Source organism: Streptomyces sp. NTD107 (assembly GCF_059510435.1).
The window spans coordinates 226,355-337,420 of the sequence record NZ_JCAJZV010000002.1 but is presented as its reverse complement, the minus strand read 5'-3'; the positions used below and the strand labels follow the sequence as shown (position 1 = coordinate 337,420).

Here is a 111,066-nt window from a genome sequence, read left to right as displayed (position 1 = left end):
ATGACGCTTCAGGAGGCGCCGCGGTTCTTCGGCTGGCGCCGGCGGGCCGTGCGGCTGGGGCGGGCCACCGGACTCCTGTACGTCACCGGCGGCGCCCCCTCCTGCGGGACGATGATCATGACCACCCTGCGGCCCACGATCGAGCGGGTGGCGGAGGTGACCCTCCCGTACACCCCAGGGCTGCACCGGCGCGGGCTGGCCTGCGCCGTGCTGCGGTTCGGCGCCGACGCGCGGCTGGCCGTGGTCAGCTGCCACCTGGGGCTGCGGGCCGCCGAACGGCGGGCGCACGCGCCGCTCGTACGGGAGCGGCTCGCCGCGCTCGGCGCCCCGGCCGCCGTGCTCGCCGGCGACCTCAACGAGCCACCGGGCGGGCCGGCGTTCGGGCTGCTCACCCGCGATCTCACCGACGCCTGGGCCGCCGCTCCCCGGGGCGGCGAGCACACCTACCCCGCCACCGACCCCGCCGCCCGCATCGACGCCGTGCTCACCACAGCGCCGGTGGAGGTGCTGAGCTGCGGGGTGCCGGCCGGTCTGCCCGGCCTCGACGAGCACGACCTGCGCGCCGCCAGCGACCACCTGCCCGTCCTGGCCACCCTCCGGCTGCCGTGACGGACCGGCCGCGGCCCCTACACCACCGCGCCGCTGCCCGGGTCCGTCCATTCGTCGTCGTGGCCGTCGCGCATCCGGGAGATCAAGGTGGCGAAGCCACCCAGGAAGCCCCCGAGGCCCAGCGTGATGATCCACCAGGTCATCTCCTGCTGGAGCAGCACCGAGCCGAGCAGCAGCAGCGGCCCGCCCAGCACCGCCAGCCAGGCGAACTTGGTGGTCAGATCGGTCTCGGGCAGCGGCGGCGGCTCCGGCGGGACGAAGTGGTCGCCGTCCGGGTCCTCACCGGGGGCGTAGTCACGCGGGCCGCTGCCGGACCACGGGCCGGTGCCCGTACCCGAGACGGTGCCGCCCTCCTCCGTGGCGGTGCCCGCGGTACCGGCCGACTCCGCGCCCGAGCCGTCCGCGCCCGCGCTGCTCTCCGTGGCCGGCGGCACCCGGTCCACCGTGTCGGTCAGATCGAGATCGTCCCCCTTGGGCCACACCCCGGGCGGATCGGCCGGCTCGTCGCCGTAGCCGGCGACGATCTGCGCCCAGGCGGCTTCCTCGTCGATCGGGTCGCGGCCCTCGCCGCGCTCCTGGTCACGTTCCGTCACTGGCGGTCTTCCTCGTCGCGGGGCGGATGACGCGGGTGATGAAGGCGTCCGTCTCCTGAAAGATACGCTCCGCGTCGTGGTCCAGGGTGGCCACGTGATAGCTGTCCGCCAGCACCAGCTCGGTGACATCGGTGGAGGACACCGAGCCCAGCACGACGGCCGAGTCGCCCGGCGGCACCACATGGTCCACCGCACTGTGCATCAGCAGCAGCGGCTGCGTGACCTGCGGCAGTTCGCCGCGTACCAGGTGCACCAGCTGCCGCAGCGCGGACGCGGCGGGCAGCGGCACCCGGTCGTAGCCGACCTCGGGCGGGGCGTCCGGTCTGCGGATGTCGCCCACCACCCCGCGCACGCTGGGCACCACATGCCGCAGCAGCGGCAGCGCGTACCCCTTCAGGCGCGGGAAGGTGATCGCCGGGTTGACGACCGCGACGCCGGCGATCCGGTCGCCGTGCCGGGCGGCCAGCCGCAGCGCCAGGGTGCCGCCCATGGAAAGCCCGCACACGAACACCTGCTCGCAGCGGTCGGTCAGCTCCCGCAGTTCACGGTCGACGGCCGCGTACCAGTCCTGCCAGCCGGTCACCCGCAGATCGCGCGGGTGGGTGCCGTGTCCCGGCAGCAGCGGCAGCGCGACGGTGTGGCCGCGTTCGGCCAGCCGCCGCGCCCACGGCCGCAGGGACTGGGGGCTGCCGGTGAAGCCGTGGCACAGCAGCACTCCGGTGGTCGAGCCCGCGTGGGAGAAGGGTTCGGCTCCGCTCAGCAGCGGCATCGGGGCCTCCGTTCGGCACGGGTCCGGGGTCGGGGTATGGCCAGCCTACGTGCCCCCTGGGGCGCCAAGAACAGTAAATCCCCAGTAGGGTCGGGCACGAAAGAACACAGGAGGTTGGCGGAGTGCTGTACGGCGCGATGAAGATTTCCGTCGGAGCAGGGCTGAAGCTGGCCTTCCGACCCTGGGTGGAGGGCCTGGAGCATGTGCCGGCCGAGGGTCCGGCGATCCTGGCGAGCAATCACCTGTCCTTCTCGGACTCCTTCTTCCTCCCGGTGATGCTGGACCGCAAGGTCACCTTCATCGCCAAATCCGAGTACTTCAACTCCCCCGGGGTCAAGGGGAAGCTGACGGCCGCGTTCTTCAAGGGCGTCGGCCAGCTGCCGGTGGACCGCTCCGGCACGCGCGGGGCGGGGGAGGCGGCGGTGCGCAGCGGCATCGCGGTGCTGGAGCGCGGCGAGCTGTTCGGGATCTACCCGGAGGGCACCCGCTCGCCGGACGGCCGGCTCTACCGTGGCCGGCCCGGCGGGCTGGCCCGGGTCGCGCTGGCGACCGGCGCGCCGGTGCTGCCGGTGGCGATGATCGACACGGAGAAGATCCAGCCGCCCGGCAAGGTGATGCCCAAACTTATGCGGCCGGGCATCCGGATCGGGGCGCCGCTGGATTTCACCCGGTATCAGGGCATGGAGGGGGACCGCTTCATCCTGCGTTCGGTCACCGATGAGGTGATGTACGCGATCATGAAGCTTTCCGGGCAGGAGTACGTGGACACCTACGCCTCGGTGGTCAAGAAGGCCATGGAGGAGGAGGCGAAGCGGAAGAAGGCGGAGGCCAAGGAAGCCACGCCCGACTGACGAGAAGGGGTCCGGGAGGATGCGGCTGGTCGGCAAGGCGGAGACGGCGCGGCGGCCGGCGGCGGAACCGGCCTCCGGCATATCGGTGGAGCAACCGCTGTGGCGGGCGCTCACCGGATACCGGGTGGTCACCCTGGGGTACGCGCTGGCGCTGTTCGGGCTCGGGTACGGGGACTACGGCCGGCCGCTGCTCGGCGCCGGCTATCTGGCGCTGCTGACGGCCTGGACGCTGGCGACGCTCCCCAACGTCACCTCGGCGGAGCGCTGCACGGGCCGCTTCCTGGCGCTGGACCTGACGATGGCGGTGAGCGGCATCCTGCTCAGCTCGCTGGCGGACCCGGCCGGCCGGGTGGGGCCGACGCTGCCCTCGATCTGGGTGGCGGGCGCGGTGATCGCGGTGGCCATCAAGAGCGGCTGGCGGTGGGCGGCGTTCGGGTCGGCGCTGGTGGGGGCCGCCAATCTGGTCGAGGACGGCCACTTCTCGCGCAGCGCGCTGCACAACGTGCTGCTGGTGTGCGTGGCGAGCATCGCGATCGGCTATGTGGTGGAGGTGGCGCGGGCCAGCGAGCGGACCCTGGCCAGGGCGCTGCGGATCGAGGCGGCCAACCGGGAACGGGAGCGGCTGGCCCGCGACATCCACGACAGTGTCCTCCAGACGCTGGCGATGGTGCAGCGGCGCGGCACGGCGATCGGCGGGGAGGCGGCCGAGCTGGGGCGGCTGGCGGGGGAGCAGGAGGTGGCGCTGCGCGTGCTGGTCACCGGGCAGCGGCTGGAGGACGGGGACGGCGCGCCGCCCGCGCCGGGGCCGGTGCCGTTCCGTGCCGAGGACCCGGCCCCGGACCCGGACGCCGAGGTGGATCTGCGGACGCTGCTCACGGCGGCGGCCGGCGGTCCCGGCGGACCGGTCACGTACGCCGGGCCCGGCTGCCCCGTACCCCTGCCGGCCGCCGCCGCCCGTACCGTGGCCGCCGCCGTCGGCGCCGCCCTGGACAATGTGCGCAGGCACGCCGCCGGCCCGGCCGGGGAGCCGGCGGCGGCCTGGATTCTGCTGGAGGACGAGCCGGAGGAGATCACCGTGACCGTACGCGACGACGGCCCCGGCATCCCCGAGGGGCGGCTGGCGGCGGCCGAGGCCGAGGGGCGGCTCGGGGCGGCGCTGTCCATCCGGGGGCGGCTGCGGGAGCTGGGCGGCAGCGCGCGCTGGATCTCGGTGCCGGGGCAGGGCACCGAGGTGGAGCTGCGAGTGCCCAAGCAGCGAAGGGGCGTCCGGCGATGAGCGCGGTCACGGTGATGGTGGTGGACGACCACCCCATGTGGCGGGACGCGGTGGCCCGGGATCTGGGCGCGGCCGGGTTCGAGGTGGTGGCCACGGCCGGGGACGGCCCCCAGGCGGTGCGCCGGGCCCGGGCGGTACGGCCCGATGTGCTGGTCCTCGACCTGAATCTGCCGGGGCTGCCGGGGGCCGAGGTGTGCCGGCGGCTGCTGGCCGGCGACCGGGGCGCCGGGGCGGACCCCGGGCCACGGGTGCTGGTGCTGTCGGCCAGCGGTGAGCAGGAGGACGTGCTGGAGGCGGTGAAGGCGGGGGCCACCGGCTATCTGGTGAAGTCGGCCAGCGCGGAGGAACTGGCCGAGGCCGTACGCCGTACCGCCGAGGGCGACCCGGTCTTCACCCCGGGGCTCGCCGGCCTGGTGCTGGGCGAGTACCGGCGGCTGGCCTCGGGACCGCCGCCCGCGGGCGAGGACGGTCCCGAGGTGCCGCAGCTGACCGAGCGGGAGACGGAGGTGCTGCGGCTGGTCGCGAAGGGGCTCACCTACCGGCAGATCGCCGACCGGCTGGTGATCTCGCACCGCACCGTGCAGAACCATGTGCAGAACACCCTCGGCAAGCTGCAACTGCACAGCCGGGTGGAGCTGGTCCGCTACGCGATAGAGCGCGGGCTCGACACCGAGTGACGCAGCAACTCGGCGACGATCGCCGGGCCGTTCAGCGTCAGTACCGACTCGGGATGGAACTGCACCGAGGCGAAGCCCTCGCCGCGCAGCGCGGACACCTCCCCGGTCGCCGGGTCGCGGCTCACCTCGATGGCGTGCGCGAGCAGTTCGTGCGCGGTGTCGGTGTCACAGCGGGCCGTGAAGGAGTTGTAGCAGCCGACCGTCTCCTGGCGGCCGAAGAAGTCGATCCGCTCCTGCGCGCCCTGGAACGGATGCTCCTTGCGGACGAGTTCCAGGCCCAGCTCGGCGGCGATCAGCTCATGGCCCAGGCAGACACCGAGCAGACCGCCGGCGTGCGGCCCGCCCAGCAAGGCGGCGGTCAGCTCACGCAGCAGCCGCATCTTGGGGTCGCCGGTGTCATTGGGGTCGCCGGGGCCGGGGCCGAGCATCACCGGCCCGGGGTGGGCGGCGGCGCGGGCGGGCAGCCCGGGGGCGTCGAAGCGTTCCACGGTGACGTCGGCGCCGGTGGTGCGCAGCAGATGGGCGAGCATCGAGGTGAACGTGTCCTCGCCGTCGACCACCAGCACCCGCCCGGCCGCTCCGGTGGGGCCGGTGGGGCGGCGCGGGGTGAGGTCCTGCATCCGCAGCCAGAACGGCGCGAGGTCGGCGCGCCGGGCGTCCAGGGCGGCGCGTACCCGGGGGTCGGCGGCCAGTACGGGGGCGGGGGTGCCGCGTACCGGCTCACGGGGCGCGGCGGTCACCGGCTGGCCGAGGGCGGCCAGCACCCCGGCGGTCTTGGCGTGGGTCTCGGCCACCTCGCCGGCCGGGTCGGAGCCGCGTACCAAGGTGGCGCCCACGCCCAGCTTGAGCGCGCCGTCGGCGGCGATGTCCACGGTGCGGATGAGGATCGGCGAGTCCAGGGTCTGGGCGCCGGCCGCGTCGTGTCCCAGCAGTGCCAGGGCACCCGAGTAGTAGCCGCGGCCGGTCGGCTCGTGGCGGCGGATGACGCGGCAGGCGTTCTCCACCGGGCTGCCGGTGACGGTGGCGGCGAACATCGTCTCGCGCAGCACCTCCCGGACATCCAGGGTGCTGCGGCCACGCAGCTCGTACTCGGTGTGCGCCAGATGCGCCATCTCCCGCAGCCGCGGCCCGATCACCACCCCGCCCCGGTCGCCGACCGCGCACATCATCTTGAGTTCCTCGTCGACGACCATGGACAGTTCCTCGATCTCCTTGCGGTCGGCGAGGAAGTCCAGCAGCGCGTCGGGGTCGGGGCCGGTCGCCGGATAGCGGTAGGTGCCGGCGATGGGGTTCATCACGACGGTGCCGCCGCGCATCCGGACATGCACCTCGGGGCTGGCGCCGACCAGGGTGCGTTCGCCGGTGTGCACCACGAAGGTCCAGTACGCGCCGCGTTCGCCGGCCAGCAGCCGCCGGAAGAGCGCCAGCGCCTGGGACCGGCCGAAGCCGTCGATCCGGCCGGTGAACGTACGCCGGATCACGAAGTTGGAGCCCTGGCCGCCGCCGATCTCCTCGCGCAGCACGGTGCGCACCATCTCCTCGTACGCCGCGTCGTCCATGTCGAAGCGGCCGTCGGCGACGGTGACGGGGTGCGCGGGCAGCGCGTCGAGGAGCTGCGGCAGCGGCAGCTCGTCCACCCGGTCGGGGACGAGCACGGACAGCGGGGTGCCGTCGTCGGTCGCCTCGAAGCCGCGCTCGGTGATCTGCCGGAACGGGACCAGGGCCAGCGCCCCGATGCCGGGCCGCTCGGGCAGCGGAATGGCGCCGATCCGGTCAACCGTGCGGACCGGGCCGGTCAGCACCTCGACGGTCCCGGCGCCTGACCGGATCCGCCCCGGGGTGCGGCGGTACAGCAGGGCGAACGGTTCGGTGCCGGCCAGCAGCCGCTCGACGACGGCGCCGGCGGCGGCGGGCGATGGCTCGTGGTGTCCCATGAATGTCCCCAGTGAGTGAGAGCCCCAGGGACGGTGGCCGGATACACCGAAGGCCGCCCCTCGGGCGGCCTTCGCGTCGTGTGGTGCAGGGTGCGCGCAGTCAGTGGGCCGCCGGATGAGCGGGCCACCACCAGTTACGGAGCTGCTGCGTGCGCATGCGGTGGACTATAGCGCCTGCCGTGGCCCCTGTCTCACTTCCCGAACGCGGGGAAACCGAGCCGACCCGACCCCGTAACCTTGGCCGGGTGACCGTGAACGCTGACAGCAGCTTCTCCATCGCTTCCTCCTGGCGAGACCTGCCCGCGGCGCAGCAGCCCGATTATCCGGACCTTGAGGCTCTGCGCGCTGTGACCACGGACCTGGAGGGCTATCCGCCGCTGGTGTTCGCGGGCGAGGCGGACCAGCTGCGGACCCGGCTGGCGAGCGTGGCACGGGGCGAGGCGTTTCTGCTCCAGGGCGGCGACTGCGCCGAGGCGTTCGACCAGGTCAGCGCCGACCAGATCCGGGCGAAGCTGAAGACGCTGCTCCAGATGAGCGCGGTGCTCACCTACGCGGCGGCGGTCCCGGTGGTGAAGGTGGGGCGGATCGCCGGCCAGTACTCCAAGCCGCGCTCGAAGCCGACCGAGACCCGGGACGGGGTGTCGCTGCCCACCTACCGGGGCGACTCCGTCAACAGCCCGGAGTTCACCCCCGAGGCCCGGATCCCGGACCCGGAGCGGCTGCGCCGGATGTACCACGCCTCCGCCGCCACGCTGAACCTGGTGCGCGGCTTCACCACCGGCGGGTACGCGGATCTGCGCCAGGTGCACGCCTGGAACCAGGACTTCGTACGCACCTCCGCCTCCGGACAGCGCTACGAGGCGCTGGCCCGGGAGATCGACAACGCGCTGAACTTCATGAAGGCGTGCGGGGCCGATCCGGCGGAGTTCCACTCGGTGGAGTTCTACGCCTCGCACGAGGCGCTGCTGCTGGACTACGAGGCGGCGCTGACCCGGGTGGACTCGCGCAGCGGGCGGCTGTACGACGTCTCGGGCCACATGGTGTGGATCGGGGAGCGGACCCGGCAGCTGGACGGGGCGCACATCGCGTTCGCGGCGTCCATCTCCAACCCGATCGGGGTGAAGATCGGCCCGACCACGACTCCGGAGGAGGCGCTGGCGCTGATCGACCGGCTCGACCCGGAGCGGGAGGCGGGGCGGCTGACGTTCATCACCCGGATGGGAGCGGACAAGATCCGTGACGCGCTGCCGCCGCTGGTGGAGCGGGTGACCGCGTCCGGCGCGCAGGTGGCGTGGGTGTGCGACCCGATGCACGGCAACACCTTCGAGGCGGCCTCGGGGCACAAGACCCGGCGCTTCGACGATGTGCTGGACGAGGTGAAGGGCTTCTTCGAGGTCCACAAGGGCCTGGGCACCCACCCCGGCGGCATCCATGTGGAGCTGACCGGCGACGACGTCACCGAGTGCGTCGGCGGCGGCAACGAGATCCTGGTCGACGACCTGCACCAGCGCTACGAGACGGCGTGCGACCCGCGGCTGAACCGCAGCCAGTCGCTGGACCTGGCCTTCCTGGTGGCGGAGATGTACCGGGGCTGACCCCCGGGAGCGTGGAGCGGGGCCCCGGAGTGCGCCAGCACACACCGGGGCCCTGTTCTCTGTCCGCGAAAGGGAAGGTAAGGTGAGGTTTGCCTTACTAGAGGCCGGAATGATCACTGCGGGAGGTGAAGAGGTTGTACGTCTGCTCGTGCTTCGGCATCACCGAGGACCAGGTCCGCGAACACGCGGCGGCAGGCGCCTGCACCCCCCGCCAGATCGCCGCCACCAGCGGCGCCGGCACGGACTGCGGCTCCTGCGTCCGCCGCATCCAGGGCCTCCTGGGCCGCCCCTGCCCCCGCCGTGCCACGACCCCCGAAGCAGAACGGGAACGCCCCCAGGTTCCGGCCACGGTCTGATCCCCGCTTGGTACGGTGAGTGCCGGATCCGGTAACTCACCACGGGGGGAAGCATGTCACCGGGGGACGACGAGATACGTACCCGGCTCAACTCCGACTGGGACGGCGGCACGGGGTACGACACCCCACCGCCCGAGCGGCCGGCCGACAGCCCTCCACAACGCGACCACCAGGACTGGGACGGCGGCGCGAGCGACACCCCACCCCCGGAGGGGCGAAGCCCAAGCACAGACCTTTCCCTGGACCCGGAAGCCCTGGCTGATATCGCCCGGGACGCCCGCGAACTGCGCTTCGGTCTGTCCTCCGTGACGGGTCTGGCGACCACGGCCAGCGTTCACGCGGCCGGCGATCTGCGAGCCGCCGATCTCGCGAGCGCGGGGTCGCTGAGCAACGTCGTCAACCGCTTCTTCCGCAAGTCCATGGACCTGGTGGCCGACTGCCAGACCATCGAGGACGGGCTCAGCTCCTCCGCCACCTCCTTCAACGAGCTGGAGGCGGACATCACCGCCCAGCTCCACCGGGTCAACGCGGCCACGGGAGCCGGCAATCCGGCCATCGTCGCGCTGGAACCGGACCCTCCGACCTCCGAGATCGCCGGCATGTGGGGCACGGGCGCGAGCGGGGGCCGCGATGCCCACATATGAACAGCTCTACCAGCTGAACCTGAGCAATCTGGCAACTGCGGCGGAGGACTGGAACACCCTGGCAAGCCGCCTCGGCGAACTCGCGCAGGAGGCCGAGCACGGCCTTCTGACGAAGGTGCAGCCGCTGGACTGGCAGGGGCAGACCGCGGATGTCGCCAAACCCTTCCTCACCCTCACCGGCCGGCGCTTCCAGTACGCGCACGAGACCGCCTTCGCCATCCACACGGTTCTCGCCGGCCTGGTGGAGAGGCAGCGGAAGGCGCGGGAGGACCTCATCGCGTTGGGCGCAGAGGCGGCCGGGCTCAATCTGGGTATCCACACCGACGGCAGTATCCACTCCACCATCCCTCTCCATGCCCGGGCGAACGGCCCATATTCGGATGAGGAATTCGAACGGATGGAGCGCTGGAACAGCACCACGCGCCACCTGGTGGGGGAGCAGCAGCAGGGCGACGCCGACTACATCAGCAGATGTATCCAGGAGATCCTGGGCGACTCCGCAGAGGCCGACCGGACCGCGTCCCGTGCCCTCGACGAGCTGGCCGGCGAGGATGGCGAGCCCTTCGAGGTGCCGTCGGTGGTGGATATGGTGGACGCCGAACGCGCGCAGGGCCTCGCGGACGCCGCAGAGGTGGCTGAGCTGTACCGCTCGGGTGACTATCTGACCCCTGAGGGGCTGGCCCGCGTCACGGAGATCACCGAAGCCCAGCAGGACAACGAGTACTTCGCCGTCTACCTCGCCACCACGCTGGGGGCGGACGGGGTTCTGGACTTCTGGTCAAACCTGGTGCTGCTGGACCCCGACCAGGAACCGAGCGAGGAGTACATCCGCACGGTTGAAGAACTCCGCGAGGCCCTTGGCAGCACCCTTGGCACCGCCACCCGGGCCGGCGGTCCGGGGATGGCCCAGTGGCAGGCCGATGTTCTGGACCAGATGGACCAGTTGCAGGGCCCGCAGTACGGCAGCTCGCTGTACGGCGCGCAAGTCATGAGCGATCTGATGCGGTACGGGGAGTGGGGTGAGGGGTACCTCACAGCGTACGGGGAGCGCCTGGTCGTCATCGAGCAGCGTGCGGGGGATGCCACCTACTGGGTCCCGCCGACCACGACCACCCTGCCCGGCCTGGAGTTCCGCTACGACCCGGCCACCGGCTTCATGCGGGCGCTGGACAACAACCCGGACGCGTCCTACGCGTTCTTCTCCAAGAAGGAGCCCACGGACAACACGGCGTACTTCCTGGACGAACGGTCCTACGCGCCGAATCTGAGCGAGGAGACGGAGTCCGGCCGCAGCGCGGCGAAGGACGCCGTCATGGATGCCCTCCTGGCGGCCACCTCGGGTCGCAGTTCCGACGAGCCTTCCCCGGTGTCCCCCGAGCACACGGCTGAGCAATTGCGGCTGTTCAACCACGTCCTGGAGGTGGGTGCGGGGACGGGCAATGACTTCGATGCCGACTTCCGCGAGGGTATGGCGGGGCTGCTGGGAGAGTACCGATCCGAAGTGTATGAAACGGCGCGCAACCACTCGGGGAGCAGTATCCCTCTGGACTCGGCCCAGCTGGCCAGAATGACGAATCAGATATCCAGGTCGCCGGAAGCATACGAGGTCCTGCAAACCTCAATGCTGATCGAGTATGCCCAGCAGATCACGGCGGACACCACGGGCGATCCCTCATACACACTGAACAGCATCGGGCGATCCATTGGATTTCTGGAGGAGGGCCGATATGCCGCCCTTGAGATCGACCACGAAGATTCGTCCTGGGTGGGGAAGAACGTCTACAACATCATCGGTGCCACGCTGGGAGATACGCCATACGTCGGAACGCCGCTTCAGCACATGGTTGACCAGTTGACCAGTAGATGGGTGGATTGGTCCAACTCGACCGCTGAAGCTGGGCTGGAGCAATCCCGAGCCGATTACTATGGCAAGGAGAATTCCTACCTCAACGATATTGCGAGGCAGTGGCGTATGTTGAATCCACAAGCGCCAGAAGGTCTTGATCATGACGAATGGATGTATACGACGGAGCAGATCATCAGAGATGGAGCGGATAGTGGAAGCACCGGCGCTCAGAGGGTGATTGGCCGTTCATGAAGAAGACTGCGCCGGTCCTTGGCTTGCTGCTCGGGATTTCTCTTGCCTTCGGCGGATATATGGTTTTTGTGCGGGCGGAGAATTTTGCGGTTCCTGAAGAGTTCTGTGGTATGGCGGTGGATCCGGCCATCTCCGAGAAGATTCTCCCCGCCGGGGAGATAACCGATAAGGAACCTGTACCATCGACGTCGATCCTTTTGTGCCGGGTATATGCCGATGGAGTGGGGGTTCTGTCGATGGATCTGACGATATTCCAGGACCCTTTTTATGGGTTGATGGAAAAATATCGGCAGACGCCCTCTGTCTATGGCATCGTATCTCCTTATGAGGACACCATAGGCGGTGAGTACGCACTTCTCGATTCGGGCGGTTCATTGGTGCAGACGCCATGCCCGGGGGTGGGTGAGACAGCGGAGCTGGAAATCAACGTGCGGAACTATGCGGCTGAGGCGGAATCAGAAGAGGGCCGCCGGCTGATGAAGGAATTCACCGCCGCATTCATGACCTCCGCCAAGGAGGCGTACGGCTGCTGACCTCGCAGTGGGCGGGCGGGCGGGGCAGGCGCTCGGGGTGGTTCGCTGCCCCGCCCGGGCGGGGTCAGGCTTCGCTGGGCTGCTCGATCTGCTGGGCGATGTACAGGGGTTCGCCGAGCTTTTCGATGAGTTCCAGCTGGGTGTCGAGGTAGTCGATGTGGTGCTCCTCGTCCTTGAGGATGGACTCGAAGAGCTTGGCCGAGGTGATGTCCGACTTGGCGCGCATGAGTTCGATGCCACGGCGCAGGCGGTCGATCGCCTCGACCTCGATCTGGCGGTCCGCCTGGAACATCTCGGTGACCGTCTGGCCCACCCGGACATGGAAGAGCCGCTGGTAGTTCGGCAGCCCCTCCAGGAACAGGATCCGGTCGGTGAGCACCTCCGCGTGCCGCATCTCGTCGAAGGACTCGGCGCGGGTGTACTTGGCGAGCTTCACCCAGCCGAAGTTCTCCTGCATCTTCGCGTGCAGGAAGTACTGGTTGATTGCGGTCAGTTCGGCGGTGAGCTGTTCATTCAGGAACTCGATGACCTCGGGATCGCCCTGCATGGCAGCGCGCTCCTTCCGCGAGAAGGGGCTGGTGTTCGAGGCATCGTGGCACCCATGGGGGGATTACGTCCAGTAAGCGAAGGCTTACCGAATTACCCGTTTTCCTCCGACTTCCGGGGCTGTGAGGGGTGGCGGTGCCCGCTGTGCATGTCAGGTCTGTCACCATGGAGGGATGGGGCACCCGGAAAGCCGTTCGGAGGAGGAAGCGGACACGCGACAGGTGGCCGGCGGGCTTCCTCCGGGGCAGCGGGCGCAGCGCGGCTGGCCGGTCACCCACTACGGTCCGGTACCGCGGTTCCGGGCCGAGCGCTGGGAGTTCCGCGTCTTCGGGGCGACCGCCTCCGGCGACAAGCGCTGCTGGAACCACGAGGAGTTCAGCGCCCTGCCGTACGAGACGGTGGTCGCCGATCTGCACTGTGTCACCAAGTTCAGCATGCTGGGCGCCGAATGGGGCGGGGTACGGGCCGCCACCCTGCTGTCCCTCGTGCCGCCCGCGCCCGGCGTCACCCATGTGATGGTGTGGGCCGAGTACGGTTACAGCGCCAATCTGCGGCTGGCCGACTTCGCCGATCCGCGTGCGGTGTTCGCCACCCACCACGAGGGTGAACTGCTCACCGCCGAGCACGGCTTTCCGCTGCGCCTCGTGGTGCCCCACCTGTACGCCTGGAAGGGCCCCAAGTGGGTGCGCGGCGTCGAGTACATGACCGCCGACCGCCGTGGTTTCTGGGAGGAGCGCGGCTATCACAACGTCGGTGACCCCTGGCGCGAGCAGCGCTACAGCTATCAGGAGGAGCCGGGGGACGGGCCCGAGCTCTGAGCCGGTGCCCTTCTGAGGCTTTTCAGCAGCGCCACGTCCGCCGCGTGGCCCTCCGGGCCGCCCGGCGTCTCGACGATGAAGGGGACCCCGGCCGTCGCGGGGTGGCGCAGCAGGGCGGCGAACGCCTCCCGGCCGATGTGGCCGGCGCCGATGTTCTGGTGGCGGTCCAGGTGGGAGCCGGCCGGCGCCTTGGAGTCGTTGGCGTGGATCAGCCGCAGCCGGCCGGGGCCGGCCACCCGTACCAGCTCGTCCAGCGTCTCCCGTACACCGTCCGGCGCCGCCAGATCGTGGCCGGCCGCGAAGACATGGGCGGTGTCCAGGCAGATCCCCACCCTGGGGTGATCGCGCAGCGCCGCCAGATACGGCTCCAGGTCGGCGATCCGGGAGCACAGTGACGCGCCCTGCCCCGCCGTCGGCTCCAGCAGGAGCAGCGGATCGTCGTCGTGGGTCAGCTCGTCGAGCAGCGGCAGCAGCAGTTCCCCGGTCTGGGCCAGCGCGCTCTCCCTGCTCCGCCCGCCCGTCGCCGAGCCGGTGTGGACCACCACCCCCAGCGCCCCGATCGCCCGCCCCCGGCGCAGTGAATGCCGCAGCGAGCGCACCGAGCGCTCGGCGGTGGCCGGGTCGGCTGAGCCCGGGTTGATCAGATACGGGGCGTGGACGTACGCGGGCAGCCGCCCCGCCGCGCAGGCCGTACGGAACGCCTCGTCCTGGCGCGGATCGCCGGGCGGGGTGGCCCAGCCGCGCGGGTTGGCGACGAAGACCTGGAGGGTTTCGGCGCCCATGGCGGTGGCGTACGGAATGCCACGGGCGGCCAGGCCCCCGGCTACGGGGACGTGGCCGCCCATGGGATTGCGGTCGCGAGAAACGGATGTCACCCGGTCAGCTTGCCAGGTGTACGCGCCACTCAGTACGGGCCGTTGACGTTGTCGATCGAACCGTAGCGGTGCCAGGCGTAGTTGGCGGCGGCCACAATGTTGGCGACCGGGTCGTAAAGGCTGTTGGCGGTGCCTTCCACGTGATACGTGTCGAAGGTCGGCTGAATTACCTGGAGCAGTCCGATGGACGGCGTGCCATTGATCCAGTTGATGTCCCAGTCGTTGATCGCGTTGGGATTGCCGCTGGATTCCCGCATGATGTTGCGGTACAGGCCGTCATAGGAGCCCGGAATTCCGTGCTGGGCCATGATGTCCAGCGCCTCACGGATCCAGCCGTCCAGGTCATTGGTGTAGGTGGGGGCGGCCGGTGCCGCGGGGGCGGCGGGCTCGGCGGCCGGGGCCGGGGCCTCGGGGGCGGCGGTGATCTCGGCGGCGGCGGTCTCGGCGTCCTGGAGCGCCTGCCGCTCGGCGGCCCGGCTGGCGGCCTGCTCGGCGGCCACCCGCTCGGCCTCGGCCTGCTGCCGCGCCAGCTCCTGGGCGGCGTGCTCGGCGGCTATCCGCTCGCTCTGCCGGGTGTGGGTCTCGGGGGCCAGCGCCCGCAGGGTCTTCTGGAGGGACTGGGCCACGTCCTGGGAACCGGCCGCGTCGGCCTCGGCGGCGCCGTGGTCGCCGCCGTGCTGCCGCTGACCGGGGATGTCGTTGGCCTTCAGCACCCAGGCGACGGACGGGGCGGAGCTGTCCGTGCCGGTGGGCTCAGCGGCGCTGGCGGTGGGCACCAGGGTAAAGGCGATGGCCGCCACGCCGCAGCCGGCGACAGCGGTCGTGGCGGACTTCTGAAGCCGGGACAGCCGACTTCGGCGGGGAGCGGGGAGCTGAGCGGTCATGCGGGGGACCTCACGTTCTCGCGATTACTGCGACGGCCTTTCGTAGCAGCAGCGGAAAACCCCGCGCAAAGGTCACGAATACTAATGCGGGTAGTGCTGGAGGCAGGGCGGCCATGAGGGATCACGGAGGCTTTCCCCAGGGTTGTCCCCGAGATTTCCCGAGCTTTTTACGGCCCTCGGCGCTCATTCGGAAAACACTAAGCAGCGTCGTATGTGACCGACGCCCTATGGCGCGCATCACACCGGCGGGGGCGCACCGTGGTCAGGAATGTGACCCCCGCCTCAGCCCGGACCGCCGCTCAGCGGACCCAGATGGTGATGGTCGATCCGCGCGGGGAGCTGTCCCCGCCGTAGACGGACTGATTGAAGACGTTGCCGGTGAAGAAGAGGCGGTTCACGGACACCTCGAAGCCCGCCTCCTCCAGGATCCGCCGGGCCTCGCTCTCCGACTCGCCGCGCACATCGGGCACCACGATCATCTCCTGGCCCTTGGAGATGGTGAGGGTGATGACATCGCCCTCACCGGCGCTCTCGCCGGCCCCGGGGGACTGTTCGGCGACGGTGCCCGACTCCTCCTCGGAGAACACCCGCTCCGGCGCGATCTCCACCTCGAACCCGGCCTCGGTCAGCCGCTGCATCGCGGTGCCCTCCGCCACGCCCGTCACATCCGGGACATCCAGCTCCGGGCCCCGGCTGACCACCAGGGCCACCGCCGCGTCCGGGCGCTTTTGCGTACCGGGCGCCGGGTCGGTGGAGATCACCGAGCCCAGCGGCACCTCGGTGGAGAACTCCCGGGTCTCGGCGCCCGGCGTCAGGCCCGCGTCCGCGAGCTGCGCCTTGGCCTCCGCCAGCGGGATGCCGCGCAGATTGGGCACCGTGGCCACGGCCGGGCCCTGCGAGACGGTGATGGTGACGGTGGCGTTCTTGCGGACCCGCTCGCCGCGCGCCGGATCGGTGGAGATGACGTGGCCCGCGTCCACGGTCTCGTGGTACGCCTCGGCGACCGTCACCTTGAGCCCGGCGTCGCGCAGCGTCTGCTCGGCCTCGGCCTGCGGCACCCCGTACACGCCGGGGGTGGGCAGGAACTGCCCGGAGTTGATGTACCAGATCCCGGCGCCGATCCCCAGCACCGCCAGTACGGCGCCGACCAGCGCCAGTACGGCGCGGCGCGGCAGCCGGCGCCGTTCCGCCGGGGCGAAGTCCTCGTCCTCTTCCCCGGCCGGCTCCTGCCGCAGCAGCTCGATCCGGGTGGTGTGGCCCACCACGCCCCGGTCCGGGCCGTCGGGGGCGGTGGCGCGGACGCCCGCCGGGCGGGGCACCACGCTCGTACGGTCGTCCGGGCCGACGCCAGAGCCGGCCGGCGGCTTCCGTACGGTCTCGGTGGCCGCCTCCGGCTCCGCCGTCCCGGTGGGCTCCGTGGCGCCCGGCGGCTGGTTGTCCAGCTCCTCGTCGGTCAGCTCGGCGCGTATCTCCCGGACCAGCGCCAGCATCGCCGCGGCGTCGGCCGGCCGGTCCTGCGGGGTACGGGCGGCGGCGCGCGTCACCAGGGTGTCCAGGCCCGGGGCCAGCCCCGGAACGCTCTCCGAGGGCGGCGGCACATCGCGGTGCACATGCGCGAACAGCACCTGGGCCGCCGAATCGCCGCTGTGCGGCTTGGCGCCGGTCAGCAGCTCGGACAGCAGCACCCCGCAGGCGTAGACGTCGGCGCGCTGGTCGGCGGTGCCGTGCTCGATGCGCTCGGGGGCCAGATAGGAGACGGTGCCCAGCAGCGTGCCGGTGTCCGCCGAGGTCTGGTTGTCGACGCCGCGTGCCAGACCGAAGTCGGCGACCTTCACCCGGCCGTTCTCGCCGATCAGTACGTTCTCGGGCTTGATGTCGCGGTGGACGAGCCCGGCCCGGTGGGCGGCGGCCAGGCCGGCCAGCAGCGGCTCCATGATGTCCAGCACGGCGCGCGGCGCCAGCGCGCCGCGTTCGCGCAGCAGATCGCGCAGGGTGCAGCCGGCCACGTACTCCATGGCCAGATAGACGTAGTCGCCATCGCGGCCCTGGTCGAGCACGCCGACGATGTTCTGGTGGTCGAGGCGGGCCACCGACTTGGCCTCGCGGATGAAGCGCTCGGTGAACTCGGCGTCGTCCGCCAGCGAGGGGTGCATGACCTTGACGGCGAGTTCGCGTTCGAGGCGGGTGTCCACCGCCCGGTAGACCGTGGCCATGCCGCCGACGGCGATCCGCTCGGCCACGCGGTAACGGCCGTCGAGTACATGCCCGATCAGCGGGTCCTGGAGGGTGGTGTCCACGGCGCCCGAGTCTACGGTCTGCCGTGGACACCCACCCGGCCGCTGCACCCCTGTGAGCAGGACCGCAGCAAAACGGTGACGGAAGTGTCAGCTGCCCGTTGCCAGTCCGAGCAGGTCGCGGATCTCGATCTCGATGTCCACGCCCAAGGTGTCGTACCCCTGGGTGTAGTTGTTCCACACCGTCGCCTCGTCGGTGGCACCGGCCATGTCCTGCCAGTGCGGCAGGCTCGTCTCGCGGGCGGCGATCAGGTCGGCGACCAGTGCCTCCAGCTCGGTGTCGGACCAGGTGGCGGCGGAGAGCCCGGCGATCTCGTCCTCGATGGTGGAGGCCATGTCGGCGGCCCACTCCTGGTTCGCGGGGACGTCCTCGTCGGTCGCCGGCTCCTCCCACACCGTGGTCTCCAGCGGACCGGTGATCTCCAGGTAGTTCAGCGCGTCGGCGCTCAGCGTGCTCTCGTCGGGGCGGAGCGAGGCGGACATCGACCGGCTGTCGCCGCGCCCGAAGAAGCACAGGATCTCGCGGTCGCCCGCGCCCCAGCTGGCGAGTTCGGGGTGGTAGTAGAAGATCTGGGTGTCCTCGTCGAGCGCCCAGGTGTCCAGGATGTACGGCTGGACGAGCCTGTTGCACTCGGTGTCGGCGATGTCCACCAGCTCATCGGTGCCGGGGAAGGAGTCGTACCCGCTGACCTGGTAGGTGCCGAACGCCTCGGCCTCGTGCGGTACGTCGCAGGGGTAGAGGGTGACGTTGAACTCCTCGCCGCCCTCCTCGTCCTGGTACTGCTCCAGGCCGCTGGTGTCGAAGCAGTCGCCGACGGCGATGTCGAAGACGGCGATCTGCTCACCGTCCGCCGGGACGTCGCGCTCGGGGGCCTCGGTCTCGGTGTCCCCCTCGGTCGGCGGCGCGCTGGGGGAGGGGGTGGCGGACGCCTCGCTGTCGTCGTCCGCGAAGACGAACACCGGTACGAGGATGGCCAGCAGCACGATCTGGGCGGAGGCCAGCGCGATGCCGGCGATGGCCAGCGGCTTGCCGCGTTCCCCGGTCTTCTTGACCTGGTTGATGCCCAGGATGCCGAGGATCAGCGCGACCGGGGCGAGCCCCAGCAGGCCGGTGATCAGCGCGCCGACGGCCAGACCGTTGGTCTTGTCCGACGACGGCTGGGGCTGCGGCGGGTAGGGCTGTCCGTACGGGGGTATGGGGCCGCCGGGCATGCCCGGGCCACCGGGGCCACCGGGCGGGGGGTAGCCGTAACCCGGCTGGGGACCTGGCACCGGCGGCTGCCCCGGGTAGCCGTAACCGCCGCCGGGCGGTGCGGGCTGGGGCGGCACGCCGGGCGGCGGTGTGGCGGAGGCGTACGGATTCTGGCCGTGCTCCGGTCCCGGCGGCGGTGGTTGCGGCGGTGTGCTCACGGTCGATCTCTCCTTCAGCTGCCGCCCAGGAGAGGGCCGTACATGGCCCGGCAATCCCCCGTAGCGGACAGAACGATCCCCCCCAGGTTTGTGGATCGTATATCAGTACGATCCGATCAATATGCTGGTCGCTCCGGGTCCAGCTCCGCCAGCCCCTCCAGCGGCGAGGACGCCAGCGCGAAATGCCGGCGCGGAATCCGCCCCGCACCGAAAGCCAGCCGCCCCGCCGCCACCGCGTACCGCATCGCGCGCGCCATCTCCACCGGACGCCGCGCCCGGGTCACCGCCGACGCCAGCATCACGCCCGCGCACCCCAGCTCCATGGCCAGCGACGCGTCCGAGGCGGTGCCCGCGCCCGCGTCCAGGATCACCGGCACCCCGGCGCGCTCGGTGATCAGCGAGAAGTTGTGCGGATTGCGGATGCCGAGCCCCGAGCCGATCGGCGAACCCAGCGGCATCACCGCCGCGCAGCCCGCCTCCTCCAGCCGACGCGCCAGCACCGGGTCGTCATTGGTGTACGGGAGCACCGTGAAGCCGTCGTCCACCAGGGTCTCGGCGGCGTCCAGCGTGGCCACCGGATCGGGGAGCAGGGTGCGCTCGTCCGCGATCACCTCCAGCTTCACCCACTCGGTGCCCAGCGCCTCGCGGGCAAGCCGCGCGGTCAGCACCGCCTCCCCGGCGGTGAAGCAGCCCGCGGTGTTCGGCAGCGGCTCGATGCCCAGATTCCGCAGGATGCCGAGCACCGAGCCCCGTACCCCGGGGTCCACCCGGCGCATCGCCACGGTCGTCAGCTGGGTTCCGGAGGCGGCCAGCGCCCGCTCCAGGACCTCGGGGCTGGGCGCGCCGCCGGTGCCCATGATCAGCCGGGAGGTCAGCCGCAGCGGGCCGAGCACCAGCTCATCGTTCTCCTCGGATGTGGTCATCGGTGGTCAGCCTCCCTGGACGGCGGTCAGGATCTCGACCCGGTCGCCCGCCGCCAGCGGCGTGCCGGCCCAGCGGGTACGGGGGATCACGCACTCGTTGACGGCCGCCGCGACCCCCGCCCCCGTACCGGTGGACAGCAGTTCGGTGATCACGGCGGCCAGCGTCGTACCGGGGGCCAGCTCGCGCGGCTCGCCGTTGACGGACACCGTCACGCTCGCGGTCATACCGGCACCACCGAGGGGAAGCGCAGCGGGCTGAACGGCCGGGCGATCGCCGGAAGCTCGCCGGTGACCAGCGACTCGGCGAGGACGTCCCCGGTCAGCGGGGTGAGCAGCACCCCGTTGCGATAGTGCCCGGTGGCCAGGTGCAGCCCCGGCAGGGCGGTGGGGCCCAGCAGCGGGGCGTTGTCCGGGCTGCCGGGGCGCAGCCCGGCGCGGCACTCGCGCAGCGGCAGTTCGGTGATGCCGGGCACCAGGTCGTGGGCGTCGCGCAGCAGTTGGTAGACGCCGCCGGCGGTCACCGTGGTGTCCCAGCCGTGCTCGTACGAGGTGGCGCCCACCACGAGTTCGCCGTCCGCGCGTGGCACCAGATAGACGGCCGAGCCGCGCACCACCGCCCGTACCGTGCGGGAGAGGAAGGCACCACCGCCCGGCGCGGGCGGCATGCGCAGCCGCAGCACCTCGCCCTTGACCGGGCGGACCGGCGGCGCGATCCCGGGCGGCAGCCCGGGCAGTTCACCGCTGTGGCTGCCGGCGGCCAGCACGGTACGGGCGGCGGTCAGCGCCGTACCGTCCGCCAGCACCGCCCCGGCGGCCCGGTCACGGAGCACGGTCAGCTCGCGGACCCGGGCGCGGTGGAAGGTGACCCCCGACCGCTCGCAGGCGGTCAGCAGGGCGGCGGTCAGCCGGCGCGGATCGACCTGGTGGTCGCCGTCCACCCGCAGCCCGCCGCGTACCCCGGGGGCCAGCATCGGCTCAAGGCGGCGGCATTCGCGGCCGGTGAGCCACTGCGAGTGCAGCCCGCAGCGCTGCTGAAGGGCGTGCACCTCGCGCAGTTGCGCGCGATCGTCGGCGTCCAGCGCGACGGCCAGGGTGCCACAGGCGCGGTAGCCGATGCCGGTGCCGGCCGCCGCCTCCAGTTCGGCGGCGAAGCCGGGGTAGCGGGCGGCGGAGGCGAGGTTGAGTTCGAGGAGCGGCTCCTCGCCGTGGTGCAGTTCGGTGACCGCCGCCAGCATGCCGGCCGCCACCTGGGCGGCGCCGCCGCCGGGGCTGGGATCGGCGACCGCGACGCGCAGCCCGCGCCCGGCGGCCCGCCAGGCGGTGACCAGGCCGATGACGCCGCCGCCGATGACCAGGACATCGGGGGTCAGTGAGGGTGACGATGACGCAGACATGACCGCGTGGCTGCTCCCTTCGCCGGCATGACCCGGATCAGGTTCGTACGGTCGGAGGCCGTCCGCCTCCCTCTCAGCCCGGACCGCCGGGCTCCCGTGTGCTCTGTTGCCCGACACCCTAGTACGGGCGGGCGCGGGAACGGAAAGTCCATTGAATCTCGACACTTCCTCCTGTCACGTGCAGGACTTCCTCAAACCGGCTACATGTTCGCGACTGGAAATGTATGAGGCATCGGCAAAGGCCGCTTAAATTCGTGGGGTCAGGGATCGGCGGGCGCGCCGATCGCACCATGTCCCATCAGGAGAAGAGCATGTCTGTACGGAAGTTCCGCCGTTCCCTCGCCGTCGGGCCGGCGCTGGCGCTTGCCATAACACTGAGCGCCTGCGAATCCGACACCTCCGACAACGGAAGCGGAACCACCGACGACGCCAAGGGCCAGGACACCTCGCAGGTGGACGGGGAGACGGAGTCCGGTGCCGAGGGCGGGTCGGAGAACGGCGACGCTGATGCCGGCGACGAGGACGACGCTCCGGACCCGGCGGGCCCGCAGACCTATGCACTGGGGGAGTACAGCTATCCGATGACTTTCCCGGTCGGTGACACGGACGACAACGACACGGAACTCACCCTCCAGCTCACCGTGGAGCGGATCGAGGGCGGCACCCACGAGGACATCGAGGGCAGCCCGGCCGCGGATGAGTGGCCTGCCATGCACGACCCCTACTTCGTACTCACCACGATCAAGAACGCCGGCGACACGGACACCTTCGGCATCGCCCCTTACCACAGCGTGCAGATCGTCACCGACGACGGTGGCCCCTTCGGCTACGTCAACTCCACCGGCGCCACCGGGCTGCCCGAGTGGTGTGCCGATGATCCTGACCTCGCCCCGGTGCTGGCACCGGGTGAGGCCGCCACTGTCTGCCTCGTCTATGCGGTCGGCCACGGCGTGAACCTTGTCGGCGCCCACTACGGGGACAGGGGTCACGATCTGACCTGGACCGTCAACTGATCCAGCCGGTCGGCCGACGTCAGCACCGGGCGGTCCCTGGGAGCGTGGGATCCAGGGCCCGCCCGGCACGCCGTAGGGTGACGGCGTGGAAGAGGAAGACCGGGTCGTCATCGCCGGGGCCGGGCTCGCCGGCACCCAGACCGCCGTGCGGCTGCGCGAAGCGGGCTGGGCCGGCTCCATCACCGTCGTCGGAGCCGAGCGGCACCGCCCGTACGACCGCCCGCCGCTGTCCAAGGACGTGCTGCTCGGCAAGGCCGAAGGCGCGCCCCTCGACGTGGACTTCGACGCCCTCGGCATCGAACTCCTGCTGGATCGCGCCGCCACCGGCATCGACGCCGCCGGGCGCGCGCTGCGCACCGACGCCGGGCCCCTCCCGTACGACCACCTGATCATCGCCACCGGCGCCGAGGCCCTGGCACTGCCCGGCAGCGCCGGCGTACCCGGCGTCCACGTGCTGCGCACCCTCGACGACGCCGCCCGGCTGCGCCCGCTGCTGACCGCCCGCAGCTCCCTGATCGCGGTCGGCGCCGGCTGGATCGGCGCCGAGGTCGCCACCGCCGCCCGCGCCGCCGGGGCGCCCATCACCGTCCTGGAAGCCGCCGCCCACCCGCTGCCCGGCGCACTGCCGCCCCAGCTCACCGAGCCCATGCGCCAGTGGTACGCGGACGCCGGCGCCGAACTGCGCACCGGCGCCCGGGTGGCCGCCGTCCGGCCGGGTGAGGTCGAGCTGGCCGACGGAGAGCTGCTGCGCGCCGACGCCGTGCTCATCGGCATCGGCTCCCGCCCCGCCACCGGCTGGCTGGCCGGCAGCGGCGTCGAGCTGGCCGACGACGGCTCGGTGCGCGCCGATGACCGGCTGCGCACCTCGCTGCCCAGGGTGTACGCGGTGGGCGACTGCGCCTCGTTCCCCTCGGCCCGGTACGGGCGCCGGCTGCTGGTGCACCACTGGGACAACGCGCTGGCCGGGCCGGCCACCGTCGCCGCGCAGCTCACCGGGACGGCCGGCCCGGCGTACGACCCGGTGCCGTACTTCTGGAGCGAGCAGTTCGGCCGCTTCGTCCAGTACGCGGGGCAGCACGGCCCGGACGACACGCTGCTGTGGCGCGGTGACCCGGCCGCCGAGGGCACCCCGGGCGCCGCCTGGTCGGTGTGCTGGCTGGCCGCGGACGGCACGCTGCGCGCGCTGTGCGCCGTGGACCGGCCGCGCGACCTGGCCCAGGGCCGCCGGCTCATCGAACGCGGCGCCCGCCTCGACCCGGCGCGGGCCGCCGACCCCTCCGTACCCCTGAAGAACGCGCTGCTCTGAGCCCGCCCCTGCCGTCCCCGGCCGGCCCGCCGTCCCTCCGGTGCCACTCCCCGATGACGGCTGTCGGTGAGAGGTGGCAGGCTTGAGGCGTGACCGAGATTGATGCGAAAACCGATGCTCTCGTCTCCGAGTGGCTCCACCTCCCCGACATCGCCGAAGTTCTGGACGTGGAAGTGACCCGGGTACGGCAGCTCGTCAAGGAGGGGCAGCTGATCGCCGTACGCCGGGGCGAGAACCGGACGCTCCAGGTGCCGGCCGCCTTCATCGGGGAGGGCAAGGTCGTCAAGGGCCTGGCCGGCACCCTGACGCTGCTGCGGGACGACGGCTTCACCGACGAGGAAATCCTGGAGTGGCTGTTCACCCCCGACGACAGCCTGCCCGGCACCCCCGCCGACGCCTTGCGGGAGAACCGCGGGACCGAGGTGAAGCGGCGGGCCCAGGCACTGGCCGTGTAGGCCACCACCCGGGCCACTGAGAGCACCAGCACCAGCACCACACCAGCACCAAAACAAACGCACCACCAGCGGTGGCGCGGCGCCCACCCGCGCCGCGCCACCGCGCACCACCGACACACACTCACCGAGGGGGAGCCGTGACCGACGGCATCGCCGGCGCCCGGCTGTATCTGTGCACCGACGCCAGAAAGCGGCAGGGCGACCTGCCCGCCTTTCTGGACGCGGTGCTCGCCGGCGGCGTGGACATCGTCCAGTTGCGCGACAAGAGCCTGGAGGCCGCCGAGGAACTGGAACTGCTCGAAGTTTTCGCCGACGCCTGCCGGCGGCACGGCCGGCTGCTGGCCGTCAACGACCGCGCCGATGTCGCGCACGCCGCCCGCGCCGACGTGCTGCACCTGGGGCAGGGCGACCTGCCGGTGCCCGCCGCCCGCGCGCTGCTCGGCTCCGGCGTGCGCATCGGCCGCTCCACCCACAGCGAGGCCCAGGTGGACGCCGCCCTCGCCCAGCCCGGCGTCGACTACTTCTGCACCGGACCGGTGTGGCCCACCCCCACCAAGCCGGGCCGGGCCGCCCCCGGGCTGCCCCTGGTGCGGTACGCCGCCGCCCGGCGCCCCGACCGCCCCTGGTTCGCGATCGGCGGCATCGACGCCGGCAACCTCGACGAGGTGCTGGCGGCCGGGGCGCGCCGGATCGTGGTGGTACGGGCACTCACCGAGGCCGGCGACCCGGGAGCGGCGGCGAGCGCGCTGGCGCGCCGGCTGCGCGCCGCGTAATGCCGTACGTCCGTCCGGAGGCCGGACACTCATGGGAGATTCGGGTCGCTCTGGGTAGCCTGCGGCCATGGCCCTTGGGATTCCGTCCACGATGAATGACCGGGCGCACACGGTGCGCGATCTTCTCGCCGCCGGCCGGCGTTCCTACTCCTTCGAATTCACCCCGCCCAGGACCGAGCAGGGCGAGCGCACGATGTGGAACGCCATCCGCCGGGTCGAGGCCGTGGCGCCGACCTTCGTGTCCGTGACGTACGGCGCCGGCGGCTCCTCCCGTGAGCGGACGGTGCGGGCCACCGAGCGGATCGCGACCGAGACGACGCTCACCCCCGTCGCCCACCTGACGGCCGTCAATCACTCGGTGTCCGAACTGCGCAACATCATCGGGCAGTACGCGGGCGCCGGCATCCGCAACATGCTGGCGCTGCGCGGCGATCCGCCCGGCGATCCGATGGGGGAGTGGACCCGGCATCCCGAGGGTGTGACCTACGCCGCGGAACTCGTACGGCTCATCAAGGAGTCGGGCGATTTCTGTGTCGGGGTGGCGGCATTTCCGGAGATGCATCCGCGGTCCACCGACTGGGAGACGGATATCCGGCATTTCATCAACAAGTGCCGGGCGGGCGCGGACTTCGCGCTCACCCAGATGTTCTTCGACCCCGAGGACTACCTGCGGCTCCGCGACCGGGTGGCCGCCGCGGGATGCGATGTCCCGATCATCCCGGAAATCATGCCGATCGCGAATCTGCGGCAGATCGAACGCTTCAAGCAGCTCAGCAACTCCACCTTCCCCGCCGAGCTGGAGAATCGGCTCCGCGCGGTCAAGGACGATCCAATGGCTGTACGCTCAGTCGGGATCGAGTTCGCCACCGAGATGTGCGCGCGGCTGATGGATGAGGACATCCCCGGTCTGCACTTCGTCACCCTGAACACCACGCTGCACTCGACGGCGACGCTGGACGTCTACAAGAACCTCGGTCTGCACCGGGCGGGCCTAGAACACGGCTGATACCACAGCTGAGAGGGGCGTACATGGGCTGGACGGTCCTCTACATCGCATTCGGAGTCGTCGCCCTGTGGCTGCTCGGGGAGGTGCTCCTCCAGTACAAGGCCAGGCTGCGCTGGCGGCTGCTGGCCTTCTCCGGCTTCGTGGGCGTGGTGTTCGGGGTGGTGCTGCCGTCCGTGCCGGTGATCGCGCTGGGTACCGTCGCGTTCGCGACCGGCCAGACCTTTGTGACCCTGTCGTTCCGGCGCGGGTTCTCCACCGGCTGGGCGCTGGGCGGTCGGCCGGGGAACAGCAAGCGGCGGCGCCGGGAAGGCTCGGAGGAGCCGGGCGAGATGCGTCCGCTGGACCCGGTCGAGGACAGCGAGCCGGGGTACGACGCACCGCCGCCGCCTCCCGCCCCGCCGGGCGAGCCGGCACCGGCGGATGCCGCCGGTGGCTACGACGAGTGGGACTACGACGTACCGGGCGGCCAGGGGCAGGACATATACGCCCAGCAGCAGTCCCAGCAGCACCAGCAGCCGCAGGAGACGGTGTACGGGGACGGCTACCACGAGCAGCAGCCGTACGAGACGCCCGGCGGCTACGACCCGGTGGGGCAGCCGTACGGCGACTCGCACCAGCAGCACCAGCAGCACCAGCAGCCGTACGCCGAGCCCTATGCCGGGGCCGGCGCCACCGCCGGGTACGAGGCGTACGCCGCCCCGTACGGTGAACAGCAGCAGTATCAGCAGGACTACGGCGACCAGTGGCAGGCCGCGCCCGCCGCCGACCAGCACTACTACCAGGAGACCCCGCCCGGCGGCGTCTGGGTCCCCCAGCAGCGCGAAACCGCCACCCCGCCGCCCGCCGCGCAGGACACCGGCTACGGCTACCCACCCCAACAGGACCCGTACCCCCCGCAGCAGCACCCGAACGGCTACGACCCGGCGGCGGACCAGGGCTACTACTACAACGAGCAGCAGCGCTACTGAGCACACCGCAGGGCCCGTGCCCCGCCGGGGCCGGGCGCGCCGGGCGCGACCCGTGCCGGGTGGCACTGCGGAGGTGACCCCGCTCGGGGTGCGGATCCGCGCCCGCCGGCCGCATCGCACCGCCGCGGGCCCGGCCCGGGCGCGGCCCGTCGTCCGGTCAGTAGGAGCCGCGCCAGGCGGGGCCTTCCACGATCAGGCCGGTGGCCAGGGCGCCCGACATGCCGGCGTGGGACAGGCCGCCGCCCGGGTGCGCGAGCGAGCCGGCGCGCCAGGTGCCGGGGAGGCGGCCCGCGTTGGGGGCCGCCAGCAGCGTGCCGTCCGCGCCCGCCAGGGCCGGCGCGGCGATCGCCCCGCCCGGCATGCCGGTCTCCCGCTCGATGTCCAGCGGGGTACGGACCTCCCGCCACCGGACGCTCGCGGTCGCCAGCTCCGGCCCGGCAGCCGCCAGCAGCCGCCCCGTCCAGGCTTCGACGGTCGCCGCGTCCCGCCAGTCCACGGCGCCCTGGAGCGGCGCCAGCGCCGACAGCACCGCCGTGTGCTGTTCCCGGCCCGTACCGGGCCACAGCGTGGCGTCATCGGGCCGCAGCACCCGTACCACCGGGCCGCCGTCCCCCGGATGCACCAGCAGCCGGTGCGCGGCGCCCGGCGGCCGGGCGCCGTCCAGCGCCAGCAGCACCGTGAACCGGCTGTCCCCGCCCGGCGCGGCGCCGAGTCCCGGGGCGCTCCACACCACATGCTCCGCCGCCACCCGGTCGCCCCCGGCCAGCTCCACGCCCGCCGCCCGGCCGTCCCGCTCCAGGATGCGCTCCGCCGCGGCCCCGAACACGAACTCCACACCGCGCTCGGCACAGCGCTCCCGCACCGCGTCCACCAGCGCCGCGATGCCGCCCGCCGGATACCAGGTGCCGAACGTCTGCTCCACATAGGACAGTACGGTCGCCGAGGCCGGCGCCCGCTCCGGCCGGATGCCGTACTCCTCCACGGTGCCCGCCAGCAGCGCCGTCAGCCGGGGGTCGCCCAGCTCCCGCTCCGCGACCTCCAGCAGCCCCGGCGAGGTGCTGCCCGGCGCCCGGCGGCGCAGCAGGCCCGCGCGCCGGGCCCGTACCGCCGGGTACGGGTCGGGGAGCAGCGCCGCCCGCCCGGCCGCCGAGGTCAGCGGCTCCTCCACCAGCGGTCGCCGGGTGGCCTCCCAGGTCTCGCGGGCCCGCCCCTGGAGCGCCTGCCAGCGCTCGCCGGCCCCCGCGCCCAGCGCCGCGTCCAGGGCCTGCCCGACCCCGCCGTGCGAGAAGCCGGGCAGCCGCAGCCGGGTGCCGTCGGCGAACCGGTGCTCGGCGGCGGGGTCCACCCGCCGCAGTTCGACGCACTCCTCCAGCGGGCGCTTGCCGGTCTTGATGAACACGTCCCGCCACACCGCCGGCAGCCACAGCAGACCGGGGCCGGTGTCGAAGCCGAAGCCGTCCCGTTCGAACCGCCCCGCCGCGCCGCCCGCCCGGGTGCCGCGCTCCAGCACCGTCACCGAATGCCCCGCCACGGCCAGCCGGGCCGCCGTCGCCATGCCGCCCATACCGGCACCGACCACCACCACTCGCGCCATGCGCCGCACCTTACCCGGGGCCGTCACCCGGGTACCTACGCGGGCGTGGGCGTACTCAGGGAGCGGATGAGTACTGGGATGAGCATCAGCGCGGATGGGCGTGCTCGCCGCCGGGCGGCAGGCTGTCGGTCAGCGGGAACCGGGCCCGCACCGCCGACACGGGGCGGCGGAGCGGCCCGGGGCCCTGCTACCGCCTGAGCCGCCTGCCGGGCTCAGGCTGTGGACATCGCCCCGCCGCCCCGCTGTCGCCGCGTCGGCCCAGTGCGAGTGGCGCGGCACGCGCGTCCGCTCCGCCGACACGGGCGGCGGAGCGGCGTGGGGCCGCGCTGATGGGTCGCGGCTGGTGCGTCCGCGGCTGGTGCCCGTCCCTGAGCCGTCCGCCGGGTTCAGGGTGCCGCCACCCGGCCGTGGAGGAGCCCGGCCAGGGCCAGGTGGACCTCGCGCCGGGGGCGGTCGGGATGGAACGAGAGCCAGTCCAGGGCTCCGACCAGGATCATCCCCATTAACGCGCCCGCCGTCAGCTCCACATCGAGCGCCGGGTCCAGCTCCCCGTCCTTCACCCCCTCGTGCAGCACCCGCTCCACCACGTCGACCGCCTGCTGCCGGGCGGACAGCAGCGTGGCGTGCCACACCCGGTGGGTACGCCACAGCTCGGCCATGAACAGCCGGGTGAGCGCCGGGTTCAGCTCGATGAACACCAGCCCGGCCAGGGCTATCGCCGACAGCCGGCCGACCGCGTCGGCGCCCCGTTCCAGCGCGGCGTCGTCCGCCCGGTGCAGCTCGGCGGCCAGCCGGCCCACCCCGTCCCGCAGCACCTCCTCGAACAGCTCGGTCTTGCCGTCGAAGTTGTAGTAGACGGTGCCCTTGGCGACTCCGGCGCGCTCGGCGATCTGCTCCACCGTCGTGGCGGAGAAGCCCTGTTCGGCGATGAGCGTCACCGCCGCGTCATGGAGCCTTTGCCGCGTCGCGTTGCGACGGTTGCTGATCGCGCGTGTCATGTGCCGATTCTCTCCTCACCACAGGGCTGTTGGGGCCCGCGGGGCGTATGTGCAGGTGTTTGCAGTGCTCAGCGCGGATTGTCAGTGGCATGCGTCAGCATGTGCCCAGATGCGAAGAACGGACCCACCCCGACCAGAGCTGAACCGCAGATTGACGACAGGAGGCTCGTCATGACCGGATTCCCCGCCGATGTGCACCGGGTACCGCGCCGCGCCCCGGCGCCGCCCGCCGCGCTCGATCTCCTCGCCCAGGCCGAGCGCGGCCTGGCGGAGGCCGCCACGCTGCCCGACCCGGGCGAGGCGTACGTGGCCGCCCATCTCGCCGCGCTGCGCACCGCCGCCGCCGTGGTCGCGGTACGGGGGCGGCCCGAGCCGACCGCCCGGGGCCGCAGCCGGATCCGCAGCGTGTGGGAGGTGTTGCCGGAGATCGCGCCGGAACTGGCCGAGTGGAGCACCCTGTTCGCCGCGAGCGCGGCCCGCCGGGCCCGGATAGACGCCGGGATACGCCGGGCCGCCGATCTTCAGGAGGCGGCCGAGCTGCGGCGCGCCGCCGGGTTCTTTCTGCGGCTGGTGGAGGGCATGCTGATCCGCCGGCCCGTGCTCCCGACCGGGGAACCCGGCGGGCCGCCGCCGAAGTAGGCTGTGGCTGCCCGCGTGCGGTGGGCCCGCACCGCGCGGCACACAGCAGCACACAGCACTTCGAGGAGCCGCCGTCATGCCGTCCAACCCCCCGGCCCGGCACGCGGGCGGACCGCCCGCCCAGGGGCCGCACACGGCGCTGCGCACCGGCGTGGTGTGGGAGGTGCTGCGCCGAGCCCTCACCGAGCGCGCCGTCGGGACCGGCCGGCCGGTCCTCGATGTGCTGGACACCGGCGGGGGCAGCGGCAGCTTCGCCGTGCCGGTGGCCCGGCTGGGGCACCGGGTGACCGTGGTGGACCCCAGCCCCAACGCACTGTTCGCCCTGGAGCGGCGCGCGGCCGAGGAGGGCGTGGCCGATCGGGTGCGCGGCGTGCAGGGCGACACCCAGGGCCTGCTGGAGGTCGCCGAGCCCGGCGGCTACGACATGGTGTTCTGCCACGGCGTGCTGGAGTACGTGGACGACCCGCGGGCCGGTCTGGCGGCCGTGGCCGGGGCGCTGCGTCCGGCCGGCGGCACGCTGAGCCTGCTGGCGGCCGGGGTGGGCGGCGCGGTGCTCTCCCGGGCCCTCGCGGGGCGCTTCACGGAGGCCAGGAGGGCGCTGGGCGACCCGGACGGCCGATGGGGCGAGGCCGACCCCGTACCGCGCCGCTACACGCCGCAGGAGCTGGCCGCGCTGGTCACCGAGGCGGGTCTTGAGCCGGGGGCGGTGCACGGGGTGCGGATCTTCGCCGATCTGGTGCCCGGGGTGCTGGTGGACACCGAGCCGGACGCGCTGCGCGCGCTGGCCGCGCTGGAGGCGGCGGCGGCCGAGCTGCCGGCCTTCCAGGCGGTGGCGGGTCAGCTGCATCTGCTGGCGCGGCTGCCCCGTGAGGCGCCGGGCCGCCAAATGTGATCTCCGCCCCGTATTATCGGCAGTCAGCCCTCCGGCATGACCCGGGTGCGGGGCGGGAAAGACTTGTCCGATCCCGTGGATCCGCGTCACCTGGCGGGTGGGTGAAATTGGCGAACTGGGGTGGGTTTCACAGGGCGGCTTCCCTGCCTATCCTGGAAAGAGTCGGAAACGGTCGCCACCGCGGCCGGCGAGTAGGAGGACTCCGTGCCGCTCTCGGACCACGAGCAGCGCATGCTCGAACAAATGGAGCGAGCGCTGTACGCCGAAGATCCCAAGTTCGCGACAGCGCTTGAGGGCAGTGAGCTGCGGACGTTCACCCGTAAGCGGGTGTATCAGGCGATCGCCGGTTTTCTGGTGGGCATCGCGCTCCTGATGGGCGGCATGGTCGCCCAGCTGATCTGGCTCAGTGTCGTCGGCTTTGTGATCATGCTCGGGTGTGCGGTCGTCGCGGTCACCGGCTGGCGGAAGGCTCCCGCGTCCGGCGAGGGCGCGGGCCCCGCCACCGGCGGGAAGGGCCACCGGCCGCACAAGCAGCGGCGCTCGATGATGACCCGCATGGAGGAGCGCTGGCAGCGTCGCCGTGATGAACGCGGCGATTGAGCGAAGACCCCCGGGATTCCGGGGTTGAACGTGCGAAAGGGCCCGCCGGTCCGGGAACCGGCGGGCCCTTTCGTGCGCGCTTCCCCGCACCCCGTTTCTCTGTGTTTCCCCGGCACCGGGCCGGGTCCGGAAAACCCGCCCGGCCCGCGACGCCCGGTGCCGGGGCAGCTCCGTGCCCCAAGAGCCGGGGAGGGGCTGCCGGAACGTCCGGGTGGCCCCCTGTGAGGCCATCCCGCCGCCTTGCCGCGCACCGCGTCGCAAGGCGGCGGGATGAACCGGCGCCAGGCGCCGGACAACCCCTTATGCCTTCCGCAATTTCCCGAGGAACGCGATGCGGCCTTCCCGCAGCCGCCGGGCCGTCCGCAGCCGGTGTTCGCTCAGCCGGTAGGTCACCCGAATGGCGGAGCGCGGCAGCAGGAGTGCCCGCAGCCGGGTCCAGCGACCGACCCCGGCCCGCAGCCCCGCCAGGGCCGTCCGTACCTCCCGAGCCAGCCGGTCGTCGCCCGCCGCGGCGCCGGCCGGCCGGGCCGGCGCGTACAGCTCCCGCTCCACCGCGGTCGCCAGGCTGTGTACGGCCTCGCGCGCCCGGTCGTCCAGCGTGAGCACGGTGGTGATCCGGGTCGCGGTCTGCCGGGGGGTCTCCGCCGCCAGCGGGCCGATGCCCAGATCCCAGGCGCTGTCGCTCAGCTCCTGCCAGGCGGCGCCGGCCCCCGCGCCCGGTGCCAGCCGTCTCGCCCGCACCCGGACCCGCCACAGCGGTGGCCCGCCGACCACGGCGAGCAGCACCAGCGCCGCCGCCCCGACCCACACCCACGGCCCGACGGACGGCCCGCCGCCCGAACCACCGCTCCCGCCGGCGGCCGGCGCCTCGGTCTCGCACGCGGCGGCCTCCTGCATCGGGTCGCAGTTCTCCGACTCTGGCGCTGTGGGCTCCGCATCCGGCCGTTCCGGCTCGGTGTCCTGCGACGGGTCCTGCTCCGGCTGATCCGTATCGGGGCGCTCCGCCTCGGGCCGGGTGTAGTCGGGGATGCTGCCCTGCCCAGGGGTCGGCTCGAAGCGGGTCCAGCCCACCCCCTCGAAGTACAGCTCCGGCCACGCGTGGGCGTTGTGGATGCCGACCCGGTAGGAGCCGTCCACCTGCCGGTCACCCGGGGTGAAGCCGACCGCGACCTGGGCGGGGATGCCCAGGGTGCGGGCCATGGCGGCCATGCTGAACGCGAAGTGCACGCAGAAGCCCTCGCGGTTGTCCAGGAACGCGGCGATCGCCTCGTTGCCGGAGCCCGAGGACACCGAGGTGTTGTAGGTGAAGCCGCCGTCCCGGGCGAACCAGTCCTGGAGCGCCACCGCCCGCTCGTGGTCGTTCGTCGCCTCCGCGGTGATCTGCGCGGCCAGCACGGAGACGACGCTCGGCAGATCGGGCGGCACCTGGGTGTAGTACGAGGCCAGGTTGCCCGGCGCGTCCGGCGCCTGCGCCAACTGCTCGGCGGTGGGCTCGATCTGGCGGTGCGTCACCGTCCAGGTCCGGCCCGCGGTGGTGATCCGGCCGTTGTCCGACACCAGGGTCTGCGAGCCCCGGTCGAACCGCCACCGGCCGTCCGTCACCACCGACACCGCCGGGTAGGGCACCGGCAGCGAGGTCTGCGCGTAGTTGCCGCTGGCCTCTATCACCGTGGTCACCTCCCGGGCGGCCACCTCGGGGGACAGCCCGGGCACCGACCACGGGGCGTCCGGCACGGCGTTCTCGAACCAGCGCGAGGAACGCCACTCGCTGCCGGTGAACTCGTCCAGCGCCACCAGCCGCAGATACATCCCGGTGGGGTCGCCGTCCTCGGTGCGGTAGGTGAGCACCTGCTGGTTCCCCGGCTGGGTGAGCTGGTCCTGGAGCGCCACCACCGGGTTGACCGAGGTGATCCGGCCCGAGCCGCCGCTGCCGCCGCCGCTGCCGCTGCCGTCCAGGTCGAGCAGGCCGTCGCCCAGCGCGGGCAGCAGCGCCGGCGCCAGTACCGCCGCGCCCAGCGTGAGCGCGCCGATCCGCCGGCCGGCCCGCAGCCGCGGCCCGGCCGACTGCGCGGGCAGCATCGGCGGTGCCGGCGGCGCGTACCCGACGGGCCCGCCGTGGCCGTACCCGCGGGCCGGCCCGGGGCCGGTGAAGTAGCGGCCCCAGCGGCCGAGCCGCTCCCGGCCCTCGGCCAGCAGCAGCGTCAGATAGCCGGCCGCCGCGATCAGGAAGTACAGCCAGCCGGCCTGCTCCTGGTTGACCCCGGCCGCTATCGAGTACAGCGCCAGCAACGGCAGCCCCGCCGCGGCGGCACTGGCCGAGGTGATCGCCAGTACGTCCACCAGCAGCCCGATCATCAGCACCCCGCCCAGCAGCATCAGCCGGATGCCGTCGGTCATCGGGGCCGGTGCCACGTAGTGGCCGATGTCCTCGGCGCCGGCCGACAGCAGTTCACCGAACCGGCCGAACGCCTCCGGGCCCGGCAGCAGCCCGCCCACCGCGTACTCGGACACCGTGCACACCGTCACCAGTACCAGTGACCCCAGCACCTGGGCCGCCACCGCCACCGCGCTCGGCGCGCCGACCCGCCGCGCCACCATCCCGATGCCGGTCTGGGCCGCCAGCAGCAGCGCCGCCTGCACCAGCCAGCCGCTGTCCTTCACCAGCGGCAGCAGCGCCGCCGCCGCGCACATCGTGGCCAGCCATGCCGCCAGCGCGACCCTCGGCTTTGTCTCCAACACTCGCTCACAGCCCCCTGTACGCGCCCGCTCGTTCCCCGCCCGCCTGCTGCCACACCTGCGCCAGCGGCACCCCCGGATGCAACGGCAGCGCGGACCAGCCGCTCTCCCGCAGCTTGCCCAGCCCCTGGGCCTCCACCGCCGGATCCAGCTGACCCGCCGCCACGAAGGCGATCCCGTCGGCGGCCCGCTGCCGCAGCCGGGTGAGCTGCGCCACGGACTCCGAGTCGAGCGCGCCGGTGAACGCGATCACCAGCCCGCGGTCGGTGCCGGCCAGCGCCGTGAGCGCGCCGTCCAGACCGGTGCCCGGCGCGGTGACCGAGGGCCCGCCCGTCACCAGATCCAGCGGCCCCGGGCCGGGGGAGTGGTCGAGAACCGCCAGCGCGTCCATCATCAGCCCCAATGTCTCGGCGCCGTCCACCGCCGACTGTTCCGGCCCTGGCACCATGTGCCCGCTGTCGGTCACCAGCCGCACCTGATAGCCGCGTTCGGTCAGGTGCGAGATCACCGAGGCGGCCCCCGACACCGCCCGCTCGAACGGCCCCTGCGGGCCGGAGCCCGCGTAGCCGGACCGCCGGGTGTCCAGCAGCACCGTGCACCGGGCACGCGGCGGCTGCTCCTCGCGGCGCACCATGAGCGTGCCCCGGTGCGCCGTGGACCGCCAGTGCACCCGGCGCAGATCGTCCCCGTGCCGGTAGTCGCGCGGAATGACGTCCTCCTCGCCGGTCACCGCGATCGACGTCTTGCCGCTCTCGCCCTGCCCGCCGCCCCCGCCGCCCAGCCGCACGGCCGGCAGCTGCTCGATGAGCGGCAGCACCGTCAGCACGTCGTAGGCGTCGAAGGAGCGGTACAGCTCGACCATGCCGAACGGGTCGGCGAGCCGCAGCTCCAGCGGCCCCAGCGGGTAGCGCCCCCGCTGATCGGAGCGCACCCGGTAGCTGACCTCGCGCTGCCCGCCCGACTCGATCCGGTCCAGGACGAACCGCGGCCGGGGCCCCAGCACGTACGGCACCCGGTCCTGGAGCATCAGCTGGCCGCTGGGCAGCCGGAAGAAGTTGTCCACCCGCAGATGCACCCGGGACTCGCCGCCCGCCGGCACCCGCGCCGGGGACAGCCGGCGGGCCGCCGACACCCGGCTGCGGGTGAGATGGAGTACCAGCACGCTCACCACCGGAAGCGCCGCCAGCAGCGCCCCGACCCGCAGCAGATCCGGCTGGCCCAGCAGGTAGGCGCACACCGAGGCGGCGGCGCCGGCGGCCAGGAACGACCGCCCGCGTGTCGTCAGCCCGCCGAAGGCCGCCCGCAGCGGCCCGCGCCGGTCCTCCTCCGCGCCGGGCATCAGTAGCCCCGGTGCTGCGCGGCGCCGCCGTACGGGGTGGACACCGCCGTACGGTGCACGATCTCGGTGACGATCTGTTCGGAGGTGCGCCGGTTCAGCTGGGCCTGCGCGGTGGGCAGCAGCCGGTGCGCCAGCACCGGGATGGCCAGCGCCTGGACGTCGTCGGGCAGCACATAGCCGCGCCCGCACAGCGCGGCGGACGCCTTGGCGGCCCGCAGCAGTTGCAGCGTGGCGCGCGGCGAGGCGCCGAGCCGCAGTTCGGGATGGGTACGGGTGGCGATCACCAGATCCACCGCGTACCGGCGCACCGCGTCCGAGACGTGGATCTCGCGCACCGCCTCGATCAGCTTCACGATGTCCTGGGCGGTGGCCACCGGCTGGAGCGCGTCCAGCGGGGAGTAGCCGCCGTGCGACTGGAGCATCCGCAGCTCGGCCTCGGGGTCCGGGTAGCCCACCGAGACCCGGGCCATGAAGCGGTCGCGCTGCGCCTCGGGCAGCGGATAGGTGCCCTCCATCTCCACCGGGTTCTGGGTGGCGATCACCATGAAGGGGTCGGGCAGCGGGTACGTGCGGCCGTCCGCGGTGACCTGGCGTTCCTCCATGGCCTCCAGCAGCGCCGACTGGGTCTTCGGCGAGGCGCGGTTGATTTCGTCGCCGATCATGATCTGGGCGAACACCGCGCCCGGCTTGAACTCGAACTCCCGGCGCTGCTGGTCGTAGACGCTGATCCCGGTGATGTCGGAGGGCAGCAGGTCCGGCGTGAACTGGACCCGCTGCACCGTGCAGTCGATCGCGCGGGCCAGAGATTTGGCCAGCATCGTCTTGCCCACCCCGGGCACGTCCTCCAGGAGCAGGTGCCCCTCCGCCAGGAGCACGGTCAAGGAGATGCGCACGACCTCCGGCTTGCCCTCGATCACGCTCTCCACGGCGTGGCGCACCTGCTCCGCCGTGGCGCTCAGATCGGTGAGCTTCGTCTGCTCCTCATAGGTCGTCAACCGGCCCTCCTCGGCCCGCACTGCAAGTCTGGTCCGCGCCGGAGAACGGCGCGGACGCTGCCGGACAAAGCGACACCAGAAAGGTGCCGGGAGGTTGCCCTCCGGCACACATTCTTCACACCCCCGGTCCCGGCCGTTACCGGCCGGCGGTGTCCTCCGGGTCGATCTCACGGAGCAGACCCGACGTCACGTCGAACACAAATCCGCGTACGTCATCAGTGTGCAAGAGGAAGGGCGAAGTCCGCACGCGCGCCATCGACTGGCGTACGTCCTGGTCCAGATCGGTGAACGACTCGACGGCCCAGCTGGGCTTCTGCCCCACTTCCAGCTCCAGATCGCGCCGGAAGTCCTCGGTGAGTTGCAGCAGACCACAGCCGGTGTGATGGATGAGAACGACGGAGCGGGTGCCGAGGGCGCGCTGAGAGATGGTCAGCGAGCGGATGATGTCCTCGGTGACGACGCCGCCGGCGTTGCGGATCGTGTGACAGTCGCCCAGCTCAAGGCCGAGGGCGGCGTGCAGGTCCAGGCGTGCGTCCATGCAGGCGACGATGGCCACCTTGCGCACGGGACGTGCGTCCATTCCGGGGTCGGTGAACGTAGTGGCGTAGTGCTGATTGGCTGAGACCAATGCATCAGTGACCGATTTTGCCATGACCAGACGGTATTACGGCGGGCCTCCTCGCCGATACCGGAGTCCATCCGATGAGCCCGGAAACGCCCCCGCCGTGACCGGAGTCACCTCCCCGCCGACCGGGCGCCCGCAACACCAACACACCTCGAACCTCAATGATTGACCCACCAGGCGCGTGGACTAATGTGACGCGCACCGGGAGGCGGGCCCCGGGCCTGCCCGGCCCACCCCGCCCGGCCCACGACACCCGGTCCGGCACCTCGCTCCGGTCTCGGGCTCGGCCGGGCAGCCCACGACGAGGCCGGCCCTCCGCCTCGCGACGCGCCGCACCGGACGCCGCGGGTCTGACCGGCGCTACGCCGGGCAGGCCCTTCTCACCTCCCCTCGGAAGGCGCATGACAACCAGCAACGACCGGCCCCCGCACACCCGGCACCGCCCGGTCATGCTCCAGCGCTGCCTCGACCTGCTCGCCCCCGCGCTCGGCGCGCCGGGCGCGGTCGTGGTGGACTGCACCCTGGGCCTGGGCGGCCACAGCGAGGCCCTGCTCGGCGCCTTCCCGCAGGCCCGCCTCATCGGCCTGGACCGCGACACCCGCGCCCTGGAACTCGCCGGCGCCCGGCTCGCCCCGTACGGCGACCGCGCCACCCTCGTACACGCCGTGTACGACGAACTCCCCGCCGTCCTCGCCCGGCTCGGCACCCCCCAGGTCGCCGGCGTCCTGTTCGACCTGGGCGTCTCCTCCATGCAACTGGACGAGGCCGACCGCGGCTTCGCCTACTCCCAGGACGCCCCGCTGGACATGCGCATGGACCAGACCACCGGGCTCAGCGCCGCCGAGGTACTGAACACGTATCCGCCCGGTGAACTCGTCCGCATCCTGCGCGCCTACGGCGAGGAGAAGTTCGCCCGCAAGATCGTCGAGGCCATCGTCGCCGAGCGGGCGAAACAGCCGCTCACCTCCAGCGCCCGGCTGGTCACCCTCATCCGTGACGCCCTGCCACAGGCCGCCAAGCGCACCGGCGGCAACCCCGCCAAACGCACCTTCCAGGCGCTGCGCATCGAGGTCAACGGCGAGCTGGCCGTCCTGGAGCGCGCCCTGCCGGCCGCCGTCGACGCCCTCGCGGTGGGCGGCCGGATCGCGGTGCTCGCCTACCACTCGCTGGAGGACCGGCTGGTCAAACGGGTGCTGGCGGACGGCGCCCGCAGCACCGCCCCGCCCGGGCTGCCGGTGGTCCCCGAGGAGTACCAGCCCCGGCTGAAGCTGCTCACCCGGGGCGCCGAACTGCCCACCGAGGACGAGATCGCCGAGAACAAGCGGGCCGCGCCCGCCCGGCTGCGCGGAGCCGAGCGGGTCCGGGAGCGAGTGCGGTGAGCCCGAAACGGCGCGAGCCGGGCCCGCAGACCCGGATCGCACGGCTGACCGGCCTGGTGCCGGCCGGCCGCGGCTCCGCCGCCCGTACGCCATTCGTGTTGCTGGTCGTGCTGCTGCTGGGCGCCGGGATGCTCGGCCTGCTGCTGCTGAACGCCTCGCTCAACCAGGGCTCCTTCGAACTGAGCGAGATCCGCCGGCACACCCAGGAACTCACCGACGAACAGCAGGCGCTGCAAGCCGAGGTGGACGCCTTCTCGGCCCCCGGCGCGCTCGCCGAACGCGCCCGTGAGCTGGGACTGGTCCCCGGCGGGCCGCCCGCGTTCCTGGACCGGGACGGCACGGTACGCGGCGAACCCTCCCCGGCACCGGAACCGCCACCGGACCCCGAGGAGTCTCCTGCCGCGAGGGGGCAGGACCAGCCCGACGAGCAGGACCGGCCGGACGAGCCGGCCGCGACGGACCAGCAGGCCGCCCCGGACGCCGACCCGGCCGACCCGGCCGACCCGGCCGACCCGGCATCCCCGGGCACCCAGGACGAGGAGGCGGACGAGTGAGCGGATCGGCCAACGGACGCGGCGGCGGAACCCGCCCACCCGCCCCCCGCCGGCCCCGGAACGCCGGCACCCCGCGCGGCGGCGGCCACCCGCGCCGCGCCACCGTGCGGCCCCGGCTGCGGCTCGTCAGCCTCGGCCTCACCCTCGTCATGGTGGCCTTCACGATCCGGCTGCTCCAGGTTCAGGCCGTCGACGCCGCCACCTACACCGAGATGGCCGCCGTCAACCGTTACGTCACCGTGCCGCTCGCCGCCCAGCGCGGCGACATCACCGACCGCAACGGCACCGCCCTGGCCACCACCGTCGACGCGTACGACATCACCGCCGACCCGTTCCTGTTCACCGAGGAACAGACCGGCGTCCCCGACGCCCCCGCCCAGGCCGCGGCCCTGCTCGCGCCCATCCTCAACCGCGACGAGGCCACCCTCACCGCCCTGCTGTCCGAACCGGACTCCCGCTACGCCGTCCTCGCCCGCCGGCAGACCCCGCAGATCTGGCGGCAGATCAAGGACCTGCGCAACAACCTCCGCGAAGCCGCCGGCAAGGGCACCGGCGACCAGGTGCTCTCCGGCGTCTTCGCCGAGAAGAACCCCAGACGCGTCTACCCCGGCGGCGACCTCGCCGCCGCCACCCTCGGCTTCGTCAACGCCGAGGGCGTCGGCGGCGGCGGCCTCGAAGCCCAGCTCAACACCCTGCTGGCCGGCGAGGACGGCACCATCACCTACGCCCAGTCCGGCGGGCGCCGGGTGCCCACCGCCGGCTCCCAGGAACAGCCCGCCGTCCCCGGCACCGACATCGAACTGACCATCGACCGCGACATCCAGTGGGCCGCCCAGCACGCCATCAGCGCCCAGGTCGACGCCTCCAAGGCCGACAACGGCTACGTCGTCGTCCTGGACACCACCACCGGTGAAGTCCTCGCCCTGGCCGGCGCGCCCGGCTACGACCCCAACGACATCGGCTCCGTCACCAGCAGCGAGGCCCTGCGCAACGCGGCCCTGCTGGACGCCTACGAGCCGGGCTCCACGCTCAAGGTCGCCACCATGGCCGCCGTCCTCGAAGAAGGTGTCGCCACCCCGTCCACCCACGTGACGATCCCCAACCGGCTGCCGCGCGCCGACCGCAACTTCGCCGACGACCACGACCACGACACGTACTACCTCACCCTCGCCGGGGTGCTCGCCAAATCCAGCAACATCGGCACCATCCTCGCCGCCGAGGAACTCGGCGACACCCAGGCCCAGGCGAACGAGGTACTGCACTCCTACCTCACCCGCTTCGGCTTCGGCCGGCCCACCGGGCTCGGCTTCCCCGGCGAGACCGCCGGCATCCTCGCCGCCCCCCAGGACTGGAACTCCTCCCAGCAGTACACGATCCCCTTCGGCCAGGGCATGTCCGTCAACGCCGTCCAGGCCGCCTCCGTGTACGCCACCGTCGCCAACGGCGGCGAACGCATCGCCCCCACCCTGGTACGCGGCTACACCGGCCCCGACGGCACGTACGAGCCCGCCCCGGCCCCCGAGCGCGAGCGGGTGGTGAGCGAGGAGACCGCGGCCCGGCTCGGCGAAATACTGGAGACCGTCGTCACGGCCCCCGAGGGCACCGGAAGCGCCGCCAAGATCCCCGGCTACCGGGTGGCCGGCAAGACCGGCACCTCCAACCGGGTGGATCCCGAAACCGGCCGCTACTCCGGCTACACCGCCTCGTTCGCGGGCTTCGCGCCCGCCGACAACCCCCGGATCGCCGTGTACTGCGCCGTGCAGAACCCCACCAAAGGCAGCTACAACGGCAGCAAGGTGTGCGGCCCGGTCTTCAACGAGGTCATGGACTTCTCCCTGAAAGCGCTCCAGGTCCCGCCCACCGGCACGGACTTTCCGGGCCTTCCCGTCACGTTCGACCCCAACGACTGACCGAAGCGGAGAGCAAGCACGTGAGAACGATCACCGAGGGCGACGGAAACCCCCCACTTGCCACGGCATCCGGCCGCACCTCACTTCGCGGCACCCCCACCGCGCCGGGTACGCTCACCGCCGTGTCCCACGCTGATCACACCCCGTCGGCGCCGCCCCGCCCGGCACGGGTCGCCCCCGTACCGCTGGCGAAGCTGGCCGGGCCGCTGGGGGTCACCGAGCCGGCCGGACCGCACGCCGGGACCGCCGTCACCGGCATCACCCACGACTCGCGCGCCGCCCTGCCGGGTGACATCTACGCCGCACTGCCCGGCGCCCGCTTCCACGGCGCCGACTTCGCCGCCCAGGCCGCCAGCCGCGGCGCGGTGGCCGTGCTCACCGACCCCACCGGCACCGAGCGGGCCGCCGCCACCGGGCTGCCCGTGCTCACCGTCGCCGACCCGCGCGCCCACATGGGCCCGCTGGCCGCCACCATCTACGGCGAGCCCGGCGCCGACCTGCTGAAGATCGGCATCACCGGCACCTCAGGCAAGACCACCACCGCCTACCTGGTGGAGGGGGGCCTGCGCGCGGTCGCCAAGGAGGACGAGCCGACCGGGCTGATCGGCACCGTCGAGACCCGCATCGGCGACCAGCGGGTGAAATCCGAGCGCACCACCCCCGAGGCCACCGAGCTCCAGGGACTGTTCGCCGTGATGCGCGAGCGCGGCGTGACCTCGCTCGCCATGGAGGTCTCCAGCCACGCCCTGGTGATGGGCCGGGTGGACGGCGTCGTCTTCGACGTGGCCGTCTTCAACAACCTGAGCCCCGAGCACCTCGACTTCCACCCCGACATGGCCGACTACTACGCGGCCAAGGCGCAGCTGTTCACCAAGGCCAGGGCCAGGGCCGGAGTCGTCAACATCGACGACGAGTACGGCCGCCGCCTCGTCGCCGAGGCCGAGATCCCGATCACCACCTTCTCCGCCGAGGGCCACCCCGACGCCCACTGGCGCGCCGCCGACGTCACCCTGGGCCCGCTCGGCTCCACCTTCACCGCGATCGGCCCCGAAGGCGTACGGGTGCCCGCCACCGCGCCGCTGCCCGGCCCGTTCAACGTGGCCAACACCCTCGGCGCCATCGCCGCCCTGTGGGTGGCCGGCATCGACCCGGTCACCGCCGCCGGCGGCATCGCCACCGTCCCCGGCGTACCCGGCCGCCTGGAGCGCGTGGACGCCGGCCAGCCCTACCTCGCCGTCGTCGACTACGCGCACAAACCCGACGCCGTCGAGTCCGTGCTGCACGCGCTGCGCAAGGTCACCGACGGCCGGCTGCACGCCGTCCTGGGCTGCGGCGGCGACCGCGACCCGCACAAGCGCCCCGCCATGGGCGCCGCGCTGGCCCGGCTCGCCGACACCGCCGTCCTCACCTCCGACAACCCGCGCTCCGAGGACCCGCTGGCCATCCTCGCCGCCATGCTCGCCGGCGCCGCCGAGGTGCCCGTTCACGAACGCGGCACCGTCCTCCTCGAAGAGGACCGCGCCGCAGCCATCGCCCTGGCCGTCGCCCGCGCCGAAGCAGGCGACACCGTCCTGGTGGCCGGCAAGGGCCACGAGCAGGGCCAGGACATCGCCGGAGTCATCCGGCCCTTCGACGACCGAACCGAACTGCGCGCCGCCATCGAGCGGGCCGCCGCGGTTGCCCATCCGCCCTCACGCCACAACGCCACGCGAGGCCCACTGAAGTGATCCCTCTTCCCGTTGCTGAGCTCGTCACCGTCGTACGGGGCACCCCGCACGACATACCGGAGCCGCCACCCCCCGTCACCGGGCCGGTGGTCATCGACTCCAGGGAGGCCGTACCCGGCGCCCTGTTCGCCGCCCTGCCCGGCGACCGGGTCGACGGCCACGACTACGCCGAGCGGGCGGTCGCCGCCGGCGCCGCCGTCGTGCTCGCCACCCGCCGCCTGGGCGCCGGGGTGCCCACGGTCGTGGTCGACGACGTCACCGAAGCGCTGGGCGCCCTCGCCCAGCACACGGTGCGCCGGCTCGGCACCCCGGTCATCGCCCTCACCGGCTCCTCCGGCAAGACCAGCACCAAGGACCTCACCGCCCAGCTGCTGGAGCGCGTGGGCCCCACGGTCTACACCGCCGAGTCGTTCAACAACGAGATCGGCCTGCCGCTGACCGCGCTGCGCCTGACCGGGGAAACCCGGCATCTGCTGCTGGAGATGGGCGCCCGCGGCATCGGTCACATCCGCTATCTCACGACGCTGGCCCCGCCCACCATCGGCATGGTGCTGAACGTGGGCACCGCCCACCTCGGCGAGTTCGGCAGCCGCGAGGCGATCGCCCAGGCCAAGGGCGAGATCATCGAGGGGCTGCCGCCGGCCGACGAGGGCGGTGTGGCGATCCTCAACGCCGATGACCCCCTCGTACGCGCCATGTCCACCCGCACCCGGGCCCGTACCGTGCTCTTCGGGGAGTCCGAAGAGGCGGACATCCGCGCCGAAGACGCACATCTGACACCCCAGGGACGCCCCGCGTTCCGCCTCAAGACCCCCACCGGGTACGCCGACGTGACCATGCGGTTGTACGGTGAGCACCATGTGTCGAACGCGCTTGCCGCTGCGGCTGTTGCGCATGAGGTAGGCATGTCCGCTGCGGAGATCGCTCAAACGCTCTCCGCCGCGGGCCCGCTCTCGAAGTGGCGGATGGAGGTCACCGAGCGAGCGGACGGCGTGACGATCGTCAACGACGCCTACAACGCCAACCCCGATTCCATGCGGGCCGCGCTGCGCGCGCTCGCCGCCATGGGCGGCACCGCCGGAGCGCGGGGGGGCCGTACGTGGGCGGTGCTCGGTGCCATGGCCGAGCTGGGAGACGACTCGCTCGCCGAGCACGACGCCGTCGGACGGCTCGCCGTCCGGCTCAACGTCAGCAAGCTTGTGTCCGTGGGCGGTCAAGAGGCCGCCTGGCTGGACATGGGCGCCAAGAACGAGGGTTCGTGGGGTGAGGAGTCGGTGCACGTGTCCGACGCTTCGGCAGCGGTGGAGCTGCTGCGCGGTCAGTTGCGGCCGGGAGATGTCGTGTTGGTGAAGGCGTCCAGGTCGGTGGGCCTGGAGGCGGTCGCCATCGCGCTGGCCGGCGACGTCGACGGCGTTGGTGAGGTCGCCGCCCGATGAGGCAGATCCTCTTCTCCGGTGCGCTGGGGCTGTTCCTGACCCTGGTCGGCACCCCGCTGCTGATCAAGCTGCTCGCCCGCAAGGGCTACGGGCAGTTCATCCGCGACGACGGCCCCCGCGGCCACCACGGCAAGCGCGGCACCCCCACCATGGGCGGCATCGCGTTCATCCTGGCCACCCTGATCGCGTACGCCGCGACCAAGGTCATGACCAGCACCGCGCCCACCATCACCGGGCTGCTGGTGCTGTTCCTGTTCGCCGGTATGGGCCTGGTGGGCTTCCTCGACGACTACATCAAGATCGTCAAGCAGCGCTCGCTCGGCCTGCGGGCCGGCGCCAAGATGCTCGGCCAGTTCTTCGTCGGCATCGCCTTCGCGATCCTCGCGCTGAACTTCCACGACTCGCGCGGCCTCACCCCCGGCTCCACGCACCTGTCCTTCACCCAGGACTTCGGCTGGTCCATCGGCCCGGTGCTGTTCGTGCTGTGGGCGCTGTTCATGATCCTGGCGATGTCCAACGGCGTGAACCTGACGGACGGCCTGGACGGCCTGGCCACCGGCGCCTCGGTGATGGTCTTCGGCGCCTACGTCTTCATCGGCGTGTGGCAGTACGGCCAGACCTGCGCCAACGAGCTGACCGCCGGGGCCACCTGCTACGAGGTGCGCGACCCGCTGGACACCGCCGTGGTCGCCGCCGCCATGATGGGCGCGCTCTTCGGCTTCCTGTGGTGGAACACCTCACCCGCGAAGATCTTCATGGGCGACACCGGCTCGCTGGCCCTGGGCGGCGCGCTGGCCGGCCTGGCCATCGTCTCCCGCACCCAGCTGCTGGTGGCGCTCCTGGGCGGCCTGTTCGTGATCATCACCATGTCCGTGGTGATCCAGGTCGGCTCCTTCCGGCTCACCGGACGCCGGGTCTTCAAGATGGCACCGCTCCAGCACCACTTCGAACTGAAGGGGTGGAGCGAGGTCCTGGTGGTGGTCAGATTCTGGATCATCCAGGGCATGTGTGTGATTGTCGGCATCGGAATCTTCTACGGCGCATGGGTGGCGGACTTGTGAGTGAGTTCTCCGGGCAGCGGATCACGGTCGCCGGCCTCGGCCTGAGCGGCAGCTCCGCCGCCCACGCCCTGGCCGGCCTCGGAGCCCGCGTCACGGTGGTGGACGGCGGCGACGGCGAGCGGCAGCGCACGGCCGCCGCCGCCCTGGAACGGGCCCACGCCGGCATCACGGTGCGGCTCGGCGACGGCGCCACCCTCCCGGAGCACACCGACCTGGTGGTCACCTCGCCCGGCTGGCGGCCGGACAGCACGCTGTTCGCCGCCGCCGCGGCGGCCGGGGTCGAGGTCGTCGGCGATGTCGAGATCGCCTGGCGGCTGCGCGGCCCCGACGCCCCGCCCTGGCTCGCCGTCACCGGCACCAACGGCAAGACCACCACCGTACAAATGCTCGCCGCCATCCTCACGGCGGCGGGCCTGCGGACCGCCGCCGTCGGCAACATCGGCACCCCGATCATCGACGTGGTGCGCTCCGGGGAGCCGTACGACGTCCTCGCCGTCGAACTCTCCAGCTACCAGCTGCACTGGGCACCCTCGGTGCGCCCGCACTCGGCGGCGGTCCTCAACCTCGCCCCCGACCACCTCGACTGGCACGGCTCGATGGCGCAGTACGCCGCCGACAAGGGCCGCATCTACGAGGGCAACACCGTCGCCTGCGTCTACAACGTGGCCGACCCCGCCACCGAGGACCTGGTCCGCGAGGCGGACGTGGTCGAGGGCTGCCGCGCCATCGGCTTCACCCTGGGCACCCCCGGGCCCTCCCAGCTGGGCGTGGTGGACGGCATCCTCGTCGACCGCGCCTTCGTCCCCGGCCGGCAGCGGCAGGCCCAGGAGCTGGCCGAGATCACCGATGTGACCCCGGCCGCCCCGCACAACATCGCCAACGCGCTCGCGGCGGCGGCGCTGGCCCGGGCCTACGGGGTCCAGCCGCAGGCCGTACGGGAGGGCCTGCGCGCCTTCACCCCCGACGCGCACCGCATCGCCCATGTGGCGGACGTGGCGGGCGTCTCGTACGTGAACGACTCGAAGGCGACCAACACCCACGCCGCCCAGGCGTCGCTGGCCGCCTACGAGTCGATCGTGTGGATCGCCGGCGGCCTGGCCAAGGGCGCCACCTTCGACGAACTCGTCAAGACCGCGGCGGGCCGGCTGCGCGGCGCCGTGCTGATCGGCGCCGACCGGCAGCTGATCGCCGACGCCCTGGCGCGACACGCCCCGGATGTCCCGGTCGTCGGCCTCGACCGGACCGACACTGGGTCGATGGCGGCGGCCGTACGGGAGGCCACCGCGCTCGCCCGCCCCGGCGACACGGTCCTGATGGCCCCGGCCTGCGCCTCGATGGACATGTTCACCAACTACAACGCGCGCGGCGAGGCGTTCGCGACGGCCGTCGCGGACCTGACCGACTGACCCCGCCACCTCCGGCCACCGGCGGGACACCAAGGAGGGGACGGGGGAGACATGAAGCGTACGGGTGCCGATGTGGTGGGGATGCTGCGGCGGGTATGGCCCGTCCCCGCGCCGGCCGGAGCCGGGGGGATGGCACTGCGGGAAGCCCGGGGGGGCGCGCGGCCCGCGCGGGGCAGGACAGCGCCCGCGCCGCGCCGGGCGCCCGCCCCCAAGCCCCCGGCCGCCGCCGGCAAGGCGCGCGCACCGAAGCCGCCACGGCCCGGCAGAGCGCCCCGCGCCCCGAAGTTCGTCCGGCGGGTCCGGCGCACCTGGGACCGGCCGCTGACGGCCTATTACGTGCTGCTCGGCACCGGGCTGCTGCTCGCGCTGCTGGGGCTCGTCATGGTCTTCTCCGCCTCCCAGATCCAGGCGCTGCGCTGGGGGCTGCCCGCCACGTTCTACTTCCACAAGCAGCTGCTCGCCGCCGCGGGCGGGGCGGTGCTGTTGATCATCGCCATGCGGCTGCCCATCCGGCTGCTGCGCGCGCTCACCTATCCGTTCCTCGCCGTCACCGTCGGCCTGTTGGTGCTGGTCCAGGTGCCCGGCATCGGGGTCGAGGTCAACGGCAACACCAACTGGCTCGATCTGGTGGGCGGGTTCAGGCTCCAGCCCAGCGAGTTCGCCAAGCTCGCCCTCGTGCTGTGGGGCGCCGATCTGCTCGCCCGCAAGGGGGACAAGGCGCTGCTCGGCCAGATGCGGCATCTGCTGATCCCGCTGATCCCCGGCGCGCTGCTGGTCTACGGCCTGGTGATGCTCGGCGGCGACATGGGCACCGTGGTCATCCTCACGGTGATCCTCTTCGCCCTGCTGTGGCTGGCCGGCGCCCCCACCCGGCTGTTCGCCGGGGTGCTGGCCACCGCCGCCGGCCTCGCGGCGCTGTTCATCGCCGCCGCCCCGCACCGGCTCGACCGGCTCGCGTGTGTCGGCGCCACCGAGCCGGGCACCGGCGACCGCTGCTGGCAGGCCGTCCATGGAATCTACGCTCTCGCCAGCGGTGGCTGGTTCGGCTCCGGACTTGGGGCCAGTGTGGAGAAATGGGGTGAACTCCCCGAGCCCCACACCGACTTCATCTTCGCGATCACGGGCGAGGAACTGGGTCTTGCGGGGACGCTGTCGGTGCTCGGCCTCTTCGCGGCTCTAGGCTATGCGGGTATCCGCGTGGCCGGACGCACGGAGGACCCCTTCGTGAGGTATGCCGCGGGCGGGGTCACGGCATGGATCATGACCCAGGTCGTGGTCAATATCGGCGCGGTGCTGGGACTGCTTCCCATCGCCGGGGTGCCCCTTCCGCTGTTCTCGTACGGGGGATCCGCTCTGCTGTCCACCATGTTCGCGGTCGGGCTGCTGATCGCCTTCGCGCGCAGCGACCCCGCCGCCGGGGCTGCCCTGGCCATGCGGAAACCTGGGCTCATTGGTAAGTCGATGAGGCGGCGCGCGAAGAAGGCGCCGTCCGGAGAGCGGTGAAATTCGGTGCATGTCGTACTCGCCGGCGGAGGGACCGCCGGTCACATCGAGCCCGCGCTCGCCCTCGCGGACGCCCTGCGCAGGCAGGACCCGACCGTGGGTATCACGGCTCTCGGCACGGAGCGTGGTCTGGAGACCCGGCTGGTCCCCGAGCGTGGCTATGAACTCGGCCTGATCCCGGCCGTACCGCTGCCGCGCAAGCCGACCCCCGAGCTGATCACCGTCCCCGGGCGGCTGCGCGGCACGGTCAAGGCCGCCGAGGAGATCCTGGAGCGCACCAAGGCGGACTGCGTGGTGGGCTTCGGCGGGTATGTGGCGCTGCCGGGCTATCTGGCGGCCAAGCGGCAGCGGGTGCCGATCGTGGTGCACGAGGCCAACGCGCGTCCGGGGCTGGCCAACAAGATCGGCGCCCGGTACACGAAGTTCGTCGCCGTCTCGACTCCGGACAGCAAGCTGCGGCACGCCCGCTATGTGGGGATCCCGCTGCGCCGTTCGATCGCGACCCTGGACCGGATGGCGGTGCGGGCCGAGGCGCGGGCCGCGTTCGGGCTCGACCCGAATCTGCCGACGCTGCTGGTGTCGGGCGGTTCGCAGGGCGCTCGGCGGCTGAACGAGGTCGTGCAGTCCGTGGTGACGGTGCTTCAGCGCTCCGGGGTGCAGATCCTGCACGCGGTCGGTCCGAAGAACGACCTGCCGCAGGTGGAGACGATGCCCGGGATGCCGCCCTATGTCCCGGTACCGTATGTGGACCGCATGGACCTCGCGTACGCGGCGGCCGACATGATGCTGTGCCGCGCGGGCGCGATGACCGTCGCCGAGCTGTCCGCCGTCGGGCTGCCGGCCGCCTATGTGCCGCTGCCGATCGGCAACGGCGAACAGCGGCTGAACGCCCAGCCGCTGGTGAAGGCGGGCGGTGGACTGATCGTGGACGACGCGGAGCTGACGCCGGAGTGGGTCAGGGGCAACGTCCTGCCGGTGCTGACCGATCCGGGGCGGCTGCTGGCGATGTCCAGGGCGGCCGGGGAGTTCGGCCGTCCGCACGCCGATGAGCTGCTGGTCGGCATGGTGCACGAGGCGATCGCGGCCCGTAAGGCATAGCGGGCGGCGGAGGGAAGGCGAGGGAGCGTGGCCAGAACCGGCGGCGTCGCCGAGCGGCGGCAGGTGGAGGCTCCGCCCGGGTCCGGGCGGGGGCCGGTGCGCCGGCTGCTGCCGCGCTCCCGGATCCTGCTGGTGCTGCTGCTGGTGGCGGCCGTCGGTCTGGCCGGTTTCGGCGCCTGGGCGCTGTACGGCTCGCAGTGGCTGCGGATCGAGAAGGTGTCGGTCGGCTGGGAGCGGGAGAGCTCGCGGGAGCTGACGCGGGAACAGGTGCTCTCGGCGGCGGCGGTTCCGCTGGGCGCGCCGATGGCCTCGCTGGACAAGGGCGCCATCGAGGCGCGGCTGCTGGCGGAGCTGCCCCGGCTGAAGTCGGTGCGGGTGGTGCGCGCCTGGCCGCACGGGGTGGGGCTGCGGCTGACCGAGCGGGAGCCGCGGGCCCAGGTGCCGGCGCCGGGCGGCTATGCCGAGGTGGACGAGGAGGGGGTGCGGTTCGCGGAGATCGCCGAACCGCTGGCCTCGGTGCCGCTGCTGGCACTGGAGATGGCGGACAGCCCCAGCGCACGCCGGTTCGGGGAGGAGCGCACGCTGCGCGACGCGGTGGCGGTGGCGACGGCGCTGCCGGAGCCGCTGGCGGCGGTGACCTCGGTGATCCGGATCGAGTCCTATGACGCCATCACCCTTGAACTATCGGATGATCGCACCGTGCGCTGGGGAAGTCCGGAAGACTCCTCGGCGAAGGCCGAAGCGTTCACCATACTGATGAAAGCGGCCCCCGACGCCGGGCACTTCGATGTGAGCGTGCCCAGCGCCCCGGCCGCGTCGGGTGGTTGACCGGGGATACCTGGTTGGCCCGAACCAAGCGTGATCACATAGGGTGAAAAGAAAAACGGGAGGTTCGGCGTGTTCGTTGAACGCGTACCACATGTCGACTTAGTGTCCGTTCCGAGGAATCCAAGGAACGACCAGCACAGCTAACCCTAAACTTGAGCGTTAGGGTCGGGTCGGCTTTCCCAAACCGTCCCATCGGCATCCTTCGGCGCACCGCTGCATCCGCGGAGCGGCGATACGTAATCGAGGCGAGAGGCCTTCGACGTGGCAGCACCGCAGAACTACCTCGCAGTCATCAAGGTCGTTGGTATCGGCGGCGGTGGCGTCAATGCCATCAACCGGATGATCGAGGTCGGTCTCAAAGGCGTCGAGTTCATCGCGATCAACACCGATGCGCAGGCGCTGCTGATGAGCGACGCCGACGTCAAGCTGGACGTCGGGCGTGAGCTCACCCGCGGCCTGGGCGCCGGAGCCGACCCGGAAGTGGGCCGCAAGGCCGCCGAGGACCACCGCGAGGAGATCGAAGAGGTGCTCAAGGGCGCCGACATGGTCTTCGTCACCGCGGGCGAGGGCGGCGGCACCGGCACCGGCGGCGCGCCGGTCGTCGCGAACATCGCCCGTACCCTGGGCGCGCTGACCATCGGCGTGGTCACCCGGCCCTTCACCTTCGAGGGCCGCCGCCGCGCCAACCAGGCCGAGGACGGCATCGCCCAGCTGCGCGACGAGGTCGACACCCTCATCGTCATCCCCAACGACCGCCTGCTGTCCATCTCGGACCGCCAGGTGAGCGTGCTGGACGCCTTCAAGTCCGCCGACCAGGTGCTGCTGTCGGGCGTGCAGGGGATCACCGATCTCATCACCACCCCCGGTCTGATCAACCTGGACTTCGCCGACGTCAAGTCCGTGATGTCGGAGGCCGGCTCGGCCCTGATGGGCATCGGCTCGGCACGCGGCGACGACCGCGCGGTGGCCGCCGCCGAGATGGCGATCTCCTCCCCGCTGCTGGAAGCCTCCATCGACGGGGCGCGCGGGGTGCTGCTGTCCATCTCCGGCGGCTCCGACCTGGGCCTGTTCGAGATCAACGAGGCCGCCCAGCTGGTGAGCGAGGCCGCCCACCCCGAGGCCAACATCATCTTCGGCGCGGTCATCGACGACGCGCTGGGCGACGAGGTACGGGTCACCGTGATCGCCGCCGGCTTCGACGGCGGTCAGCCGCCGGCCCGCAGCCGGGACCGGGCGCTCGGCTCGTACGGTGCCAAGGACGAGTCGCCCGCCCCGGCGGCCAAGGACCGTGGCGGCGACAGCGACAGCGAGCGGCCGTCGTTCGGCGGGCTCGGCACGCTGCCGTCCCGCGAGCCGGCCGAGCGCGAGGTGCCGGCGCTCACCGAGCCGGTGGCCGCCGAGCGGTCGGATGCGGCGCCGTCGCTCAGCCCGCAGGTGCCCTCGGCCCGCCCCTACGACGGCGGTCAGGCCGAGGAGCTCGACGTTCCCGACTTCCTCAAGTGATCATTTCCTGACGTGATAGACCGACAGAGCACAGCGAGCGGCGCGCATTTCGCCTTCACCGACCGGTGGGGCGGGGTGAGCGCCGCTCCGTATGACACGCTCAATCTGGGCGGGGCGGTCGGCGACGACAGCGTCGCCGTCGAGGCCAACCGGGCGCGCGCGGCGGGCGAGCTGGGGCTCGACCCGGCCGGAGTCTGCTGGATGACCCAGGTGCACGGCCGCGAGGTGGCGGTCGCCGAGGGCCCGTGGCCCGGCGGACTGCCGCCGCGGGCCGACGGGGTGGTGACCGCCCGGCGCGGTCTGGCGCTCGCGGTGCTCACCGCCGACTGCACCCCGGTGCTGCTGGCCGACCCGGTGGCGGGAGTGGTGGGAGCGGCGCACGCCGGGCGCCCGGGTCTCGCGCTCGGGGTGGTGCCGGCCACCGTCGAGGCGATGGTGGCGCTGGGCGCCGAGCCGCGGCGGATCACCGCCCGCACCGGTCCGGCGGTGTGCGGGGCCTGTTACGAGGTGCCGGCCGCGATGCGCGACGAGGTCGAGACGGCGGTGCCGGGCAGCGGCTGCTTCACCCGGAACGGCACGCCGGGCGTCGACATCGGTGCGGGGGTACGCCGGCAGCTGGCCGGTGCGGGGGTCACCGATGTCCGGCTCTCCGCGGTGTGCACGCTGGAGTCCGCCGACCACTACTCCTACCGCCGGGATCACACCACCGGGCGACAGGCCAGTTATGTATGGGTGTCCCCCTGATGAGTGAGCGCGAACAGCAGCTGATGACCGGCCTCGCCCGGGTGGAGGAGCGCATTGTCCGCGCGTGTGGTGCGGCGGGGCGCGCGCGGGACGAGGTCACGCTGGTGGTGGTGACCAAGACCTATCCGGTGGAGGATGTGCGGCTGCTGGCGGGTCTGGGAATCCGGCATTTCGCGGAAAATCGTGACCAAGAGGCGGCGGGCAAGGCGGCTGCCTGTGCAGATCTTTCACTGAACTGGCACTTTGTGGGCCAGTTGCAGACCAACAAAGCCCGATCCGTCGCCAGATATGCCGATTATGTGCATTCACTGGACCGGCTGCGGCTGGTCGGCGCGCTCTCCTCGGCGGTGACGGCCGCCGAGCGCCCCCCGCTTCGGGTGCTGGTGCAGGTCGCGCTGGAGAAGGAATCCGGCCAGAGTGCGGGCCGGGGCGGGGTAGCGCCCGAGGGCGTGGCGGAGTTGGCGCACGCGGTCGCGGACGCCCCCGGGTTGTCGCTCGCCGGGCTCATGACGGTCGCTCCGCTCAGTGGGGCGTACGCCGGGCGCCCGGCCGCCGCCTTCGAACGGCTGCGGGAAATCTCAAGCGGACTGCGCGCCGTGCATCCTGCTGCCACCATGGTCTCGGCGGGTATGAGCGCGGACCTGGAGGAGGCGATCGGGGCGGGGGCGACACACGTACGCGTCGGCAGTGCGGTACTCGGAGTCCGCCCCGCCCTCGGGTAACGTCGCCAAACGAGTCGGAACACTGCCGAAAATATGGTCATTCCCGATGCGTTCGGGCACAGTGACGTGGATTGACGGCCCATCAGGGCGGTGCCGATCCACCAGAGAGCGGAGGATCCAGTCGATGGCTGGCGCGATGCGCAAGATGGCGGTCTACCTCGGCCTCGTGGAGGACGACGGCTATGACCGCCCGGGGTACGGCCCCGACGACGATTTCGAACCGGAGCCCGAGCCGGAGCGCGGGCGGCGCCAGCAGGCGCACGAACCGCCGCCCCGCGAGCGGGTGGAGGAGCCGGTGCGGGTGGTGCATCCGCCGGCTCAGCGGGAGAGTGAACCGGCCCCGGCTCCCCTCCTGTCGGAAAACAGACGACCTGGGAGGATCGCTCCCGTGTCTTCCATCACATCCGAACGACCCCACGTCGAGAAGAGCGCACCGGTGATCATGCCCAAGGTCGTGTCCGAGCGGGAGCCGTATCGCATCACCACGCTGCACCCCCGCACCTACAACGAAGCCCGTACGATCGGGGAACACTTCCGCGAGGGAACCCCGGTGATCATGAACCTCACAGAGATGGACGACACCGACGCGAAGCGACTTGTCGACTTTGCCGCTGGCCTGGTCTTCGGTCTGCATGGCAGCATCGAGCGCGTGACGCAGAAGGTCTTCCTTCTGTCGCCTGCTAACGTCGATGTAACGGCGGAGGACAAGGCCCGGATCGCTGAGGGCGGGTTCTTCAACCAGAGCTGAGACGACAGCAACCGGACGAGAGCGTTCCCGGCCAGCCGGCCGGGTAGGGCAGGGGAGAGGGACACCACGGATGGGCATCGCACGGGACGTGATCCTGATCGCCTTGTACTGCGTCCTCGGACTTCTGCTCTTCCGGCTGGTGATGGACTACGTCTTCATGTTCGCGCGCTCATGGCAGCCCGGACGGGCGATGGTCGTCGCGCTTGAGGCCACCTACACTGTCACCGATCCGCCGCTGAAGGCGCTGCGGAAGGTGATTCCTCCGCTGCGTTTCGGGGGTGTGGCGCTTGATCTGTCCTTCTTCGTACTCATGATCATCGTCTACATCCTGATCAACGTCGTGGCCGGGCTGTGAACGAGTACGGTCTTGCCGATATGCTGACGAAATACGTTGAGGTGAAGAGATGTCGTTGACCCCCGAGGACGTGCGGAACAAGCAGTTCACCACGGTCCGTCTCCGTGAAGGCTATGACGAGGACGAGGTCGACCACTTCCTCGACGAGGTTGAGGCAGAGCTCACCCGGCTGCTGCGGGAGAACGAGGATCTGCGCGCCAAACTCGCCGCCGCCACCCGCGCCGCAGCCCAGAACCAGCAGAACATGCGCAAGCCGGAGCCGCAGGAGCGGCCCGGGCCCGGCGGCCCCGGTGGCCCGCCGGCCATATCCGGTCCGCAACCCGGCCCCCAGCAACAGCAGATGGGCGGCCCGCCCCAGCTGCCGGGGCCCGGTGGTCCGATGGGTCCTGGCGGTCCGGGTGGTCCCGGCGGTCCCGGTCAGATGCAGCAGCACCAGCAGATGGGCGGCCCCGGCCCGATGGGTCACGGCCCCGGCCCCGGCGGCCCGATGGGCCCCGGTGGCCCCAACCCGCTGGGCGGCCCCGGCGGTCCGAACCCGCTCGGCGGTCCGGGTGGTCCCGGCGGTCCCGGTCAGATGCAGCAGCACCAGCAGATGGGCGGCCCCGGCCCGATGGGTCACGGCCCCGGCCCCGGCGGCCCCGGCCCGATGCAGCAGCCCGGTGGCAACGAGAGCGCCGCGCGCGTGCTGTCGCTGGCGCAGCAGACCGCTGACCAGGCGATCGCGGAGGCCCGTTCCGAGGCCAACAAGATTGTCGGCGAGGCCCGCAGCCGCGCCGAGGGTCTGGAGCGCGACGCCCGCGCCAAGGCTGACGCGCTGGAGCGGGACGCCCAGGAGAAGCACCGGGTCGCGATGGGCTCCCTGGAGTCCGCCCGCGCCACCCTGGAGCGCAAGGTCGAGGATCTGCGCGGCTTCGAGCGGGAGTACCGCACGCGACTGAAGTCGTACCTGGAGAGCCAGCTGCGCCAGCTGGAGAGCCAGTCCGACGATTCGCTGGCCCCGCCGCGTACCCCGGTGGCCGCTTCGCTGCCCCCGTCCCCGCAGCCTTCGCTGGCCTCGGCCGGTGCCCCGGCCGGACCGGTTGGCGGCATGGGCGGCGGCATGGGCGGACACCAGTCCATGGGCGGCCAGCAGCCGATGGGCGGCCCCGGCCACAACGGCACCCACGGCGGCCACCCGGGTGGCGGCCACGCCGGCCCGCCGTCCTACGGCGGTCAGCAGGGGATGTCCCCGGCGATGACCCAGCCGATGGCGCCGGTCCGCCCGGCCGGCCCGCAGCCGGTCCAGCAGCAGGCCCCGTCCCCGATGCGCGGCTTCCTGATCGACGAGGACGACAACTGACGGCGTCACCTACGGCGTAACGCGTCGGCATATCACCAACGAGGCCGGGCCCGGACATATCGTCCGGGCCCGGCCTCGTCGGCGATGCGACCCGGGATGAGCGTTGAGGGGAAGCGGGCGGAGAGGTTCCGGCCAGGGGCGGGCCGGACGGCACACCGAGGCCAGGGTTCCTCGCCGGCGGCCGGGGGCGCCGCGTCGCGACACCCCCGGCCGGGCGACATGGCCATGGCTTCCCCCCGGGGAGGGTTACACCTTGTGCAGGTGGAAGGTCAGGGTCAGCTCCTCGTCGGTGAAGGCCGGCCCGAACGGCTCGGTGGCGGTGCCCTCCGCGAACTCCGTGGCCAGCACCTCCGTGGAGATCAGCGCCTGGTGGTCCGCCAGCGCGCGGCTCACCTCCGGGTCGGTGGCCTGCCAGCGCACCGCGATCCGGTCGGTGACATCGAGGCCACTGTTCTTACGGGCCTCCTGCACCAGCCGGATGATGTCCCGGGCGATGCCCGCCCGGCGCAGCTCCGGGCTGATCTCCAGATCCAGCGCCACCGTCGCCCCGCTGTCCGAGGCCACCGACCAGCCCTCGCGGGGCGTTTCGGTGATGATGACCTCCTCCGGGGTGAGCGCGATCCGCTCCCCGTCCACCTCGACCGCCGCCGTGCCGGCCCGCAGCGCCGCCGACAGCGCGGTGGCGTCCGCCGCCGCGATGGCCTGCGCCACCGGCTGGGTGCGCTTGCCGAACCGGCGGCCGAGCGCCCGGAAGTTGGCCTTCGCCGTGGTGTCCACCAGCGAGCCGCCCATCTCGGACAGCGCGGCGAGCCCGGTCACATTCAGCTCGTCGGCGATCTGCTCCCGCAGGTCCTCGCCGAGCAGTTCGAAGCCCTGCGCGGCGACCAGCGCCCGGGACAGCGGCTGCCGGGTCTTCACCCCGGACTCGGCGCGGGTGGCCCGGCCCAGCTCCACCAGCCGGCGTACCAGCAGCATGTCCTGGGAGAGATCCGCGTCCACCCGGGTCAGGTCGGCGTCCGGCCAGGACGCCAGGTGCACCGACTCGGGCGCGCCCGGGGTCACCGGCACCACCAGGTCCTGCCAGACCCGTTCGGTGATGAACGGCACCAGCGGGGCCATCAGCCGGGTGACGGTCTCCAGGACCTCGTGCAGGGTACGCAGCGCGGCCGGCTCGCCCTGCCAGAAGCGGCGGCGGGAGCGGCGCACGTACCAGTTGGACAGATCGTCGACGAACGTCGAGATGAGCTTGCCGGCCCGCTGGGTGTCGTAGGTGTCCATGGCCTTGGTGACCATGTCGACCAGGGCGTTCAGCTCACTCAGCAGCCAGCGGTCCAGCAGCGGCCGGTCGTCCTGCGCCGGGTCGGCGGCGGACGGGGCCCAGTGGGCGGCGCGGGCGTACAGCGACTGGAAGGCGACGGTGTTCCAGTAGGTGAGCAGCGTCTTGCGCACCACTTCCTGGATGGTGCCGTGGCCCACCCGGCGGGCCGCCCACGGGGAGCCGCCGGCCGCCATGAACCAGCGCACCGCGTCCGCGCCGTGCTGGTCCATGAGCGGGATGGGCTCCAGGGTGTTGCCCAGGTGCTTGGACATCTTGCGGCCGTCCTCGGCCAGGATGTGGCCCAGGCAGACGACGTTCTCGTAGGAGTTCTTGTCGAAGACCAGGGTGCCCACGGCCATCAGGGTGTAGAACCAGCCGCGGGTCTGGTCGATGGCCTCGGCGATGTACTGGGCCGGGTACCGCTTCTCGAACACCTCGCGGTTGCGGTGCGGGTAGCCCCACTGCGCGAACGGCATGGCGCCCGAGTCGTACCAGCCGTCGATGACCTCCGGGACCCGGGTGGCGGTGAGCGAGCAGCCCTCTGCCGTACAGGGGAAGGTGATCTCGTCGATGTACGGGCGGTGCGGGTCGAGGCCCGACTGGTCGGTGCCGGTCAGCTCGGACAGCTCGGCCAGTGAGCCGACGCAGGTGCGGTGGTCCTCGGCGCAGCGCCAGATGGGCAGCGGGGTGCCCCAGTAGCGGTTGCGGGACAGCGCCCAGTCGATGTTGTTGTTGAGCCAGTCGCCGAAGCGGCCGTGCTTGACGGACTCCGGGTGCCAGGTGGTGTTCTCGTTCTCCCGCAGCAGGGCGTCCTTGACCTGGGTGGTGCGGATGTACCAGGACGGCTGTGCGTAGTACAGCAGCGGGGTGTGGCAGCGCCAGCAGTGCGGGTAGCTGTGCTCGTACGCCAGGTGCTTGAAGAGCAGACCGCGCTGCCGCAGGTCCTCGGTGAGGGCTTCGTCGGCCTTCTTGAAGAACTGGCCGCCGACCAGCGGGATGTCCTCGGCGAAGGTGCCGTCCGGGCGCACCGGGTTGACCACCGGCAGGCCGTAGGCGCGGCCGACCCGCAGGTCGTCCTCGCCGAAGGCGGGCGACTGGTGGACGAGCCCGGTGCCGTCCTCGGTGGTGACATAGGTGTCGTTGACGATGAAGTGGGCGGCCTCCTCGAACGGGACCAGCTCGAAGGGGCGCCGGTAGGTCCAGCGCTCCATCTCGGCGCCGGTGAAGGTCTCGCCGGTGGCGTGCCATTCCTCGCCCAGGGCGGTGGCGAGCAGGGGTTCGGCGACGACCAGCCGCTCGGTGCCGTCGGTGGCCACCGCGTACGTCACCTCGGGGTGGGCGGCGACGGCGGTGTTGGAGACCAGGGTCCAGGGGGTGGTGGTCCACACCAGGAGCGCTGCCTGGCCGGCCAGCGGCCCGGAGGTGAGCGGCATCCGGACATAGACGGAGGGGTCGACGACCGTCTCGTACCCCTGGGCCAGTTCGTGGTCGGACAGGCCGGTGCCGCAGCGCGGGCACCAGGGGGCGACCCGGTGGTCCTGGGTGAGCAGACCCTTGTTGAAGATCTCCTTGAGCGACCACCACACGGACTCGATGTACTGCGGGTCCATGGTGCGGTAGGCGGCGTCGAGATCGACCCAGTAGCCCATCCTGGTGGTCAGCTCGGCGAAGGCGTCGGTGTGCCGGGTGACCGATTCGCGGCACTTGGCGTTGAAGGCGGCGATGCCGTACGTCTCGATGTCCTGCTTGCCGGTGAAGCCCAGCTCCTTCTCCACGGCCAGCTCCACGGGCAGGCCGTGGCAGTCCCAGCCGGCCTTGCGGGAGACGTGGTAGCCGCGCATGGTGCGGTACCGGGGGAAGGCGTCCTTGAAGACGCGGGCCTCGATGTGGTGGGCGCCCGGCATGCCGTTGGCGGTGGGCGGGCCCTCGTAGAACACCCACTCGGGGCGGCCCTCGGACTGCTCCAGGCTGCGGTTGAACGTCTTGTTCTCGTGCCAGAAGTCGAGGACCGCGTGTTCGAGCGCGGGCAGATCGACTTGGGCCGGCACGGGGCGGTACTGCGTCATCGGCATTCCTCCGGCGGACACACACTGATCTCCGTCGGAGGGACGAGAGCCCGGCTCGGGCGCCCGCGGTACCACCCTCCTTGGCCCAGGCGGAGCGGTGGCTGCCGCTGCCTCGGCCCCCTCATTGGGCCGCGATGCCGGGTCTACTCGCGTGCCGAGCCGGGGCTCGGGCGGCTTTCTTCCGACGGCTCCGGGGTGATCTTCGCGCCGCGCACGCCCCCGGGCTCGCACCGTCCCCGGGTCGCTCCTGGCTGCCGGACGGCGCTACTCGTCCCCATCGATGCCTTTCGCTGCGGACAGTGTACGGAACTTCGTACCGGGGTGATGACCGGTTATCCGGGGGCCGGGCGGGGCACAACGCAGGGGGACCGGCGCGTCCCCGTTGCTGCTCACCCGGAGTCGATTTATCGTTCCGGTCACAATGCGCGAGCAAGATCACACTATGTGAAGGGGCCGCCGCGATGGTGGCGACGAGCGATACCGCCGGAGAAGCACCGGACGGCACGCCGGCCGGGTCCGGGAAGCCGTCCACGTCCAAGACGACCGCGTCCAAGGCGACGAAGAAGACGGCGAAGAAGGCGGCTGCGAAGAAGAGCGCCAAGAAGGCCGCGCCCGCGAAGACGACGGCGAAGAAGACGGCGAAGAAGTCCACGACGGACGGGACAGGAGCCAAGAAGGTGGCTGCGAAGAACAGCACGAGGACGGACACGACGGAAGAGTCGGCCGCTGCGGTGCCCGCCGCCCGCGCCGCGGGCCCCGTGACCCCCGGGGAGCTGCCGGTCCGGCCGGGCGAGGACCCCTGGACGCCGGAGGAGGTCACCGAAGCGCGCCGGGAGCTGACGGACGAGGCGGAGCGGCTGCGTACCGAGATCACCACCTCGGAGGACGCGCTGGCCGGGCTGATGCGCGACTCCGGGGACGGGGCCGGGGACGACGAGGCCGACACCGGCTCGAAGAACATCACCCGCGAGCACGAGCTGGCGCTGGCGGCCAACGCGCGCGAGATGCTGTTCCAGACCGAGAAGGCGCTGGACCGGCTGGCGGCCGGCACGTACGGCACCTGCGAGGTGTGCGGCAAGCCGATCGGGAAGGCCAGAATGCAGGCGTTCCCGCGGGCCACGCTGTGTGTGGAGGACAAGCAGCGGCAGGAGCGGCGGGCGTGAGGTCGCGGGCGACGCCCGGTGTGCCGGTCGTCGGGTGATCGGATCGCCCCGTGTCGTACCCTCAACGTGTGAGCGAGGCGGAGCGCACCATCGAGACACCCGAAGATTCCTCTCGTCCGGAACCGGACGAGACGGCGGCGGAGACCGCGCCGGAGCCGGAAACGGAAGCCGGAGCGGAAGCGGATCCGGCGGCGCCGCGGCGCCGCCGGATCGGCGTGCTGGCCGTGGTGGCCGCCTTTGTGTTCCTGCTCGATCTGTCCAGCAAGATCGCGGCGGTGGAGTGGCTGGAGCACCAGCGGTCCATCGAGGTCATCGGCGACTGGGTGCGCTTCTCGGTGATCCGCAACGGCGGCGCGGCGTTCGGCATGGCCGAGGCGCTGACCGTCTTTCTGACAGCCGTGGCCGCCACCGTGGTGGTGGTGATCATCCGGCTGGCGCGCAAGCTGTACAGCACCCCGTGGGCGATCGCGCTGGGGCTGCTGCTGGGCGGGGCGTTCGGCAACCTCACCGACCGGCTGTTCCGGGCCCCCGGGGTGTTCGAGGGGCATGTGGTGGACTTCATCTCCGTCCAGCACTTCTCGGTGTTCAATCTGGCCGACTCGGCGATCGTCTGCGGTGGCATTCTGATCGTCATCCTCTCCTTCCGGGGCCTTGACCCGGATGGCACCGTGCACAAGGACTGAGCCGCCTCGGGCATACTCATTCGGGTGAGCGCCCTTCCCGAGACCCGGACCCTTCCCGTACCCGACGGCCTGGAGGGGGAGCGTGTCGACGCCGCCCTCGCCCGGATGCTCGGCTTCTCCCGGACGAAGGCGGCCGAGCTGGCCGCCGCCGGGAAGGTGCGCCTCGACGGTGCCGAGGTCGGCAAGTCCGAGCGGGTGACCGGCGGCTCCTGGATCGAGGTCGAGATCCCCCCGCCACCGGGCGCGATCACCGTCGTGGCCGAGCCGGTGGAGGGCATGGAGATCGTCCACGACGACGACGAACTGGTCGTGATCGACAAGCCCGTCGGCGTGGCCGCCCACCCCAGCCCCGGCTGGACCGGCCCCACCGTGATCGGCGGGCTCGCGGCGGCCGGCTACCGGATCGCCACCTCGGGCGCGGCCGAGCGGCAGGGCATCGTGCACCGGCTGGACGTCGGCACCTCGGGACTGATGGTGGTGGCCAAGTCGGAGCGCGCCTACTCGGTGCTCAAGCAGCAGTTCCGGGAACGTACCGTCGAAAAGCGCTACCACGCGCTGGTGCAGGGCCACCCCGATCCGCTCAGCGGCACCATCGACGCGCCGATCGGGCGGCACCCGCAGCACGACTACAAGTGGGCGGTGACGGCGGACGGCAAGCCGTCGGTCACCCACTACGACCTGATCGAGGCGTTCCGGGCGGCCAGCCTGCTCGACATCAAGCTGGAGACGGGCCGCACCCACCAGATCCGGGTGCACATGTCGGCACACCGGCACCCGTGCGTCGGCGACCTGACGTACGGGGCCGACCCGACGCTCGCCAAGCGGCTCGCGCTCACCCGGCAGTGGCTGCACGCGATGCGGCTCGGATTCACCCACCCCGGGGACGGGCAGTGGGTGGAGTTCGCCAGCGCCTATCCGGAGGACTTGCAGCGGGCGCTGGACCGGGTGCGCTCCGAGAGCCAGTGACCGTTCCGACGGTCTGACCGCCCGCGGTCCGGGCCGGGGTCGTATCCGGGCGTTTCCCCGGATTTCATCGGGCTGGCTTTAGGATCGACCGAATGGACCAGCTCACACTGCTGTTCGCCCTGCTGCTCGGTGCCGTGATCACCGTGCCGCTGGGCGACCGGATCTCACTGCCCTCACCGGTGCTGATGACCCTCTTCGGGGGCGCGCTGGCCCTGCTGCCGTTCGTGCCGAACGTCGAGATCTCACCCGAGCTGATCCTGCCGCTGGTGCTGCCGCCGCTGCTCTACGCCGCCGTACAGCGCACCTCCTGGCGGCAGTTCACCGCCAATCTGCGGCCCATCCTGCTGCTGGCGGTGGCGCTGGTCTTCGTCACCACCGCCGCCGTCGCGGCGGTGGCGCACGCCATCGTGCCGGGGCTGCCGCTGGCCGGCGCGGTGGCGCTCGGCGCGCTCGTCGCCCCGCCCGACCCGATCGCCGCCACCGCCGTGGCCGGGAAGATCGGGCTGCCGCGCCGGATGGTGTCCATCCTGGAAGGCGAGGGCCTGTTCAACGATGTGACGGCCATCACCCTGTACCACGTGGCCATCGCGGCGTCCGTGACCGGCACGTTCTCGGTGGGCAGCGCGGGGGCGGAACTGCTGCTGTCGGCGGCCCTGGCGATCGTCGTCGGGGTGGTGCTCGGCTGGGCCACGGTCAAGGGCCTCGCGCTGCTCGGCGACCCGACGCTGCGCACCGGGATGACGCTGCTGGTGCCCTTCGCCTCCTATGTGCTGGCGGAGGAGGTCCACGGCTCCGGGGTGCTGGCGGTGCTGGTCACCGCGATATTCCTCAGCGAGGGATCGGCGGACGCCGACGATGTGGCCGGGCGGATGACCGGGCAGGCGTTCTGGTCGATCATCGACACCCTGGTGACCGGCGTCGCGTTCGGGCTGATCGGCCTCGAACTGCACAACGTCGCCGGCACCGCCTCCGACCGCTGGCGGGACCTGCTGCCGGCCGCCGGGCTGGTGCTGGGCGTGGTGGTCCTCGTACGGCTGCTGTGGCTGCTGCCCGCCTCCTGGCTGACCCAGCGGCTGCACCGGCGTACCGACTACGCCGAGGAGATCCCGGTCAGCCCGCGCGAGACCCTGGTCATGTGGTGGTCGGGGATGCGCGGGGTGGCCTCGGTGGCGCTGGCCCTGGCCATCCCGCTCGCCACCGACGCCGGCGGGGCCTTCCCCGAGCGGGACGCCATCATCTTCATCGCCTTCGTGGTGGTGGTCGGGACGCTGCTGCTCCAGGGGCTGACCCTGCCGTGGCTGGCCGGAAAGCTGGGGGTGCGGGCGGACAGCGCGGCGGAGGAGGAACTGGAGCACGAGCTGGCGGTGCGCGCCGCGAAGGCCGCCAAACGGCGGCTGCGGGAGATCGAGGAGGCGGAGGGCGAGGAACTGCCCGAGGAGGTCTCCGAGATCCTGCTGCGGCGGGCGTACGACATCGGGGTACGGATCTCGCCACGGATCGCGGACGACGAACGGCGCGAGGCGTTCCAGAAGCGGGCCGGCTATCTGAAGCACATCCACCGGCTGAACGCGGAACTGCTGTCGGCGGCCAGACACGAAGTGCTGGCCGCCCGCAGCGAACCGGGCTCAGACCCGGAGGTGGTGGACCGGGTACTGCGGCAACTGGACCAGCGCAGTCTGTGACCCTGCGGCCCGGCCGTCAGGCGGCGGGCCGGTCCAGGCCCGCCGTCGGGGCCGTCGCCGCCGGGGAGGTGGGGACGCGGGGGAGGGCGTGGGGGTGGTGGTCGCGGAGCCAGGCGATCAGCTCCTCGCGGACCGCGCAGCGCAGCGTCCACGCGTCGCTCGCGTCCTTCGCCGACATCGCCGCCCGGATCTGGATCGTGGTGGGGGTGGTGTCCGTCACCACCAGGCTCCACACCCGGCCGTCCCAGTCGGCGCGGCCCAGCAGGAACTCCTGGAGCCGCTTGCGCAGCTGAGGCACCGGCGTCGCGTGGTCCAGGTGGAGATACACCGTGGCCGTGATCTCGTGGCCGCCGCGCGACCAGTTCTCGTACGGGCGGCTGTTGAAGTACGACACCGGCATCGTCAGCCGGCGGTCGTCCCAGATGCGGATGGTCAGGAAGGCCAGCGACAGCTCCTCGACCGTGCCCCACTCGCCGTCCACCACCACCGTGTCGCCGATCTTCACCGACTCGCCGAAGGCGATCTGGAGACCGGCGAAGAGGTTCCCCAGCATCGACTGGGCCGCCACACCGGCGATCACCCCGATCACACCGGCCGAGGCCAGCATGGAGGTGCCCAGGGTGCGCAGATCCGGGAAGACCAGCAGGATCGCCACCGCCGAGGCGACGATCGCCAGCACCGTGGTGATCACCCGGCGCAGCATCGTCAGCTGGGTACGGAACTGCCGCACCCGGGCCAGATCCTCGGTCCGCGCCTCGTAGCGCGCCAGGGTGTTCTCGCCGACCGCGTCGGCCGCGCGTATCGCCAGCCACGCGGCGGACGCGATGGTCAGGGTGGCCAGCACCTTGGGGACCACGTCGCCCTTGCCCAGGGCCAGATCCCACGCCGAGTAGCTGATCTGCACGGCGCCCGAGCCGAGCAGCACCTGGAGCGGGAGCTGGCAGGAGCGCAGCAGGGACCACAGCCGGGTCTCGGGGTGGCGGCGGTCGGCGGCGCGCAGCGCGCGGTCGATCAGCCAGCCGATGACCAGTGTGAGGGTGATGGTGCCACCGATCACCAGCAGTGGCCGCAGCACATCATCCATGGCTGGGTCAGTCCTCCGTCGTCGTGGTTGTGCCTGGTGGGCGGCGCGGGTGCGGCGCGCCCATCCGGCAAGGCTACTGGCAGGATGAGGCAGCAGAGCAAGAGTGCCCCTTCCGGAAGGCGATCCCGACCATGGCCGACGTAGTGCTGTTCCATTCCTCCCAGGGGCTGCGGCCTGCCGTACACACGGCGGCGGAGCGGCTGCGGGCCGCCGGGCACCGGGTGGTCGTACCGGATCTGTACGACGGCCGGACCACGGACTCGGTGGAGGAGGGGATGGCGATCAAGGACGAGATCGGCACGGAGGAGCTTCAGCGGCGGGCGATCGTGGCCGCCGCCCCGCACTCGGACGCGGGGCTGGTGTACGCCGGGTTCTCGCTGGGCGCCTCGCTGGCGCAGACGCTGGCGCTGGGGGATGTGAAGGCGCGCGGGCTGCTGCTGCTCCACGGCACCGGGGACATCGCCGAGGACGCGTCGTCGCCGGGGCTGCCCGTACAGCTGCATGTGGCCGATCCTGATCCGTTCGAGCCGCACGACTGGCTGACCGCCTGGTATCTGCGGATCGGGCGGACGGGCGCGAAGGCGGAGGTTTTCCCGTACCCGGGGGCCGGGCATCTGTACACGGATCCGGAGCTGCCGGACTACGACGCACAGGCGGCGGAGGCCACCTGGCGGATCGCGCTGGCGTTCCTTGACGAGGTGGGCTGACCCCCGGACCCGTAGCGGGTCTCGGGGGTCGGCCCGGGTGGATCAGCTCGTGGCGGCTGCGGCCAGCACGGCGTCGAAGTCCTCGGCGGTGTAGGGGACCCGTTCGAGAATCTCGCCGTTGATCGCCATCTTCGGAGTGCCACCGGCTCCGGAGGCGTCGAACTTGTCCGACATCTCCAGCGCCCAGGTGGCGTAGGTGCTGTTGGTGATGGCGTCCTGGAACTCCTGGTTGTCCTTGAGCTCCGGGACGCTGTCGCCGATCTTGATCAGGTAGTCGTCGGTGAAGCCGTCCTTGTTCTCCTCGGGGTGCAGGTCGGCCGAGTACAGCGCCTCGTGGAAGGCGAGGAACGCCTCCGGGCTGACGTTGAGGGCGGCCCCCATCGCGGAGACGGCGTTCTTGGAGCCGGAGCCCGGGAAGCTGTTGTCCAGGAAGGTGCCGAAGACGAACTCGACCTTGTAGCTGCCGTCGTCGATGCCCTGCTTGATCGTTTCGCCCATGGCCTGCTCGAAGCTGGCGCACACCGGGCAGCGGGGGTCCTCGTACAGGGTGACGGTGGTGGCGGCGTCCGGATCGCCGACCTGGATGGTGAGGCCGTCGTCGCCGGAGGTGTTGGCCGGGGCCTCGGTCGGGTAGTTGACCGCGTCGTCGGCGTTGGCGTCATCCGTGGCGGGCGCGCCGTTGTCGACGATGTCGCGGGCGGCGCTCCAGTCGGTGCTGTCCTTGCCGCCGCCGCCGCTGTTGGCCAGGGCGAACCCTATGCCGCCGGCTATCGCCAGGATGGCGACGACCGAGCCGCCGACGGTGAGCTGGCGGCGGATCTTGTCGCGCTTGGCCTGCTTGTCGCGTTCGGCCTTCAGCCGCTCGCGGGCCTCGCGCTTGGCTTCCTGGGAGTTGCGCTTGCTCATGGGGGAAGGTCTCCGTGATTCCGTGATGTCCGTGAGGAAGGGGGTGATGCGGTGCGGTGCGGAGCGCTGCCTGGCTGGAGTGCTCAGGCAGCCGGCGCCAGGCCGCGCGGCGGCCCGCGCAGGGTCACGGAGTGGGTGAGCAGCGCGCCGGCGCCGAGCGGCCGGTGGCGGTGGGTGGCGGACCGTACGGTCCCGCGGCCGGCCGTGGCGGCGGCCCGGTGGACGGCGACGGCGATCAGCAGCGGCCGGAAGGTGGCGGCCACGGCGGCGTGCAGCAGCCGGGCGATCGCCGCCTCGCCGCAGCGCAGCCAGCCGGCGGCGGCCAGGCCGATGGCGAGGTGGGTGCCCAGCAGCAGCCAGGGCAGCGCCGGGTGGACGGGGGCGGCCAGCGGCCCCTGCTCACCTGCGGCGAGCCGGGCCAGCGGCGTACCGAAGTCGCCGCCCGAACAGATCAGGTCCAGGCCCAGGACGCGCAACGGGCGCGGGAGCGCCCCCTCGCCGGTGCCGTAGCAGGCCGCCTGGCCGGTGGTGAAGATGGTGTCGGCGGCCAGCTGGAGCGGCAGCAGCAGTCCGGCGATGTGCCAGTAGCGGCGCTCGCCGGTCCCGGCGAGCGCGTACGCGACGGCGAAGATCACCGCGGTGACGGCGGCCACAGTGGGGACCGGAAGCGGCATTCCGGACAGCAGGACATGGGCGGCGGACGCCAGCGCGACGCACAGCGCGCTGAAGATGGCGGCGCGCGCCGCGCGTATGCCGGGTCCGCTGGTTATGCCCATCGAGCCGAGTGTGCCATGGGTGGGCGGGTGGTTGGTATGGGGGTGACGAAGGTGACGGGCAGCGTGACGATCACGGTGCCCGTCAGGGTGTCCGTCGGGGTGCCGGTCACAGGGCGATGCCGGCCCAGGCGGAGGGGCCGAATCCGCCCTTGATGTCCGAGGCGATGTTGTCCGGGTTCACCAGGAAGCCCAGCTCGAAGACCGTGGTCTTCTGCCGGCCCTCCACCTTGAGGCGGACCGGGGAGTCCCCGGGGTGCGCCTTCAGGGTGCGCTTGAGCTCGCGGACGGCGCGGCCGTTGATGCGGTGCTCGGGGAGGACCAGCATGACCGGGGGCTTGCCGCCGTGCTCGGCGGAGGAGATGTCCAGGGCGGTGATCTCCTGGCCGAAGAGGCTGATGGCGCCGTCCCGCTCGTTGATGCGGCCCCGGACCGAGAGCACGTTGTCGTCGATCAGCTCGTGCTGGATGAGCGCGTACGACTTGGGGAAGAACAGCACCTCCAGGCTGGCGTCCCGGTCGGCGACGGTGACGATGGCCCAGGGGTCGCCCTGCTTGTTGAGGCGGCGGTCGATGCTGGTGATCAGGCCGGCGATCTTGGTCTCGCCCTCGGTGCGCCCGGAGCCCAGCAGCTCGGCGATGGAGGTGTCGCGGCTGCGGGCCAGGATGTGCTCGGCGCCGTCGAGGGGGTGGGAGGAGACGTACAGGCCGAGCATCTCGCGTTCGAGGGACAGCTTGGCCTTGCGGTTCCACTCCTGCTCGCCGACCTCGAAGTCGAGGCCGATGGCCGGGGCGTCGTCGCCGGTGTCGATGGAGCCGAAGAGGTCGTCCTGGCCGATGGCCTGCTGCTTCTTGACGGGGATGACGGCGTCGACGGCGCTCTCGTGGATGTCGCACAGGCCCTTGCGGGTGTGGTTCAGGGAGTCGAAGGAGCCGGCCTTGATGAGCGAGTCGATGGTGCGCTTGTTGCACACGACGATCTCGGACTTGTCGAGGAAGTCGGCGAAGGAGGTGTACTTGCCTTTGGACTTGCGGGTGGCCACCAGGGACTCGATGACGTTGGCGCCGACGTTGCGGATGGACTGGAGGCCGAAGCGGACGTCCTCGCCGATGGCGGAGAAGTCGGCGACGGACTCGTTGACGTCGGGGGAGAGGATCTTGATGCCGAGGCGGCGGCACTCCGCCAGGTAGATGGCGGTCTTGTCCTTGTCGTTGTCGACGGAGGTGAGCAGGGCCGCCATGTACTCGGCCGGGTAGTTGGCCTTGAGGTAGGCGGTCCAGTACGCGACCATGCCGTACGCGACGGTGTGCGACTTGTTGAACGCGTACCCGGAGAAGGGCACCAGCACGTCCCACACGGCCTGGATCGCCTCGTCCGAGTAGCCGCGGTCGCGGCAGCCCTGCTGGAAGGGGATGAACTCCTTCGCCAGGACCTCCGGCTTCTTCTTGCCCATCGCGCGGCGCAGCAGGTCGGCCTGGCCGAGGCTGTAGCCGGCCAGGATCTGGGCGGCCTTCTGCACCTGCTCCTGGTAGACGATGAGGCCGTAGGTGGGGTCCAGGATCTCTTCGAGGGGCTTCTCCAGCTCCGCGTGGATCGGGGTGATCTCCTGGCGGCCGATCTTGCGCAGCGCGTAGTTGGTGTGCGAGTCGACGCCCATCGGGCCGGGCCGGTAGAGGGCGAGGACGGCGGAGATGTCGTCGAAGCGGTCGGGCTGCATCAGGCGCAGCAGGGAGCGCATGGCGGTGCCGTCGAGCTGGAACACGCCGAGGGTGTCGCCACGGGCGAGCAGCTCGTAGGTGGGCTTGTCGTCGAGGTCGATGGTGCCGGTGTCGACGTCGATGCCACGGTTCTCTTTGATGATCTTGACGGCGTGATCGATGATGCCCAGGTTCCGCAGACCCAGGAAGTCCATCTTGATCAGGCCCATCTCCTCGCAGTCGGGATACGAGAAGCCGGTGATGATCGTCCCGTCGCGATCCCGCTTGTGCATCGGGATCAGGTCGAGGAGCGGGGTGCGGGAGAGGATGACGGCGGCGGCGTGCACGCCCGTACCCCGGGTGAGACCCTCGATGCCGCGCGCGGTGTCGATGACCTTCTTGACGTCGGGCTCGTTCTCGTACATCGAACGGACCTCGGCGGCCTCGGAGTACCGGGGGTGCGAGGAGTCGAAGACGCCGGAGAGCGGGATGCCCTTGCCCATGACGTCCGGCGGCAGCGCCTTGGTGATGCGGTCGCCCATGGAGAAGGGGAAGCCGAGGATGCGGTTGGCGTCCTTGACGGCCGCCTTGGCCTTGATGGTGCCGAAAGTGTTGACCTGGGCGGTGTACGCCTCGCCGTACTTGTCGGTGAGGTAGCGCACCATGACGTCGCGCTGGCGGTCGTCGAAGTCGAGGTCGACATCCGGGGGGTTGATGCGCTCGGGGTTGAGGAAGCGCTCGAAGAGCAGGCCGTGCTTGAGCGGGTCGACGTCGGTGATGCGGGTGAGGTACGCGACGAGGGAGCCGGCGGCGGAGCCGCGGCCGGGGCCGACGGGGACGCCGTTGTCGCGGCCGTACTTGCAGATGTCGGAGACGACGAGGAAGTAGGAGTCGAAGCCCATCGGGGTGATGACGGACAGCTCCGTCTCCAGGCGCTCCAGGACCTCGGGCTCCGGGTTGTCGCCGTACCGCTCCTTGATGCCGCGCTCGCACTCCTTGCGCAGCCAGCTGGCCTGGGTCTCGCCCTCGGGGACGGCGAACTGCGGCATCTGGTCCTCGTAGGAGAAGACCTCTTTGTAGGACTCGACGCGCTCGGCGATGAGGAGGGTGTTGTCGCAGGCTTCGGGCAGCTCGGAGAAGAGCTGGCGCATCTCGGCGGAGGTCTTGATGTAGTAGCCGGTGCCGTTGAACTTGAAGCGGTTGGTGTCGGCCTTGTTCTTGCCCACGCCGACGCAGAGGAGGCTGTCGTGGTCGTCGGCCTGGTCCTCGGTGACGTAGTGCGAGTCGTTGGTGGCGAGGAGCGGGATGCTGAGCTGCTTGGCGATGCGGAGCAGGTCTTCGCGGACGGTGCGCTCGATGTCGAGGCCGTGGTCCATGAGCTCCAGGAAGTAATTCTCTTTGCCGAAAATGTCCTGGTATGTGGCGGCGGCCTTGACGGCCTCGTCGTACTGGCCGAGCCGCAGCCGGGTCTGCACCTCGCCGGAGGGGCAGCCGGTGGTGGCGATGATCCCGGTGGAGTGCTGGGAGATCAGCTCGCGGTCCATGCGGGGCTTCATGTAGTAGCCCTCGAAGGAGGCGAGGGAGGAGAGCCGGAAGAGGTTGCGCAGCCCCTGGGCGTTCTGCGCCCACATGGTCATGTGGGTGTAGCGGCCACCGCCGGAGACGTCCTTGCCGCCCTCGCCGCTGGCGTCCTGGCCGCGCCCGCTGCCGCCCCAGAAGACCTGCTTCTTGTGGAAGCGCGATTCGGGCGCGACGTACGCCTCGATGCCGATGATCGGCTTCACGCCGGTTTTGCCGGCCGTCTGGAAAAATTCGTAGGCCCCGAACATGTTCCCGTGGTCACTCATGGCGACCGCGGGCATCCCCTGGCGTTCGACTTCGGCGAACAGCTTGCCGTTCTTCGCGGCCCCGTCGAGCATCGAGTACTCGGTGTGAACATGCAGGTGAACGAAGTTGTCGGCCACGGCGGTAGGGGCTCCTCGCGGGTGGGGCACAGGGGGGTGTGGGGGCTCCCCACCCTAACGCGGTGGGAGCGGTGTGCCGGTGGACGACGTGTGTGAAGGCGGGTGTGAAATCCGGCCCACTTTTTCGCTTCGACACCTCCCGCTCGGGCCGGCCGCCGGGGGGTGCGGGGGTCGGCGACGGCCGGGTCGCGGGGCGGCGCCTGGGCGGGCGCCGATCAGCGGTAACTCCGCCAGACGGGCTGATAGTCGGGCCCGTCGCACCAGTCGTCGATGTCCTCCTCGGCGCGCAGCGTGACGACGACGTCGTTCACCTCGGCGGGCCGAAGGCCGCCCCGCCGGGCGATCTCCTCATGCGCCACCCCGTGCTCGTGCGCACGGAAGACGGCGAGATCGCGATCGGTGGTGACGGTTTCGAGCAGTTCGCCGAGGTTCTGGACGCGGTTGAGGTAGTAGGTGGCCGCATCCTGCGGGTCGTTGTCGGTGTTGGACATGGTGGCCCATCCCTTCCCTGGGATCCAAGAATGGACTCCTAGATTAGTTCTGAGAAGGTGGGCTCCGCTAGAGTTCGACCACTCCCCGTGTGGGATTCAGTCGTGTGAGTGACAGGTGGATGGAGGGGTGTGCAGGTGGCTTCACCGACGATTCAGCGCCGACGACTTGGCATCGCGCTCAAACGCGCACGTGAGCGGGCTGGGAAAACCCAAGATGAGGCCACCGTGCTCATCGATGCGGCGTCAAGCAAGGTGAGTCGCATGGAGCTTGGCCAGAACGGGATCAAGCTCACGGATCTGAACGTGCTGCTCGACGCGTACGGAGTGGACGCCGAACAGGCCGACTGGATGCGCGACCTGGCCCGCTCGGGGCGCCAGCGGGGCAGGTGGAGCGGCTACCGGAACGTCATCCCGGACTGGTTCCGGCAGTATCTCGACTTGGAGGAGGATGCGACGGATGTTAGGTGCTACCAGGCTGAGAGCGTGCCCGGCATGCTCCAGACCGAGGCGTATGCGAGGTCGGTTTTTGCGTCCTCACGAGGGTCGGACGATGATCTGGACCGTCAGGTGAAGGCGAGGATGCAGCGCGCGAGCGCCATCGACAGGCCAGATGCCGCGCAATTCGACTTCATCGTGAGCGAGTCTGTGCTGCGGAGAAATGTGGGCGGTGAGCACGTCATGCGCGAGCAGTATGTACGGCTCGCCGAGGTCGCTCGAAGGCCGAAGGTTCAGTTGCAGGTGTTGCCATTCGACAGCGAGAGCTATGTACCTGCCTCATTTTCCTTCACGATACTGCGGTTCGACCAGGACGCGAGTACTGACGTGGTGTACCTGGAGGACTACATGGATGCGGAGTACTTGGACCGACCAGATGCCGTGCGGACTTACGCGGCCCTCTGGGCGCGTCTCCAAGCGGCAGCCCTGGGGCCCGTCGAGTCTCAGCGCCTTATCCTGCGTATGGCCGGTGAAGCGGAACAGCAGGCGAGCTGAATGAGGGGTGTCACGGTGGATGTTGAAGGTTTCCAGGGTGCGGTGTGGCGCAGGAGCAGCTACAGCGAAGACAACGGTGGTCAGTGTGTAGAGGTGGCCTTCCCAGGTGACCTGGTGGGTGTGCGGGACTCGAAGGTGCCGGATGGGACATTCGTGGTGGTCAACTCCCGTGCCTGGGGAAGCTTCGTAAGGTCGGTGGTGTCAGCCCGATGGTGAGCGAGCGCCCAGGCTCGCGGCTCGTCCGACCCCGGAGCATGGAGCGAGACGGCCTCGGCTACTACTCCGGGGCCGGCGTTCAGCACTGGCGGCTCGTTGCCGGGACTCGCACGGCATGAGCGCAGGTGCGCCCGTGGTCGCGCGGAGGCCGGCGACTTCCACATGTTGGCCCGCTGTCGGGACAGGGGCGGGCCAAGTGGCCGATGGCCGGTGCGAATGCTGACTTCTACCAGGGCTGAAAAGGGAGTGTGTGTCCGTGGAGGATTCCGGTTTCTCGGGTGCGGAGTGGCGCCGGAGTAGCTACAGCGAGCCCAACGGCGGTCAGTGCGTTGAGGTGGCGTTCGTCGGCGGTCTGGTGGGGTTGCGGGATTCGAAGGTGGCGGATGGGGCGTTCGTGATGGTCAGCTCTCGTGCCTGGGGCCGCTTCGTGGCGTCGCGGTAGGGGTCTTCACCGAAGGTGGGAGCAGTCGGGGTCGGGGTCGCGGGTGAGGGCGATCACGTTGTCCAGGCGGTCGCGTACCGCGAGCAGGTCGGTGATGCGCTGGTCGATGCGGGTGCGTTCGGTGGTCAGCTGGTCCAGGAGTTTCGGGGGTGCTTCGCCCGTGTCCACGCAGGGGAGTACCTGGCGGACCACTCTGCTGGGGAGGCCCGCGGCGTACAGCTGTTGGATCAGCCGGACCCGGGCGACGGCCGTGTCGGGGTAGTGGCGCTGGCCGCCGGGGCTGCGGTCCGCCTGGAGCAGGTCCTGTTCCTCGTAGTAGCGCAGCGCCCGGACGCTCACGCCCGCCCGGTCGGCCACCTCACCGATGCGCACCGGCCCTCCTCCTCTGTTCGGGCGAACCAGCCCGACTTGCACCTCACGTCAACGTCAGCTTTTAGCGTAGTGCGCGCACAGTGATCTCACGAACGGCCGGTTCGGGCCGGGTGGAAAGGCAGAACGTCATGCGCGCAGTCCGCTATCACGAGTACGGCGGTGTGGAGACCCTGGTGGTCGAGCAGGCACCGGATCCGCATCCGGGGGCCGGTGAGATCCGCGTCCGGGTCGCGGCGGCCGGTGTCAATCCCGTCGACTGGAAAGTGCGGTCCGGCGCGGCGCGCGAGGTGCTTCCCGTGGAGCTGCCCGCGATTCCCGGGCGGGAGGCCGTGGGTGTGGTCGACGAGATCGGTGAGGGGGTGGAGGGGGTGAGCGTCGGCGACCGCGTTTTCGGGCTGGGCGGCGTCACCGGTGCGACGGCGGAGCTGGCCGTACTGTCGGCCTGGGCCCCCGCGCCCGCCGCGTGGAGCGACGAGGAGGCCGCCGGCGCCGCGCTGGCGTCCGTGACCGCGATGGGCGGGTTGAAGGCGCTCGGCCCGCTGCGGGGGCGCACCCTTCTCATCGAGGGCGCCGCCGGAGGCGTGGGCAGTGCCGCGGTCGAGATCGCGGTGGCTCAGGGCGCCACCGTGATCGGCACGGCCAGCGAGCGGAACCACGCGTTCCTCACCTCTCTGGGAGCCGTTCCCACCACGTACGGCGACGGCCTCGCGGAGCGCCTGGCCACCCTGGCTCCGGACGGTGTCGACCTCGCGCTCGACACCGCGGCCTCCGGGTCCCTGGCCGATCTCGTCGCGATCGTGGGCGACCCCGCCCGGGTGGCGACGATCGCCGACCACGCCAACGCCTCCCGGCTGGGTGTGCAACTGGCCAACGCGGTGAACGACTCCACGCTCCTCGCCGAAGCGGGCGAACTCGGCGGGCAGGGCCGCTACACACCGCGCGTCGAGCGGACCTACCCGCTCGAAGAGATCGCGGAGGCGCACGCGTACTCCGAGCGCGGACACACCCGGGGGAAGATCGTGGTCCGCGTCTGAGCCCAGCCCCGTGGCCACCGGCTGATCAGGATCAGATGACCGGCGGTCGGCCCAGGCGGGCCATGCGCCACACCGTGGCCCAGCGCATCGGGCGGCGCGGCGGGCAGGGGGTGCGTACCCCTTCGGCGAAGCCGCCGCGCCAGGCGCGCAGTCCGGGCAGGGAGCGGGTGCGGGCCACGGTCAGGCCCGCCCACACGGACAGGTAGACGGGAACGAGCGCGGCGGGCAGATGCCGCTTGGCGAGCCAGACCCGGTTGCGGGCCACCATCCGGTGGTAGTGGGCGTGCCGGGTGGGCGCCGTCCACGGGTGGCGCAGCACCAACTGCGGCTCGTACAGCACCCGCCAGCCGCGATCCAGCGCCCGCCAGGCCAGATCGGTCTCCTCGTGCGCGTAGAAGAACGCGTCCGGCCAGCCGCCGATCTCGTCGAGCATGCGCATCGACAGGCCGTGGCCGCCGCCGAGGAAGGTGGTGACGTAGCCGCGCCGCATCGGGTCACCGGCGCGCAGCCGGGGGACGTGGCGGCGCTGGGTGCGGTCGCGTTCGTCGGCGATCCGGAAGCTGACGATGCCGAGCCGGTCATCCGCCGCGTACAGCTCGGTGAGCCGGGTGAACACGTCGTCGCTGATCAGCCGGCCGTCGTCGTCCAGGTCCACCACCACGTCCACGTCGCCGAAGGCCCGCAGGCGCTCCAGGGCGGCGTTCCGGCCGCCGGAGATTCCCCGGTTCTCGGGCAGTTCCAGCCCTGTCACCCACTCCGGGAGGGCCGGCAGCGGCGAGCCGTTGCCGACCACGACCACGCGGGCGGCGGGGGTGTCCTGCCGGGCCACGGAGTCGAGCAGGGCGGCCAGCTCGGCCGGGCGGTCCCCCATCGTCAGGATGGCCACACCAACACGCGGATGACGCACGGGTGAACTCTCCGTTCCTCGGGCGGATGTCGATGTTAACGAACCCGGGCGCGACCTCCCGGCCGACAGGGGGCACCCACCGCTGGGCACACCCCGGAGTGGGTTGGCGGAGGCGGCCGGCCGGGTGGGGTGGCCATGGGCGAGGGCGTACTCCGCTGTTGGTCAGCGGTTGTGCAAGAGGTTCTCGGTGTAGGTGGTCAGGAGGGTGGCCGTGGTGGGGTTGAGGGTGGGGAGGGTGGGTCTGACCGGCTTGCCTCGGTCGATCGCGGAGAGGGGGGCCGATGGGGGGTGATCGATCCATTGGGTGATCGGGAGTATCGCGTCGGCGATCGGGCGGGCGAAGAGTTTCGCGAGGATTCCGAGTGATCGCCGGACCAGTGGATTCGGGTGGCCGTCGATTCCGCTGCGGGTGAATCCGGGGTGGTAGAGCACGTAGCGCGCCTTGCCGCCGGCCAGGTCGGCGAAGGCGACGCCCAGGAGGTCGTTCGCCCGGCCGGCTTGGAGTTGGGCGCGGATCTGGCCGTAGCGGCGGGTCAATTGGGGGTCGTCCCAGTGGATTCGGCCCGCTGTGTTTCCGACGCCGGCCACGTTGATGATCACCGGATCGGGGGCGGCGTCGAGCAGTGCAGACAATCGGTGGCTGAGGAGATAGCGGCTCAGGTAGTACAGGGCGAAGGTGGACTCCAGCCCGTCGGCGGTCTCCTTCCGCCGTGGGTTGACGCGGTTGGCGAACAGCGCCAGCGCGTCGATCCGGTCGTGTTCCTCGCCGATGCGGGTGATCACCCGCTCGTTCTCGGCGATCGAGGACAGATCGGCCCGCAGGAACCGCAGGTTCGGGTGGGCGACCTGATCGAGCAGCGCGCGTCCCTTGGTCTCGTCGCTGCCGATCACGGTGACGTGGTCACCCTTCGCCAGCCGCGCCAGGGCGGTCGCGCGGCCCATGCCGTCGGTGCCACCGCTGATGATCACGGTCTTGGGTGGTTGGCCCGGCACGCTGTCCTCCATACGCTCGGCTGCGACGGATTCATCGTCGGCCGCCCCGGCGAAGACCGAAAGAAGGCACTTTGATGTCCGGTACGAACACCGGTGTTCCCTCGGTGCTGGCTCATGAGCTGCCTCGCCCGGTGCCGGCCGATGAGTTCGCCGGGTGTCCGGCCGGTGAGGTGTTCCGGCTGGTGGGCGACAAATGGAGCATGTTGCTGGTGATCCTGCTCGGCGGGCGCCCGCACCGTTACAACGAGTTGCACCGGGCGATCGAGGGGATCAGTCAGCGCATGCTGACCCGCACGCTGCGCGGCCTGGAGACGGACGGGCTGGTGCGGCGCGAGGTGCACCCGACCGTGCCGCCCGGTGTCGAGTACAGCCTGACCCCGCTGGGGCGCGGTCTGCTGGTGCCGTTGTCGGCGCTGGCGGACTGGGCGGTGCGGCACCAGGGGGAGATCCAGGAGGCCCGGGGCCGGCGGCTCGGTGGTGAGGTGTGACCTACTGAGTGGAGCGCGCCGTGGCGTTGGTCGGATCATGAGATCAGCTTTACCGGATGGGGAAACTGCTTTGCCCGAATGAGTAATTCGCGGCGTTACCTTCTAAGTGGAGTGAATGGCCCGCTTGAGGGGTGGAATGCCGTGGAAGCCAGGATGGTTGAGAAGGCCGTATTTCTCTTGCGTGAGGCACATGTCTCGCGGGGAGAGGCCATACAGGCGCTGGCCGAGTATTTCCCGGGGACCGCATTCGATGATCGGCTGCGGTGTGTGTACGAGGCATGGGACAAGGTGCATCAGGGTGCACCTGTGCTCTACTCCGCCCCGTCGGAACTGTCCCAGGCGCGTTCTTTCGCGGCCGCGCACGAACGGCACGGATTTTCCGACTGAGGAACAACGGAATCGAGCACGCAGCGAGGGCGCACCCCGGCGGGGGTGCGCCCTCGGGCTGTGGTCAGTTGTGACCGAAGCGGCGGGGTTTGCCGGAAGGTGAGGAGTCCGTCGAGGGCTCGCCCATCTGCTGCTGCTCGCGTTCGTATCTGCGGCGTTCGTCGTCGGTGGAGCGGCTGTCTCTGGGCTGCTGCTGACCGCGGTCGCGTTTCTTCTTGCTCATGATCGCCTCCCGGTTGCGGGAATCAGTGGCCGGGATCAGATTCGCATGATCGTACAGACTTCGCATTTCGGGCAGATTGCGGGGGCCTCATGTATGACCGGTTCATGTCCGACTCGCCACGCCGATGATCGAGTTCAGGCTGATAACGGTGACGCGGTCGGGCAGACTCCAGAAAACGGGTCGGTGAAAGAGGTGCCACGTGGATCGCTGCGTTGTGTTGGTCGATGCCGGGTACTTGCTCGGAGCTGCCGCGAGCCTTCTCGCCGGCGAGCCCTCCCGGCCCCGTATCGCCGTCGATCACGCCGCGCTCATCCAGGGGTTGAGGGAACGGGCGGAGGCGGACACCGGATGCGATCTGCTGCGGATCTACTGGTTCGACGGCGCCCCCGACCGCGTACCACAGCCCGAACACCGGCGACTTCGCGTCATGCCCCGGGTCACGGTGCGCCTGGGGGCACTTACCCGCAGCGATGGGCGCTGGGCGCAGAAGGGCGTGGACGCCGCGATGCACGCCGAGCTGACCGAGCTGGCGCGTAACCGGGCGTGTGCCGACATCGTGCTCATTACCGGGGACGGGGATCTGCTGCCGGGCCTGGTGTCGGCCAAGGAGCACGGGGTCGCCGTACACCTGTGGGCCGTGCAGGCCGCCGACGGGGACTACAACCAGTCCGAGGACCTGGTCGCCGAGGCCGATGAGCGGCGGGTCCTCGACCGGGCCTGGATCACCAGGGCCATCCGGGTGAAGGAGGCGCAGCCGCAGCCCAGACCCGAGATCGCCGCCATTCTGTCGGCGCCCCCCGCGCACGCCAAGAACGGCGCGCCGGTCCCGGCCGGCGCCGGAGCGGCCGTCTCCGCCGAGCCGTGCGTGGCGGTCGCCGAGGCCGAGCCGGCGGGAAAAGTGCCCACGCCCAAGGACCTCGCCTCGCTGGGACGCCCGGTCCAGGCGCCACCGACCTCCGCCACGCTGCGCTGGTCCTCCGACCGGGGGTGGGTGGAGCGCGGCCCCGAGGAATCGGCGGAGACGGCGGCGCTGCCGATGCTGTCGCATCTGACCACCGCCGAGCAGCGCTGGGCCGACCGGGAGGAGGACATCACGGCGGTCAGCGGTGACCCCTTCGAGGTGGGTCAGGTGTTCGCCCGGCGGTGGGCGGACCGGTTGGGGGGCGGCAAACCGATCACTCAGCTGTCCACCCTGTCCACCGACTATCCGCGGATTCCGCACCGGATCGACGGAGAGCTGCTGCGGTACGCGGCCCGGTTCGGGCTGCTGGCGCACAAGGACGACCAGATCGACGAACGGGACCGGTACGCGATCCGGGCCGGCTTCTGGCGGGAGATCGACGACCGGACGGACACCGTGCGTACCGCTACGGCCGAGTAAGCCCCCGGTTCCGGGCGGGCGACGGGCGGCGCGTAGGCTCGGACTGTGGGCCCCATTACCGCATGGGTCGGGCGGTCGAACCCCGGCGCGCAGCAATCGGCAGCGGACAGCGGCGATGCTGTGACCGCTCTCTCCGTGCGTGGCCTGGTGAAGACGTATCCCGGCGGGCGGAGTTGGGGCCGTCGGCGGTCGCCGGCCGCCCCGGTCCTCGCCAGTGACGGGATCGATGTCGATGTCGCGGCCGGGGAGATCTTCGGGCTGCTGGGGCCCAACGGGGCGGGCAAGACCACCCTCGTACGGCAGCTGACCGGGCTGCTGCGGCCCGACGCCGGAACCATTGAGCTGCTGGGGCACGATCTGGTGCGGCATCCGCGCCGGGCCTCGCGGCTGCTGGCGTACCTGGGGCAGGAGTCCAGCGCGCTCGACGAGCTGACCGTTGCCCTGGCCGCCGAGACCACGGCCCGGCTGCGTGGGCTCGACGCCGCCGCGGCGCGCCGGGAGCGGGATGCCGTCATCGATGAGCTGGGTCTGGCGCCCCTCGCCGGGCGGCCGTTGAAGAAGCTGTCCGGCGGGCAGCGGCGGCTGGCGTGTGTGGCGACCGCGCTGGTGGCCGGGCGGCCCGTACTCGTACTGGACGAACCGACCACCGGGATGGATCCGATCGCGCGGCGGGCCGTGTGGGCCGCCATCGACCGGCGCCGGCGGGAGCAGGGCACGACGGTTGTGCTCGTGACGCACAACGTGATCGAGGCGGAGAGCGTTCTTGACCGGGTGGCCGTCCTGGACGCGGGGCGGGTCATCGCCTGCGATACGCCGGGCGGGCTGAAGGCGCTGGTCGGGGAGGAGGTGCGGCTCGATCTCGTGTGGCGGGACGAGCCGCCGCTGTGGGTGCCTGCGATCGCCGCGCTGCGGCCCGGGGCCGTGGAGGCCGGGCGGCGCTGGACGCTGCGGCTGCCGCCGGAGCGGGCGCGGGCGGCGGTGACCGAGGTGACCACCGGGCCGGCGTTCGCGGCCCTGGACGACTTCACGCTGGCCACGCCGACGCTTGAGGATGTGTATCTGGCCCTGGGTGGCCAGGGGGATGGGCTGGTGCGGGGATGAGTACTGCCGCTGCTGTCGAGCCGTATCCGCTGGCTCCCGCCGTGCGGCTGTGGCCCTCGCTGCGCGCGGTGTACGTGGCGCAGTTGTCGCGGGCGCGGGTCGCCCGGATTCCGTTGCTGTTCGTGGCGACCTTTCAGTCGATCGGGATCATGGTCCTGATGCGCGGGGTGGTGGACGGCGGCACCGGGGACGAGGCGCGGGCGATCGTCGCGGGCTCGGCGGTGCTGGTGGTGGCGTTCGTCGCGCTGAACCTGCTGGCGCAGCACTTCGGGCAGCTGCGGGCCAGCGGCGGCATCGACCACTACGCGACGCTGCCGGTACCGGCGGCGGCGGTGGCGCTGGGGACGGCGGCGGCGTACGCGTCGTTCACCGTGCCGGGGGTCATCGTGACGGCGGTCTCCGGGGCGCTGCTGTACCAGCTGCCGCTGGGCGGGCTGTGGGTGCTGCTGGCGGTGATCCCGCTGGCCGGGGCCGCGCTGGCCGGGCTCGGTGCGGCGCTCGGCCTGCTGGCGCCGAGGCCGGAGCTGGCCACGCTGTGCGGGCAGCTGGGCATGTCGGCGGCGCTGCTGCTGGGTGTGCTGCCGGCCGGGCGGCTGCCGGAGCCGGTGCGCTGGCTGCGGGAGCTGCTGCCGTCCACGTACGGGGTGGAGGCGCTGGCGGAGGTGTTGCGGCCGGGGCCGGACTGGGGCTCGGTGGCCGCGAATCTGGGGGTGTGCGCGGCGGTGGGGGCGCTGGCGCTGACGCTGGCCACCTGGGCCTACCGGCGGGCCGCCGTCGGGTAGTCCCGCCGGCCGGCCGACGGCGTTGAAGATCCGTTCATACGCCCGAACGGCCGTCCCGGGGACCGAACAGGTGGCCGGAGCTGGCAGGATGTTGGGGTGATCGCCCCGCAACCCTCCGAGGACCACCGCACCCCCGCCATGGGCGGCGGCCACGACCCCTGGTCGGTCCCCGCGCCGCCCCCGCCGGACCGCCCGCGTCCGCAGTGGGGCCGGGAGATACGCACCGCACTGCTGGTGGCGCTGCCCGTCGCCGTACTGGCCGGGCTGGCGCTCGGCACGCTGTGGCCGCTGCTGGCGCCCCGGATTCCGGTGGTGTCCAACGGGCAGGCCGTGATGCTCCAGAACTCCGAGGGGCAGCAGGCGATCGCCATCGACGGGACGTTCTTGCTGACCGGCCTCGCGGTCGGCGTCGTCGCCGGGGTGCTGGTCTTCGTGCTGCGCAAGCGGCGTGGCGGGATCGCCGAGGTGCTGGGGCTCGCCCTCGGCGCGCTGGCCGGTGCGCTGCTCGCCTGGCGGGTGGGCATCTGGCTGGGGCCCGAGCAGGATCTCGTCGCGCACGCGCGGCGGGTGGGGGAGGGCGTGGTCTTCGACGCGCCGCTGAAGCTGGAGGCGAGGGGCGTACTGATCGGGCTGCCGTTCGGCGCGCTCGGGGCGCATCTGCTGGCCACCGCGCTGTGGGGGCCGCGTGATCCGCTGCCCGCGCCGCCCGGGGGTTTTCCGCGCTGGAACGAGCCGCCGCGCTCCGCTTCCTAGCCGGCCTCCGTCTTCCACCCTCCGTCTTCCACCCCTCCGTCCTTCCGCTCCTCCGCCCGTCTCAGTCCTTGCCGATCGGGGCCGTCACCGCCGAGGCGAGGGTGATCAGGTCGGCGGGGGCCAGTTCGATCTCCAGGCCCCGGCGGCCGGCCGAGACGAAGATCGTCGGGTGGGCGGTGGCGGAGGCGTCCAGCACGGTGGGCAGCCGCTTGCGCTGGCCGAGCGGGGAGATGCCGCCCCGTACATAGCCGGTGGTGCGCTCCGCCGCCGCCGGGTCGGCCATCGTGGCCCGCTTGCCGCCCACCGCCGCCGCCAGCGCCTTGAGGTTGAGCGAGCCCGAGACGGGCACCACGGCCACGGTCAGGGCGCCGTCCACCTCGGCGACCAGCGTCTTGAACACCTGCCTGGGGTCGTTGCCCAGGGCCTGGACCGCCTCGTCGCCGTAGGAGGCGGCGGCCGGGTCGTGGTCGTAGGCGTGCAGCGTGAACCGTACGCCCGCCTTCGTCGCGGCCACCGTCGCCGGGGTACCGCCCTGGCCTGCGGCTTCCCTGTGCTGCTGCTCTTTCTTCTTCTTCGCCACCGTTACCTCTGCCCCTGTCTCAGTTCAGGCTGGTCGGGCGCAGCGTGTACTCGGCGCCCGGGACCGAGGGGAGCCTACTGATCAAGGTGGTCTCCCGGCGCAGGATTTTCAGCTCCTCCGCCAACCGGGTCGCGGTGTCCTTGGCCTGGAGCAGCCGCTGTTTGTCGGCGGTGTACATGACGGTGGCCGCCGCCACCAGATACGAGACGACCGACGGGTCCTCGGGCAGCTCCTGACCGGAGGCCAGGGTGCGCTCGTTCGCCCCCGCCAGCTCCTTCTGATAGCCGCGGAACGCCCGCAGCACCCCGGAGGCGAGGGCGCCGGCGCCTTCCCCCGGCTCCTCCGGCAGCGTCTCGACCTCCGCCGTCAGATACGGGCCGGCGCTGTCCACCGACAGCAGCCGGAACCGGGTCGTACCGGTGGCCAGCACCTCGTAGCCGTCCGTCGCCGCGTCCGGCTCGCCCTCCTCGGCGAGCACCGCCGCCGCCGAGGCCGCGCGCGGCCGGATGGTGGAGGCGTCCGCGATGCAGCCGACGGAGTGAAAGGAGTCCATCGGGTCGGCGGCGAAGCCCGCCCCCGGACCGGCCTCGGGCAGCGCCGTGGGGTCCGGGAGGCCGATGGCGCTGGGCGCGACCTCGTGGCCGTCCCTGATCGCGACCACCCCGAACGGCCGTGGACCGTCGTCGGGGAGGTCCAGCAGATCCCGCATCAGCGCCCGGTAGCGCGCCTCGAAGACGTTCAGCGGCAGCACGAGCCCCGGGAAGAGCACGGTGTTGAGCGGGAACAGTGGCAGGCGCGTGGTGGTCACGACCGGCCAGCCTACTGGCTGTGTGCGCCCCTGTAACGGTGGGTCGCCGCTCATCCGGAGCCCGTCGCCGGTACGGAGCCCGCATGGTGAAACGCGCGATCGCCGTGTCACGGCCGTCTGAGAGACTGGAGCGGTGCTGAACCGAATCGATCTGCGCGATTCTCCCTCGTCAGAGGGTGTGATCGACCGTGACCTGCTGCCCCGCGCCGAACTCGACGTCGAGGCCGCCCTGGAGAAGGTGCGGCCCATCTGCGAGGACGTGCGCCATCGCGGCACGGCGGCGCTGATCGAGTACGCCCGGCGTTTCGACCGGGTGGAGATCGAGCGGGTACGGGTCCCGGTGGAGCGGATCGGGCAGGCGCTCGACCAGCTCGACCCGGCGGTGCGGGCGGCGCTTGAGGAGTCGATCCGGCGGGCCCGGCTGGTCCACCGCGAGCAGCGGCGTACGGACCACACCGTACGGGTGGTGCCGGGCGGCACCGTCACCGAGCGGTGGGTGCCGGTGGAGCGGGTCGGGCTGTACGTGCCGGGCGGGCAGGCGGTGTACCCGTCGTCCGTGGTGATGAACGTGGTGCCCGCGCAGGAGGCCGGGGTCGCCTCGCTGGCGGTGTCCTCGCCGCCGCAGCGCGAGCACGGCGGGCTGCCGCACCCCACCATCCTGGCGGCGTGCGCGCTGCTCGGGGTGGACGAGGTGTACGCGGCGGGCGGCGCGCAGGCGATCGCGATGTTCGCGTACGGGACGGACGAGTGCGCGCCGGCGCAGCTGGTGACCGGCCCCGGCAATGTGTATGTGGCGGCGGCGAAGCGGCTGCTCAAGGGGCGGATCGGCATCGACGCCGAGGCCGGGCCGACCGAGATCGCGGTGCTGGCGGACGACAGCGCCGACCCGCGCCATGTGGCGGCCGACCTGATCAGTCAGGCCGAGCACGACGAACTGGCGGCGGCGGTGCTGGTCACGGACTCCCCGGAGCTGGCGGCGGCGGTCGAGGCGGAGGTACGGGCGCAGGTCGCGGTCACCAAGCACCAGGAGCGGGTGACGGCGGCGCTCACTGGGCGGCAGTCCGGGATCGTGCTGGTGGACGGGGTCGAGCAGGGGCTCGCGGTGGTCAACGCGTACGCGGCCGAGCACCTGGAGGTGCTCACCCGGGACGCGGCCGGGGTCGCGGCGCGGGTGCGCAACGCGGGCGCGGTGTTCGTCGGCCCCTACGCGCCGGTGTCGCTGGGCGACTACGCGGCCGGGTCGAATCATGTCCTGCCCACGGGTGGTTGTGCCTGCCACTCCTCGGGTCTCTCGGTGCAGTCCTTCCTGCGCGGTATCCACGTCGTGGACTACGACCGCGAGGCGCTGGCCGGGGTGGCGGGGCATGTCGTCACGCTCGCCGAGGCGGAGGACCTGCCGGCGCACGGGGCCGCCGTCAGGGCAAGGTTCGAGTGGAAGGTTCCGGACGGCAAGTGACCCGCACCCCAGTGACCCGCATTGACGATCTTCCGCTCCGGGACGAACTGCGCGGCAAGACCCCGTACGGCGCGCCGCAGCTCGATGTACCGGTGCGGCTGAACACGAACGAGAACCCGTTCCCGCTGCCCGAGGAGCTGGTGCGGCGCATCGCCGAACGCGTCTCCGACGCGGCGCGCGGGCTGAACCGCTACCCGGACCGGGACGCGGTGGGGCTGCGGACGGCCCTGGCCACCTATCTGACGGACACCACCGGTTACCGGGTCGGGCCGAGGAATGTCTGGGCGGCCAACGGCTCGAACGAGATCATTCAGCAGCTGCTCCAGGCGTTCGGAGGGCCCGGCCGCACCGCGCTCGGCTTCGACCCGTCGTACTCGATGCACGAGCTGATCGCGCGAGGCACCGGCACGGGGTGGATCTCCGGGGCGCGGGACGCGGCGGACTTCACCATCGACGAGCGGGCCGCGGTGGAGTTCATCGCCGAGCGGCGGCCCGATGTGCTGTTCCTGTGCACCCCGAACAACCCCACCGGCACGGCGATCCCACCCGAGACCGTACTGGCGCTGCACGACGCGGCCCAGCGGGCCGCCAAGGGCCGGCACGGCGCGCTGGTGGTGGTGGACGAGGCGTACGCGGAGTTCAGCCACCGGCCCTCGCTGCTGCCGCTGATCGAGGGCCGGCCGAATCTGGTCATCTCGCGCACGATGTCGAAGGCGTTCGGGGCGGCCGGGCTGCGGCTCGGCTACCTGGCCGCCGTCCCGGCGCTGGTGGACGCGGTGCAACTGGTACGGCTGCCCTACCACCTGTCCGCCGTCACCCAGGCCACCGCGCACGCCGCGCTGGAGTTCTCGCGGACGCTGCTCGGCTATGTCGAGGAGCTGAAGTCCGAACGTGACCGGCTGGTGCGTGAACTGCGGGCGATGGGCTTCGAGGTGACGGAGTCGGACGCCAACTTCATCCAGTTCGGGCGCTTCGCCGATCCGCACGCCTTCTGGGAGAAGGTGCTGGAGCACGGCGTGCTCATCCGGGACAACGGGGTGCCGGGGCGGCTGCGGGTCAGCGTGGGCACCCCGGCCGAGAACGACACGTTCCTGGACGCGGCCCGGGCCGCGCTCAAGGACACGCAAGCAGGACCGGCACCAGAGAGCGAGGAACGCCCATGAGTCGCGTCGGGCGGGTGGCACGTACCACCAAGGAGACATCGGTCGTGGTCGAGATCGACCTCGACGGCACCGGGCAGGTCGATGTGTCGACCGGGGTCGGCTTCTACGACCACATGCTCGACCAGCTGGGGCGGCACGGTCTGTTCGATCTGAGCGTCAAGACCGAGGGCGATCTGCACATCGACACCCACCACACGATCGAGGACACCGCGCTGGCGCTGGGCGCGGCGTTCAAGCAGGCGCTGGGCGACAAGCGGGGGATCGTACGGTTCGCCGACGCGTCCGTGCCGCTGGACGAGTCGCTGGCGCAGGTGACGGTGGACCTGTCGGGGCGGCCGTATCTGGTGCACACCGAGCCGGAAGGGATGGCGCCGATGATCGGGTCGTACGACACGACGATGACCCGGCACATCCTGGAGTCGTTCGTGGCCCAGGCGCAGATCGCACTGCACGTACACGTCCCGTACGGGCGCAACGCGCACCACATCGTGGAGTGCCAGTTCAAGGCGCTGGCGCGGGCGCTGCGCTACGCGAGCGAGATCGACCCCCGGCAGACCGGCATCCCGTCGACGAAGGGCGCGCTGTGACCTGGGCGTCGATATTGCTGTTCGCCGGCGCGCTGTTCCTGGGCGGCGGCACGTACTCCTTCATCCAGCAGAAGATGCCGCGCGGCGTCACCGCGCTGCTGGGCATCGGCGCGCTCATGTGCGTGCTCGCCGGGGTCGCGGTGCTGGAGGTGTGGGAGTGACCGCACCGAAGGTGGTCGTGTTCGACTACGGCTTCGGCAACATCCGCTCGGCGGAGCGGGCGCTCGCCCGGGCCGGGGCCGACGTGGAGATCACCCGGGACTTCGACACCGCGCTCCACGCCGACGGCCTGCTGGTGCCCGGCGTCGGCGCGTTCGCCGCCTGCATGGCCGGGCTGCGCGAAGCGCGCGGCGACTGGGTCATCGGGCGGCGGCTGGCGGGCGGCCGGCCGGTGCTCGGGGTGTGCGTCGGCATGCAGATCCTCTTCGCGCACGGCATCGAGCACGGCGTGGAGAGCGAGGGCCTGGACGAATGGCCCGGTACGGTCGTGCCGCTGACCGCCGATGTGGTGCCGCACATGGGGTGGAACACGGTGGCGGCGCCGGAGGGTTCGCGGCTGTTCGCGGGGCTCCCGGCGGACGAGCGGTACTACTTCGTGCACTCGTACGCGGTGGCGAAGTGGGAGCTGGAGACGCGGAACGAGGCGCTGAGCGCGCCCAAGGTCACCTGGGCCACCCACGGTGCGCCCTTTGTCGCGGCGGTGGAGAACGGTCCGCTGTCCGCGACGCAGTTCCATCCGGAGAAGTCCGGCGATGCCGGGGCTCAGCTGCTGAAGAACTGGATTGAGACGCTGTGAAGAACGACGCTGCGACGTTGGAACTGCTGCCGGCCGTCGACGTACGGGACGGGCAGGCCGTGCGGCTGGTGCACGGTGAGTCGGGGTCGGAGACCTCGTACGGCGACCCGATGGCCGCCGCTCAGGAGTGGCAGCGGGCGGGCGCCGAATGGCTGCATTTGGTGGACCTGGACGCGGCGTTCGGGACCGGCGACAACCGCGAGCAGATCGCGGCGGTGGTGCGGTCGATGGACATCAAGGTCGAGCTGTCGGGCGGCATCCGGGACGACGCCTCGCTGGCGGCGGCGCTGGCCACCGGCTGCACCCGGGTCAACCTGGGGACGGCCGCGCTTGAGTCGCCCGAATGGGTGGCGAAGGTGATCGCCGAGCACGGCGACCGGATCGCGGTGGGGCTCGACGTACGGGGTACGACGCTGCGCGGGCGCGGCTGGACCCGGGACGGCGGGGACCTGTACGAGACGCTGGAGCGGCTCAACGGGGAAGGCTGCGCGCGGTATGTGGTGACCGACATCGCCAAGGACGGCACGCTTCAGGGCCCGAACCTGGACCTGCTGAAGAACGTGTGCGCGGCGACCGACCGGCCGGTGGTGGCCTCGGGCGGCGTGTCCTCCCTGGATGACCTGCGGGCCATTGCCACCCTGGTGCCGCAGGGTGTTGAGGGTGCGATCGTCGGCAAGGCGCTGTACGCGAAGGCGTTCACGCTGGAGGAGGCGCTGAAGTCGGTATGAGTGACGGCGCGTGGGAAGAGACGCTGGGCGCGGCGCGGGCGGTGGCGGCCGGGGACAGGGTGCTGGTGTCCGGGACCGCGCCGCTGGCCGACGACGGACATGTGTCGGCGACGGACGACGCCTACGAGCAGACCAGGTCGGCCTTCGGGGAGGCGGTGGCGGCGCTTGAGCCCTTCGGGCTGGGCACCGACTCGGTGATCCGCACCCGGATGTACCTCAGCCATGTGCGGGATGTGGAGGAGGTGGCGCGGGCCCACCGGGAGCTGTTCGAGGCGGTACGGCCGGCGTCGACGGTGGTGGTGACGGCGGGGTTCGTGGACCCGAGGGTGCTGGTGACGGTGGAACTGGAAGCGTACCGGGGCGAGAAGCGGGGAGCCGGGGAATCATGAGCCTGGCGATACGGGTCATTCCCTGCCTGGACGTGGACGCGGGCCGGGTGGTCAAGGGCGTCAACTTCCAGAACCTGCGCGACGCCGGGGACCCGGTGGAGATGGCGAAGGTGTACGACGCGGAAGGCGCCGACGAACTCACCTTCCTGGACATCACGGCGTCGTCGGGGAACCGGGAGACCACGTACGACGTGGTGCGGCGGACGGCCGAGCAGGTGTTCATCCCGCTGACGGTGGGCGGTGGGGTGCGGACCACGGAGGACGTGGACCGGCTGCTGCGGGCGGGCGCGGACAAGGTCGGCGTGAACACGGCGGCGATCGGGCGGCCGGAGCTGATCCGCGAGATCGCGGAACGGTTCGGCCGCCAGGTGCTGGTCCTGTCGGTGGACGCCAGGCGGTGCCCGGGGGGCACCGCCGAGACCCCGTCGGGGTTCGAGGTGACCACGCACGGCGGCCGTCGGGGGACGGGCATCGACGCGGTGGAATGGGCGGAACGGGCGGCGGGTCTTGGAGCCGGCGAGATTCTGCTGAACTCGATGGACGCGGACGGTACGAAGGACGGGTACGACACGGCGATGATCGCGGCGGTGCGGGAGCGGGTGACCATCCCGGTCATCGCGTCCGGCGGCGCCGGCCGGCTCGACCACTTCCCGCCGGCTATCGCGGCGGGCGCGGACGCCGTCCTGGCGGCGTCGGTGTTCCACTTCGGGGACCTGCGGATCGGGCAGGTGAAGGACACCCTGCGGGAGGCGGGGCACCCGGTGCGGTAGGGCAGGGCGGGGAGTTTCGCCCTTGCCGGGCGGTGAGCCGGAGAGATTACGGCCCGGACGAGCCGGGCCGGAGAACCGGCGGACGGGGCGGAAGGAAACCGAAGAAAAACAAGCCCGGGCCGGCGTAAACTCCCAGGCCAACAAGGGTGCTCCCCGCGTGTGCGGGGGTGGTCCTACCGCACCCAGTTCGCCCGATCCGGGGCTGACGTGCTCCCCGCGTGTGCGGGGGTGGTCCCCCTCGGGCAGGCAGGCGGCACCCTCCAACAGCGTGCTCCCCGCGTGTGCGGGGGTGGTCCCAGGACACACCACACAGGACGGACCCGTGGTGAGTGCTCCCTGCGTGTGTGGGGGTGGTCCCGCCTGGGTGGGGCGGCCTTGGTTGCGTGGGCGTGTTGCCTGTCGGCTCGGGGCTCGGGGAGTGGTGGCGCTCCTGGTCAGGGGGTGGGGTCCAGTTGGCTATGCCGTCCAGTGTGCGGAGGGCTGCCCTCGGGCACAGGAGGGCTGCCGTGCAAAAGGGGGTTGTTCTTGCTGTCACTGCGGGACGGGATGTCCAGGTGGTGAGGTGGGCGATCTGGCTGGAGCGGCGGGTGATGTGGGTGGTGCGCGGGAGGCGGGCCGCCGTGTAAGCGGGCAGGTCGGTGGGGGTGGTCGCCAGGACGATCGCGTCTTCTATGGCCTGACACGCGCCCTGGCCCAGATTCGGGGGCATAGCGTGGGCGGCGTCGCCCAGGAGGGCTGTGTGGCCTTGGTGGAAGGCCGGCAGTGGGGTGGTGATCGCGTGGATGTCGTTGCGGAGGATGGCGGACGGCGGCATCGCCGCGAGCAGCGCCGGGATGGGGTGGTGGTGCAGGTCCGCATGTTGGTCGTTGGGGCCGGCCACCGCCGTCGGGTAGCAATACACCCGGCCGTCGGGGTGGATCCGGGTGATGTTGGTGTTGAGGCGCACGGTTCCTTCGGGGAGGGCCGCGTGGAGCAGGTCGATCAGGGCCGCCCGGCTGGTGACCACGGTGGGGCCGCCGAAGCGGGCCGCCGCTTCCTCGCCGGTAGTGGTGGAGAGCCAGCGGCCGTTGGGCAGGCGCAGTCCGCCCGGGCCGGTGAAGGCGGACATCGCGCGTAGGGCGTCGCCCAGGCCGAGAACGTCCAGGGCCCGCTGGGCGTTGGGGGCGATGGAGATGCCCGCGCCCGCGATGGTGCGGGCGCGTTCGAGCACCGTGACGTGCCGGCCCGTACGGTGCGGGGCGATGGCGGCGGTCAGGCCGCCGGTGCCCGCTCCGATCACTGTCGCTGTCGGTGGGTCTGCCCTGTTCGCTACCTTGCCCTCGGCAACCGTCGATATTTGATCGAGGCCACCGCAACGCTGTTAGGGTCAGCAGCATTTGTGTGAAACAGGTGAACAGGGGGACGAGTGATGAACGCGCAACTGTGCTGGAATTGCCGGCAGCGGCCGGTGGCCGGGCCGGATGGGCGGTGTCAGGGGTGTGCGCAGGGGGTTCCGCAGCCGCAGCCGCAGCCGCAGCCGCAGTTCCACGCCGGGGCGTCGCCGTACGCCTATGCCGCGCCGCCACCAGCAGGACCGCCGCAGCCCTATCCGTACGCCGCTCCGCTCCCGCCGCACGGGCCCGCGCAGTTCGCCAGCCCGCAGGGGCTGGCCACGGCGGTCACGGCGCTGTTGGGGGTGTGCATAGCCGCCTGGGCCGTTGCCGTGGTGGCGGGTGGACAGTTGCGGAATCTGGCGGTCGAGGCTGAGACACGCAACCTCAGCCGGAGCGAGGTCGACAGTGCTCTTTCCTTCTTCGCGACGTCCGGTGTTCTGCAACTTCTGGCGTTGTTGGCCACCGGCATTGTCTTCATCATCTGGTTCTATCGGATCCGGGTCAATGCCGAGGTGTTCGATCCGTATGGGCACCGCATGAAGCGGGGCTGGGCGATCGGTGGCTGGCTGGTGCCGATTGTTAATTTGTGGTTTCCGAAGAAGATGGCCAATGACATCTGGCGGGCCAGCATGCCTTACGGGGCTTCCCCGGGGACCGGTCTGCTCACCGGCTGGTGGGTGTTGTGGATCACCGCTGCGGTGGTGGGCAGGCTGAGCAGCGCGGTGAGCAGTGAAAGGAATCTCAGCGAGGCGGAGCAATTGACCAAGCTTCAGCAGCAGATCAGCATGATCGGTCTCAGCGACCTGCTGGGGATTGTCGCCGCGATTCTCGCGATTCTGGTGGTCCGGCGGATCACCCGGTGGCAGATCACGAAGTACGCGCAGGGGCCGGTGGCCCAGCCCCCCGTCACTGCTCCCTGGCCGCCGCAGGTGTGATGGGTGAGGCGTGAACTACACCGTGCCGCATTCGGCGGCGGTGGCCGCCGTGGTGCCCTCCGGGTGGAAGCGGGCGATGCGGCGTGGGGGGACGAGGCCGGGGAGGAGCAGGCGCCACATGGTGGTGGTGCTCCGGCTCGGCTGCTCGTGGCCGCTGCGGGCCTCCGGGCCGCGTTGCAGACCGGTCCAGCAGCCCACGATGAAGGTCGCCGCGTCGTGGACGTCGATGTCGGCGCGGACATCGCCCCTGGCCTGGGCCTGGGTGAGGCAGTCAAGAATGGTGTCGATCAGCGTCCGGTACGGGGTCGGGTCGGGGTCCTGGAACGAGCCCTGCTCGATGACCAGCCGGATGCCGGCCCGGACCCGTACGTCCTCGCGCAGGCTGACCGCCAGCTGATGCAGCAGGTCGATCACCGTCTGTAGGCCGGGGCGCTCGTCGCCCCCGGCCCGCTGCCAGACCGTGAACTGCTCCCCGACCAGGGCGTGCGCCAGTGCTTCCTTCGAGGCGAAGTGGAAGTACAGGGCGCCCTTGGTGACCCCGGCCTCCTTCACGATGTCGCTCAGGCTGGCGCCCGAGAAGCCCGCACTGTCGAATGCCCGCGCCGCCCCGTAGAGGATGGCGTTCCGGGTTCTCTCCGCACGTTCCTGCCGCACCAATGCTCCGGTTCCCCTTGGTTTTTGTGGTCTCCGACCGGAGACTCGGCGTCCGATCGTCCCGCATCCGGCCCGTTGTTGTCCCCGGAACTGTTGAGAAGGAAACCAACTGGACAGTGTCCCGGAAGGGCAATCGCTTTCGGCCGTTGGCCCCTTGCCCTTGTGCCCTGCGGTCGGTTCGCGCAGCTCAGTGGCTGTACGGCGGACCCCGCCGGGGGCTGCCGTCATTGGAGCGTCCATTGACATACCGTTCGATCGGTTTGTTCACTGAGTTGGGCAACGAATCTGCCCAGCCGTCGCCGCTCTTCCCGAGGGACTTGACTTATGGATACACCTCAGTTAGATGCGTTTATCGCCGTCGTCGAGGCTGGAAGCTTCACCCGCGCAGCGGCCAGACTGAGCCTGTCCCAGCCCACCGTCACCGCCCGGATCAAGAACCTGGAACAAGGGCTCGGCACCACCCTCCTCGAACGTCTGCCCAATGGCGTCAGGACCACCACCTCCGGAGCACAACTGCTGCCCTACGCACGGGAAATCGTCGCCCTGACCCAGCGGGCCAGGGATTCGGTCGGCTGCGAGGGCCAGCCGCACGGCCGGCTCGATGTCGGCACCGTGGAGAGCCTCACCAACTACCGGCTGCTGCCGGTCATCGAGTATCTGTACCGGCGCTATCCCAGAGTGCAGATCTCGATGCACACCGACGCCGACGGCGACCCCAGAGCTCTGGTACGGGACGGCACGCTCGACTGCGCCTTCTTCGTGGACTCGGTCGGCGCCGAGCCGGCCGAGGACCTGGAGAGCCAAGTGCTGTGCCCCGAACCGCTGGTTCTGGTGGCCGGCCCCGGGCATCTGCTGGCCGGCGGGGGCCGGCCGCGCGACGCCGAGCTGCGCATCGCCACCCTGATCCGGGCCGATCGCGCCAACTACCAGCGGCAGTTCGACCGCGCCATCGGCCTGGACCCGGCCGCGTCCCGGTCCAGGATCTTCGAACTCGACTCCGTCGACGCGGCCAAGACGAGCGTCGCCGCCGGCATGGGCATGGCCCTGCTGCCGCATGTGGCCGTTGCCAGGGAACTGGCGGAGGGCAGTCTGGCCCGGATCGACTGGACGCCGCCGTTCGCCCCGTTCACGCAGGTGGTCACCCGGCGCGACAGCGGCTCCAACCAGGCCCTCAGGGTGCTGCTGACCGCCGCCGCCCAGGTGATAGGCGAGGACGCCGGTGCTGGTGCCGGTGCCGGCGCCGCCGGGAAGGGCGAGCCGGCCGCCGCGCCCGTACCCGCGCCCGTACCCGTACCCGTGCTCAGCCCGGCACCGGATCACCGAGAGCGGCCAGTGCCGCCCGGTCCACCTTTCCGTTCTCCGTCGTCGGCAGCTTCCTGAGCACCCTCAGCTCACCGGGCACCATGTAGGAGGGCAGCGCCGCGGCGAGATGACCGTTCAACTCGTCCGGCAGCGACCCTTCCTCCGCCTCCGGTGCCGCCACCACGAAGGCGCACAGCTCGGGACCGCCGGGCCTTGGCAGCACCAGCACCGTGGCAGCGGTCACCCCCGGGTACGTCAGCAGCCGGCGCTCCACCTCGCCGAGTTCGACCCGGTTGCCCCGGAACTGGACCTGGGAGTCGGTCCGTCCGACGAAGTACAGCTCCCCCTCCGCGCCGCGGTAGGCCAGATCCCCGGTACGCAGCACCCGTTGCCCTGACCGCGGCTCCACCGGGTCGGCAACCAGCGCCTTCCCGGTCGTGGCGGGATCGTCCCAGTAGCCGCTGAACAGGGCGGGGGACCGCAGATGGATCTCCCCGACCACCCCCGGCCGCCGGACCGGCAGCCCCGCCGAGTCCACCAGGATCATCTCCGCACCGGGATGGGCGCGGCCGATCGACAGCCGCTCCAGGTTCTCGGGGAGTGGATCGGGCACCTCGGCGAACGAGCAGGCCATCGACTCGGTGGCGCCGTAGCAGTTGACCAGCCTGGCCCCCGGCAGCGCCTGCCGCAGCCGGCGCAGCTCGGGCAGCGGGAACACCTCGCCGCAGAACAGGACGCCGCGGATCGACTCCAGCTCCGCCAGCCGCTGCCACTCGTGCCGCAGCACCTGACGCCAGATCGACGGGACCCCGTTGACGTGCGTGGTGCCGGTGGCGCGCAGCACCCGCAGAAAGCGGCGCGGCCAGCGCAGCAGCGGGCGCGGTACGGGCACCAGCGCGGCGCCGCTGCCCAGGGCCAGGCCCATGTCCAGCAGCGAGAAGTCGAAGTGGAGCGGTGAGGTGGACGCCACCCGGTCCTGGTCGCCGACGAGTTGCTGGGCGAGCATGCCCCGGTAGAAGGCGGTGACGGCGCCGTGGGTCATCACCACGCCCTTGGGGCGGCCGGTGCTGCCCGAGGTGAAGACCAGGTAGGCGGTGTCGGTGCTGGTCAGCTCCGTGCGGTGGCCGCCTCGCGGGTGATGGGTGTCGTCGGGGCGGTCGGGGTGGCGGACGATGCGCAGGCCGTCCGGGCCGAAGCGGCCGAGCCCGAGGCCGGCGGGCAGGTCGTCGCGGAAGCCGTCCGCCGAGCACAGATACAGGGTGGGCTCGGTGGCGTCCACGATCGACCGGACCCGCTGGTCCGGTGCGTCGGGGCTCACCGGGACAAAGGGCAGCCCCAGCGTGGAACAGGCCAGCAGCGCGGCGATGGACACGGCGGTGGTGTCCGACTCCAGGACGACCCGGTCGCCGATGCGCAGGCCGGCGGCGTCGAGGGTTGTGGTGAAGGAGTCGACCAGGGTGGCGAGTTCGCGGTAGGTGACGATCCGGGTCCGGTCGCCGTCGAGATACTCGATCACCGCCGGGCGGTCGCCCGCCGTCGCCACCGGGGCGAGCAGGAAGTCGTGCAGCAACGGACTGCTCATCGGGTCCCTTCTCCTTCCGCTTCCGCTTCCGCTTCTGCGTCGAGCACGTGGGAACGGCCGTCCAGCAGCACCAGCGCCGGCTCCTCCGCGCGGGCGGTGGTCAGCGTCACCGTGCCGAACAGCAGGGTGTGGTCCAGCGCGGGCACCGTGTGCCGCAGTCGGCAGACCACGGCGGCGGACGTGCCGTCGAGCAGCGGCGCGCCGCCCTGTACCGCGTACGGCACGCCGTCGAAGCGGTGCCGCAGGTCGCCGGTGGCGAACCGGCGGGACAGCGCGCGCTGCTGCCAGGACAGGACATTCACCCCGAAGCGGCCGGCGGCGAGGATCTCCTCCAGGGTGCGGCTCGCGCTGCCCAGCGAGACCAGCAGGGTCGGGGGCCGCAGGGAGAGCGAGAACACGGAGGTGGCGGTGCAGCCGACCGGGCCGTCCGGGGTCTGGGCGGTGATCACCGTGACAAAGGTGGCGAAGCGCGACATGGTTCTGCGGAACAACGGTTCGTCCACGGGGGGTTGGGGTTCGGCCGGGACGTCGGCCAGGGTGAGGAGAGTGCGGGTCGTCTCGGTCATTGCGGTGCGTTCCCTTCCCGCTCAGGCCGCTGCCGCGCCGGACAGCGAGGCCGCCAGTACCGCTCGGTCCACCTTGCCGTTGGCGTTCAGCGGGAGTTCCGCCAGCACGGTGACGGTGCGCGGCACCATGTAGCGCGGCAGCCGCTCGCTCAGTGCCGCCGTGAGGGAGGCCGTGTCGCGCGGCGTGCCCGTGCACGCCGCCGCCAACTCCACCTCCCCGTCCGGGCCGTCGCTGCCGGCGAGCGCGATCACGATCGCCTCGCGTACGCCGGGCTGCTGCCGGAGCACCGACTCGATCTCCCCCAACTCGACCCGGTAGCCCCGGATCTTGACCTGGTGATCGACCCTCCCCAGGTGCACCAGCTGCCCGTCCAGCGCGCCGACCCGGTCACCGGTGCGATACCAGTGCCGTGCGGTGAGCGGCCCGGTGCCGTCGTACGGTCGGGCGGGCCTCCCCGTACCCGGCTCGTAGGCGTAGAAGCGGCCGGCGTTCTCCGCCGGATCGAGGTAGCCGGGGAAGCGCTGGGTGCCGCGTACGCACAACTCGCCGTCGATGGCGGGCCGTCCGGTGTCGTCCAGTACGGCGTGCTCCTGGCCGGGGTAGGGCCGGCCGATGGGCACGGTGCCGTTCGCGGGGGCCGGCCAGTGGGTGGGGGAGGCGGGCAGCCGGTACTCGGTCCAGGTGACGGTCATCTCGGTGGGCCCGTAGATGTTCTCCAGGACGCTGTCCGGCGCGGCGCTCTGCCAGGCCCTGGCCTGCTCCAGGGTGAGGGCCTCGCCGCAGAACAGGCTCCAGCGCAGCGTCGGCATGCTGCCGGGGGCCAGACCGCGCAGCCGGCGGGCGAGGGAGATGACGGACGGTACGGAGTTCCAGTGGGTGATCCGGGCGCGGTTGACGAACCGTACCGGCGACATCAGATCCGCCGGCCGGGGTACCACCAGGGCGGCGCCGGAGCCCCAGGCGGCGAACATGTCGTACACGGAGGGGTCGAAGGTCAGGTCGAAGGTCTGCGAGACACGGGCGCCGGGGCCCAGCGCGTAGCGCGGGATGACATGCCGGAGGTAGGCGGAGACATTGTGGTGGGTGATCGGGACGCCTTTGGGGCGGCCGGTGGATCCGGAGGTGAACAGGATGTAGGCGAGGCTGTCGGGGTCGGTGGGGACGGTGGGCACGGGGGCGGACGGCGCGGGTCGGGCGCTGTCGGTGTCCGGCTCGGGGTGCAGTACGGGGGTGGGCAGCGCCTCGGTGTGCGGTGTCCGGCCGTCCGAGATGACCAGATCGAGGCGGGCGTCGGTGGCGACGCGGGCGTTGCGGGTCATCGGGAAGGCCGGGCCGAGCGGGACCACGGTGCCGCCGAGCCGCTGGACGGCGAGGTATCCGGCGTACGCGGTGACGCTGCGGGAGGCGAGCAGTCCGACGCGGGGCGGGGGCGTTCCGTGGGCGGTGAGGAGGCGGGCGGCGATGCGGGCGGCCGTGCGGGCGGCGAGGGTGTCGAGTTCGGCGTAGGTCAGCTGCCGGCTGCCGATCTCCAGGGCGATGTGCTCGGGGTGGGCGGCGGCCGAGGCCGCGAACCAGTCGTGGAGCGTTGCGCCGGTGGTCGGTGGGCCGTTCTTCGGTGGGCCATTCATCGGGGCGTCTCCTGCGGGGTGAGGCGGGACATGGTGTCGATCACGGCGTCGCAGGCCCGGGCCACCAGCGCGGGGCGCGGCCGGCCGCGGCGGGCCGAGGTGAGGGCGAAGCGGAGTGCGCGGGGCAGTTCGCCCCAGCTTTCGGCGGCGGTCGCCGCCGGACCGGCCGGCAGGCGTCCGGTGGTGGCCAGCAGGTGCAGCCGGTGCCGGTGGTGGCGGGCGGCGGCCCACAGGTCGTCGGCATGCCGGGCGAGCGCGGCCGGGTCACCGCCGAGCCGTTCGGCGACGAAGGACAGGACGGGCGCGGTGCCGGTCAGCCAGCCGTCCCAAGGCGCCGCCGGCCGGCCGCCGGGCGGGGCGGGGGTGCTTGGCCCCCACTCCAGCCAGCGGTAGTGGGAGGCGGCCGGGGTCCGGACCGGGGCGCCGAGGGCGTACCGGTCGCGCAGCGCGATGTGCGGGGGGAGCGGGCCGGTGGGGGTGAGGGCGGTGCGCAGCTCGGTGCCCTCCAGCCAGCCGGAGTACGGGCGGTGTTCGCCGTCCGGCAGCAGCGCGTCGAAGGGGTCGGTGAGGTGCCAGCGGCGGTCGCGGTAGCCGTCCACGACGACCCAGTGCGGGGCGGCCGTGCGGCCGTGGGACGGGGACCAGGGGAGGGTGCGGGTGTTGGCGACGGCGATGAGGGGGCCGCCGCGCTCCAGGGCGGTGGCGAGCGCCGTCAGCGCGGCGGGCCAGGAGGGGGCGGAGCGGTAGCCGAACCGGTGGCCGCCGGGGCCCGGGTCGATGCGGTCGTGGTGGGAGAAAGCGAGCGCGCCGTCCGGCCGGTCGGCGCGTACCCGGAGCCGTACGGCTTGGGCCAGCCGGGCCGCCGGGTCCGGCAGCCGGGTGCGGAGGGCCGCCACGAGGGCGGCCGTGTAGCAGCTGAGGGAGGGAAGGGGCTCGCCGGGGGCGGGGGTGGGGGCGGTCACAGGTCCCTCCAGGCGCAGCTCAACGGGATGGCGGACGTGTCGCGCAGGGCGCGCCAGTGGAAGCCGTGCCAGCTGCCGCTGGTGTGGCCGGGGGTTACGTCGATGGCCCAGGGGCGGCCGGCGAGACCGCTGCCCTCGGCCTTGACGCACGCCTCCTGAACGGTCCACACCCAGGCGAACTCCCGGGCGCGGTCGGGGTCGGGGAGCTGCCGTACCTCGTCCAGTCCTTGCCGCAGGCAGCGGCGCAGCATGCCATCGGTCAGCCGCTGGGGAGGGACTTGCACATCAACGCCGACGGCGCGGTGGGTCGCCACGCAGGCGGCGACAGCATCGCCGTTGTGCGCGACGCTGATGCCGATGTCGGGCCAGCCGGCCAGGGCGGGCTTGCCGTGGGTGCCGGGTACGACGGTCACCTCCGCCGCCGAGGCGGCCGGCAGCACCTCGGCGAGCAGCGCCCGCAACCGGGCCCGGCCGGCGAGGAATTCCGCGACCCGCCAGGCCGGCAGCCGGGCCGCGGACGCGGCATCGGCCGGATGCGGCCGCCCCACGATCCGCTTGGTCCCGGCACTGACCCAGAGCCCGGGCTCCACCTCAAGCACGGTCATGACGCCCCGCTTCCGTCCGACGCTGCGCGGTCGCCGGCCGGCGGGGTGGCGGAAGCCGGTGCGGCCGGCGGATGCTTCGCGCCGCCCGCGACGGCGGGTGGTGCCGATTCCGATGCTGACCGGCGTGGCCGTGGCAGGTGGCCGAGTCCGGGTTCCGCGTCAGGGGTGGTTGTGGCGCCCGGCTTCCGCCCGGCCGTTCCGGGCGGTGGGGGCGGGGTTGGCGAGCAGGTGCTTCGCGCTGCCCGCCATGTCGGTGGTGCCGCTGCCTGATGCCGGGCGGTGGGGGCTCGGTGTGGACCGGGTGACGTGACGTGTTGGTTCCGTCCGGGTTCGCCGGCCGTACGTTGCTGTGGCCAGCGAATGTTTTGCGACGTTTTGCGTGGTGTCGCTGTCGGGGTTGTACGGCGTTGCCCCGGCCGTCGGCCGAGCCCGGGTATCGCGTCACGGGTGCTCATGACGCCCCCCCTTTGCTGGGCCCGCAGGGTGGTGTGTCGCGGGGGCCAGGTCCGCAAGGAGGCGTTCCGCGCCGTCAGCCACCATGGAGAGGACCACCTCCGTGGTGCCGCCGCCGATGGTGAAGAGGGCTGCTTCCGCGCGCAGTCGCTGGGTGCCGGTTGTGGTGAAGCCGTCCGCGCCGCGGAGTTGTGCGCATTCGTCGAGCACTCGGCGTACCGTGCCGCCCGCCGCCGCCTTCAGGAGGGCGGCGGCGGTCGTGTCCTGATCCTCCGTCACCTTCCTGGCCAGTTGGTGGGTGAGGGCCTGGAGTTGGTGCGTGTCCAGGAGACAGGTCGCGAATCGCTGCTGGATGCCGTCGCGTTCCCACAGGGGCCGGTCGGCGACCCGGCGGTGCAGGAGGAAGGCGCGGGTGTCGGCCAGGACGCGCCGGCACAGCGCCGTGCCCCACAGCGCCCCGGCCAGCCGTTCGACGGCGATGTGGGCCGCGAAGGCGGCCAGCCCCCGGCCGGGGCGGCCCAGCACCTGGGCGCGGGGCAGCCGGACCCGGTCGAGGGTGAGATGGCCGGTGCCGGAGCCGTCGAACAGGTCGGTGTCGGCCGGCTCCGCCGTGACGCCGGGCGCGGTGAGCGGGACCAGGACCCAGGTGAAGCAGGTGAAGTGCCGGCCCGGGCGGTGCCGGGCCAGGACCAGTGCCTGGTCGGCCTGGGTGGCGTTGGTGATCCACCGTTTGGTTCCGCTGACCTCGATCTCGTCCGGGCCGAGGACCACCTCGGTCTCCAGTGCCGTGAGGTCCGAGCCGGCGGCCCGGTCGGTGGCGGCCAGCGCGGTCACCGACCGGCCGGCCAGGGCCTCCGCCAGGGCGGCGGCGGCCGGCCCGGGGCCGGTGGCGAGGGTGAGCAGCGGTACGGCGGTGGCGAGCTGGACGCTGACCGCCAGCGTCGCGCCCATGCTGTGCCGGGCGTCCACCTCCGCCAGCACCGCGCCGAGCCCGGCCGGATCGACGCCGTGTGCCGGGTGGCCGTCCCGGTAGACGGTACGGATCCGGTCGGCCGCGCCGAGGGCTTCCCACACCTGCCGGCCGGTGCTGACCGCCGCCCGGTCAGGCAAGGCGCACCTCCGGGTCGAGCAGGGTGAGCCGCCCATCGGCCAGGTGGAGCCGGTCGTTGCTGTAGTTGAGGGCGGCGGAGCGCAGATCGCGCAGCACGCGTTCCAGCCGGGTGGGGGAGTCCCGCAGATAGCCGTGCCGCATGCCGACCGCCGTGATGAGGTCGTCGACCGCCGCGTGGCACTGCTCGGCGGCGGTGATCTTGAGGGAGTTCAGCAGGAGTTGGCGGGGCGGGGTGGACAGGTCGGGTGTGCCGTCGACCAGTTGCTCGGCGCGCCACATCAGCGCGTGCACCACCTCCAGCCGTTGCCGGGCGGTGGACAGCCGGGTCAGCAGCAGTTCGGAGCCCAGGTCGAAGCGGGCTCGGCCGGCCGGGTCGCGGAGCATGCGCAGGACGCGGGAGAGCGCGCCGCCGGCCGCGCCGAGCCAGCAGGCGGACCAGGCGAGATGGGCGAGCGGTGCGAAGATCTGGGTGGCGATCCGGGCGAACCCGCCGTGTTCGCCCACCACCTGATGGCGTGGCACGCTGCCGGTCAGCCGCAGCGGCAGGCTGTGGCTGGCCCGCATGCCCATCGGCTGCCAGTCCCCGGACCCACTCACGCTCAGCTGGTCGCGGCGGGCGTAGATCAACGAGATCTGGCTGGGCGAGGTGGCGTCGGGACTGCGCATGGTGATGAGGAATCCGTCGGCGTGCGCGCCGCCGGTGACGATCGGGGCGAAGCGGTCCACCGCGAGGTCGTCGCCGTGGTCGGCCAACGGGGAGGCGGAGCTGAGCAGATGGCCGCCGCTGCCCGCCTCGGTGGTGACGGAGGCGAGATAGCAGCGGCCGGCGGCGAGCTCCGGCAGCAGTTCGTCGCGCAGTGGCGGGGCGGCGTGGGCGATGACGGCCGCGCTCTGCTGGCAGTGCATCGCGAAGATCATCCCGGCGGACAGATCGGCCCGGCTGATCCGCATCGCCGCGCGCAGCAGGTCGCCGGTCGAGCCGCCCAACCCGCCGTGCGCGGTGGGCACCAGCAGCCCGAGCAGCCCGGTGGCGCGCAGTTCCGCCAGGGTCTCGACGGGGAAGGACGCCTCGCGGTCGGTGCGGTCCGCGTGTGCGGCGGCCACCTCGGCCACCCGCGCCACCCGTTCGTCGAGCGGGCGCGCCAGGGCGGTCGGCGGGGTGCTCGTTTCGGTGGTCATGGCGCACCGACCGGGCCCTGGGAGGCGGCGAGGGCGGACCGTACGGCGTTCCACAGACTGCCGGCGGTGGCGAAGGTGGTGTCGGTCAGGTCCTCGTCCGGCAGCGGCACCCCGAAGGTGTCCTCGATGGCGAAGAGCAGCTCGATCGACTGCATGGAGTCCAGCCCGAGTTCCGGCAGGGCGGACTCCTCGGTGAGTTCCCGGCCGCGCAGATGCTTCAGGAAGGGGATGAGGAGTTCGGTGAATCGCGGATCCATGGTCAGGCACTCCCTCTCGTGGCGGCCAGGCGGCACAGGTCGTCCAGGCGGTGCAGGTTCTCGGGCAGCAGGTCCTCCGGGTCGAAGGTGATGCCGAGGTGTTCTTCCAGGCGTTCGACGGTTTCGACGACCCGGAAGGAGTCGAAGCCGGCCAGCTCCGTCAGCTCGGCCACGTCCAGCACGGCGTCGGTGGTGCAGCCGGCCACCGAGGCGATGACCTCGGCGACGGTCGTCCGCAGGTCCCGGGCCGGGGCCGGGTCGGCGGGGGGTACGAAGACCTCCCGGTCGGCGGCGAGCGCGGCGGCCAGATCGCCCATCAGCCGCCGGGGTTCGGGGCGCCCGCGCTCCACCCGGCGCAGCGCCAGGTAGGTCTGTTCGGCGAGCCGGTCCCAGTGGAGCAGTTGCTCCGCCGTCTCCGGGCCACCGGGCAGGCCCGACCGCTCCCGGAACGCCGCGTGCAGCTTCCGGGACCGCGCCAGCAGCCAGGTCTCGACGGTCAGGCGTTCCAGGGCCGCCGTTCGGTCCGGGTGGTCGGCGTAGGCGGCGAGGTAGTCGTCGGGCGGCTCCCAGTCGATGCCGGCGGGTACGGCCGGGGCGCCGGCCGGGGCCGGGCGGAGCGAGACGGCGAGCGAGGTGGCGGGCAGTTCGTCCCAGCCCATTTGTCGGCGCAGCGGCTGGGCGGTGCCCCACGGGGTGCGGTTGTGGTAGGCGTCGGTGACCACGGCGGTGGCCGGCGTGCCGTCGTGGCCGGGCGCGTACTCCACCAGATAGCTGTGCTCCATGTGGCGGCGGCGGTGGTACGGCAGCCAGGGCATCTCGTACGCGTCGGCCACCACGTACAGCGTGCCGTGCAGCCGGGCCAGTTCGGCCAGCGGTACGGGCCCGGGCCCGGGGTGCCGGAACGCCTCGGTCAGGCCGAGCCGGCCGATGCCCGCCAGCTCCGCTTCGATGGGGGGCTCCACGGTGGGCAGCCCGGCCGGGCCGGGGACCGGGCGGAAGCGCAGGGTGGCGCCGAGAGCGAGATGAGTGCCGGGGCCGTGGTGGCGGTCGGCGAGCACGGCGAGGCCGGACTGGATGCAGTCGAGCAACTCGGCCCGGATCGAGGCCGGCACGGTGGCGGGGGGTGCGGTGCTGGTCATGGGGTGGCCTCCGCTCCGCTGCTGACGACGTCGACGAGGTCGCCGACGGTCCGGATGGTGTGTCCGGTGAACAGGTCGTCGGGCAGGGTGACGCCGAGTTCGTCCTCGATCCGCACCAACAGACCCATGAAGGCGAAGGAGTTGATCCGGATCAGCTCGCCGCTTAGCGGCTCGGCCTCGGTGATCAGGGAGGGCACGACGGTCAGTTGGGACTCGGCGACGAGGACCCGTTTCACGGCCTCGGCGACCGTGAGCCGGTCGGGCGGGTGCACAGCGGACATGGTGGTCTCCGTAGCGGGGTTCATGGACGGGGCGGCGGTGCGGAGTCGCGCAGAAAGTCCGTCACATGGCCGGTGGTGGTCGCCAGCCAGGGCGGGGACAGCACCTCGAAGTGGCCGCACGGCACCGGCGCGGTCCGCAGCCTCGGCGCGATCGTCCGCCAGTGGGCGAGATGCCCGCCCTCCGGCTCGGCCGCACACGTCAGCAGGAGCGCGGGGCAGTTGTGGCGGGCCGTGGCGGTGTGCCGGGCGGCGGCGCTCAGATGCGCGTCCGTCGTACGGGCCACCAGCGCGGGGTCGAGCCCGGAGCCGCCGGCCCCGGCGAGCACCCGCTCCCGCAGGGCCCCCGGGTCGCGGCCGTCGTCGCCGAGGGCCAGCGCCGGGCTGTCCAGCATCACCACCAGGGGCTGTTGGCCCCGGGCGGCGAGCCGGGCGGCCAGCTCCCAGGCCAGCGTGCCGCCGAGCGACCAGCCCGCGAGCAGCCCGACCGGGGTGTCCAGCCGGTCGAGCAGCGCCAGGTAGCGCCGGGTCATGTCCGGTACGGAGTCGTCCGGTTGCTCGCCGGGGAGCAGTCCGGCGGCCCGGATGCCGCTGACCGGGCCGTGCCGGGCGAGCACCGGGGCGAGGCCCAGATAGGGGCCCAGGCCGCCGCCGGTCGGATGCAGCAGCACGGTCCGCAGCGGTCCCGGGGACCGGGTGAGCGGGATGAGTAATCGTTCGTCCGCGCTCCGCGCGGTGGCGGGGGCGGTCATCGGCCGGCCTCGATAGCGTCGTCCATCACCATCACTCCCTGGGGCGCCGCCGGGAATCTTCAAAACGCCGCTAATAATTGAGAAGTGGCTCGCGGCTGTCAATGAAATGCCGTGAACAGACCATAGAAGATTCTTATGGGGGCATCGCGGAAAGGATTCCGCATCGTATAGAGGGCGTCTATGGGCTCATCGGTGATATCTCCGGCCCCGGTTGCGGCCCGGACAGGGGTGGGTCAGTCTGTGCAGGACTTCCAGAGCGCCCTCGTTCCAGGCCGGTCCGGCCGAATCCGGAGGAGCCGCACATGACGCTGACCATGCCCGATCCCCTTGCCACCGCACGATTCAGGGCCTACGGGCCACGGCAGATCGACCAGATAGCGCGCCGTTTCGGTCTGGCAGATGAATTCACCGAGAACGTACGGTTGTTATCCCGAGTACTTCCCTTCCGGGTCAATGAGTATGTACTGACCGAATTGATCGACTGGGAACGGATACCGGACGATCCCATGTTCCGGATGGTGTTCCCGCAGCACGGCATGCTGCCCCGGGAGGACGAGCGATTGCTGGCCGCCGCCGTCGCCCGCGACGACCGGCAGATCATCGCCGCCGCCGTGAAAGAGATCAGAGCACGGCTCAATCCGCACCCATCGGGCCAGACCGCGCTGAATGTCCCGACCCTGAACGGTGCCGAGGTTCCCGGGCTCCAGCACAAATACCGCGAGACGGTGCTGCACTTCCCGGGCCAGGGCCAGACCTGCCACTCGTACTGCACCTACTGCTTCCGCTGGGCGCAGTTCGTCGGCGACGCCGATCTGCGGTTCGCCGCGCCCGGGCCCGAGGAACTGGTCCGCTATCTCGCCGCCCACCCCGAGGTGCACGACGTCCTGGTCACCGGCGGCGATCCGCTGATCATGTCCACCGACCGGCTGCTGCGCCATCTGGAACCGCTGCTGGACATCGGGACCGTCCGCACCATCCGGATCGGCACCAAGTCCGTGGCCTACTGGCCGCAGCGCTTCCTCACCGACCAGGACGCGGAACCGCTGCTGCGGCTCTTCGAACGGATCATCGCCACCGGCCGCAATCTGGCGGTGATGGCCCACTTCACCCACCCGCGAGAGCTGGCCACCGACCTGACCCGCCGGGCGCTGGCCCGGATCAGGGCCACCGGCGCGCTGATCTACTGCCAGGCGCCGCTGATCGCCCACATCAACGACGACGCCGAGTCCTGGAGCACCCTGTGGCAGGCCGAACTGGCCGCCGGCGCCGTGCCGTACTACATGTTCGTGGAACGCGACACCGGACCGCACGAGTACTTCAAGGTGCCGCTGGCCAAGGCCGCCGACATCTTCCGCGCCGCCTACCGCACCCTGCCCGGGCTGGCCCGTACGGTACGGGGCCCGGTGATGTCGGCCACCCCCGGCAAGGTCGTGGTGGACGGTGTCGAAACCACGCCGCAGGGCCGGTATTTCCAGCTGCGGATGCTCCAGGCCCGCGACCCGGCCCTGGTCGGCCGCCCCTTCCGGGCCCGCTGGTCCGACTCCGCCGCCTGGCTCGACGAACTCGAACTCGCCCCGGACGTCCCCTCCGACATCGCGGCGGCGGTACGGCCGGCGCCCGCCGCGCTGTCCGCGCCCGCCGGAGGCCGGTCATGACCGCCGGGCCGGCGCTCGCCGGCAAGCAGTGGAAACTCTCGCCCAACCTGGCCCTCAACCAGTGGGTGGCCGAACGCCGGGCGGCCGGCGAGCACATCATCCACCTCGGCTTCGGCGAGTCACGGCTGCCGGTCTTCCCCCCGCTCACCGAACGGCTGCTGGCCGGCGCCGACCGGAACGCGTACGGCCCGGTCCAGGGCGACCCGGTGACCCTCGACGCGGTCGCCGGCTACTTCACCCGCCGCCGGCTCGCCAGCGGCCCGGAACAGATCGTGCTCGCCCCCGGCAGCAAACCCCTGCTGATGGCCCTGAACCTGGTGCTGCCCGGCGACGTACTGCTGCCCCGCCCCGCCTGGAACACCTACGCCCCCCAGGCCACGCTCGCCGGGAAACGCGCCATCCCCGTACCCATCCCGGCGGAGTGCGGCGGCGTACCCGACCCCGAACTGCTGCGCGAGGCGGTGCTGGCCGCCCGCCGGGCCGGCCGCGACCCGCGCACCGTCATCCTCATCCTGCCGGACAACCCCACCGGCACCCTCGCCTCCCCCGCGATGATCCGGGAGATCTGCGCCCTCGCTGAGGAGCTGGACCTGACCCTGGTCTCCGACGAGATCTACCGCGATGTCGTGCACGACCCGGCGACGCCCTTCCTCAGCCCCGCCGAAGTGGCGCCCGGCCGCACCGTGGTGATCACCGGGCTCTCCAAGAACCTGGCCCTGGGCGGCTGGCGGATCGGTGTGGCGCGCTTCCCGGACACCGCGTGGGGCGGGGCGCTGCGCGACGGAGTGCTGTCGGTGGCCAGCGAGGTGTGGTCCACGCTGGCCGGGCCGATGCAGAGCGTCGCCGCGTACGCCTTCGCCGAGCCGCCTCAGCTGCGCGCCCATCTCGCCGACAGCGCACGGCTGCACGGGGTGCTGGCCCGCGCGGTGCACCGGATCCTCGCCGCGGCCGGCGCCCGGTGCCGGCCGCCCACCGGGGCCTTCTACCTCTACCCGGACTTCGAGCCGCTGCGCGAACACGTCGCCGCGCGGGGCGCAACCGACTCCGCCTCGCTGCGGGACCTGTTCCTCGACCGGGGCGGCCTGGCGGTCCTGGCCGGGCAGCTGCTCGGCGACGACCCGGACGCGCTGCGCTTCCGGATGGCCACCAGCATGCTGTACGGGGAGACCGTGGAGCAGCAGTGGGAGTCCCTGGCGGCGGACGATCCGCTGGCCCTGCCGCATGTCGCGTCGCTGCTCAGCGGCATCGAGGAGGGTGTCGCCCGGGTGCTCGCCCCGTGAGCCCTCCCGGGTGGCGCCGTGCGGCTCGGCGGCACCCGGGAGACGGGGGCCGGGGTGGGGGTGGGTCAGCGCTTGCGCAGCGCCCGCAGATACTCCCGGTTCATGGTGGTGATGGCGGTCAGCGGGATGCCCTTGGGACAGGCGGTCGCGCATTCCCCGGTGTTGGTGCAGCCGCCGAAGCCCTCCGCGTCCATGGTGCCGACCATGTCCAGGACCCGGGTCTCCCGCTCCGGGGCGCCCTGCGGCAGCACATTGAGATGGACCACCTTCGCCGAGGTGAACAGCATCGCCGAGCCGTTCGGGCAGGCCGCCACGCACGCGCCGCAGCCGATGCACTCGGCGTGTTCGAAGGCGGTGTCCGCGACCGGTTTGGGCACCGGGGTGGCGTGTGCCTCCGGGGCGCTGCCGGCCGGGGTGGAGACGTAGCCGCCGGAGCCGATGATCCGGTCGAAGGCGGACCGGTCCACCACCAGATCCTTCACCACCGGGAAGGCCGCCGCCCGCCACGGCTCGATGTCGATGGTGTCGCCGTCCGCGAAGTTCCGCATGTGGAGCTGGCAGGTGGTGGTACGTTCCGGGCCGTGCGCCTGGCCGTTGATGACCATCCCGCAGGCGCCGCAGATGCCTTCGCGGCAGTCGTGGTCGAAGGCCACCGGCTCCTCGTCGGCCAGGATGAGTTCCTCGTTGAGGGTGTCCAGCATCTCCAGGAAGGACATGTCGGGGGAGATCCCCGAGACCTGATAGGTCGTCAGCTTTCCGGGGTCCTCCGGGCCCGGCTGACGCCAGATACGCAGGGTCAGGCTCATCGTGCCGGTGCCGGTGCCGGTGCCGGTGCCGGTGCCGGTGCCGGTGCTGGTTTCGCTACTGGTCCTGGTGCCGCTCATGCGTAGCTCCGCTGGGTGGGGTGGACGTACTCGAAGGTCAGCTCCTCGCGGTGCAGCACCGGCGGGCTGCCCGTACCCCGGTACTCCCAGGCCGCCGCGTAGGAGAACTCCGCGTCCCGGCGCGCCGCTTCCCCGTCCGGGGTGCGGCTCTCCTCGCGGAAGTGGCCGCCGCAGGACTCGGCGCGGTGCAGGGCGTCCAGGCACATCAGCTCGGCCAGCTCCAGATAGTCGGCGATCCGATGGGCCTTCTCCAGCGCCTGATTGAGGTCCTGGCCGGAGCCGGTGACCTTGATCCGCTGCCAGAACTCCGCACGCAGGGCCGGGATACGGGCCAGCGCCTCGCGCAGGCCATCCGCCGTCCGCGACATCCCGCAGCGGTCCCACAGCAGCTCGCCCAGCTCGCGGTGGAAGGAGTCGGGCGTACGGTCGCCGTTGTTGGACAGCAGCCGGTAGAGCCGGTCGCTGACCTCGAAGACCGCGTCCGTGACGGCCCGGTGGTCGCGCGGCACCTCATCGAGGCCCGGGTTGCGGGCCAGATAGTCGGCGAGGGTGGCGGGAAGGATGAAGTAGCCGTCCGCCAGGCCCTGCATCAGCGCGGAGGCACCGAGCCGATTGGCGCCGTGGTCGGAGAAGTTGGCCTCACCGATCGCGAACAGCCCCGGGATCGTGGTCTGGAGGTCGTAGTCCACCCACAGTCCGCCCATGGTGTAGTGGATCGCCGGATAGATCCGCATCGGCACCTTGTACGGATTCTCGGCCGTGATCCGCTCGTACATCTCGAAGAGATTGCCGTAGCGCGCCTCGACGGCCGCCCGGCCCAGCCGGGCGATGGCGTCCGCGAAGTCCAGATACACGCCCTGCCCGCCCGGGCCCACCCCGCGCCCCTCGTCACACACGTTCTTCGCGGCCCGCGAGGCGATGTCGCGCGGCACCAGATTGCCGAACGACGGGTACTGGCGCTCCAGGTAGTAGTCCCGCTCCTGCTCCGGGATCTCGGCCGGCGGCCGGGAGTCACCCGCCCGGGCCGGCACCCAGATCCGGCCGTCGTTGCGCAGCGACTCGCTCATCAGCGTCAGCTTCGACTGGTGGTCGCCCGAGCGCGGAATGCAGGTGGGGTGGATCTGGGTGAAGCAGGGGTTGGCGAAGTACGCGCCGCGCCGGTGGGCGCGCCAGATCGCGGTGGCGTTGGAGTTCTTGGCGTTGGTGGAGAGATAGAAGACATTGCCGTAGCCGCCGGAGGCCAGCACCACGGCGTCCGCCAGGTAGGTGTCGATCCGGCCGGTGAGCAGATCGCGGGCCACGATGCCCCGGGCCCGGCCGTCGACCACGATCAGGTCCAGCATCTCGGTACGCGCGTGCATCGTGACGCTGCCCGCGTCGATCTGCCGGGACAGCGCCTGGTAGGCGCCGAGCAGCAGCTGCTGCCCGGTCTGGCCGCGCGCGTAGAACGTACGGGAGACCTGTACCCCGCCGAACGAGCGGGTGTCCAGCAGCCCGCCGTACTCGCGGGCGAACGGCACGCCCTGCGCCACGCATTGGTCGATGATCTCCACCGAGACCTGGGCGAGCCGGTGCACATTGGACTCGCGGGCCCGGAAGTCGCCGCCCTTGACGGTGTCGTAGAAGAGCCGGTGGATGGAGTCGCCGTCGTTGCGGTAGTTCTTGGCGGCGTTGATGCCGCCCTGCGCGGCGATGGAGTGCGCGCGGCGCGGGGAGTCCTGGTAGCAGAACTGCTCCACGTGGTACCCGGCTTCGGCGAGGGTGGCGCCGGCCGCACCGCCCGCCAGGCCCGTACCGACCACGATGACCGTGTGCTTGCGGCGGTTGGCCGGGTTGACGAGCTTCGCCTCGAAGCGGCGGCGGTCCCAGCGCTCGGCGATCGGGCCGGTGGGCGCGGCGGTGTCGCGCAGCGGGCGGTCGGCGGTGGCGAAGCCGGCGTAGGGCGGAAGGGGTTGGGTGGGGCCGGTCAGGTCAGTCATGTCTGTTCAGCTCACGATTCCGGTCATGACGGCGACGGGTACGGATACGAAGCCGGCGGTCAGTACGAGCGCCACGGTGGTGGCGGTGGCCCGCAGCGCGCGGTCCCGGCCGCGGCTGTTCAGCCCCAGGGTCGCCACCGCGCTCCACAGGCCGTGCCGGATGTGCGGGCCGAGGGCGAGCAGCGCGAGGAGGTAGATGACATTGCCGTACCAGGTGCTGAAGGTGGCGACGACGTTCTCGTACGCCTCGCCGTGCACCCCGTGCGGGTTCACCGTGCCGGTGGTGAGGTCCAGGATGTGCCACACGATGAACAGCGCCAGGATCACCCCGCCCCAGCGCATGGTGCGGGTGGCGTAGCTGGTGCGGCGCCGGGTGTGCGCGTACCGGACGGGGCGGGCGGCCCGGTCCAGGCGGCTGAGCTGGTACGCGGCCACGCCGTGCGCGACGACGGCGGCGAGCAGGGCGAACCGGGCGATCCAGATGAACCACTCGTACCGCAGGAACGGCTCGCCGATGGTGCGCAGCCAGTGCGCGTAGCCGTTCATGTCGTCGGGGCCGAAGAAGACCTTCAGATTGCCGAGCATGTGGGTGATCAGGTAGAGGAGCATGATCAGCCCGGAGACGGCCATCACGGTTTTCTTGCCGATGGTGGACCGCCAGATGAGGGCGGGGATGCTGCGGCTGCTCGTCCGCGTCGTCGCCAGAGCCATGACACCTGACGGTAGGGAGCCGGGTGGTGATCCGTCCAAGACATAGAACGGGTCATCTCGATAGCTGATGCCTATCGAGCGGGGTAGGGTGCCGGTCATGCAGCTCCAGCAGCTCCGCTACTTCGCCGCCGTGGCCGACACCCGGCACTTCACCCGGGCCGCCGAGCGCGAGCATGTCGCCCAGCCGTCGCTGTCCCAGCAGATCCGGGCGCTGGAGCGGGAGCTGGGTGCCGAACTGTTCCACCGGGCGCGCGGGAACATCGGCCTGACGGATGCCGGCTGGGCGCTGCTGCCGCTGGCGCGGCGGATTCTCGCGGACGCGGAGACCGCGCGGCGCGAGGTGCAGGAGGTGGCGCAGCTGCGGCGCGGGCGGGTCCGGCTGGGCGCCACCCCGAGCCTGTGCGCGTCGCTGGTGCCGGACGTGCTGCGCACCTTCAAGGACCGCTACCCGGGGGTCGATCTGCTGGTGCACGAGGGCGGTTCGCGGGATCTGGTACGGCAGCTGGCGGCCGGCGAGCTGGACCTGGCGCTGGTGATCACGCCGCTGCACGCCGACGCGCCGGCGCTGGTGACCAGTGAGCTGCTGCGGGAGGAACTGGTGCTGATCTCCTCACCGGCGGGACCGGCCGGGCCGGGCCACGGGCGTGGGGGCGTGCGGGTGGCGGAGCTGCGCGATGTGCCGCTGGTGATGTTCCGGCGCGGGTACGACCTGCGGGAGCTGACGGTGGCCGCGTGCCAGCAGGCCGGGTTCGAGCCGGTGTTCAGCGTGGAGGGCGGCGAGATGGACGCGGTGCTGGGGTTCGTCCGGGCAGGGCTCGGAGTGGCGGTCGTCCCCAGCATGGTCGCCGCCCGCTCCGGCCTCCCGACCACCCCCTTCGTACCCCCCGGCCTGCACCGCACGGTGTCGGTGGCGCACCGAAGCGATGTGTCACCGCCCCGGGCGGCCCGGGAACTGCAACGCATCCTGATGACCCACCGGGGCGGGCTGTAGCGCAGCCGGTCGGAGCGCGGCGGCGGGCCGTCTTCAGGACGTGGCGGGGCGGTTCCCGGGGTCTTCGGCCTCGGCCGTGGCCCTGGCCGCCCAGCGGTACTGCACGGCCAGGGTTGCCAACGCCAGCAGGCCGCCGGCCAGCAGGATCATGGGCAGCAGCATCCAGACGAAAACCGCGCACATCACCGCTGCCAGGGCCAGCAGCAGGGAGCCGGTCAGGTCCTCCCGGGTGGCGGTGGCCGCATCGCGCAGGGTGCCGGCCGGTGTGGCGGCCGGGTGCCAGCCGGCCGCCGTGCGCAGCAGCAGCACCGCCCACCCCGCCAGGGCGGCCAGTGACAGCAGCCGTACGGCGGCGCCGCCCGGCAGCAGTCCGGTCTGGGCCAGCGACAGGTTCCACAGCAGCAGCAGGGCGGCGGCCGGGAAGGCGAGCGCCAGCGGCCACAGCGTGCGGCAGGCGGCGGTGAAGTCCGCCCACACGTCCGCCATCCGGACGCTCTCGCCGGTCAGCTGGCGCCGCAGATGCGCGGTGCCGGCCGCCAGCGCGGGCAGCGCGGTGATCAGCGGCGCGGCCAGGACGGCCACCAGCACGCCGGTGATGACCACCTCACCGAA

The 111,066-nt window shown here is 71.9% G+C and carries 109 protein-coding genes and 1 riboswitch (2 of these 110 only partly in view); of the genes, 63 read left to right on the top strand and 46 right to left on the bottom strand.

What is annotated here, in order from left to right; translation table 11 throughout:
* Window positions 1-609: the 3' portion of an endonuclease/exonuclease/phosphatase family protein gene (locus AC5WRL_RS05260; protein WP_496087100.1), read on the top strand. The gene continues 99 nt to the left of window position 1, outside the view; the window shows 609 of its 708 coding nt (coding positions 100-708); its start codon lies beyond the left edge, outside the window; it ends in the stop codon at window positions 607-609.
* A 17-nt stretch (window positions 610-626) separates the two neighbouring features.
* On the opposite strand, the gene AC5WRL_RS05255 is transcribed toward AC5WRL_RS05260, so the two are convergent.
* Window positions 627-1,202, bottom strand: coding sequence for a hypothetical protein (locus AC5WRL_RS05255; protein WP_496087099.1), 576 nt, complete (start codon window positions 1,200-1,202; stop codon window positions 627-629).
* Window positions 1,189-1,971, bottom strand: coding sequence for an alpha/beta hydrolase (locus tag AC5WRL_RS05250; RefSeq protein WP_496087098.1), 783 nt, complete (start codon window positions 1,969-1,971; stop codon window positions 1,189-1,191). The genes AC5WRL_RS05255 and AC5WRL_RS05250 overlap by 14 nt, the downstream gene beginning before the upstream one ends.
* Before the next feature lie 137 nt (window positions 1,972-2,108).
* On the opposite strand from AC5WRL_RS05250, the gene AC5WRL_RS05245 reads away from it, so the two are divergent.
* Genes AC5WRL_RS05245 through AC5WRL_RS05235 form a run of 3 tightly spaced genes read left to right on the top strand, consistent with a single transcriptional unit; the run spans window position 2,109 to window position 4,775 of the window.
* Window positions 2,109-2,822 (top strand): lysophospholipid acyltransferase family protein, encoded by a 714-nt coding sequence (locus tag AC5WRL_RS05245; protein WP_496087097.1) that lies wholly within the window; start codon window positions 2,109-2,111, stop codon window positions 2,820-2,822.
* Window positions 2,823-2,841: 19 nt separating this feature from the next.
* Window positions 2,842-4,098 (top strand): MacS family sensor histidine kinase, encoded by a 1,257-nt coding sequence (gene macS, locus AC5WRL_RS05240; protein ID WP_496087096.1) that lies wholly within the window; start codon window positions 2,842-2,844, stop codon window positions 4,096-4,098.
* Window positions 4,095-4,775, top strand: coding sequence for a response regulator (locus tag AC5WRL_RS05235; RefSeq protein WP_496087095.1), 681 nt, complete (start codon window positions 4,095-4,097; stop codon window positions 4,773-4,775). Before macS ends, AC5WRL_RS05235 begins: the two co-directional genes overlap by 4 nt.
* Here AC5WRL_RS05235 and AC5WRL_RS05230 read toward each other — a convergent pair.
* Window positions 4,742-6,709 (bottom strand): anthranilate synthase family protein, encoded by a 1,968-nt coding sequence (locus AC5WRL_RS05230; protein WP_496087094.1) that lies wholly within the window; start codon window positions 6,707-6,709, stop codon window positions 4,742-4,744. The two genes, AC5WRL_RS05235 and AC5WRL_RS05230, sit on opposite strands and share 34 nt — an antisense overlap.
* 100 nt (window positions 6,710-6,809) lie before the next feature.
* The gene (locus tag AC5WRL_RS05225; RefSeq protein ID WP_496087522.1) at window positions 6,810-6,866 is read right to left on the bottom strand and encodes a trp operon leader peptide; all 57 of its coding nucleotides are present in this window, start codon (window positions 6,864-6,866) and stop codon (window positions 6,810-6,812) included.
* Window positions 6,867-6,954: 88 nt separating this feature from the next.
* Here AC5WRL_RS05225 and AC5WRL_RS05220 point away from each other — a divergent pair, with 88 nt between their 5' ends.
* The 5 genes from AC5WRL_RS05220 to AC5WRL_RS05200 all read left to right on the top strand — a co-directional run bounded on the left by AC5WRL_RS05220 (window position 6,955) and on the right by AC5WRL_RS05200 (window position 11,935).
* Entirely contained in the window at window positions 6,955-8,304 is a 1,350-nt protein-coding gene (locus tag AC5WRL_RS05220; RefSeq protein WP_496087093.1) for a class II 3-deoxy-7-phosphoheptulonate synthase, read from the top strand.
* Window positions 8,305-8,438: 134 nt separating this feature from the next.
* Window positions 8,439-8,660, top strand: a complete 222-nt coding sequence (locus tag AC5WRL_RS05215) for a (2Fe-2S)-binding protein (RefSeq protein WP_496087521.1) — start codon at window positions 8,439-8,441, stop codon at window positions 8,658-8,660.
* Window positions 8,661-8,713: 53 nt separating this feature from the next.
* On the top strand, window positions 8,714-9,304 hold the full coding sequence (locus AC5WRL_RS05210; RefSeq protein WP_496087092.1) for a hypothetical protein: 591 nt from the start codon (window positions 8,714-8,716) through the stop codon (window positions 9,302-9,304).
* Window positions 9,291-11,402 (top strand): hypothetical protein, encoded by a 2,112-nt coding sequence (locus tag AC5WRL_RS05205; protein ID WP_496087091.1) that lies wholly within the window; start codon window positions 9,291-9,293, stop codon window positions 11,400-11,402. Before AC5WRL_RS05210 ends, AC5WRL_RS05205 begins: the two co-directional genes overlap by 14 nt.
* A complete protein-coding gene (locus tag AC5WRL_RS05200; protein ID WP_496087090.1) occupies window positions 11,399-11,935 on the top strand; it encodes a hypothetical protein in 537 nt (178 codons plus the stop codon). The genes AC5WRL_RS05205 and AC5WRL_RS05200 overlap by 4 nt, the downstream gene beginning before the upstream one ends.
* A 64-nt stretch (window positions 11,936-11,999) precedes the next feature.
* On the opposite strand, the gene bfr is transcribed toward AC5WRL_RS05200, so the two are convergent.
* Window positions 12,000-12,482: a bacterioferritin gene (gene bfr / locus AC5WRL_RS05195; protein ID WP_496087089.1), complete on the bottom strand. Its 483-nt coding sequence runs from the start codon at window positions 12,480-12,482 to the stop codon at window positions 12,000-12,002.
* A gap of 172 nt (window positions 12,483-12,654) precedes the next feature.
* Between bfr and AC5WRL_RS05190 the strand changes: the two genes are divergently transcribed.
* Window positions 12,655-13,299 carry a sulfite oxidase-like oxidoreductase gene (locus AC5WRL_RS05190; protein WP_496087088.1) on the top strand — a complete coding sequence of 215 codons (645 nt, stop codon included), beginning with the start codon at window positions 12,655-12,657 and terminating at the stop codon, window positions 13,297-13,299.
* Here AC5WRL_RS05190 and AC5WRL_RS05185 read toward each other — a convergent pair.
* The 7 genes from AC5WRL_RS05185 to thiO form a co-directional block, all read right to left on the bottom strand.
* On the bottom strand, window positions 13,266-14,144 hold the full coding sequence (locus tag AC5WRL_RS05185) for a deoxyribonuclease IV (RefSeq protein WP_496087520.1): 879 nt from the start codon (window positions 14,142-14,144) through the stop codon (window positions 13,266-13,268). The two genes, AC5WRL_RS05190 and AC5WRL_RS05185, sit on opposite strands and share 34 nt — an antisense overlap.
* 59 nt (window positions 14,145-14,203) lie before the next feature.
* Window positions 14,204-15,058, bottom strand: a complete 855-nt coding sequence (locus tag AC5WRL_RS05180) for a transglycosylase SLT domain-containing protein (RefSeq protein WP_496087087.1) — start codon at window positions 15,056-15,058, stop codon at window positions 14,204-14,206.
* Window positions 15,059-15,357: 299 nt separating this feature from the next.
* Window positions 15,358-17,355, bottom strand: a complete 1,998-nt coding sequence (gene pknB / locus AC5WRL_RS05175; protein WP_496087086.1) for a Stk1 family PASTA domain-containing Ser/Thr kinase — start codon at window positions 17,353-17,355, stop codon at window positions 15,358-15,360.
* A gap of 87 nt (window positions 17,356-17,442) precedes the next feature.
* A complete protein-coding gene (locus tag AC5WRL_RS05170; RefSeq protein ID WP_496087085.1) occupies window positions 17,443-18,762 on the bottom strand; it encodes a DUF4190 domain-containing protein in 1,320 nt (439 codons plus the stop codon).
* A 116-nt stretch (window positions 18,763-18,878) separates the two neighbouring features.
* On the bottom strand, window positions 18,879-19,685 hold the full coding sequence (locus AC5WRL_RS05165; RefSeq protein ID WP_496087084.1) for a thiazole synthase: 807 nt from the start codon (window positions 19,683-19,685) through the stop codon (window positions 18,879-18,881).
* A gap of 6 nt (window positions 19,686-19,691) precedes the next feature.
* On the bottom strand, window positions 19,692-19,910 hold the full coding sequence (gene thiS / locus AC5WRL_RS05160) for a sulfur carrier protein ThiS (RefSeq protein WP_496087083.1): 219 nt from the start codon (window positions 19,908-19,910) through the stop codon (window positions 19,692-19,694).
* Window positions 19,907-21,079 (bottom strand): glycine oxidase ThiO, encoded by a 1,173-nt coding sequence (thiO, locus tag AC5WRL_RS05155; protein ID WP_496087082.1) that lies wholly within the window; start codon window positions 21,077-21,079, stop codon window positions 19,907-19,909. The genes thiS and thiO overlap by 4 nt, the downstream gene beginning before the upstream one ends.
* Window positions 21,076-21,187: riboswitch (TPP riboswitch) on the bottom strand. Its footprint overlaps the gene before it by 4 nt.
* A gap of 203 nt (window positions 21,188-21,390) precedes the next feature.
* Here thiO and AC5WRL_RS05150 point away from each other — a divergent pair.
* The 6 genes from AC5WRL_RS05150 to AC5WRL_RS05125 all read left to right on the top strand — a co-directional run bounded on the left by AC5WRL_RS05150 (window position 21,391) and on the right by AC5WRL_RS05125 (window position 26,600).
* Window positions 21,391-22,092 carry a hypothetical protein gene (locus tag AC5WRL_RS05150; protein ID WP_496087081.1) on the top strand — a complete coding sequence of 234 codons (702 nt, stop codon included), beginning with the start codon at window positions 21,391-21,393 and terminating at the stop codon, window positions 22,090-22,092.
* Window positions 22,093-22,177: 85 nt separating this feature from the next.
* On the top strand, window positions 22,178-23,398 hold the full coding sequence (locus AC5WRL_RS05145) for an NAD(P)/FAD-dependent oxidoreductase (RefSeq protein WP_496087080.1): 1,221 nt from the start codon (window positions 22,178-22,180) through the stop codon (window positions 23,396-23,398).
* A gap of 89 nt (window positions 23,399-23,487) precedes the next feature.
* Window positions 23,488-23,853: an Rv2175c family DNA-binding protein gene (locus AC5WRL_RS05140; protein ID WP_496087079.1), complete on the top strand. Its 366-nt coding sequence runs from the start codon at window positions 23,488-23,490 to the stop codon at window positions 23,851-23,853.
* Window positions 23,854-23,990: 137 nt separating this feature from the next.
* A complete protein-coding gene (thiE, locus tag AC5WRL_RS05135) occupies window positions 23,991-24,626 on the top strand; it encodes a thiamine phosphate synthase (RefSeq protein ID WP_496087078.1) in 636 nt (211 codons plus the stop codon).
* A gap of 67 nt (window positions 24,627-24,693) precedes the next feature.
* Window positions 24,694-25,632 (top strand): methylenetetrahydrofolate reductase [NAD(P)H], encoded by a 939-nt coding sequence (gene metF / locus AC5WRL_RS05130; protein WP_496087077.1) that lies wholly within the window; start codon window positions 24,694-24,696, stop codon window positions 25,630-25,632.
* 23 nt (window positions 25,633-25,655) lie between these two features.
* Window positions 25,656-26,600 (top strand): hypothetical protein, encoded by a 945-nt coding sequence (locus AC5WRL_RS05125; RefSeq protein WP_496087076.1) that lies wholly within the window; start codon window positions 25,656-25,658, stop codon window positions 26,598-26,600.
* A gap of 157 nt (window positions 26,601-26,757) precedes the next feature.
* Here the strand turns inward: AC5WRL_RS05125 and AC5WRL_RS05120 are convergent, their stop codons facing one another.
* Window positions 26,758-28,194: a phytoene desaturase family protein gene (locus AC5WRL_RS05120; RefSeq protein ID WP_496087075.1), complete on the bottom strand. Its 1,437-nt coding sequence runs from the start codon at window positions 28,192-28,194 to the stop codon at window positions 26,758-26,760.
* A gap of 386 nt (window positions 28,195-28,580) precedes the next feature.
* A complete protein-coding gene (locus AC5WRL_RS05115; protein WP_496087074.1) occupies window positions 28,581-29,192 on the bottom strand; it encodes a TetR/AcrR family transcriptional regulator in 612 nt (203 codons plus the stop codon).
* Between the two features lie 171 nt (window positions 29,193-29,363).
* Between AC5WRL_RS05115 and AC5WRL_RS05110 the strand changes: the two genes are divergently transcribed.
* The 3 genes from AC5WRL_RS05110 (at window position 29,364) to AC5WRL_RS05100 (ending at window position 31,323) form a co-directional block, all read left to right on the top strand.
* The gene (locus AC5WRL_RS05110) at window positions 29,364-29,831 is read left to right on the top strand and encodes an SAV_6107 family HEPN domain-containing protein (protein ID WP_496087073.1); all 468 of its coding nucleotides are present in this window, start codon (window positions 29,364-29,366) and stop codon (window positions 29,829-29,831) included.
* A 76-nt stretch (window positions 29,832-29,907) separates the two neighbouring features.
* On the top strand, window positions 29,908-30,723 hold the full coding sequence (locus AC5WRL_RS05105) for a methyltransferase (protein ID WP_496087072.1): 816 nt from the start codon (window positions 29,908-29,910) through the stop codon (window positions 30,721-30,723).
* Window positions 30,724-30,927: 204 nt separating this feature from the next.
* On the top strand, window positions 30,928-31,323 hold the full coding sequence (locus AC5WRL_RS05100) for an SCO2097 family morphological protein (RefSeq protein ID WP_496087071.1): 396 nt from the start codon (window positions 30,928-30,930) through the stop codon (window positions 31,321-31,323).
* Between the two features lie 300 nt (window positions 31,324-31,623).
* Here the strand turns inward: AC5WRL_RS05100 and AC5WRL_RS05095 are convergent, their stop codons facing one another.
* From AC5WRL_RS05095 to AC5WRL_RS05080, 4 genes are all read right to left on the bottom strand, one after another.
* Entirely contained in the window at window positions 31,624-34,062 is a 2,439-nt protein-coding gene (locus AC5WRL_RS05095; protein ID WP_496087070.1) for a transglutaminase TgpA family protein, read from the bottom strand.
* Window positions 34,063-34,066: 4 nt separating this feature from the next.
* Window positions 34,067-35,398 carry a DUF58 domain-containing protein gene (locus AC5WRL_RS05090; RefSeq protein WP_496087069.1) on the bottom strand — a complete coding sequence of 444 codons (1,332 nt, stop codon included), beginning with the start codon at window positions 35,396-35,398 and terminating at the stop codon, window positions 34,067-34,069.
* Window positions 35,398-36,393 (bottom strand): AAA family ATPase, encoded by a 996-nt coding sequence (locus AC5WRL_RS05085; protein ID WP_496087068.1) that lies wholly within the window; start codon window positions 36,391-36,393, stop codon window positions 35,398-35,400. The genes AC5WRL_RS05090 and AC5WRL_RS05085 overlap by 1 nt, the downstream gene beginning before the upstream one ends.
* Window positions 36,394-36,529: 136 nt before the next feature.
* Window positions 36,530-37,045: a beta-class carbonic anhydrase gene (locus tag AC5WRL_RS05080; protein ID WP_496087067.1), complete on the bottom strand. Its 516-nt coding sequence runs from the start codon at window positions 37,043-37,045 to the stop codon at window positions 36,530-36,532.
* Window positions 37,046-37,419: 374 nt separating this feature from the next.
* Here AC5WRL_RS05080 and rsmH point away from each other — a divergent pair, with 374 nt between their 5' ends.
* The 16 genes from rsmH (at window position 37,420) to AC5WRL_RS05000 (ending at window position 55,331) form a co-directional block, all read left to right on the top strand.
* Window positions 37,420-38,397, top strand: a complete 978-nt coding sequence (gene rsmH / locus AC5WRL_RS05075; RefSeq protein WP_496087066.1) for a 16S rRNA (cytosine(1402)-N(4))-methyltransferase RsmH — start codon at window positions 37,420-37,422, stop codon at window positions 38,395-38,397.
* A complete protein-coding gene (gene ftsL, locus AC5WRL_RS05070; RefSeq protein WP_496087065.1) occupies window positions 38,394-38,951 on the top strand; it encodes a cell division protein FtsL in 558 nt (185 codons plus the stop codon). Before rsmH ends, ftsL begins: the two co-directional genes overlap by 4 nt.
* Window positions 38,948-40,861, top strand: a complete 1,914-nt coding sequence (locus AC5WRL_RS05065) for a peptidoglycan D,D-transpeptidase FtsI family protein (RefSeq protein ID WP_496087064.1) — start codon at window positions 38,948-38,950, stop codon at window positions 40,859-40,861. Before ftsL ends, AC5WRL_RS05065 begins: the two co-directional genes overlap by 4 nt.
* A gap of 20 nt (window positions 40,862-40,881) precedes the next feature.
* Window positions 40,882-42,588, top strand: a complete 1,707-nt coding sequence (locus tag AC5WRL_RS05060) for a UDP-N-acetylmuramoyl-L-alanyl-D-glutamate--2,6-diaminopimelate ligase (protein WP_496087063.1) — start codon at window positions 40,882-40,884, stop codon at window positions 42,586-42,588.
* On the top strand, window positions 42,585-44,024 hold the full coding sequence (locus tag AC5WRL_RS05055; protein ID WP_496087062.1) for a UDP-N-acetylmuramoyl-tripeptide--D-alanyl-D-alanine ligase: 1,440 nt from the start codon (window positions 42,585-42,587) through the stop codon (window positions 44,022-44,024). The genes AC5WRL_RS05060 and AC5WRL_RS05055 overlap by 4 nt, the downstream gene beginning before the upstream one ends.
* Window positions 44,021-45,085, top strand: coding sequence for a phospho-N-acetylmuramoyl-pentapeptide-transferase (mraY, locus tag AC5WRL_RS05050; RefSeq protein WP_496087061.1), 1,065 nt, complete (start codon window positions 44,021-44,023; stop codon window positions 45,083-45,085). Before AC5WRL_RS05055 ends, mraY begins: the two co-directional genes overlap by 4 nt.
* Window positions 45,067-46,491 (top strand): UDP-N-acetylmuramoyl-L-alanine--D-glutamate ligase, encoded by a 1,425-nt coding sequence (gene murD, locus AC5WRL_RS05045; protein WP_496087060.1) that lies wholly within the window; start codon window positions 45,067-45,069, stop codon window positions 46,489-46,491. The genes mraY and murD overlap by 19 nt, the downstream gene beginning before the upstream one ends.
* Window positions 46,492-46,542: 51 nt before the next feature.
* Complete coding sequence (gene ftsW / locus AC5WRL_RS05040) at window positions 46,543-47,994, top strand: putative lipid II flippase FtsW (protein WP_496087059.1); 1,452 nt, start codon at window positions 46,543-46,545, stop codon at window positions 47,992-47,994.
* Window positions 47,995-48,000: 6 nt separating this feature from the next.
* Window positions 48,001-49,092, top strand: a complete 1,092-nt coding sequence (murG, locus tag AC5WRL_RS05035) for an undecaprenyldiphospho-muramoylpentapeptide beta-N-acetylglucosaminyltransferase (protein WP_496087058.1) — start codon at window positions 48,001-48,003, stop codon at window positions 49,090-49,092.
* A 27-nt stretch (window positions 49,093-49,119) separates the two neighbouring features.
* On the top strand, window positions 49,120-49,920 hold the full coding sequence (locus tag AC5WRL_RS05030; RefSeq protein WP_496087057.1) for a cell division protein FtsQ/DivIB: 801 nt from the start codon (window positions 49,120-49,122) through the stop codon (window positions 49,918-49,920).
* 261 nt (window positions 49,921-50,181) lie between these two features.
* Entirely contained in the window at window positions 50,182-51,423 is a 1,242-nt protein-coding gene (ftsZ, locus tag AC5WRL_RS05025) for a cell division protein FtsZ (RefSeq protein WP_496087056.1), read from the top strand.
* Between the two features lie 12 nt (window positions 51,424-51,435).
* A complete protein-coding gene (pgeF, locus tag AC5WRL_RS05020) occupies window positions 51,436-52,167 on the top strand; it encodes a peptidoglycan editing factor PgeF (RefSeq protein WP_496087055.1) in 732 nt (243 codons plus the stop codon).
* Window positions 52,167-52,889, top strand: a complete 723-nt coding sequence (locus AC5WRL_RS05015; RefSeq protein WP_496087054.1) for a YggS family pyridoxal phosphate-dependent enzyme — start codon at window positions 52,167-52,169, stop codon at window positions 52,887-52,889. Before pgeF ends, AC5WRL_RS05015 begins: the two co-directional genes overlap by 1 nt.
* Window positions 52,890-53,013: 124 nt before the next feature.
* Window positions 53,014-53,637 carry a cell division protein SepF gene (locus tag AC5WRL_RS05010; RefSeq protein ID WP_496087053.1) on the top strand — a complete coding sequence of 208 codons (624 nt, stop codon included), beginning with the start codon at window positions 53,014-53,016 and terminating at the stop codon, window positions 53,635-53,637.
* Window positions 53,638-53,707: 70 nt separating this feature from the next.
* On the top strand, window positions 53,708-53,992 hold the full coding sequence (locus tag AC5WRL_RS05005) for a YggT family protein (protein WP_496087052.1): 285 nt from the start codon (window positions 53,708-53,710) through the stop codon (window positions 53,990-53,992).
* 49 nt (window positions 53,993-54,041) lie between these two features.
* Window positions 54,042-55,331 (top strand): DivIVA domain-containing protein, encoded by a 1,290-nt coding sequence (locus AC5WRL_RS05000; protein ID WP_496087051.1) that lies wholly within the window; start codon window positions 54,042-54,044, stop codon window positions 55,329-55,331.
* Window positions 55,332-55,577: 246 nt separating this feature from the next.
* Here the strand turns inward: AC5WRL_RS05000 and ileS are convergent, their stop codons facing one another.
* A complete protein-coding gene (gene ileS, locus AC5WRL_RS04995; protein WP_496087519.1) occupies window positions 55,578-58,721 on the bottom strand; it encodes an isoleucine--tRNA ligase in 3,144 nt (1,047 codons plus the stop codon).
* A gap of 455 nt (window positions 58,722-59,176) precedes the next feature.
* Here ileS and AC5WRL_RS04990 point away from each other — a divergent pair, with 455 nt between their 5' ends.
* From AC5WRL_RS04990 to AC5WRL_RS04975, 4 genes are all read left to right on the top strand, one after another.
* The gene (locus tag AC5WRL_RS04990; protein WP_496087050.1) at window positions 59,177-59,878 is read left to right on the top strand and encodes a TraR/DksA family transcriptional regulator; all 702 of its coding nucleotides are present in this window, start codon (window positions 59,177-59,179) and stop codon (window positions 59,876-59,878) included.
* Between the two features lie 68 nt (window positions 59,879-59,946).
* Window positions 59,947-60,561: a signal peptidase II gene (lspA, locus tag AC5WRL_RS04985; protein WP_496087049.1), complete on the top strand. Its 615-nt coding sequence runs from the start codon at window positions 59,947-59,949 to the stop codon at window positions 60,559-60,561.
* Between the two features lie 24 nt (window positions 60,562-60,585).
* Window positions 60,586-61,527: an RluA family pseudouridine synthase gene (locus AC5WRL_RS04980; protein WP_496087048.1), complete on the top strand. Its 942-nt coding sequence runs from the start codon at window positions 60,586-60,588 to the stop codon at window positions 61,525-61,527.
* A gap of 92 nt (window positions 61,528-61,619) precedes the next feature.
* Window positions 61,620-63,209, top strand: coding sequence for a Na+/H+ antiporter (locus tag AC5WRL_RS04975; protein WP_496087047.1), 1,590 nt, complete (start codon window positions 61,620-61,622; stop codon window positions 63,207-63,209).
* A 16-nt stretch (window positions 63,210-63,225) separates the two neighbouring features.
* Here AC5WRL_RS04975 and AC5WRL_RS04970 read toward each other — a convergent pair whose 3' ends face one another.
* A complete protein-coding gene (locus AC5WRL_RS04970; RefSeq protein ID WP_496087046.1) occupies window positions 63,226-64,293 on the bottom strand; it encodes a mechanosensitive ion channel family protein in 1,068 nt (355 codons plus the stop codon).
* A gap of 131 nt (window positions 64,294-64,424) precedes the next feature.
* On the opposite strand from AC5WRL_RS04970, the gene AC5WRL_RS04965 reads away from it, so the two are divergent.
* A complete protein-coding gene (locus tag AC5WRL_RS04965) occupies window positions 64,425-65,000 on the top strand; it encodes a dienelactone hydrolase family protein (protein ID WP_496087045.1) in 576 nt (191 codons plus the stop codon).
* Window positions 65,001-65,042: 42 nt separating this feature from the next.
* Here the strand turns inward: AC5WRL_RS04965 and AC5WRL_RS04960 are convergent, their stop codons facing one another.
* From AC5WRL_RS04960 to AC5WRL_RS04945, 4 genes are all read right to left on the bottom strand, one after another.
* Window positions 65,043-65,906, bottom strand: a complete 864-nt coding sequence (locus tag AC5WRL_RS04960; RefSeq protein WP_496087044.1) for a thioredoxin domain-containing protein — start codon at window positions 65,904-65,906, stop codon at window positions 65,043-65,045.
* Between the two features lie 83 nt (window positions 65,907-65,989).
* On the bottom strand, window positions 65,990-66,682 hold the full coding sequence (locus AC5WRL_RS04955; protein ID WP_496087043.1) for a hypothetical protein: 693 nt from the start codon (window positions 66,680-66,682) through the stop codon (window positions 65,990-65,992).
* A gap of 106 nt (window positions 66,683-66,788) precedes the next feature.
* Window positions 66,789-70,340, bottom strand: coding sequence for a DNA polymerase III subunit alpha (dnaE, locus tag AC5WRL_RS04950; protein WP_496087042.1), 3,552 nt, complete (start codon window positions 70,338-70,340; stop codon window positions 66,789-66,791).
* Between the two features lie 215 nt (window positions 70,341-70,555).
* Window positions 70,556-70,831, bottom strand: a complete 276-nt coding sequence (locus AC5WRL_RS04945) for a hypothetical protein (protein ID WP_496087041.1) — start codon at window positions 70,829-70,831, stop codon at window positions 70,556-70,558.
* A gap of 135 nt (window positions 70,832-70,966) precedes the next feature.
* Between AC5WRL_RS04945 and AC5WRL_RS04940 the strand changes: the two genes are divergently transcribed.
* From AC5WRL_RS04940 to AC5WRL_RS04930, 3 genes are all read left to right on the top strand, one after another.
* Complete coding sequence (locus AC5WRL_RS04940; protein WP_496087040.1) at window positions 70,967-71,821, top strand: helix-turn-helix domain-containing protein; 855 nt, start codon at window positions 70,967-70,969, stop codon at window positions 71,819-71,821.
* Window positions 71,822-72,037 (top strand): DUF397 domain-containing protein, encoded by a 216-nt coding sequence (locus AC5WRL_RS04935; protein ID WP_496087039.1) that lies wholly within the window; start codon window positions 71,822-71,824, stop codon window positions 72,035-72,037.
* Between the two features lie 256 nt (window positions 72,038-72,293).
* Window positions 72,294-72,479 carry a DUF397 domain-containing protein gene (locus AC5WRL_RS04930; protein ID WP_496087038.1) on the top strand — a complete coding sequence of 62 codons (186 nt, stop codon included), beginning with the start codon at window positions 72,294-72,296 and terminating at the stop codon, window positions 72,477-72,479.
* A gap of 6 nt (window positions 72,480-72,485) precedes the next feature.
* Here the strand turns inward: AC5WRL_RS04930 and AC5WRL_RS04925 are convergent, their stop codons facing one another.
* Window positions 72,486-72,851, bottom strand: coding sequence for a MerR family transcriptional regulator (locus AC5WRL_RS04925; protein ID WP_496087037.1), 366 nt, complete (start codon window positions 72,849-72,851; stop codon window positions 72,486-72,488).
* Window positions 72,852-72,979: 128 nt separating this feature from the next.
* On the opposite strand from AC5WRL_RS04925, the gene AC5WRL_RS04920 reads away from it, so the two are divergent.
* Entirely contained in the window at window positions 72,980-73,885 is a 906-nt protein-coding gene (locus tag AC5WRL_RS04920) for an NADP-dependent oxidoreductase (RefSeq protein WP_496087036.1), read from the top strand.
* Window positions 73,886-73,916: 31 nt separating this feature from the next.
* On the opposite strand, the gene AC5WRL_RS04915 is transcribed toward AC5WRL_RS04920, so the two are convergent.
* Together AC5WRL_RS04915 and AC5WRL_RS04910 are read right to left on the bottom strand one after the other, a co-directional pair.
* Window positions 73,917-74,792: a glycosyltransferase family 2 protein gene (locus AC5WRL_RS04915; protein WP_496087035.1), complete on the bottom strand. Its 876-nt coding sequence runs from the start codon at window positions 74,790-74,792 to the stop codon at window positions 73,917-73,919.
* A gap of 162 nt (window positions 74,793-74,954) precedes the next feature.
* A complete protein-coding gene (locus tag AC5WRL_RS04910; RefSeq protein WP_496087034.1) occupies window positions 74,955-75,785 on the bottom strand; it encodes an SDR family NAD(P)-dependent oxidoreductase in 831 nt (276 codons plus the stop codon).
* A 74-nt stretch (window positions 75,786-75,859) separates the two neighbouring features.
* On the opposite strand from AC5WRL_RS04910, the gene AC5WRL_RS04905 reads away from it, so the two are divergent.
* Together AC5WRL_RS04905 and AC5WRL_RS04900 are read left to right on the top strand one after the other, a co-directional pair.
* On the top strand, window positions 75,860-76,273 hold the full coding sequence (locus tag AC5WRL_RS04905) for a winged helix-turn-helix transcriptional regulator (protein WP_496087033.1): 414 nt from the start codon (window positions 75,860-75,862) through the stop codon (window positions 76,271-76,273).
* A 153-nt stretch (window positions 76,274-76,426) separates the two neighbouring features.
* Window positions 76,427-76,660, top strand: a complete 234-nt coding sequence (locus AC5WRL_RS04900) for a hypothetical protein (RefSeq protein WP_496087032.1) — start codon at window positions 76,427-76,429, stop codon at window positions 76,658-76,660.
* Window positions 76,661-76,724: 64 nt separating this feature from the next.
* On the opposite strand, the gene AC5WRL_RS04895 is transcribed toward AC5WRL_RS04900, so the two are convergent.
* Window positions 76,725-76,883, bottom strand: a complete 159-nt coding sequence (locus tag AC5WRL_RS04895; RefSeq protein ID WP_496087031.1) for a hypothetical protein — start codon at window positions 76,881-76,883, stop codon at window positions 76,725-76,727.
* Between the two features lie 199 nt (window positions 76,884-77,082).
* Here AC5WRL_RS04895 and AC5WRL_RS04890 point away from each other — a divergent pair, with 199 nt between their 5' ends.
* From AC5WRL_RS04890 to AC5WRL_RS04875, 4 genes are all read left to right on the top strand, one after another.
* Complete coding sequence (locus AC5WRL_RS04890; RefSeq protein WP_496087030.1) at window positions 77,083-78,264, top strand: NYN domain-containing protein; 1,182 nt, start codon at window positions 77,083-77,085, stop codon at window positions 78,262-78,264.
* A 120-nt stretch (window positions 78,265-78,384) separates the two neighbouring features.
* The gene (locus AC5WRL_RS04885; RefSeq protein WP_496087029.1) at window positions 78,385-79,365 is read left to right on the top strand and encodes an ABC transporter ATP-binding protein; all 981 of its coding nucleotides are present in this window, start codon (window positions 78,385-78,387) and stop codon (window positions 79,363-79,365) included.
* Window positions 79,362-80,147, top strand: coding sequence for an ABC transporter permease (locus AC5WRL_RS04880; protein ID WP_496087028.1), 786 nt, complete (start codon window positions 79,362-79,364; stop codon window positions 80,145-80,147). The genes AC5WRL_RS04885 and AC5WRL_RS04880 overlap by 4 nt, the downstream gene beginning before the upstream one ends.
* Before the next feature lie 96 nt (window positions 80,148-80,243).
* Window positions 80,244-80,900 (top strand): ABC transporter permease, encoded by a 657-nt coding sequence (locus tag AC5WRL_RS04875; protein ID WP_496087027.1) that lies wholly within the window; start codon window positions 80,244-80,246, stop codon window positions 80,898-80,900.
* A gap of 61 nt (window positions 80,901-80,961) precedes the next feature.
* On the opposite strand, the gene ybaK is transcribed toward AC5WRL_RS04875, so the two are convergent.
* Complete coding sequence (gene ybaK / locus AC5WRL_RS04870) at window positions 80,962-81,480, bottom strand: Cys-tRNA(Pro) deacylase (RefSeq protein WP_496087026.1); 519 nt, start codon at window positions 81,478-81,480, stop codon at window positions 80,962-80,964.
* Between the two features lie 19 nt (window positions 81,481-81,499).
* Complete coding sequence (locus AC5WRL_RS04865; RefSeq protein WP_496087025.1) at window positions 81,500-82,288, bottom strand: LON peptidase substrate-binding domain-containing protein; 789 nt, start codon at window positions 82,286-82,288, stop codon at window positions 81,500-81,502.
* 133 nt (window positions 82,289-82,421) lie between these two features.
* Between AC5WRL_RS04865 and hisD the strand changes: the two genes are divergently transcribed.
* The 9 genes from hisD (at window position 82,422) to AC5WRL_RS04820 (ending at window position 90,485) form a co-directional block, all read left to right on the top strand.
* Window positions 82,422-83,744 carry a histidinol dehydrogenase gene (hisD, locus tag AC5WRL_RS04860; RefSeq protein WP_496087024.1) on the top strand — a complete coding sequence of 441 codons (1,323 nt, stop codon included), beginning with the start codon at window positions 82,422-82,424 and terminating at the stop codon, window positions 83,742-83,744.
* Window positions 83,745-83,755: 11 nt separating this feature from the next.
* Window positions 83,756-84,907, top strand: a complete 1,152-nt coding sequence (locus AC5WRL_RS04855; RefSeq protein ID WP_496087518.1) for a histidinol-phosphate transaminase — start codon at window positions 83,756-83,758, stop codon at window positions 84,905-84,907.
* Complete coding sequence (hisB, locus tag AC5WRL_RS04850) at window positions 84,904-85,494, top strand: imidazoleglycerol-phosphate dehydratase HisB (RefSeq protein ID WP_496087023.1); 591 nt, start codon at window positions 84,904-84,906, stop codon at window positions 85,492-85,494. Before AC5WRL_RS04855 ends, hisB begins: the two co-directional genes overlap by 4 nt.
* Window positions 85,491-85,655, top strand: a complete 165-nt coding sequence (locus tag AC5WRL_RS04845) for a hypothetical protein (RefSeq protein ID WP_496087022.1) — start codon at window positions 85,491-85,493, stop codon at window positions 85,653-85,655. Before hisB ends, AC5WRL_RS04845 begins: the two co-directional genes overlap by 4 nt.
* A complete protein-coding gene (hisH, locus tag AC5WRL_RS04840) occupies window positions 85,646-86,290 on the top strand; it encodes an imidazole glycerol phosphate synthase subunit HisH (RefSeq protein ID WP_496087021.1) in 645 nt (214 codons plus the stop codon). The genes AC5WRL_RS04845 and hisH overlap by 10 nt, the downstream gene beginning before the upstream one ends.
* Entirely contained in the window at window positions 86,287-87,018 is a 732-nt protein-coding gene (gene priA, locus AC5WRL_RS04835; protein WP_496087020.1) for a bifunctional 1-(5-phosphoribosyl)-5-((5-phosphoribosylamino)methylideneamino)imidazole-4-carboxamide isomerase/phosphoribosylanthranilate isomerase PriA, read from the top strand. Before hisH ends, priA begins: the two co-directional genes overlap by 4 nt.
* The gene (locus AC5WRL_RS04830) at window positions 87,015-87,407 is read left to right on the top strand and encodes a Rid family hydrolase (protein WP_496087019.1); all 393 of its coding nucleotides are present in this window, start codon (window positions 87,015-87,017) and stop codon (window positions 87,405-87,407) included. The genes priA and AC5WRL_RS04830 overlap by 4 nt, the downstream gene beginning before the upstream one ends.
* Window positions 87,404-88,177, top strand: a complete 774-nt coding sequence (hisF, locus tag AC5WRL_RS04825; protein ID WP_496087018.1) for an imidazole glycerol phosphate synthase subunit HisF — start codon at window positions 87,404-87,406, stop codon at window positions 88,175-88,177. The genes AC5WRL_RS04830 and hisF overlap by 4 nt, the downstream gene beginning before the upstream one ends.
* 1,408 nt (window positions 88,178-89,585) lie before the next feature.
* Complete coding sequence (locus AC5WRL_RS04820; RefSeq protein WP_496087017.1) at window positions 89,586-90,485, top strand: DUF4328 domain-containing protein; 900 nt, start codon at window positions 89,586-89,588, stop codon at window positions 90,483-90,485.
* 15 nt (window positions 90,486-90,500) lie between these two features.
* Here AC5WRL_RS04820 and AC5WRL_RS04815 read toward each other — a convergent pair whose 3' ends face one another.
* Entirely contained in the window at window positions 90,501-91,139 is a 639-nt protein-coding gene (locus AC5WRL_RS04815) for a ScbR family autoregulator-binding transcription factor (RefSeq protein WP_496087016.1), read from the bottom strand.
* A 324-nt stretch (window positions 91,140-91,463) separates the two neighbouring features.
* Here AC5WRL_RS04815 and AC5WRL_RS04810 point away from each other — a divergent pair, with 324 nt between their 5' ends.
* Complete coding sequence (locus tag AC5WRL_RS04810) at window positions 91,464-92,519, top strand: LysR family transcriptional regulator (RefSeq protein ID WP_496087015.1); 1,056 nt, start codon at window positions 91,464-91,466, stop codon at window positions 92,517-92,519.
* Here the strand turns inward: AC5WRL_RS04810 and AC5WRL_RS04805 are convergent.
* The 11 genes from AC5WRL_RS04805 to AC5WRL_RS04755 all read right to left on the bottom strand — a co-directional run bounded on the left by AC5WRL_RS04805 (window position 92,440) and on the right by AC5WRL_RS04755 (window position 102,954).
* On the bottom strand, window positions 92,440-94,023 hold the full coding sequence (locus tag AC5WRL_RS04805) for an AMP-binding protein (RefSeq protein WP_496087014.1): 1,584 nt from the start codon (window positions 94,021-94,023) through the stop codon (window positions 92,440-92,442). The two genes, AC5WRL_RS04810 and AC5WRL_RS04805, sit on opposite strands and share 80 nt — an antisense overlap.
* Complete coding sequence (locus AC5WRL_RS04800; RefSeq protein ID WP_496087013.1) at window positions 94,020-94,589, bottom strand: flavin reductase family protein; 570 nt, start codon at window positions 94,587-94,589, stop codon at window positions 94,020-94,022. Before AC5WRL_RS04800 ends, AC5WRL_RS04805 begins: the two co-directional genes overlap by 4 nt.
* 21 nt (window positions 94,590-94,610) lie before the next feature.
* Window positions 94,611-96,218, bottom strand: a complete 1,608-nt coding sequence (locus AC5WRL_RS04795) for an amino acid adenylation domain-containing protein (RefSeq protein ID WP_496087012.1) — start codon at window positions 96,216-96,218, stop codon at window positions 94,611-94,613.
* Window positions 96,215-97,180, bottom strand: coding sequence for a hypothetical protein (locus AC5WRL_RS04790; RefSeq protein ID WP_496087011.1), 966 nt, complete (start codon window positions 97,178-97,180; stop codon window positions 96,215-96,217). Before AC5WRL_RS04790 ends, AC5WRL_RS04795 begins: the two co-directional genes overlap by 4 nt.
* Window positions 97,177-97,785 carry a 4'-phosphopantetheinyl transferase family protein gene (locus AC5WRL_RS04785; RefSeq protein WP_496087010.1) on the bottom strand — a complete coding sequence of 203 codons (609 nt, stop codon included), beginning with the start codon at window positions 97,783-97,785 and terminating at the stop codon, window positions 97,177-97,179. The genes AC5WRL_RS04790 and AC5WRL_RS04785 overlap by 4 nt, the downstream gene beginning before the upstream one ends.
* 441 nt (window positions 97,786-98,226) lie before the next feature.
* On the bottom strand, window positions 98,227-99,348 hold the full coding sequence (locus tag AC5WRL_RS04780; protein ID WP_496087009.1) for an acyl-CoA dehydrogenase family protein: 1,122 nt from the start codon (window positions 99,346-99,348) through the stop codon (window positions 98,227-98,229).
* On the bottom strand, window positions 99,341-100,528 hold the full coding sequence (locus AC5WRL_RS04775) for an acyl-CoA dehydrogenase family protein (protein WP_496087008.1): 1,188 nt from the start codon (window positions 100,526-100,528) through the stop codon (window positions 99,341-99,343). Before AC5WRL_RS04775 ends, AC5WRL_RS04780 begins: the two co-directional genes overlap by 8 nt.
* Window positions 100,525-100,785, bottom strand: a complete 261-nt coding sequence (locus AC5WRL_RS04770) for an acyl carrier protein (protein ID WP_496087007.1) — start codon at window positions 100,783-100,785, stop codon at window positions 100,525-100,527. The genes AC5WRL_RS04775 and AC5WRL_RS04770 overlap by 4 nt, the downstream gene beginning before the upstream one ends.
* 2 nt (window positions 100,786-100,787) lie before the next feature.
* The gene (locus tag AC5WRL_RS04765; protein ID WP_496087006.1) at window positions 100,788-101,924 is read right to left on the bottom strand and encodes an acyl carrier protein; all 1,137 of its coding nucleotides are present in this window, start codon (window positions 101,922-101,924) and stop codon (window positions 100,788-100,790) included.
* Window positions 101,921-102,205 (bottom strand): acyl carrier protein, encoded by a 285-nt coding sequence (locus tag AC5WRL_RS04760; protein WP_496087005.1) that lies wholly within the window; start codon window positions 102,203-102,205, stop codon window positions 101,921-101,923. Before AC5WRL_RS04760 ends, AC5WRL_RS04765 begins: the two co-directional genes overlap by 4 nt.
* 20 nt (window positions 102,206-102,225) lie before the next feature.
* Entirely contained in the window at window positions 102,226-102,954 is a 729-nt protein-coding gene (locus tag AC5WRL_RS04755; protein WP_496087004.1) for a thioesterase domain-containing protein, read from the bottom strand.
* A 302-nt stretch (window positions 102,955-103,256) separates the two neighbouring features.
* Between AC5WRL_RS04755 and AC5WRL_RS04750 the strand changes: the two genes are divergently transcribed.
* Together AC5WRL_RS04750 and AC5WRL_RS04745 are read left to right on the top strand one after the other, a co-directional pair.
* Window positions 103,257-104,609 (top strand): KamA family radical SAM protein, encoded by a 1,353-nt coding sequence (locus AC5WRL_RS04750; RefSeq protein ID WP_496087003.1) that lies wholly within the window; start codon window positions 103,257-103,259, stop codon window positions 104,607-104,609.
* The gene (locus AC5WRL_RS04745) at window positions 104,606-105,889 is read left to right on the top strand and encodes a pyridoxal phosphate-dependent aminotransferase (protein ID WP_496087002.1); all 1,284 of its coding nucleotides are present in this window, start codon (window positions 104,606-104,608) and stop codon (window positions 105,887-105,889) included. Before AC5WRL_RS04750 ends, AC5WRL_RS04745 begins: the two co-directional genes overlap by 4 nt.
* 65 nt (window positions 105,890-105,954) lie before the next feature.
* On the opposite strand, the gene AC5WRL_RS04740 is transcribed toward AC5WRL_RS04745, so the two are convergent.
* The 3 genes from AC5WRL_RS04740 to AC5WRL_RS04730 all read right to left on the bottom strand — a co-directional run bounded on the left by AC5WRL_RS04740 (window position 105,955) and on the right by AC5WRL_RS04730 (window position 109,463).
* Window positions 105,955-106,695 (bottom strand): succinate dehydrogenase/fumarate reductase iron-sulfur subunit, encoded by a 741-nt coding sequence (locus AC5WRL_RS04740; RefSeq protein WP_496087517.1) that lies wholly within the window; start codon window positions 106,693-106,695, stop codon window positions 105,955-105,957.
* A gap of 74 nt (window positions 106,696-106,769) precedes the next feature.
* Window positions 106,770-108,752, bottom strand: coding sequence for a fumarate reductase/succinate dehydrogenase flavoprotein subunit (locus tag AC5WRL_RS04735; protein ID WP_496087001.1), 1,983 nt, complete (start codon window positions 108,750-108,752; stop codon window positions 106,770-106,772).
* A 6-nt stretch (window positions 108,753-108,758) separates the two neighbouring features.
* On the bottom strand, window positions 108,759-109,463 hold the full coding sequence (locus tag AC5WRL_RS04730) for a succinate dehydrogenase cytochrome b subunit (RefSeq protein WP_496087000.1): 705 nt from the start codon (window positions 109,461-109,463) through the stop codon (window positions 108,759-108,761).
* Window positions 109,464-109,560: 97 nt separating this feature from the next.
* On the opposite strand from AC5WRL_RS04730, the gene AC5WRL_RS04725 reads away from it, so the two are divergent.
* The gene (locus AC5WRL_RS04725) at window positions 109,561-110,454 is read left to right on the top strand and encodes a LysR family transcriptional regulator (protein ID WP_496086999.1); all 894 of its coding nucleotides are present in this window, start codon (window positions 109,561-109,563) and stop codon (window positions 110,452-110,454) included.
* Between the two features lie 33 nt (window positions 110,455-110,487).
* Here the strand turns inward: AC5WRL_RS04725 and AC5WRL_RS04720 are convergent, their stop codons facing one another.
* Window positions 110,488-111,066, bottom strand: partial view of a DUF624 domain-containing protein gene (locus tag AC5WRL_RS04720; RefSeq protein ID WP_496086998.1) — the 3' portion only. Its footprint extends 54 nt past the window's final position; the window shows 579 of its 633 coding nt (coding positions 55-633); its start codon lies off the right edge, out of view; it ends in the stop codon at window positions 110,488-110,490.

Excerpts from the sequence above, each read along its gene's own strand:
- AC5WRL_RS05250 (WP_496087098.1), bottom strand. The coding sequence starts at position 1,971 with ATGCCGCTGCTGAGCGGAGCCGAACCCTTCTCCCACGCGGGCTCGACC.
- AC5WRL_RS05245 (WP_496087097.1), top strand. The coding sequence starts at position 2,109 with ATGAAGATTTCCGTCGGAGCAGGGCTGAAGCTGGCCTTCCGACCCTGG.
- macS (WP_496087096.1), top strand. The coding sequence starts at position 2,842 with ATGCGGCTGGTCGGCAAGGCGGAGACGGCGCGGCGGCCGGCGGCGGAA.
- AC5WRL_RS05235 (WP_496087095.1), top strand. The coding sequence starts at position 4,095 with ATGAGCGCGGTCACGGTGATGGTGGTGGACGACCACCCCATGTGGCGG.
- AC5WRL_RS05230 (WP_496087094.1), bottom strand. The coding sequence starts at position 6,709 with ATGGGACACCACGAGCCATCGCCCGCCGCCGCCGGCGCCGTCGTCGAG.
- AC5WRL_RS05210 (WP_496087092.1), top strand. The coding sequence starts at position 8,714 with ATGTCACCGGGGGACGACGAGATACGTACCCGGCTCAACTCCGACTGG.
- AC5WRL_RS05205 (WP_496087091.1), top strand. The coding sequence starts at position 9,291 with ATGCCCACATATGAACAGCTCTACCAGCTGAACCTGAGCAATCTGGCA.
- AC5WRL_RS05200 (WP_496087090.1), top strand. The coding sequence starts at position 11,399 with ATGAAGAAGACTGCGCCGGTCCTTGGCTTGCTGCTCGGGATTTCTCTT.
- bfr (WP_496087089.1), bottom strand. The coding sequence starts at position 12,482 with ATGCAGGGCGATCCCGAGGTCATCGAGTTCCTGAATGAACAGCTCACC.
- AC5WRL_RS05190 (WP_496087088.1), top strand. The coding sequence starts at position 12,655 with ATGGGGCACCCGGAAAGCCGTTCGGAGGAGGAAGCGGACACGCGACAG.
- AC5WRL_RS05185 (WP_496087520.1), bottom strand. The coding sequence starts at position 14,144 with ATGGGCGGCCACGTCCCCGTAGCCGGGGGCCTGGCCGCCCGTGGCATT.
- AC5WRL_RS05180 (WP_496087087.1), bottom strand. The coding sequence starts at position 15,058 with ATGACCGCTCAGCTCCCCGCTCCCCGCCGAAGTCGGCTGTCCCGGCTT.
- AC5WRL_RS05165 (WP_496087084.1), bottom strand. The coding sequence starts at position 19,685 with ATGACCACATCCGAGGAGAACGATGAGCTGGTGCTCGGCCCGCTGCGG.
- thiS (WP_496087083.1), bottom strand. The coding sequence starts at position 19,910 with ATGACCGCGAGCGTGACGGTGTCCGTCAACGGCGAGCCGCGCGAGCTG.
- thiO (WP_496087082.1), bottom strand. The coding sequence starts at position 21,079 with ATGTCTGCGTCATCGTCACCCTCACTGACCCCCGATGTCCTGGTCATC.
- AC5WRL_RS05150 (WP_496087081.1), top strand. The coding sequence starts at position 21,391 with ATGTCTGTACGGAAGTTCCGCCGTTCCCTCGCCGTCGGGCCGGCGCTG.
- metF (WP_496087077.1), top strand. The coding sequence starts at position 24,694 with ATGGCCCTTGGGATTCCGTCCACGATGAATGACCGGGCGCACACGGTG.
- AC5WRL_RS05125 (WP_496087076.1), top strand. The coding sequence starts at position 25,656 with ATGGGCTGGACGGTCCTCTACATCGCATTCGGAGTCGTCGCCCTGTGG.
- AC5WRL_RS05120 (WP_496087075.1), bottom strand. The coding sequence starts at position 28,194 with ATGGCGCGAGTGGTGGTGGTCGGTGCCGGTATGGGCGGCATGGCGACG.
- AC5WRL_RS05115 (WP_496087074.1), bottom strand. The coding sequence starts at position 29,192 with ATGACACGCGCGATCAGCAACCGTCGCAACGCGACGCGGCAAAGGCTC.
- AC5WRL_RS05110 (WP_496087073.1), top strand. The coding sequence starts at position 29,364 with ATGACCGGATTCCCCGCCGATGTGCACCGGGTACCGCGCCGCGCCCCG.
- AC5WRL_RS05105 (WP_496087072.1), top strand. The coding sequence starts at position 29,908 with ATGCCGTCCAACCCCCCGGCCCGGCACGCGGGCGGACCGCCCGCCCAG.
- AC5WRL_RS05090 (WP_496087069.1), bottom strand. The coding sequence starts at position 35,398 with ATGCCCGGCGCGGAGGAGGACCGGCGCGGGCCGCTGCGGGCGGCCTTC.
- AC5WRL_RS05080 (WP_496087067.1), bottom strand. The coding sequence starts at position 37,045 with ATGGCAAAATCGGTCACTGATGCATTGGTCTCAGCCAATCAGCACTAC.
- rsmH (WP_496087066.1), top strand. The coding sequence starts at position 37,420 with ATGACAACCAGCAACGACCGGCCCCCGCACACCCGGCACCGCCCGGTC.
- mraY (WP_496087061.1), top strand. The coding sequence starts at position 44,021 with ATGAGGCAGATCCTCTTCTCCGGTGCGCTGGGGCTGTTCCTGACCCTG.
- murD (WP_496087060.1), top strand. The coding sequence starts at position 45,067 with ATGGGTGGCGGACTTGTGAGTGAGTTCTCCGGGCAGCGGATCACGGTC.
- ftsW (WP_496087059.1), top strand. The coding sequence starts at position 46,543 with ATGAAGCGTACGGGTGCCGATGTGGTGGGGATGCTGCGGCGGGTATGG.
- AC5WRL_RS05015 (WP_496087054.1), top strand. The coding sequence starts at position 52,167 with ATGAGTGAGCGCGAACAGCAGCTGATGACCGGCCTCGCCCGGGTGGAG.
- AC5WRL_RS05010 (WP_496087053.1), top strand. The coding sequence starts at position 53,014 with ATGGCTGGCGCGATGCGCAAGATGGCGGTCTACCTCGGCCTCGTGGAG.
- AC5WRL_RS05005 (WP_496087052.1), top strand. The coding sequence starts at position 53,708 with ATGGGCATCGCACGGGACGTGATCCTGATCGCCTTGTACTGCGTCCTC.
- AC5WRL_RS05000 (WP_496087051.1), top strand. The coding sequence starts at position 54,042 with ATGTCGTTGACCCCCGAGGACGTGCGGAACAAGCAGTTCACCACGGTC.
- ileS (WP_496087519.1), bottom strand. The coding sequence starts at position 58,721 with ATGCCGATGACGCAGTACCGCCCCGTGCCGGCCCAAGTCGATCTGCCC.
- AC5WRL_RS04990 (WP_496087050.1), top strand. The coding sequence starts at position 59,177 with ATGGTGGCGACGAGCGATACCGCCGGAGAAGCACCGGACGGCACGCCG.
- AC5WRL_RS04975 (WP_496087047.1), top strand. The coding sequence starts at position 61,620 with ATGGACCAGCTCACACTGCTGTTCGCCCTGCTGCTCGGTGCCGTGATC.
- AC5WRL_RS04970 (WP_496087046.1), bottom strand. The coding sequence starts at position 64,293 with ATGGATGATGTGCTGCGGCCACTGCTGGTGATCGGTGGCACCATCACC.
- AC5WRL_RS04965 (WP_496087045.1), top strand. The coding sequence starts at position 64,425 with ATGGCCGACGTAGTGCTGTTCCATTCCTCCCAGGGGCTGCGGCCTGCC.
- AC5WRL_RS04960 (WP_496087044.1), bottom strand. The coding sequence starts at position 65,906 with ATGAGCAAGCGCAACTCCCAGGAAGCCAAGCGCGAGGCCCGCGAGCGG.
- AC5WRL_RS04955 (WP_496087043.1), bottom strand. The coding sequence starts at position 66,682 with ATGGGCATAACCAGCGGACCCGGCATACGCGCGGCGCGCGCCGCCATC.
- AC5WRL_RS04945 (WP_496087041.1), bottom strand. The coding sequence starts at position 70,831 with ATGTCCAACACCGACAACGACCCGCAGGATGCGGCCACCTACTACCTC.
- AC5WRL_RS04935 (WP_496087039.1), top strand. The coding sequence starts at position 71,822 with ATGAGGGGTGTCACGGTGGATGTTGAAGGTTTCCAGGGTGCGGTGTGG.
- AC5WRL_RS04920 (WP_496087036.1), top strand. The coding sequence starts at position 72,980 with ATGCGCGCAGTCCGCTATCACGAGTACGGCGGTGTGGAGACCCTGGTG.
- AC5WRL_RS04905 (WP_496087033.1), top strand. The coding sequence starts at position 75,860 with ATGTCCGGTACGAACACCGGTGTTCCCTCGGTGCTGGCTCATGAGCTG.
- AC5WRL_RS04900 (WP_496087032.1), top strand. The coding sequence starts at position 76,427 with ATGGTTGAGAAGGCCGTATTTCTCTTGCGTGAGGCACATGTCTCGCGG.
- AC5WRL_RS04895 (WP_496087031.1), bottom strand. The coding sequence starts at position 76,883 with ATGAGCAAGAAGAAACGCGACCGCGGTCAGCAGCAGCCCAGAGACAGC.
- AC5WRL_RS04880 (WP_496087028.1), top strand. The coding sequence starts at position 79,362 with ATGAGTACTGCCGCTGCTGTCGAGCCGTATCCGCTGGCTCCCGCCGTG.
- hisB (WP_496087023.1), top strand. The coding sequence starts at position 84,904 with ATGAGTCGCGTCGGGCGGGTGGCACGTACCACCAAGGAGACATCGGTC.
- AC5WRL_RS04830 (WP_496087019.1), top strand. The coding sequence starts at position 87,015 with ATGAGTGACGGCGCGTGGGAAGAGACGCTGGGCGCGGCGCGGGCGGTG.
- hisF (WP_496087018.1), top strand. The coding sequence starts at position 87,404 with ATGAGCCTGGCGATACGGGTCATTCCCTGCCTGGACGTGGACGCGGGC.
- AC5WRL_RS04820 (WP_496087017.1), top strand. The coding sequence starts at position 89,586 with ATGAACGCGCAACTGTGCTGGAATTGCCGGCAGCGGCCGGTGGCCGGG.
- AC5WRL_RS04810 (WP_496087015.1), top strand. The coding sequence starts at position 91,464 with ATGGATACACCTCAGTTAGATGCGTTTATCGCCGTCGTCGAGGCTGGA.
- AC5WRL_RS04805 (WP_496087014.1), bottom strand. The coding sequence starts at position 94,023 with ATGAGCAGTCCGTTGCTGCACGACTTCCTGCTCGCCCCGGTGGCGACG.
- AC5WRL_RS04800 (WP_496087013.1), bottom strand. The coding sequence starts at position 94,589 with ATGACCGAGACGACCCGCACTCTCCTCACCCTGGCCGACGTCCCGGCC.
- AC5WRL_RS04795 (WP_496087012.1), bottom strand. The coding sequence starts at position 96,218 with ATGAATGGCCCACCGAAGAACGGCCCACCGACCACCGGCGCAACGCTC.
- AC5WRL_RS04785 (WP_496087010.1), bottom strand. The coding sequence starts at position 97,785 with ATGACCGTGCTTGAGGTGGAGCCCGGGCTCTGGGTCAGTGCCGGGACC.
- AC5WRL_RS04775 (WP_496087008.1), bottom strand. The coding sequence starts at position 100,528 with ATGACCACCGAAACGAGCACCCCGCCGACCGCCCTGGCGCGCCCGCTC.
- AC5WRL_RS04770 (WP_496087007.1), bottom strand. The coding sequence starts at position 100,785 with ATGGATCCGCGATTCACCGAACTCCTCATCCCCTTCCTGAAGCATCTG.
- AC5WRL_RS04765 (WP_496087006.1), bottom strand. The coding sequence starts at position 101,924 with ATGACCAGCACCGCACCCCCCGCCACCGTGCCGGCCTCGATCCGGGCC.
- AC5WRL_RS04760 (WP_496087005.1), bottom strand. The coding sequence starts at position 102,205 with ATGTCCGCTGTGCACCCGCCCGACCGGCTCACGGTCGCCGAGGCCGTG.
- AC5WRL_RS04755 (WP_496087004.1), bottom strand. The coding sequence starts at position 102,954 with ATGACCGCCCCCGCCACCGCGCGGAGCGCGGACGAACGATTACTCATC.
- AC5WRL_RS04750 (WP_496087003.1), top strand. The coding sequence starts at position 103,257 with ATGACGCTGACCATGCCCGATCCCCTTGCCACCGCACGATTCAGGGCC.
- AC5WRL_RS04745 (WP_496087002.1), top strand. The coding sequence starts at position 104,606 with ATGACCGCCGGGCCGGCGCTCGCCGGCAAGCAGTGGAAACTCTCGCCC.
- AC5WRL_RS04740 (WP_496087517.1), bottom strand. The coding sequence starts at position 106,695 with ATGAGCCTGACCCTGCGTATCTGGCGTCAGCCGGGCCCGGAGGACCCC.
- AC5WRL_RS04735 (WP_496087001.1), bottom strand. The coding sequence starts at position 108,752 with ATGACTGACCTGACCGGCCCCACCCAACCCCTTCCGCCCTACGCCGGC.
- AC5WRL_RS04730 (WP_496087000.1), bottom strand. The coding sequence starts at position 109,463 with ATGGCTCTGGCGACGACGCGGACGAGCAGCCGCAGCATCCCCGCCCTC.
- AC5WRL_RS04725 (WP_496086999.1), top strand. The coding sequence starts at position 109,561 with ATGCAGCTCCAGCAGCTCCGCTACTTCGCCGCCGTGGCCGACACCCGG.